A 102698-nucleotide genomic window follows, 5' to 3' on the forward strand; every position below is an offset into this window, starting at 1 on the left:
ATATGTTTCCTGCATTGCCTGAGGGCGTAAACGGCAATAACGTGGCTTTGCGTTTATTGCGGGAAACCGGTGTCTGCACCATCGCCGGTGATACGTTTGGGGATAGCAGTCGCAACGCGCTGCGATTCAGTTATGCGACATCCATCGAAAATATTGAACGGGCTTTCGAACGAATTATTCCCTGGATGGAAAAGCAGGAGTTCGGTTGACGGGATTTCCCGGGTTTTTGTCCGGTTGGCTGGAGTTGACGCAGATTGTACTATCAGGCAAAAGGCAGTACAGAATGTGTTTGTATTGCCGCAGGTGGGATGAGCCCAAACAGGAGAAAATAATGCGTCATTACTGGATTGCTGTGATGGCTTTGCTGGCGGTCTGTACCAGCAGTTATGGGCAGGAACTGAAACTCCCGGAAAAGTTGCCGGAACTGGGGGTGGCTGCGGAAGAAACTCTGGGGAAGGGGCAAGAGGGGCTCACAGTTGGCAGCAAGCCCGGTGCGTTTACGGTGTCATCCCATTTGGGGGAGCCGGTGTCCCTGCAGGACTTACTGGAGAATAATGCACCGGTTCTGGTGGTATTTTATCGCGGTGGTTGGTGTCCGTTCTGTAATGTTCAGATTCGCCAGTTGACCGAAGCCTGGTCGGAATTTGAAAAGCGCGGCGTTACACCGGTATTGATCAGTGCCGACAAGCCGGACGCCGGCGCCATGGCGAAGGCCACCTATGAAATTCCTTTTCCGGTGCTTTCCGACCCGGATCTGAAGGCGCATGAAGCGTTTGACGTGGTTGTAGAGATTGACGATGCGACCGCAGAAAAATATCGCACTTACGGTATTGTGCTGGAGGATTGGTCCGGTCGCGAACATCACAAGATCGCCGCCCCGGGAATTTTCCTGTTGGATAAATCCGGGGTTGTGCGATGGGCACATGTATCCGCGGACTATCGCACGCGCCCCAGCGTCAAGCAGCTGCTGGCAGTGCTGGATAGCCAACCTTAAGCGCGGGGCCCTCACCGTCTATTGGTTCAGGGCTGGCGTACGTCGCTGTCCTGTTGCTGCAGCTGCTGCGCCAGCACCTCGGCGGCTTTTTCCGAGTTGTAATCCATAAGCAGCTGCGGTTCATCAGTAAATACGCCGTCGGCGCCCATGGCCGCAACCAGGTGCAGGTCGTGGGGATGGTTGACGGTGAACACGTAGCTTTTCAGGCCGCGTCGGTGGCCGTCCTCGATGATTTCCGGGCAGACGAAGTCCAGGCTCAGGTGCAGTGAGTAGGCCTGCAGTGGCTCAGCACAGGCGGCGAGATCCAGGGGGACGCCGTCGATGAGTACGCCGCGCCGAACCTGGGGGATCAGGTGCAGGCACTCGTAAATCTGGCGGTGGTCGAACGAGGACAGGATGTACTGTTCGTAGCTGGCGCCGTGATCTCGCACGTAAGCTTCAATTTCCTGCGCGGCCAGTGCTGCGCAGTTCGGCCCCTTGAGCTCGATATTGAGCTGCACGTTATTGCCGACAAGCTCCAGGACCTCTCGCAGGGTCGGTACCTGTTCGCCGCCGGGGAGCAGCATTTTTCGCAGTGCCGCGGGGGCAATCTCGGTCAACAGCTCCTGGCCGGCGAGCAGGCGGCCCAGGCGCCGGTCGTGTTTAACGATGAGTTCCCCTCCCACATTCCACACGTCAATCTCGACACCGTCGATATCGAATTCCAGTGCATGGGTAATGGCTTGCAGGGTGTTTTCCGTCGCCCGTTTGGGGTAGCCCCGGTGGGCGAAGCAGAACATGTGGTCGGTGGTATACATTTCGACGGCCACTGGCAGGAAGTGCTCCCAAAGATGTACCAAAAGTATGACCGGCGAGTGACAGCTGCACAATCTGGGGCCGGTATTTTCACCGGCATTTTTATATCGTTTATTGTGCCCCGTCGAGCTCTATATAGCGCAGGGTTTTGATGCATGCCTGAGGGGGGAACGAGTGGGGCGAGCGGAGTGCGGCGGGGGCGTGGCCCCGCCGTGGGGAAACAGGTTATTCGCCCGCGAGTGCGCGATAGCGGCCGCGGTGGAAGACCAGGGGTTCGCCACCGCTGGCGGAGAATTCGAGCACTTCGCCCAGCAGGATGGTGTGATCACCGCCGTCGATATTTTGTGCACGACGACAATGGAAAAGGGCGGCGCAATCATCCAGCTGGGGTACACCACCCTTGCCCTTGTGCCACTTTACCTGGCCGAACTTGTCGGCGCCGCGGCCGGCAAACAGGTTGGACACATGCTGCTGGTCACCCTTGAGGATGTGTACGGCAAAGAACTCACCCTCGGTAAAAGCGCCGTAGCTCAGGGACGACTTGTCGATGCTCCACAGGATCAATGCGGGATCGAGGGATACGGAGTTGAAGCTGTTGACGGTCATACCAACGGGCTGGCCATTGCGGTCTACCGTGGTGACCACGGTGACACCGGTGGCGAACTGGCCGAGGGTGTCACGCAGGGCGCGGCTGCGCTCAGCGGGACTGGCTGGGGTGCCGGCTTCGGTTGCGGCTGACTTGCTGGTTACCGTCATAATTCGATCAAATTTTGTTCAAAAAACATGCTGTCGGCCATTCTACGGGAAAATGCGCCGTTCTGCGCCACTTTCTTAATGCGCCGGGTGTTACCGCGGGTCACCTGGGCCGCTTCTGCCATAGTGGCCCGGGTGACCCGCATCTTGCTCAATCCATCAGCGGCGCGCACTCGGAACTGAGGCGATCGCGCTCGGTGATCGCATTCCCGGTGAGGGCGAACCCGAGCAGGCGGTCTTCGCCGTCCCTGAACTCCGCGCGCACGCCATCGGCACTGGTAGTGAGCTGCCATTGCCCCTCGACACCGGCGCGCGGCGGGCACACGACCGTTGGGCGCAGTGTGGTTTTCACGGCGACCGGCAGGCTGCCGTAGGCAACTTCGGTTGCGTCGCCGCACAGGGTGCGGGCGAGGGCGCGGGCGCTCTGGGTGAGCGGGGCGACAAAGTAGAGGCTGTGGCCATCCACTTCGGCGCAGTCACCGAGGGCGAATACATTGGCGTCACTGGTTTGCAGCTGACGGTTGGTCACAATGCCGCGATTGACCGCGAGGCCTGCCGCAGCGGCGATTCCGGTATTCGGTGTGAGTCCCAGGGCGGCGAGGGCCAGATCCGCCACAATTTCGCTGCCATCGGCCAGCGTGGCGCGTAGGCCCGTTCCCTGACGTTCGAGTCGGCTGACACCTGCACCAAAATGGAAGCGCACCCCTGATTCTTCCAGCGCTTGCTGGATGTCGCGCCCGGCAGCTTCCGGCAGCAGGCTCGCCAGCGGCCAGGGTTGCAGGTCGACAACGTCGACCTCATAGCCCGCCTGAGTGAGATCATTGGCGAATTCACAGCCGATCAGCCCTGCGCCGATCAGGAGTACCCGCTTGTTGTTGGCAAGCGCGGTGCGGAAGCGGTGGTAGTCCGCGAGGCTGTTGACCCGGAACAGGCGGGACAGGCCATCGCCTTCGATCGGCGGTAGCGCCGCACAGCTGGCGCCAGTGGCGAATACCAGGCGGCTGTAGCGGAGTTCGGAGCGGATGCCGCCGCTCTCGGTCACCAGAGTCAGAAGTCGCGCGTCCCTGTCGAGGTTGGTGGCATGGGTGTAGACCAGTATCTCGGCATACAACTCGCGTGCCATCTCTTCAGCACTGCTGCTGGCAAGCTGTTGCGGTGTTTTGCCGTGGGCCAGCGAGGCAGACAGCAGGGGCTTGGAATAGAAGGTGCCGTCGTCGCCGGTAACGATGACGATTGGCGTTTCCCGATCCAGTTTGCGGAACTCACGGGCCAGGTGGTAACCGGCCAGGCCACTGCCGATGATCACCAGCGGGTCGCTGTCATTGAGCTGCACTGCCGGTGCCTCGGGAGCTGCGGCGGTAGTTTCGGCCTGGGGTTCGCTCACCAGCACCATGTCGAAATCTTCTTTGCCGACACCACATTCGGGGCAGGTCCAGTCTTCGGGAATATCTTCCCAGCGGGTGCCCGCGGGGATGCCTTCTTCCGGTGCGCCCTTGGCCTCGTCGTATACCCAGCCACATACCATGCACTCCCAGATGCGGTGGGCGGTGGTGGCGGGAGCGGTTGCGGAGCTGCTTTGGGCTACAGGCGTATCCTGGGGATTGGTCGCGGGGACGCCTGACGCGGTTGCGGTGGATACCGCCAGCATCTTGAACTCGTCCTTGGTGGCGCCGCACTCGGGGCAGCTCCACTCGTCAGGGATGTCCTCCCAGCGGGTGCCCGCGGGAATGCCATCATCTGGTGAGCCTTTGGCTTCGTCGTAAATCCAGCCACAAATCTGGCATTCCCAAACACGATAGTCGGACATGGATACCCCTGGAAACATCTTATATTCTGGAGAGCGGCTCGGTGAGCCAGTGCAAGTTGAGGTGGGAGTTTAGGGAAAAAGTGCCGGAAAGTTAACTTGTTGCGGAAGTCGCCGCAGCGCTGGTGGCCGTGCGGCGAGGTGGGGCTGGGGCTGTTGTCAGGCCTCGCTTGACCGTTGCGCGATGGCGGTCAGCGCCCGGTGATAGGAATCGCTCAGCTGTTCGGTATTCTCTACGGTCACTTTAAGGTCTTTGATCAGGCCATTGCTGAGACCGTAAACCCAGCCGTGTACGGAGAGTTCCTGGCCCTGCTCCCAGGCGTCGCGCACGGTTGTGGTCTGGCAGACATGTACGACCTGTTCGAGAACATTCAGCTCACACAGCAGGTCGACCTGAGCTTCCTCGGGGAACAGCTCGATCAGGGTGTGGTGTTTGTCACGCACGTCTTTGATATGGCGCAACCAGCTCTCAATCAGGCCCAGGCGCTGGTCTTCGAGTGCCGCTCTCACGCCGCCGCAACCGTAGTGTCCCACCACCATGATGTGTTTTACCTTGAGTGCTTCCACGGCGTACTGGAGAACGGACAGGCAGTTGAGATCCGAATGCACCACCACGTTGGCCACATTGCGATGCACGAAGAGCTCGCCGGGCAACAGGTCGACAATCTGGTTGGCGGGTACACGACTGTCAGCGCAGCCAATCCACAGGTATTGTGGTGACTGCTGCTCTGACAGGTTGAGGAAAAAATCGGGTTTTTCACGGCGGGTCGCTTCGGACCACTCGCGGTTCTTTTTGATCAGGTCTTGGAGTTCTGACAAAGCTATCATCCCTGGCTGAGTTCGAGTGGGCAGAATAGCGGGTTTGGCCGATACCGCCAACAAGGACACCGCGCCAGTGGTTACAAGGCCTGTAATCCTTACGCCCTTCTGCTAACCTGCAGCGCAGTTTCAATCCATCGGAGTGGATAATGGGCATTCGCAATTCAGTTGTGCGTCACAAACGGCGTCTGAACCGACACGCTACCCCTCAGATCAGGCGGCGCAAGAAGGTGCGCTGGCTGTTGGCTCAGCGCACCAGGGTCCGCAACTATCGACGATTTTTTGCACATTCTTCGGATGAGCCCTCCGCTCCGGAAGCCAGCAGTAACAACGAAAGTAAAAACGACAGTAGCGAGAGCAGTTAATCGTGAATATCACTACTCCATCGAATCGACCCAGCCCTGTTGATCTGCCTGCGGATTTGGAAATTCGCCTGGCGGATTACACCGAGCCGCGTGACGGTAAAGACCTGTTGGCGCTGCTGGATGAATATTCCCGGGATCCCTACGGCGGCAGCGAGCCGCTCCCGGAAGTATGCCACCGTGAGTTGCCTGCGCGCCTGGCTGCTTTTCCTGGCGCGTTTTCCGTACTCGCCTACCGCGGTGAACAGCCAGTGGGCCTGGTGAATTGCTTCATGGGATTCTCCACTTTTTCCTGCAAGCCGCTGGTGAATGTTCACGATGTGGTGGTTAGCGAAGCTGCGCGCGGCGCCGGGCTGTGTACCGCGATGATGGAGAAGGTGGCGGAAGTGGCCAGGGAAAGAGGTTGTTGCAAGATCACCCTGGAGGTGCTGGAGAAGAATTTGCCGGCCCGGGCAGCGTACCGCAAGTGTGGTTTCAAGCCATATGCGCTGGATGAAGAATTCGGGCGTGCAGAATTCTGGCAGCGCTACCTGTAAGCGCTGCCAGTTTCGGCTTAGCGGTTCAGCAGGCCCTTGACCGCGTTGGCCAGATCCGCGGGGAAAATCACATTCTTTGCGTTGTCCGATGTGGATAGTTCGGTCAGCGCATTGATGTAGCGCTCGCCCAGCAGGTACATCACGGGCATTTCCTTGTCGCCGATGGCCCGGGTTACCCGCTCGATGGCCTCACGGCTGGCTTCCGCCAGAACCACCTGGGCCTGCGCATCCCGCCTGGACGCTTCCAGGCGGCCGTCGGCCTCCAGAATGGCGGCCTGCTTTTCACCTTCCGCCCGGGTTACCGTCGCGCGGCGCTGGCGCTCCGCGGCGGCCTGCTCTTCCATGGCTTTCTGCATGGTGGCGGAGGGATTAATGTCCTGAATCTCGACGGTTTTCAGGTTGATGCCCCAGTCGGCAATGTCATCCGAAATGGCCTCTTTCAGCTTCGCCTTGATCAGGTCGCGGGAGGACAGGGCGGAGTCCAGGGTCATTTCCCCCACGATGGAGCGCAGGGCCGTCTGCACCAGGTTCTGGATTGCCAGCTCGTAATCTTCCACCCCGTAAACCGCTTTCTCTGGCGACACGATGTTGATGTAGGCAACGGCGTTGGCAATGATGGCGGCGTTATCTTCGGTAATGACTTCCTGAGAGGGGATGTCCAGCACAATGTCCTTGGTGGTGACTTTATAGGGCACCTGGTCAATATACGGGATGATGACATTCATTCCCGGAGTCAGGGTGCAGTGGTATTTCCCCAGGCGCTGGACAATGTGCTTGGACCCCTGGGGCACAATGCGAATACCTTTGCCGACGGTGATAACAACCAGCACCACCAGCGCGATGACAATATACAATCCTTCCATCTCGAAACGTTTCCTTTAAATCTGCTTAATGCGGCCTGTAACAATGTGCAGGTGGCCTCCCGGTAAAAAATCCGCAAAAAAACGGAGTTAGTGTGGGCTTACCACGAGTGTATTCCCGGAAATATCCTTGACCCGAACCCGTTCGCCGACGGCGATTTCGGTATCGCTCAGGAATGGCCACTCGTCTTCACCGAGTATCGGGGCGGGAAAACGCAGCCGGCCGCGGGTCTTGCCGCTATTGGATTCAATAACCGAACCGACCTGGCCGGTGAGCGCTTCGAAGGCCATACCGGAAGTAGTTCGGTCTTTCCATTTGGGTTTCATTGCTTTCAGCCAGAAAATGACCAGGCCGATTGAAAGCGCCGCCCACAACAGGAGCTGGGCCGTGATCGGCAAGTCGAGACCGAGTAACAGCATGCCCACGACCAGCGCTGCCAGGCCAAACCAGAACAGAATAAACCCCGATACAAATATTTCAGCGGTGACCAGCAGCAAGCCGAACACCAGCCAGTGCCAGTAGGCGATGTGTGTGTTTAGCCATTCGAGCATGATGGCTTTCTCCTTTTTATTCGACGTCCAATGAAAACACGCTGTGATTATGCCCTAAAAACATAAGCGCAGGTCGATCGTAAACCTGCGTATACCGCGGAAATCACTGCTCACGAAAATTTCGTTTTTCGTTCACAAAACCGCAGCAAAACCGGGGGGCTGTGCAATACTTTTTGCAGGCCAGTGCACAGAGGCCAAGCCAAAACCCTTATGCATCAAACTTGTGCGTTTGCACCATCCACCACCCACTCAGCATCAAGAGAAATCATGGAAGAAGATCTCATGCGATTGACTGCAACCCTGGCCCAGGGGCGCTATCAGTACAGCTGTGACGGCCGCAATATGCCGGTGCAGGATGACTGGCAGCTTGGGCGAGACGAACAAGGGCGCCAGATCGTGGTCAGCCGGCGGCTCGTCGGCGAGCAGGGGCACGGCGTCGAAGTTTGGGCGCAGATGTCATCCGGGTTTGTTCGCGAGTGCCGGGTGCTGTGGAAAGACGAGGTGGCAGAGGTTAGCGCTCACTACCGGGTGGCCGCGCCGGATGGTGAAACGGCAGCCATGGGGCACCCGATCGAGGCTCAGTGGACCGGCCCGAACGGACTGCAGCACAGTGTCCTCGAAGGGCAGAACCGGTTGCTGTTTCCGTTGATGCGGATCTTTATGGGGCCGCTGCTGTTACGACTGTGCGACATGGAGTTTGGCTGCGATGTGGTGGCTCCGGATATCGTCGACCCCTCTCAGCGTGGCAAGCTGCTTGCGCCACGGGTAAGCCACCGCAGGGCGCAGATTGTCGCGAGTGATGCCAATATCCAGGGCGTACACGATCTGGGCGCCGATGTGCGGGTGTTCTCGTATCAGGGCGACGAGGCGGAGCGCGATGCGCATTGCTTCGTTGACCAGCGCGGCCTCCTGGTAGGGTACGACTGGCCGAGCAGTACGGGCCGCCTGTGGCAAGTGCGCCTGCGGGACTTTGAGTGGTCCCCGGATCTTGAGGCGCTCTGCTGAAGGCCCGCCAGAGGGGCGCCGGTGAGCATGGCGCTACCGACGACCGTAATTCTGACCAGTGCCACATTACCAGTCTTTGAAACGTGTACACTGGCGCCCTGAACCATTTCAGGAGCGCCACACTTGTATTCCCGTTTTCTCCATTCGCTATTTTCCCGCTCTGTACTCCCAGTGCAGGCGTGCTTGCTGCTTTTGGTTTCCGTATCGCCGTTGCAGGCTGACGATGGCGTTCAAGACGCCGGCAAAGAACAGCCCCCAGCGCTGCAAGCCATTGACGGCACTCGCGCTGAGGATAGTCTGGGCGATGAAATCGAGCTGCTGCAGATGGATGACTCGCTGCAGAGTGAGGCGAGAAGGCAGGAAAATTGCCTGCGCGAGCAGCTGCTCACTGCGCCGGCCAATATCACCCTCGAGGAGATGCGCATCCGCTGCAAGCTGGAGGTGATTCGCGGGACTGAATCCAATGCTGCGACCCCGCTATTTGCCTCGGTACCCGAGGTTTCACCAGCTGCGATCGGCGAACCCAGAGTCAGCGCCCGCGCCCGGGCCATCCGCGACGCCTCGAACAACCCGTTCACTCTGGCGTCCCACCACACCAACTATCTGTTGCCGGTGACTTATAACCCTGCGCCCGACAAGGCGGGTTACGAAGACCTGACCGCGGTCGGTGAACCGGTCGACCTGGACAATGTGGAGGTGCAGTTCCAGTTGTCGGTGCAGGTGCCGGTCTGGCGCGGATTTATGGGCAAGGCGTCTTTCATGAGCCTTGCCTATACGAACCGCTCGTTCTGGCAGGCGTACAACTCCGACAATTCTTCGCCGTTTCGTGAAACCAACCATGAGCCAGAGCTGATCATGACCTGGCTCAATGACTGGACGATTCTCGGATTCCAGAATGTGGCCAACCAGGTTGCCGTCAACCACCAGTCCAATGGCCGCAGTGGGGACGCATCCCGCAGCTGGAACCGGATCTATACCAACTTCATGTTTGAAAAGGACCGCTACTTCTTCGCGCTAAAGCCCTGGTACCGGATTCCTGAAGACAAAGAAGATGACGATAACCCGGACCTTGAGTTTTATCTGGGGCACTTTGAGCTGTCCGGTGGCATGAAAAATGGCGATCACAACATCTCGATGATGTTGCGCAACAATCTGCGTTCCGACAACAAGGGGGCGGTCGAGCTGCGCTGGAGCTTTCCTATGGGGCGGCGGGTGCGGGGATATGTAAAGTATTTCAATGGTTATGGCGAGAGCCTGATCGACTACGATGAATCGGTGCAGACGCTCGGAATCGGGTTGGAACTGGCCCGCGGTACCGGGAGCTGATTTACGCTGCTCGCGCTGAGAGTATCCAGCGCCGGAACTGAGAGTGAATTCGGGGGCCGGGGATGGGATTTGACGATACGTACAAGCTGAGTGCCCACGCAGTCATCGCTAATGACGCGGGCGAGATACTGCAGTTGCGTGCCACCTATGCGGACAAGAGCTGGGGATTGCCAGGCGGGGCACTGGATATAGGTGAGACCGTCCATGAGGCGCTGTACCGGGAGTGCGTGGAGGAGCTGGGGCGGGAGGTCGTGATCGACTACCTCAGCGGCGTCTATTACCACCGGGTGTACAATTCCCATGTGTTCATATTCCGCGCGCACTTCAAGGGCAATGGCAGTATCCGCCTGTCTTCAGAGCATTCGGCGTTTGATTACTTCCCGATCAAGGATCTGTCCCCGGTGCAGCAGGTTCGTGTGCAGCACTGTCTCAATTTCAATGGCGAAGTCCAGAGCGCAAAGTTCTGACGCTTTTCTCATTCCTGGTGGTATTTTCTTTTTTGTGATCACTTTTTAGTGGTAACCTCCAAATCTCGGCGGGCGTCACGCAGTGCCTGTCGCCTCATTTAGTATCGAACTTCTATGCTGAAATATAAGAAGAAATGTTATGGGCTTGGAATTGAAGATGCCTGACCTGGGCAACCTGACCGAACACCGTCAACCCCTTGAGTGCCGGGTCGCTCTGGTCAGCAACGACCGTGACCTGAGCAGCTCCTGGGTCAGCGCGCTCAATACCACGGCTGCACAACACGAGAACCCCTACGGCCTGCGCTTCGAGTCGGTGACCACGGCCGCACTGGAAAAGCGCCTGCGCGAGGAAGACCGCCTGCAGGCGCTGATCATTGACGGTGGCTGCGATGCCCGCGAGCTCAAAGATGCCGAAGAGTTATCGGATCGTATGCACGGCCTGCGCGCGCAGTTGAATGTTTTCCTGGTGGCGCAGGATTCCTTTCTCGGCAATCAGGGCGGTGCGCCGGCCTCGTTGCGCAAGCGCTTTGACGAGCTGTTCGATCGCCGTGAGGGCAATTTCAATCACATCTTCCGGCTGGTGCAGGCATTCATCGCCCGCCGGGCGTCCACGCCCTTTGCCGACACATTGAAAGAATACGTATTTACCGCACGTGACGCCTGGCACACTCCCGGTCACTCCGGTGGTGACAGCCTGCGCAACAGCCCATGGGTAGGGGACTTCTACCGCTTTATGGGCGAGCACGTGTTCAATGCGGATCTGTCGGTATCGGTTCAGGTACTGGACAGCCTGCTGGAACCGCATTCGGTGATCCAGGAGGCGCAGGATCTTGCCGCCCAGGCTTTCGGCGCCGAGCACACCTTCTTTCTCACCAATGGCACTTCCACCGCCAACAAAGTGGTGATCCAGCAGATCCTTGGCGGCGGTGGCAAGATCATTGTGGATCAGGCCTGTCACAAGTCGGTGCACCACGCGATCGTGATGAATCGCTGTGAGCCTGTGTACCTGAAGTCTACCCTGCATCCCCAGTTCGGCATTTACGGCCCGGTGTGTCGTGCTGATATCGAGCAGGCACTGGATGAGCACCCGGATGCGGGCCTGCTGGTCATTACCTCCTGCACCTATGACGGCCTGCGTTACGACCTGAAACCGATCATCGACTGCGCCCATGAGCGTGGTGTGAAAGTACTGATCGATGAGGCCTGGTACGCGCACGGCTATTTCCATACCGAACTGCGCCCGACCGCGCTGGAATGCGGCGCCGATTACGTGACCCAGAGTACCCACAAAATGCTGTCAGCCTTCTCCCAGGCCAGCATGATTCACGTGCAGGATCCGGATTTCGACGAATACCGTTTCCGCGAAAACCTCAATATGTACGCGTCTACCAGCCCGCAGTACGCGATCATTGCGAGCCTGGATGTGGCGCGCAAGCAAATGGTGATGGAAGGCTTCGGTCGCTTGCGGCATTGCCTGCAGATGGTGGAAACCCTGCGCAGGGAAGTCAATGCCACTGGTGTTTTCCGCGCGCTGACACTGGAAGACCTGATTCCCGCGCCGCTGAAAAATGACAATATCCGCCTCGATCCCACCAAGGTCACCATCGATGTGACTGCGAGTGGCTATTCCGGCAAGGAAATACAGGTCAAGCTGTTCGACCAGTTCGGCATTCAGGTAGAGAAAACCACTTATAACACCATCACGGTGCTGGTGACCCTCGGCAGTACCGAGAGCAAACTGCTGCGCCTGGTGCATGCGATGAAGCAGCTGGCCAACCAGACCCGTCGCCGCAGCCATGTGGGTAGCGCGCGTCAGCTGCCGGAGTTCACCCGCCTGACCTGCCTGCCAGCCGATGCCTACTTTGCCGACACGGAAGAACTGCCGCTGATGGACAACGGTGTGCTGGCGGAAAAGAAACTAGTTGGGCGCACCTGCGCCGATGAAATTGTGCCGTACCCGCCGGGTATTCCGGTACTGGTGCCGGGGCAGGAAATTTCTGCGCAGATCGTACAGTTTCTTCAGCAGCTGTTGCAGGGACAGTCTTCAACCGAGATACACGGGCTGATTTTCCGCTCCGACGAGCCTATGTTGCGGGTGGTGAAAGAAGTAAAGAAAACCCCGGAAACAGCAAAGGCGGGCAAGCCGAAGTCGTAACCGGAGTCAGGAGGCAGGCGGGCAGGGAAGCCGATGCAGCAAGCTGATAACACTTCACCAGAATGTATCCTTCTCGCCGGCATTGCCGGCGGACTCGGTAGTGCACTGTTGGAAAATGTTTCCTGGCGGTTTCCTGCCGCGCAGTTACTCACCATCGGCCATGCGGATAGTCCGTCCCCCGCAAAAAATCTCCAGCACCTAACCGCCACGCTCAGTGAACCCGAGTCCAGTACTCAGGTGGCTGAGTGGCTGCAGGATAAACCATTGCCCAATTGGGTAATCCATTGCAGCGGCGTTCTGCATTGGTCGGGGCACCAGCCGGAAAAAAATCTCCAGCAATGCACCGATGCGGCGTTGCTGCAGAGCATGGCGATCAACGTGCTGAGCCATATGCATCTCGCCCAGGCGGTGGCGCCACTGTTGCGGCGACATTCGCCTTTCACCTGGGCTTCGCTGTCCGCCAAGGTAGGCAGTATCGAGGACAACCAGCTCGGCGGCTGGTACAGCTACCGCATGAGCAAGGCGGCACTGAATATGCTGGTGCGCAACCTGTCGATTGAGTGGGGGCGAAAAGTGGATACTTGTCGGGTGGTGGCCATTCACCCGGGTACCACCGACACGGCACTCTCCAAACCCTTCCAGAAAAATATTCCCGCAGACAAGCTGTACACTCCCGCGCAGAGCGCCGATAGAATCGTCGCTGTCCTTGAGCACCTGCGCGATACCGATACCGGCAAACTGCTGTTCTGGGATGGTACGCACTTACCCTGGTAACTGGGGGTAGGTGCACTTGGGCTGGAGTTAATACAGCGCCGCTACCGGTTGCGGAAATAGGCTTCCGGGCTGCCACAGTGGCCGTGCGGCACAGCAGTGTCACCAGCGCTTTTCAGCAGCACTCACATAGCCAGCGGGTTGCCGCGCTCGATAATGGTTTTTACATCCACATTCTGTGGCAGGGTGCCCGTACTGCAGGCGCCGCGACTGCCCAGGCGCGAGGCGATAAAGCCTTCTGCGACGGCGCTGCTGGATCCCTGCATCAGCAGGTGCGCCTGCATGGTCAGTGCCATTTGGTCGACGATATGGCGTGCGCGATATTCGATATCGTCGGTGCCGGAGAGAGCACTCTTGAGGTGCGCTATCGCATGGTCGTAACGCAGGTCATTGCCTTTGCTCTGCTCCAGTTCGCCGTACCAGTTGTCGAGCACTTCCGGGGTTTTTGAAATCGCCCGCAATACATCCAGTGCCTGGATATTGCCGGAGCCTTCCCAGATCGCGTTGATGGGCGCATCGCGATACAGGCGGGCGGTAATGAAGTTTTCGATCACGCCGTTGCCGCCCAGGCATTCCATCGCCTCGTAGGCGTGATGTGGGGTGCGTTTGCAGATCCAGTACTTGCCCACAGCGGTGCCCAGGCGCATCAGCAGGCTCTGTGATTCGTCGTCCAGGTGATCGAACGCCCGTGCCATACGCATGGTCATGGCCACTGAGCCCTCGACTTCCAGCTGCAGATCCGCGAGGACATTCTGCATCAGCGGCTGCCCGATCAGGGTTTTGCCGAAGGCACTGCGCTGCGATGCGTGGTAAATCGCCTGCAGGGTGGCCTGGCGCTGGCCGCCGGCAGAGCCGATCATGCAATCGAAACGGGTGGCGGCAACCATCTCGATGATGGCCGGCACACCGCGTCCTTCCTCGCCTATGAGCCAGCCGAGCGCGCCGCGCAGTTCAATTTCTGAAGAGGCATTCGAGACATTACCGGCCTTGTTTTTGAGTCGCTGTACCTGGATCGGGTTTTTGCTGCCGTCCGGGCGCCAGCGGGGTACGAGAAAGCAGGACAGGCCACCGGGCGCCTGCGCCAGCATCAGGAAGGCGTCGCACATGGGGGCGGAGGTAAACCACTTGTGCCCCACAAGTTCGTAGCAGCCATCGCCACTGGGGGTGGCGGTGGTGGTGTTGGCGCGCACATCGGATCCACCCTGCTTTTCGGTCATACCCATGCCGATCGTCAGGGCAGATTTTTCGGTGTAGGCGCGATTGCTGGGGTCGTAACCACGATCCGTGATCTTCGGAAGCCACTCCTCCGCCAGTTGCGGGTTTAGCCTGATCGACGGCACCGACGCAAATGTCATGGTTACCGGGCAGCCGTGCCCGGCTTCAAGCTGGCAGTGCAGGTAGTACTTGGCCGCGCGCACGACATGTGCACCGGACCTGGGATGGGTCCAGGGACTGCTGTGCAGTCCTTCGCTGAGCGCCAGCTGCATCAGCTGGTGGTAACTCGGGTGATAGTTCACCTGATCAATGCGATTGCCGATCCGGTCGTGGGATTCGAACTGCGGTCTGTGCTCGTTGGCGAGAAACCCGCGCTCAATCATCTCGGGGCGTCCGCAGACTTCCCCGTAGCGCTGCAAGTCATCTTCCGCCCAGTGTCCGCCGTTGTGCACCACCGCATCGCGGAGCGCGTTGTCACCCGCGTACAGATTGTGGCCTGCCAGTGGTCTGGGCTGGTTGAACACAGTGTGGGTGCTGGCGGAACCTGAGTCGGTGGGCTTGGAGGCCATGGGATCTCTCACTTTTCTTCTATGGTCGCCCCGGGCTACTGCAGGGGGTACTCGCGATATCTTACGGCTGTCGATGGAGCCTGAGGTTAATCCTAGTGCCTTTGTCTTTGCGGTGACTTGCCTTTTTGTGCCGCCTCCCTTTGCCGCGGCGCCCAAAAAACCTGATTGGCTCTCCGAAAATATCCAGGTGTGGTCTGAACCTGGCGGTGACAGCGTTGTCACAAAAGGTGACCGGTCAGTATCATGGTCTGCTCAGGATCGAAAACGGTACCCACAGGGACACAAAGGAGGTGGCGTGTATCGGAGGCAATTTATAACGGGTGTCGCAGGCGGCCTGCTTCTGGCTGCGTCTGGTAGCAAAGCGGAAGAGGGCGGTGCGCGGAAGGGAGGCGCTTTGCAGTGGCGCAGCGGCATCCCCTTACCGCGCGCCATGCAGGAAATCTACCCGACACTTTATCGGGGAGAAATCTATGTGGGAGGCGGTCTTGGCCAGGCCGCGCCGGAGCGGGCGGCTATGGGCACGCTCGCACCCATGCGCCAGGTGTTGCGTTTTGAAAACGGACGGAATACCTGGGTACCCATTCCGCAGTTACCTGCCGCGCGTCATCACCTTGGGTTGGTTGCCGATAGCGAGTACCTCTATGGCATCGGTGGGTTCGCCGCCGACCGGCAAGACCCGTGGCAGTTTTCGGACGCGGTGTTTCGCTGGCGCGCCGGTGATTCGCACTGGCAAACCGGGCCCGCTTTACCCGCCCCGCAGGCAGAGTCCTGCTACACCTGCAGCGGCAATCGCATACATGTGATCGGCGGCCGCACGCCGGAAGGTGATACCGGCCGCCACTGGCGCTTGACCGCTGGCCACTGGGAGGAGGCCGCGCCCTTGCCGAAGGGGCGTAACTCAGCAGCCAGTGCAGTGATTGACGGCCAGATTTACGTTATAGGCGGGCGGTTGTTTGCGCGCGAGCATGAAAACCAGACAAGCGTGGATCGGTATGACCCCGTCGCCAACCGCTGGGTGTCAGTGCGCCCGTTGCCTGTGGCCACGGCGGGCACAGCGGCGGCCGTACTGAGTGGCGAAATCTATGTGTTTGGTGGCGAAGCCTGGGTAGAACGCAATACGGAAAGTGAGCGCTGGATTACCTATCGGGAAGTGTGGTGTTACAACCCGCAATCGGATCACTGGCGACTTGCTGGCGATATGCCCTCCGGCCGTCACGGTATGGGGGCCGTGGCCATGGCGGACGCAATTTATCTGCTGGGCGGCGCCCTGGGCGCGGGGATCGATAGAACACAGGATCGCGTCGATATTTTGTCGGTGTGAAGTGGATATTGTTGTTGGAGAAAAAAATGCATTTGGTTCGAACAGGTTGGTTACTGGGGCTGGTGTTGTCCCTGATGGGTTGTGATACAGGCACAGCGGGGAATGAAACCGTTAAAGCACCGCAAAGTCATTCGATTGCCGCGCCGATCAGCCCGTCAGAGCTTGCGGTCATTGGCTACTACACCGGAGACGGGAAAGACCTGGCCCGTTACGATTTCAGCAAACTTACCCATGTCATCTACAGCTTCGTGTATCTGGACGGGAATCATCTCTCCTTTGGCAAAAGCGGGGGCAGTGACAGTGAGACGGCAACAGCGGGGAAAGACGCCTACACTCGCCTGTTGGCGCTGAAAGAGCAGTATCCACATCTCAAAGTGTTGCTTGCGCTGGGTGGCTGGGGAGGTTGCGAAACCTGCTCCGAGGTCTTTTCCTCTGACTCGAACCGTGTGGCGTTTGCGCGTTCGGTACGCGATACGCTGGCAAACATCGGTGGCGATGGCATTGACCTGGACTGGGAGTACCCGGCGATCGAGGGGCATCCGGGGCACCCTTACCAACCGGAGGATCGTGAACACTTTACCGCTCTGGTAAAAACACTGCGCGAAACACTGGGGGAGAATTACCTGTTGAGTGTGGCTGCCGGTGGCTTTGACGAGTTCCTGCAGAAATCCCTCGACTGGCAGGCGATTACTCCCCTGATCAACAGCATCAACCTGATGAGTTACGACCTGGTCAACGGCTTCAGTACGGTCACCGGGCACCACACCCCGATTTACTCAACGGCGTCGCAAAAGCAGTCCACTGACAATGCGGTGCGATTTCTGCTGGACGCGGGCGTGCCTGCGCAGAAAATCGTGATTGGTGCGGCGTTCTATTCCCGGGTGTGGGAAGGGGTGGCGGCGGAAAAAGCCGGTCGCTACCAGAGTGGTACCCATGTGGCCGGGTTGACGTATTCGGAGCTGCAGCAGGGGTATACCAGCGAGCTCGGGTATCAGGTGTCCTGGGACGAGGAGGCGCAGGCCGCTTTTGCCTATAACGCTGAGGAGCAGCGCTACGCTACCTTTGACACCCCGCGCTCGGTTGCACTGAAGACTCGCTATGCAAAAGAGCGGCAACTCGGCGGCATCATGTTCTGGGAACTGCCCGGGGATAGCGATGACGGTGATCTGGTAAATGCCATTTACCAGGAAAAGTCCCGCTAATGGCGATTCAGTGAATTGAGTGGCTGGTGAAGGTGTCGCGCCCGGGAGCGACACCGCAGCGGACACGGTTTAAACGCGCATTATTTAGCTTGATCGCACTGCGGATCAGATACTGCGCTTGCCGGACAGGTTGAGCGTCAGCTCCAGCAGGCCCGCCCAGGGATCCATTTCGCGGCCGCCTTTGATGGCGTTATCCACGGCGCGGGCGCGCAGCAACAGGCTCTCCAGCTGGCGTGGTCGCAGTCGCTGGCAGGCTGCCTGCACCAGCGGCTGGCGCTTCTGAATGCGTACCAGGCGGTTGATCGGCTGGCCTTCGTCGAGTTTTTGCTGGGTTTCCAGCAAAGAGCGTAACTCCCGGGCGATGGCCCACAGCACTACCGGCGCCTCGACACCTTCGGCGCGCAGTCCCTGCAGGGTTTTGACGGCGCCGGCGGCATCAGCGGCCAGGGCTTTGTCGATGAGTCCAAACACGTCGTAGCGGGCGGAGCTGGCGACGGCGTTGTTCATGGTCTCTGCCGTGATGACGGAGTCCTGCGCCAGCAGTTTCAGTTTTTCGATTTCCTGGCTGGCGGCGAGCAGGTTGCCTTCGACCCGCTCTGCGAGGATCTGGATGGCCTCCGGTTCTGCGTCGAGGCCTGCGGCACGCAGGCGCTGGTGAATCCAGCGGGGCATTTCGCTGGCGTCCACTGGCCAGATCTGGATCAGTACGCCGTTGGCCTCCAGGGTCTTGATCCATTTGCTGTTCAGCTGTGAGCGATCGAGCTTCGGCAGTACCAGCATCAACAGGGTGTCTTCGCCGGCGGTGAGCGCAAACTCCTGCAGGGCTTTGCTGCCTTTATCTCCAGGTTTGCCACCCGGCAGGCGCAATTCGATCAGCTTTTTGTCGGCGAACAGCGACAGGCTGCCGGCCGCAGAAAGCAGCTGGCCCCAGTCGAAATTGTTTTCGCCGTGCAGTAGCTCGCGTTCGTTAAATCCGCGTTTGCGTGCTGCGTCGCGGATCGCGTCGCAGCATTCCTGTACCAGCAGTGGCTCATCACCGGTGATGACGTAGATGGGCGCGAGGTCGCGTTGCAGGCTCTGGGCAAGTTGCCGGGGATTGATGCGTGCCATAGGGCGCTGTTTCCTTATGGCGCTGACGGACTGTCTGTGATCGGTGTGCGCACCTCAATACGGCGCAGGCGATCGATGATGCGGCTGATCAGTTCGCGGCGCATTTCCTCGCGCAAAATCCGCTCTTCTTCGCCCTTGCTGACGACTTCGCCGTCGTTCCACTCGAGCGTGCGATAGACGTCTGCACGGGCCTCCGTGAGCAGCTGGCGGCCACTGCTGTCGCGCACACTGTATTCGGCGCTGGTGGTCAGTTCGTACTCGGAAGCGCGACCTTTGGCATCCACCGATACGGTGCGCTTCTTTTCGATTTCGCGGTGGATTGTTAGCAGGAAGTCGGCTTGTGCAGGCTCCTCTGCGAGCGGCAGGCCGCTGGTCTGCAGCAAACGGGAAATACTTTCAGCGATATCACTGTGGGGATCTTCCGTGGTGATGTAGAGAGTGCTCCCCGGAGGAAAGTTTTTCGGCGCGCCGCGGAGGTGCCAGCCGCAGGCTGTGGTAATTACGGCCAGGGTCAGGATCAGTGTGCGGAGCGTTATATTTTTCATGAAGTCCCGGAGCTTTATGTATGTTCTTTTGCAGGTGCGTGGCGGCCAGGCGCCGGGTAAGGGTTTTTGAAACCGCTGTGAATACATCCATGTACGCTGCGTCAGCGACGTCCCTGTCGCTGACGCTTTCAAAAACCCTTACCCGGCACCCAGCCTTCGCGTTGGCCTTATGTGCCTGGTAAGGACGTTGCGCTTTTAGTTGGCGACGATGTTAACGAGCTTGCCCGGTACAACGATTACCTTGCGGACTGTTTTGCCTTCGGTAAATTTCAGGACGTTCTCGTCCGCCAGAGCCATTTTCTCCAGTGATGCTTTGTCGGCATCCGCAGGTACTTCCAGCTTCGCACGCAGCTTGCCGTTTACCTGTACCACCAGAGTGATGCTGGAGCGCACCAGGGCTTTTTCGTCCACTTGCGGCCACTGGGCATCGACCAGTTCGCCACTGTTGCCCAGCGCTTTCCACAGTTCGTGGCAGATGTGGGGAGTAACCGGGGCCAGCAGCATGACCGCAGCCTGCAGGGCTTCACGCTCTACTGCGAGGCCGTTGGCGCTGTCGCGCTCGGCAATCTTGCCGACTTCGTTGAGCAGTTCCATGACCGCGGCCACGGCGGTGTTGAAGGTCTGGCGGCGGCCGTAGTCGTCGCTGACTTTCTGGATGGTTTCATGGGTCTTGCGGCGCAGCTGTTCCTGTTTCTCGCTGAGGGCCGAGGTGTCGATGGCCGCACTGCCGTCGCCGGCTTCGATGTGGCTGTGGACCGTTTTCCACAGCTTGCGCAGGAAGCGGCTGGCACCTTCGACGCCGGAGTCGTGCCACTCGAGGGTCTGCTCGGGGGGCGCAGCGAACATGGTGAACAGACGCACGGTGTCGGCACCGTATTCCTGGACGGCAGCGTGCGGGTCGATGCCATTGTTCTTGGACTTGGACATTTTCACCACGCCGCCGGCAACCACTTCTTCACCGGTGGCGCGCTCGACGGCCTTGATCGGCTTGCCTTTTTCGTCGCGTTCGACGTCCACGGCGGTCGGCGCGATCCACACTTTGTGGCCGTCCACTTCTTTGTAGAAGGACTCCGCCAGCACCATGCCTTGGCACAGCAGGCGCTTGAACGGCTCGTCGCTGTTCACCAGGCCCTCGTCGCGCATCAGCTTGTGGAAGAAGCGTGCGTACAGCAGGTGCAGGATGGCGTGTTCGATACCGCCCACGTACTGGTCAACGGGCAGCCAGTAGTTGGCGCGATCCGGATCCAGCATGCCCTCTTCGAAATCGGGGCAGGTGTAGCGGGCGTAGTACCAGCTGGACTCCATGAAGGTGTCGAAGGTGTCGGTTTCGCGCTCGACCGCTTCACCGTTGTACTCGTCTTTGCGCCACTCCGGGTCGGCCTTGATCGGAGAGGTAACGCCGTCCAGCTCCACGTCTTCCGGCAGCAAGATCGGCAGTTTTTCGGCCGGTACCGGGATCTCGGTACCGTCGGCCAGGTTGAACATGGGGATCGGTGCTCCCCAGTAGCGCTGGCGGGATACACCCCAGTCGCGCAGGCGGAAATTGGTGGTAACGCGGCCCTTGCCGGCAGCCTCAAGTCCATCGGCGATGGCGTTGAATGCGGCATCGAAGTCGAGTCCGTCAAAGCCGCCGGAGTTCACCAGAATACCTTTGTCGGTAAAGGCTTCTTTCTCCAGATTGACGGCTTCTCCACTTGCGGACGCGACCACCTGTTTGATCGGCAGGTCGTACTTTTTGGCAAATTCCCAGTCGCGCTGGTCGTGGGCGGGCACTGCCATTACGGCGCCGCTGCCGTAATCCATCAGCACGTAGTTGGCGACCCACACCGGTACTTCTTCGCCGGTGAGCGGGTGGATGGCCTTGAGGCCCGTGTCCATGCCTTTCTTGTCCATGGTGGCCATATCGGCCTCGGACATGGATTGCTTCTTGCACTCGGCGATGAAGGCTTTCAGTTCCGGGTTGCTTTCGGCCAGTTCCAGGGCAATCGGGTGCTCGGATGCCAGGGACACATAGGTCACGCCCATCAGGGTGTCCGGACGGGTGGTGTAGACGTCGAAGTGGTCGACGCCGGCAATGGTTTTCGGCAGTGCGAATGCGAGCTCTACGCCCTTGCTCTTGCCGATCCAGTTGCGCTGCATGGTGCGCACCTGTTCCGGCCAGTCTGGCAGCTTGTCCAGATCCTGCAGCAGCTCTTCGGCGTAGTCGGTGATCTTGATGAACCACTGGGCCAGCTCGCGGCGCTCAACAGTGGTGCCGCAGCGCCAGCAGCAGCCGTCTTCCACCTGCTCGTTGGCCAGTACGGTGGCGTCGTGGGGGCACCAGTTCACCGCAGAGTTTTTCTTGTACACCAGGCCTTTCTTGTACAGGCGGGTGAAGAACCACTGCTCCCAGCGGTAGTAGGACGGCTGGCAGGTGGCCAGCTCGCGGGACCAGTCAAAGCCAAAGCCGAGGGCTTTCAGCTGGCCTTTCATGTAGTCGATGTTGGAGTAGGTCCACTTGGCCGGTGCGGTCTTGTTCTGAATCGCGGCGTTTTCCGCCGGCAGGCCGAAGGCGTCCCAGCCCATCGGGTGCAGGACGTTCTTGCCCTGCATGCGCTGGTAGCGGGAGATCACATCGGTGATGGTGTAGTTGCGCACGTGTCCCATATGCAGCTTGCCGCTGGGGTAGGGGAACATCGACAGGCAGTAGAACTTGTCCTTGCTGGGGTCTTCCTTAACCTCGAAGCTTTTCTCAGTCTCCCAGTGCTGCTGGGCGGCGGCTTCGACTGCGGAGGGGTTGTACTGCTCTTCCATCTGTTGGGAACCTATACTCATTGATTCGGATCTATCGGGTAGCCCGGCCAGAAAATGCCAAGATTGGCCGGAAAACGGCGAATTATAGGAGGGATGGGGTGAGTAAGGAACCTAAAGGCACAGGGAAAGAGGACGCGGGGAAGAGGAATGGGACACCTGAGAGTCCGGATCTGCCCGTGGAGGAGGGGGATCTGTCCTCGGAGCTCCGTCACGACCTGGAAAAACTGGTGGAGGGCGAACTGGCGGTTGAAGAGCTGACCGCCAGCAAAGCGGCTTTCCTGCGCGCATGGCTTAAAGACGACCTGCATCGGGCGGCGGACTACCTGCGCGGCCTCGGCGGTGAATTGCAGACGCTGGAAGAGCGCGCGGGCGACTGGTTGCTGGATGCCGCCGACCCGACCAAAACCGCCTGGCCAAACCTGATGCGCTGTATCAAGCGCGGCGAACCCTGGGCTCTGGCCGGGGAAATGGTCGGCGAAGGCGAAGAGCTGCAGTGCCTCGGCTGTGGTTACCGGGCCCTGCCTCCGGCCAACAGCCAGATCACCCCCTGTCACCGGTGTGGCTACGGATGCTTTCGCCAGATCACCGGCGGCCTGCACGACACCTGAATCACTTCGCACCTGCGGGTTTCAATCCGTTATACGTCATCAAGCAAAAAGATAATGAAAACGATCAGGGAACTATGGAACTGCAAACTGCACTGAGCACCCTGCTGATGCCACCATTTGCACCGCTGGTAGGATTACTGGTGGCTTTGGCGTTGTGGTTTTTCCCGGCCTCGTCGCTGGTCGCGAAACTGTCATTGCCGCTGGCTATTCTGTGTGGCCTCACGCTGTGGGTATGTGCGACCCCGGCCTTTTCCGATTGGCTGGGGCGGCAGCTGCTGGCCCAGACCCCCACTGCGCCGTCTGTTGAGCCAACGGCCGTGGTAATTCTCGGTGGCGGGCGCTACCGGGATGCGGATACGGGAGCTGAGCGTTTATCGCTCACAAGCCTTGATCGTGTGACCTGGGCTGTTACCAATGCACCCAAAGAGTTGCCGATCCTGGTCTCTGGTGGGCGGGTGTACAAAGATGAGAAGGCGTCTGAAGCCGGCTTGATGGCTGATGTTCTGGAGAAATTGTTCTCGAGGCCGGTAACTTGGCGCGAGAATTGCAGCCGGACTACGGCGGAAAATGCGGCTAACTCGGCGGCACTTTTGCACGACTCCGGGGTCGAAAGCGTGATCCTGGTCACTCATTGGTGGCATATGCCCCGGGCTGCGGAGGTTTTTGCCCGAGCAGGGATACAGGTGCGGCCGATGCCGGTCGGATCTCCCGGGGAATTGCTCCCCCGGAGCCAGAGCGGGGTTTTGCGTTGGTTGCCGAGTGCCGGAGCTTTGCTCAGAACCCAGGTGTACTGGCGGGAGCTACTCGGTGACTTCTGGTACCGCTGGCACCCGCTGCCGGAAAAGCGCAACTGCTGACCGCATTACGGCAGTCAGTACTGAGCTTGCTCAATGGAGATCACAAACCTAGTATGTGCGCCCTTTCTCGCTGAAACTGTCGACTGTGCAATGCTGCAGCGGGGTTACAGGTGAGGGCAACTGCTGAAGTTTGCGGACTTGATTCGCAACCGGGATGAGACCAGCGGCGACAAGCTGGATCATTACTGGAATAACAACAAAACAATAAAAGAGGTAATGACGATGACGGATTTTCCAGAATCTCTCTCTCCTATCCAGCTGCATAACCGGTTGAACCGCCCGGTATGGATAGGCTTCAAGCTGACCCGGCGCGGCCAGCGCCAGCTGGTGCTGCTTTCGGCAGGTAATGCAATCGGGGCTCAGTTCACCAAGAATTTCGCGACATTTGTCGGGCAGATCGTACGTGAGTTCAAGCTGGATCCGGCGCAGACAGACTTTGTCGAGCTGCGATTTGAAGGCGCCGGTAACGAAACTGCGGAGCATAGCTGGTATCGCTGGCACGCCCAGTGGGTTGGCTCTGCGCCGATGGAGTGCCGGGCGGAACCCGTGACATCGGAATCAGCACGCGGATACCTGGAAGAGGTTCTGGCACGAAAATCTGCAGCGGCCTGATCTGGCCCTCGTTCAATCGCTAAAGCCCGCCTCGTGCGGGCTTTTCATATTCTGGGACTCAACGGACTCTGTTGTGCGCGCTCGCACTGTTGTTGGCGCCGGGTTTCAGTAGATCCGCCAGGGCCTTTTCCAATGTGGGGTACTGGAAGCTGTAGCCGCTGTCGAGCGCTGTGCGCGGCTCCATTCGCTGGCTCGCCAGCAGCAGTTCGTCAGCCATCTCGCCAAACATCAGTTTCAGCATCCAGGCCGGGGTGCGCATCAGGCACGGGCGGTGCAGCTGGCGGCACAGCAGGCGGGAAAAACTGTTGTTGGTCACCGCCTCTGGGGCGCAGGCGTTAAACGGCTGGCAGATGTTGCGATCGATCGCGTGCAGCATCAGGCCGACAATGTCATCTTCATGGATCCAGCTGAACCAGTGTTCTCCGGTGCCCATAGGGCCGCCGAATCCGAGGCGGAATGCCGGCAGCATCTGCGCGAGTGCGCCGCCACGGGTCGAGAGCACCACGGCGGTGCGCATGATGCCAACACAGATGCCGGCCTGCTGCAGGGGCAGGGTAGCGGCCTCCCAGTCGCGACAGAGCTCCGCGGCAAAGCCGCCGCCCGGGCCACTGGTCTCCTTGAGCAGGTCGCCACCGCGATTGCCGTAATAGCCTACGGCGGAGCCGGAGAGCACATAACGGGGGCGCTGAGGCAGGGTCAATATCCAGTTGGCCAGATGGGCAGTGGTATCGAGGCGGGAACGGCGAATCTCTTCCTTGCGGCTGTTGCTCCAGCGCCGGGAGATGGTTTCCCCGGCGAGATTGACCACGATGTCCACGGGATCCTCGACCTGAAACAGGTCGCTTACTCCCCTGGCGGATTCTCCGCAGAGACGGCGCACAGTGTCAGGATTGCGGCTCAATACCGTCAGGGAATTGCCACGTGCCAGCCACTGGGCGCAAAACCGCTGGCCAATCAATCCCGTGCCGCCAGTAATTAAACAATGCATAAATCAGGCGTCCGTGCCGCACATTGATTTGATGTGCAGGAATAACATGTGTTCGCAGAACGCTATTCGATGGTTCTGCGGGACCGCGGCGAGTTGTGATGATCGGCGAATGTGTCTTCACCGGTCTGCCGGGTGAATATCTGTGCATGATAGCAGTCGTGGGCGGCACTGCTGGAGGGAGTCACGGGATTCAGGGCAGCCCGGGTGTAAGCAGGCGCAAGCGCGGCGTCCATTGCCGCGCGAATAAGTGATGTCAGTCGGTCAGTTCGCTGGCATAGGCGGTGTTGCGGCTGGCGGCCGGGATTCGCGGCGCATACCACGCGGCAAGCAGCAACAGGGTAGCGATCACGACAATGCCCCAGGTACCGTAAATCATGTAAGGGGTACTGCCCGTGCGCGCGCTTACCTTGCCGATCAGGGTTGCCTGTTCGAATTGCGGCAATGTGCTGACGATTTGTCCCCGCGGATTGACCAACGCGGTAACCCCGGTATTGGTTGCCCGCACCAGGTAGCGCTGGGTCTCCAGCGCGCGCATCTGGGCCATCTGCATGTGCTGCAAGGGGCCGATCGACTTGCCAAACCAGGCATCGTTGCTGAGGGTCAGGAGCACCTCGGCGTTGCCGGCGCTGTCGGCGACCAGTTGTGGATACACAATTTCATAGCAGATCAATGGCGCCCAGGTCAGGTTGCCTGCGCTGAGCGGTGCCTGGTCATCCGGGCCGGGACGGATGAACGAGGTGGGCAAATTGAAGAACTCGATCGTTCCGCGAATCCAGTCTTCCAGCGGCACGTACTCGCCAAATGGAACCAGATGTCGCTTGTGGTAAAGCTGTGGCTGGCTGCCGAATACGATCGCGGAATTGTGCACCACGCGCCGCTGGTCTTTTTCAGTGTCGTAGAGGATGCCGGTAATCAGGTCGCCGCCGCCTTGCTCCGCGTTGCGCTGCAGTGCTTCCATCAGATTGGGGGCATGGTGATAGAGCAGCGGCAGCGCAGCCTCCGGCCAGATCACAACATCGACCCCTTTTTCGCGCAGCGCTTCGGTAGCGCTCTGATAGCGGCGGATGGTTTCGCCGCGAAACTCCGGCAACCACTTTTTGTCCTGCGGGATGTTGGCCTGCACCAGTCCGAAGGTGGTTTCGGTTTCCTCTTCGTGGGTCCAGCTAACCCCCTGCAGCGCCAGGCCCACTGGCCAGACTGCCAGCGCAGCGGCAATCAGCGCGATACTGCCGGGTGCCTTTATCGGTGTCAGTGCCCCTCGCGCCGCGAGGGCAGTGACTGCAGCGCTGAAGGCCAGCAGCAGGCCGATGCCGTATACGCTAACCACCGGTGCCCAGCCTGCGAGCCAGGTGTTCAGGTGTCCGTAACCGGCGAATAGCCAGGGGAAGCCTGTGAAGGCCCAGGTGCGGATCCATTCACTCATGAACCACAGGCCGGCGAAGGCGAGCGCAAAGCTCGTGGGGCTTCCCCGCATCCTGCCGATAAGGGCAAAGGGCACCGCGAACATTACCGCCAAAATTGTCACAAATGCGCCGGTCAGGAATACCCCGAGCAGTGCCGATGAGCCACCGAAATCGGTAATCGAGACATACACCCAGGAGCCGCCAGTGACGAAAAGGCCGAACCCGTAATAAAACCCGAGGCGTAGTCCACGCCATGCACTGAGCGGTGTCGCCTGCGGGCCAGGGGCGAGAAGTCCGGCGAACACGGCCAGGGAAATCAGGCCGCACCACCAGTAGTTGTAAGGCGCCAGTGAGAGCGTAAGCAGGCTCCCGGCGGTGAGTGCAGTGAGTGGGGCCAAAAGGGGAGCGATATATTTGCGCATGGGAAATCAAACTGGCCGATAGCGATGTGAATATAAGTGCGCCAGCTGATCGTACAGCTGGCGCTAGCGGGGTTCGTTAGCCGTCTTCTTCCGCGGGCCTGTCCAGCCTGCTTACCCGCAGCAGGTGGATCTGGCGATTGTCGGCATAGAGTACCCGGAACTTGAATTCGCCCAAGCGGGTGATCTCGTCACGTCCCGGCAAGTGGCCAAAAGACTGCATGATGAGCCCGCCCACTGTGTCGAATTCCTCATCGCTGAATTCGCACTCAAAGTACTCGTTGAAATCTTCGATGGGGGTGAGCGCCTTTACCACAAAGTCATTGTCACTCACTTTGCGAATGAAGCTATCCGCCTCTTCCTCATCGGTCTCGTCTTCGATATCGCCGACGATCTCCTCGAGAATATCTTCGATGGTGACAACGCCGGACACACCGCCGTATTCGTCGATCACCACCGCCATGTGGTAGCGGTTCTCGCGAAACTCCCGCAGCAGGATATTCAGACGCTTGCTCTCGGGAATGATATTGGCCGGGCGGATGATGTCCTCGAGGCGGAACTCATCCACACCTTTGAGCACCAGCGGCAGGAGATCTTTAGCGAGCAGGATGCCCCTGATATCGTCGATGCTCTCGCCCACTACCGGGAAGCGGGAGTGGCCGGATTCGATGACCTTGGGCAGAAACTCTTTGGGGGCGTCTTCGATGCTGACCACCACCATCTGCGAGCGCGGGATCATGATCTCCCGCACCTGCTGGCTGGAAACATCCAGCGCACCCTCGATGATGGACAGGGCTTCAGGGTCTACGACCTTGTTTTCGGCTGCGTCCTTGATGATGCTCAGTAGCTCATCTCGGGACTTGGGCTCTGAGGAAAATGCGCCCAGTAACTTGTCCAACCAATTCTTTTCACCCGATCGCGGGCGGTTGGAGGAGGAGCTACTTGGGGGTTCGTCGGTGGTCATGGATGTGGCCATACTCCGCGTTACTCGTCGGTTCCATCTGTAAGCTTGGGGGAATCCAGGTCTGCGTCCGCAGATTCCTCAATTATTGCGTAGGGATCACTGAATCCCATGCGCGCCATGATGCGGGTTTCAAGATTTTCCATAATCTCGGCTTCATCGTCCTCGATATGGTCGTAACCCAAAAGGTGCAGTGTGCCATGGACAACCATATGTGCCCAGTGTGCAGGGAGTGCTTTGTGCTGTTGTTCCGCCTCGCGGGCGACTACCTGTGCGCAGATCACCAGATCACCAAGGAGCGGCAATCCGAGTTCCGGGGGTATGTCCGCGGGAAACGAGAGTACATTGGTGGGTTTGTCTTTGCCCCGGTACTGGGCGTTCAGTGCCTGGCTCTCGTCTTCGTCGACGATCCGCAGTGAAATTTCCGCTTCCTGGCGATGCTCGCCCACAGCGGCAGTGGCCCAGCGCAGCAAGTCGTGGTCTTGCGGGAGGTTTGGGAGGGTAGTGGCACGCTGCACATCCAGTTCGACAACGGGCTCTGCCGTGGTGTCGAACGCCTGTGCAGCGCTCACCTGGTCTGGATCATTCTGGTTCATCGTGCGGTTCGCCCGACCGAGGTCAGGCGGCATCTTCCCCGGTAGTGCCGGCAGCCATTTGCAGGGCGGCGGCTTTGCGGGCTTCTTTTTCCGCTTCGACTTCCGCCTCATGCACGTCATAGGCTTCGACGATACGCTGCACCAGCGGGTGGCGCACGACGTCCTTGGATCCGAAGTGGGTGAAGCTGATGCCGTTGACCTTTTCCAGAACCTCGATGGCGTGCCGCAGGCCAGACGCCTGGCCGCGAGGCAAGTCGATCTGGCTGGGGTCGCCGGTGATCACCGCAGTGGAGCCGAAACCGATGCGGGTCAGAAACATCTTCATCTGCTCGCGGGTGGTGTTCTGGCTCTCATCGAGAATCACAAAGGCATTGTTCAGGGTGCGTCCGCGCATGTAGGCGAGCGGCGCTACCTCGATCACATTGCGCTCAATCAGTTTGCCGACGGTTTCGAAACCGAGCATCTCGTACAGGGCATCGTAGAGGGGGCGCAGGTAGGGGTCTACCTTCTGGCTCAGGTCACCGGGCAGGAAGCCCAGTTTTTCACCGGCTTCCACCGCCGGGCGCACCAGCAGGATCCGCTCGACGGAGTCTTTCAGCAGGGCCTCTACGGCACAGGCGACCGCGAGGTAGGTCTTACCGGTACCCGCCGGGCCAATGCCGAAGTTGATATCGTTGGATTGAACGGCGCGCACATACTTTCGCTGGTTCTCGCCGCGCGGGCGCACGGAGCACTTTTTGGTACGGATCAGGACGACCTGATCACCAGCATCACCTGACTTGGTGCCCTCGACCAGCTCTTCCACACCGGATGCCTGCAGCGCGAGGTGAATCTCGTCCGGGGTCAGGCCATCTTTTGCTCCGGTTTCCTTGTACAGGTTGCTCAGGATCTCGCCGGCAGCGCGGGCGGATTTGGCATCACCATAGAAGGCAAACTGATTGCCGCGATTGCGGATTTCAATATCCAGTCGCTGTTCAATCTGGCGCAGGTGCTGGTCGAATTGGCCACAAAGGTTGGCCAGGCGGCGGGCGTCGTTGGGCTCAAGGGTAATGCTGTGAGCGAGAGCTTGTGTATCCAAATTGGTTTCCGTGCACCTTTAATATGTGGTTTCAGTCTGTAGGTTATACCCATTTGGATCATATGGGAAAGGGGGGCGTGTGACGAATGGGTTCTAAATGACTGGAGGGCTTATAACAGGGGAGTATGACAGCTTGGTTTCTGGGAGCTGATGGGGGCCTTTTTCCCGTGTGGAAGCGAAATGCTGGGTCGTATTTTGATAGCCTGAGGGGACTCGCAGGGCGCTTCGTAGGCTGTCCGGTGGCGGCACTGCTGCCGGAATTCGTTTCCGGGACACGCTACGAGCACATCCATGTGCGCTCGGACGCGGCCATCCATGGCCGCGTACGGTCCCGGAAACGAATCCCGGCATCAGCGCCTTAGCTTTCACTTCGGTGTTTTTTAAAGCTTCGCTACAAAATTTCCGGGTGGGTAGCCGGCAATCAGGAGTCGAGCGACCCATCCAGCTCAGAAGCCACCAGTGTCCCGCGCAAAGAGTTGGGCAGGGCCTCTTCAATGAGCACGTCAGCAAATTTGCCGATCAGCGCCATGTCGTCAAAGCGGAAGTTGACCACACGGTTGTTCTCAGTGCGCCCCTGCAGCTGGCCCGGGTCTTTCTTGGAAACGCCGGTCACCAGAACCCGCTCCACATTGCCCACCATCCGGCGGGCGATCTCCGCAGCCTGCTGGTTGATGCGGTGCTGCAGCAGCTGCAAGCGCTGCTTCTTCACCTCTTCCGGGGTGTCGTCCGGCAGGTCTGCCGCCGGGGTACCCGGGCGTGGGGAGTAAATGAAGCTGAAGGAAATATCGAAGCCCACATCCTGGATCAGCTTCATGGTGGCTTCGAAGTCGCGTTCGGTCTCGCCGGGGAAGCCGACGATAAAGTCAGAAGACAGGCAGATGTCCGGGCGAATTGCCTTCAGACGGCGGATCTTAGACTTGTATTCCAGGGCGGTATGGCCGCGCTTCATTGCCATCAGAATGCGGTCAGAACCGCTCTGTACCGGCAAGTGAAGGTGGTTCACCAGCTCCGGCACTTCCGCGTATACATCGATCAGTGCATCGGAGAATTCCACCGGATGGGAGGTGGTGTAGCGGATGCGGTCAATGCCGTCGATCGCGGCGACATAGGTAATCAGCTCGGCGAAATCGACCACCTGGCCATCGTCACCTTCCGCGCGGTAGGCGTTTACGTTCTGGCCCAGCAGGTTCACCTCGCGCACACCCTGGCCTGCCAGGTGCGCCACTTCTTCCAGTACATCCGCGACCGGGCGGCTGACTTCCTCACCGCGGGTGTAGGGCACCACGCAGAAGGTACAGTACTTGGAACAGCCTTCCATGATGGAAACAAAGGCGCTTACACCATCGGCCTCGGGTTGCGGCAGGCGGTCGAACTTCTCGATTTCCGGGAAGGACACGTCTACCACAATGGCGCCGTTCTGCTGTTTCCTGGTTTCCATCATTTCCGGCAGGCGGTGCAGGGTCTGGGGGCCAAACACCAGGTCGACGTAGGGCGCGCGCTTGGCGATGGCCTCGCCTTCCTGGCTCGCTACACAGCCACCAACCCCGATCACGAGATCCGGATTCTTTTCCTTCAGGTGCTTCCAGCGGCCCAGCTGGTGGAACAGTTTTTCCTGTGCCTTCTCGCGGATGGAACAAGTGTTCACCAGCAGTACATCGGCCTCTTCCGGGTCATCGGTGGGCACCATCTGGTGAGATTCGCCCAACAGATCCCGCATGCGCGCAGAGTCATATTCATTCATCTGGCAGCCGTGGGTCTTGATAAAGAGCTTTTTCACCGGTTTTTCGGACAGTTCGGAAGACATAATACGCCTGGTTAAAAACTGGTCAATTTGAAAGGTGGGGCATTATACCGGCGGACTTGGGGGCTGCATAGACGGAGGCCGGAGAGAGTGCTAACCTTCCGCGCTTTTTCGGGGCCCCTGACCCTTGGTCAGCCCACGTCGACACTAGAATCCAAAGGGGAATTACCCTTTCCAGAGAGTTACATGGCCAACCCTATATACAAAGTGATCTTCCACAACCAGAACCAGGTGTTCGAGCTTTACGCCCGTGCGATCTACCAAAGCGAGATGTATGGATTCATCGAGGTAGAAGAGTTCGTGTTTGGTGAGAAGGCCCAACTGGTTGTGGATCCCAGTGAGGAAAAACTGAAGAACGAGTTTGCCTCGGTGAAGCGCTCCTACATTCCGATGCACGCCATTGTGCGTATCGATGAGGTAGAGAAAGAGGGTGCCGGCAAGATCGTCGATATCAAGGGCGACAAGGTGGCCAAGTTCCCTTTCCCGGCCCCCATGCGCCAGCCGGGGGGCGATAGCGAATAAATCGCCACATCCGATACCTACACTGAGGCGGGCCTGAGCAAGGCCCGCCTTTTTTATGCCTGCCTATTGGCCGTTCATATACTCCTGGTGCCTGGCGATGGCGTGGTAGTGCAGCATGGCTTCGCGGCTGGCAGGGCGCGGCGCGCCCTCTGCACCCCCCTGGGCAAGTGCGACCAGCCAGCCCTGGAAGGCTTCCTGATAGTTCACTTCCCACGAGTCCAGGTGGGTCTTGTGCCTGTCAAAATCGTCGATCTTAAGTGAGTTCGTCATCGCCAGGACTTCCTCGTAGTGATTTTCGAACAGGAAGCGCACAGCCAGGTAGCTCCAGCTGTAAATCTCATCGACCGTCCCACTGTAGTCCGTAGCGAAAATTTCACTGAGTGCCGGGCTTTGCGATTCACTGCTGGTATCGCGCAGCATCTCGAGCACTTCGGGGTTGTCGTTACCGAGGGAGAGGTATTCGGCCAGGCCTTCCGCCCACCAGACATGGTGATCCGGAAAATGCGCGAATCCCCCGTAAGAAACGAAGCGCCCCTCCAGGTAGTGAATGTGCTCGTGCTGCAGGTTCCAGATGACAAACTCGGGGAGCAGCCAGTCGGCTTCGTGGGCGTAAAAGCTGGCGAGGTTGTCGGGATCCGCGGGATTGCCCTCGATATAGAGGCCGCCGTTGTCAGTATTGATGCCAAAAAAATCGTAAGCGTACCGATAATATTGTTCGTAATTGTTGAAGACCACGACGCGCAGCTCGTCGTTGAAGTCCTCGGCCACCGGACGCTTTTCGGTCCGTAGCCGGTAGTGAAAACGCGTTTCGGCCGCGGCGAGGGTGGCACAGGAATCGTTCAGCTCGGCATCGCTCATCGCCTGAGCGAGGAGAAACAGCGTTTCGCTGCAGGTATGCTGAATCGGCAGGATCTGCTCTTGATTGAGATCGCCGGTCGCGTCGCCATGAACAACCGTCGAATGGGTAGTGTCGCTTCGCTGTCCCGGCGCACCGCCGCCGGAACAGCCGGTAACGGCCGCTGCGAGTACGGCAATGAAAAAACTTAAAAATGGTGAGGAAAGAAAACGCAGACTGCGCATGATTTTCTACAGGCCCTTTGCGGTCGATCACTTAAATGAGAATGCAGGGTTTTGAAGGTCAATAAAAAAGGGCCCCTCGGGCCCTTTGTGCGGGAATTGCCCGATTACTTGCCCTGTGCTCTGCCGCGTCTTTTTTCTTCTGCGGCGGAGTGATTCATCAGCATTTCTTCGCGCTTGGCGTTTTTGGGGGCACCGCGGGCACCGCTGCCGATCAGGCCGTTGAGCCAGTCCTGGTATTCCACTTCATAGTTGGCCTCCCAGCTATCGAGGTAGGCGATATAGCTGCTGAAGTCGTTGCTTTTGAGTGCGCTTGTCATCGCCACAACCTCATCGTAGTGACGCTCGAACAGGAAGCGAATGGCGAGATAGCTCCAGCGGTAGACCTGGTCAGTCCGGTCGCGGTAGGTGGTATCAAATACTTTTGCCAGACTGGGCTTGCGGTGGCGCGGCTTGTGATTGCGCGCTACTTCGATGGCCTCCGGATTGTCGTTCCCCAGCGCGAGGTATTCAGCAAGTCCTTCGGACCACCACACCATATTGCCGGGATAGTGATTGAATCCCCCGTAGGCGATAAAGCGACCGTCCAGATAGTGGACATATTCATGTTCCAGATTCCAGATAGCGAACTCTGGCCGCAACCAGGAAGCCTCGTGGGCGTAGAAACTAGCCTGATTACTGGGATCAGATGGCGTGCCTTCTATATAGATTCCACCGTTGTTGGTGTTGATGCCGAACAGGTCGTAGCCATAGGTGTTGTACTGGTTGTAGTCGTCAAACACGACGACGCGCAGGTCGGTATTGAAGTCATCGGCAACGGGGATTTGGTTCGTCTGCAAGCGCTGGTGAAAAAGTGTTTCCTCTGCGGCAAGGTTCGCGCAAGTGGCGTTTAGCTGGCTGGAGGTCATGTCTTGTGCACGAATCTTTAAAGTGGTGCTGCAGCTGTGCTGAATCGGTAACACCTGGTCAAGATCCGCCGCAATGGTTGCCAGTGTGACGGCAGACAAAATGGGGGCGGCCAGAAGTGCAAAGCGCCGTGATACCTTCATCGCCGGGGAGGGGGGGATTGGACGGGAACTGTCGTGAATGCGACTCATGGAGGATTTCCTGTTGTTATCGTTTATATCGGGATACCGCTTCCAGCGCGTTATATGGATTAATGCATAATTTGTTATCGCACGCTAAAACATTTTCGAGGTTAGGCCATTTTTATTATTGGATGCAATGTTATTTTTTCGGTTTGGCGGATAATTCACCTTATAGCCAATGCTTGGACGCCGAAAACGTTGGTATGTCAGGAAAGGGATATAAAATGGCGCTGATTTTTGCCAATTGATAACACTTTGTCGCATTGGCGACACAGGTGCTGGCGGGCGGCTATTCTCAAGTAAGGGGTTTTCCACCATCGGACTGGACTCTTTCTGGCGCGGTCTGCGCTGAAGAGTGGGAGAAGCCTCAAACCTAAAATGTAGTGGATGTTTTTTAGGTGACGCCATGACCACGATTCCCGCCATCAAAACGGCCATCTCTGCGCTGAAAATCGAACAGCGTGTTGAAAGTGATGTAAAGGCCGGTATCCCTGAAATAGACCGGCGCAGCCATACCGAAAGTGAGGAGGGGCTGCGTTCCTACGTTGTTCGGGAAATTATCGGCAGGGTGCATGAGAACCGGCAGGCTGAGCTTGATGACGAGATTGCGGCGCGCAGCGAGGTCGGGCTGCGCCAGTTGCATCAGGAACTGAAGAATGCAGACTCCCTGATTGAGAAGAGGTTCGTCAGTCACTTTGCCAGCCTCGCCAGCGGGCTCAAGCGCTGTGCCAGTGACCTTTCCGCTATGCGGGTAGACCTGGAAATCTTCCGGCACCGGAATGGCCTAACCAGGGAAGCGGTATACCGAGAGTCCCGACTTCTGCATTACTCCGTGATTTTCTTTATTGTCATCTTCGAAACAGTGCTGAACGCCTTTTTCCTTTCCAAGGGGAGTGAGCTGGGATTGGTGGGGGGCTTTTTTCAGGCCTTCATTATTTCACTGGTCAACCTGGGCTTTGCTGCGTTTCTGGCGTTCGCACTGCGCAATTGTTTTCACCAGAGTTCTTTTCGCAAAAGCATTTCGGTATTGTTTTTTTCCGCCCTTGTGTTAGTGGCCGCGACGTTTGTCTTCGGGGTTGGCCACTATCGCGAAGCGCTGGAGCACGATCCCTTTACCGCGTCGCAAGTGGCGATTGCCAGCCTGTTTGCCGAGCCGTTCGGGATTCGGGATTTCAATTCCTGGATTATGGTGGTGGTTAGCAGTATTGCGTTGGTTGTACTGGCGGCAAAGTTCTTTGTGGTGGATGATCGCTATCCCGGATATACCGCGATTACCCGCCGGGTTCGGCGGCTGCAGGATGCCTGGGCAGACGAGTTTGGCAATGCCTTGGAGGCATTGAATGAGGCTGCCGAGGACATTGAGCAGGAATTGGCGGAAAAGGAAAAAACCGTTCGTGCGCAGTTTATTCAGTTCAAGGCGAGCATCGAACGCAGTGATGAAATACACCGGCATTATGAAGAGGACATCATCAAGGCGCAGGGGCTGCTGGATGAACTGATTCGCTACTACCAATCCTACTCGGCCAGGATGCTGAACCGCAGGGCGGCCTATTTTGGCGAGCTGCTGCGCTTTGAGTTGGACAAGTTGCCGCGCCTCAACACGACCGGGCTGGAACAGCACCGGCGCGACCTTGCCGCATTCGAGGCCCTTCTCGAAGACCTGGATTACACCTATGAAACTGCTCTTGCGATTCTTCACGCGCGCAGCGAGTTGGCACAGGCCGATCTTGTGGCGCTGGTGGAAAAGCTTGAGCTCGAGCACGGGTTGAGGAGAGCGTAATGGCGCGGGCACGTCGCGGTTTCTCCGCTGAAGATCGCAAGGGAATAGTGGTATTGTGTGCCGGGTTGGGCGTACTTGCTGCGCTGCTGGTATTTGCCTTCTACGCCATACGCGCACCAGAGCGCGATTACGATCGTGTCACGCTGTGTAATGGCAATCTGCCGAGAGCCAATCACTACCTGATGGTCATTGATGTTTCCGACACGCTGTCTGCGCATCAGCAGCATTTTTTACGCACTCATCTGGCGGGCTTATTGGAAACTGCGGAGGTTAATGACCGATTTTCCATTTTTGTGCTTGACGAGCGCTATAACGGGTTGTCCGATCCGGTCGTTGACCTGTGCAAACCGCGGTCCGCCGAAGACGTCAGTGCGCTTACTGCGAACCGGCAGTTTGTCCAGGCGCTGTACCGCGAGCGCTTTGAGCAGCCTCTGGACAAAGCCATTGCCGCCGCGGTCGCCGGCGGCGAGCAGCCGGTTTCGCCGATCTTCGAGGCACTGTCAGACGTGGCGGCGCTGAACCGGATCGACCCCGCGGCGCAGCGGGTCAATCTGACCATTGTCAGCGATATGATCCAGAATTCGCGCGCGGGTTCTGTGTTTAGCAGCGGCGCCGCGGCCATCGACCAGTTACCGCTGATTGACTTGCGCCGGGCCACCACACGGGTCTATTGGCTGGATCGGGAAAAATACCGTAAATACCAGACCGATGACCTCGCGGCGAGCTGGCAGGATTACCTTGCCAGTGTGTCGCGCTTTGACCTGATCCAAAGAGTGCGAAACTAGAACTGATTACTGTAACTGCATCCCTTTGTGCCACGGTGTTCCGCCAATAAGGGGGGTGCAACAGAACCTTAAAGAAACAGCCCCCTTTTTGTAAAAATACTCGCGCAAAGTTCCCGTAACGAAAACACGGAACTTGCCAATGAGTAATCGATACCGCGCGCTGTGGATTTCCGATGTCCATCTCGGTAGCCGGGATAGCGAGCCGCAACGGCTGGCAGATTTCCTGGCGCAGAATTCCGCTGACACGGTGTACCTGGTCGGCGATATCTTCGATATGAAAGCACTATCCCAGGGCAAGGGCAGCTGGTGTGAGGCATCCACCCTGTTGCTGGGCATGCTTTCGGAGCTGGGTAACCCCACCCGCGAAATCATCTATGTGCCGGGAAATCACGATGCGCCCATGCGCAGCTGGGCTGGCAAGCGCCTGGGCAACATCCGCGTAGAGCGCGAATGGACGCATACCACGGCAGACGGCAAGCGCTTCCTGGTGACCCACGGCGATCAGTTCGAGCACCATATTCAGATCAATCCGGTCAGTTATCACCTGGGCGACCAGAGCTATTACCTGATGCTGCGTTTCAACCGCTGGATCAATTACTGGCGCAGTCGCCTGGACTTGCCCTGGTGGTCGCTAGCGAATCACGTAAAGAATCGCGTGAATGCCGCACGCAAGATGATGGAGAAATTCGAGGATGTGGCTATCCGCGAGACCGGACGCCGCGGCTTCGATGGGGTCATCTGCGGGCATATTCACCGCGCGGGTATCCGCTACAGTGCGTATCAGGGGCAGGCGCTGACCTATGCCAATTGCGGCGACTGGGTAGATTCGATGACCGCAGTAGTGGAGCAGCATAACGGTGCCATGGACATCCTGCACTGGCACCGGATACCGAAAATTGCACACATCATGACACAGGCGGTGGCGGCATGATCCAGTTGGAAAACCTGTTGCAGCAGAACCCCTGGTATCGCGCCGCGCCGACAAGCCCAGCTCGCCGGCTGGTATCCGCTACCGTCAAAAAAATCTGTTGCGAGCAACAGATACGGCAATTTGGCCAGGCCTTTCCGCATCTGGGCGGGCTCGATTTCATTCGTCAGGTATTCCATTCCTTTGACTTTCACTACGACATCAACCCGGTGGAGCTGGAGCGGATTCCGGCAAGCGGCGCCCTGGTTATCGTTGCCAATCATCCGTTGGGTAGTCTCGATGGTCTGGCACTGATCGATCTGGTGTCGCGGGTGCGCAAGGATGTGAAGGCGGTGGCGAGCCAGCTGTTGTGGAATATCGAGCCTTTGCGCAGCTATCTGCTCCCTGTGGATAACTTCAATGGCCGTACCCGGCGCGGGGATGTGGAAGGCATATACGACCATTTGAATAGTGGCGGCGCAATTATCGTGTTCCCGGCGGGTGAGGTCTCACGCCTGACGCCGCAGGGGGTGCGCGACGGGTGCTGGAATCCGGGATTCGTACGCTTCGCTGACAAGACCGGTGCACCGATACTCCCGGTGCAGGTTCGTGGCCGTAACTCCCTGTGGTGGTATGGACTTTCCATGTTGAACAAACCGCTATCCACACTTTGGCTGGTGCGGGAAATGTTCAAACAGGTGAGCCGCGGTATCGACATCCGGATCGGCGCCCCGGTGGCGGCGGAACACTACCGAAGTTGGCCGATGACGCCACGCGCCCAGGCAAAGCTGTGGAAGAAACAGGTCTACCGGTTGCACAAAAACCCCCGCTCACTGGCACCAGAACCCATAGCGAGCGCAGAGCCGGTGGCGGAGGTCGCGGCAATAATGGAGTCCTGCGAGGCCCTGGTGGAGCAGGGGGATTTTTCGGTGAAGCTGTACCGCCAGCGCGCGGATTGTCCGGTCATGCGCGAATTGTCACGACTGCGCGAAATTGCTTTTCGTGCAGTCGGAGAAGGCACGGGAAACAGCCGGGACTGGGATGCGTTCGATGCCTATTACGACCACCTGCTGCTGTGGGATCGGGATCAGCAACGGATTGCCGGCGCTTACCGGTTGGTAAAAACCGATGGCCTCACCGCGGATCAAATCTATAGCAGCACCCTGTTCAATTACCCGCGTCCACCGCAGCAGTGTTTGCCTGGGTCAGCGGAATTGGGGCGCAGCTTCCTGTTGCCGGACTATTGGCGCAGCCGCGGGCTTGATCTTTTGTGGTGTGGTATTGGGCAGTGGATTCTACGCAACAAGTGTCGCTATCTTTTCGGGCCTGTGTCCATGCCCGGTAATTTTTCCCGTCGTGCCAAATCGGCGATTGTGCGCTACTTTCTGCACCACTTCGCCGCCAATAGCCCTTTGGGGGACGCGCGCCTGCCGTTCGTGGAAAACGGTGCCGACTTGCCGGAACTCAGTGGGGATGCTTACCAGGATATGCTGCAGATGAAGCATATCCTCAACGAAGAGGGTGTTGTGCTGCCGCCACTTTTCAAAAAATACACCGCAGTGACCGTTCCCGGTGGTACCAGTTTTCATGCGTTCAACGTCGATCCGGATTTCTGCGACTCCGTTGATGGCCTTGTGGTGGTGGATCTGGAGAAAATGGACACCAAATTCGCGCGACGCTATCTCGCGGTAACTGCACCGGCCTGATTCGGGCGCGATTTGCCCTGTGCGCAGTTTGCGTTCTGTTACGCTTGTGATTTCTCTGTCTGTCTTTCGCACCCGGGAAATTACTAATGAAACAGTGGTGGTCGAAAGGGGTAACTATTGCGCTGCTGGCATGGGCGAGTGTTTTTCCCATTGCTGGTTTCACTCAAGAGGCCTCGGAACCCGTTGCCAAAGCGCATATCGCCGAGCTTGCGATTAACGGTCCCATAGGGCCGGCAACCACTGACTACCTGAAGCGCGCCAGTGAGAAGGCCCGGACGCAGGGCGCGCGCCTGTTCATCATCAATATGGATACACCTGGCGGGCTCGATGCCGCGACCAGGGACATCATCCAGCACATTCTCGCCTCAGAGACACCTTACGTTACCTACGTCACCCCTGCCGGCGCTCGTGCGGCGAGTGCCGGTACCTATATTCTCTACGCCAGCCATGTTGCCGCGATGACGCCTTCCACCACCCTGGGGGCGGCTACGCCAGTGCAGATAGGCGGCATGCCTGGGCAGCAGGAGCCTTCAAAGCCGCCACAGCAGGAGGAGAAGCCATCTGACAGTGCCGACACAGATGCAGAAGAGGTCAGGCGCGATGAAGAGCCGGCATCGAAAGCAACCCCCGATGCGGGTTCGGCTATGGAGCGCAAGGTCATCAACGACTCGGTTGCCTATATCCGCGGACTGGCCCAGCGTCACAATCGCAATGCGGAGTGGGCAGAAAAGGCGGTGCGCGACGCAGCGACGCTGACGGCGAGAGAGGCATTGGCACAGAATGTTGTGGATATCGTTGCTGAAAACCGCGCCGATCTTTTACGGCAGCTCCCCGGACGGGAAATTGTTACCGAAGCAGGTACAAAAAAAATCGACAAGAGTGTCAGCGAACTGCCGGTAGTCGCTTACGCTCCGGACTGGCGCAATGAGCTTCTCGGGATCATTACCAATCCGCAGGTTGCCTACATTCTTCTGTTGGTGGGGATCTATGGGCTTATCTTTGAAGGCTACAGTCCAGGGGCAATGGTTCCGGGAATTGTCGGCGTCATCTGCCTGTTGCTGGCCCTGTACGCTTTGCAGGTATTGCCCATTAACTACGCGGGCTTGGCGCTGATAGTGGTAGGTGCACTGCTGATTGCGGCGGAGCTGTTTGTGCCGAGCTTCGGGGCGCTGGGGATTGGCGGCGTCGCGGCCCTGGTGATCGGCTCAGTGATGCTGATCGACAGCGATGTGCCCGGTATGCAGGTTTCCCGCGGGTTGATCGGCTCGATTGCAGCAGTGAGCGGTTTGGGGCTGCTCGGCCTGCTATATGCGGTGGGGCACAGCCTGCGCAAGCCCAAAGTGGCAAGCAACAAGGCGATGGTCGGTCGTACCGCGGTGGTTTCGGCTCTGGAACCAGATATGTTGGTGAAAATTGATGGTGAACTGTGGCGTGCGCGATCGTCTGTGGGCGTGGTCGAAGGGCAGTTGGTGAAAGTGGTGGCGGAAGAAGGGTTGCTGTTGACGGTGACGCCGGAGTAATTCGGGAATGGTGGTTTCCAGCTAAAGGAGAGGTCTTATGATCAGTTACTTCGCGAGTCTGCTGATTCTGGCAGTGGTTTTGCTGGTGATGTATGCGATCCGTATTTTGCGCGAGTACGAGCGGGCGGTGGTGTTTTTTCTCGGGCGGTTTCAGGCGGTAAAGGGGCCGGGGCTGATCATCATCATTCCGGTGATCCAGACCATGGAGCGGGTGGACTTGCGCACGGTGGTCATGGATGTACCAACGCAGGATGTAATCAGCCGTGACAATGTGTCGGTAAAAGTGAATGCGGTGGTGTATTACCGGGTAATCGATCCACAGTCTGCGATCATCAATGTGGAAAACTATCACGAGGCGGTAAGTCAGCTTTCACAGACAACGTTGCGTTCGGTGCTGGGCAAGCACGAGTTGGATGAAATGCTATCCGAGCGCGACAAGCTCAATGTGGATATCCAGAAAATTCTTGATGAACAGACAGATGCCTGGGGTGTGAAGGTGACTAACGTCGAGATCAAACACATTGATCTGGATGAAAGCATGATCCGGGCGATAGCGCAGCAGGCGGAAGCAGAACGCGCGCGGCGGGCGAAGGTGATTCACGCGGAGGGCGAGGCGCAGGCGGCGCTGAAACTGACCGAGGCTGCGGATCAGCTATCGAAAAACACCAATGCGATTACCCTGCGCTACATGCAGACATTGATTGATATCGCCGGCGAGCAGAATTCTACGATTGTTTTCCCGTTGCCGATGGATTTGATTAAGCCGTTACTGGATAAGCAGGCTAAGAGTGGCGGCTGATTTTCTGTGGTTCAGCTAAGTGAACATGGTGTTGCCAAAGCGCTGAAGGTTATGGGAAGGCTGGGTGCCGGGTGTGGGTTTTCAGGAGCGTCGCAAACAGGATGTTTGCGCCGCAGCGCCCAGGGATGGGTTCACAGTGGTCCTGAAAACCCACACCCGGTACTCGGCCGCCACAGTGTTACCTAAGCGGAATCCACTGAACTCAAAAATTACTTAAGGAGCAGTTTCAAAAGGTTCGCAGTAGACCCATCCCACTCCGCCGGTATTTCCCCTTCAATGGCATCATAAACCGCATTACCCAATACCTTGCCCAACTCCACGCCCCACTGATCGAAGGGGTTGATGTCCAGCAGGCAGCCAAAGGTAAACACCTTGTGTTCGTACAGGGCCAACAGGCTGCCCAGGTGATAGGGATCGAGTTTATCCACAACCAGTGTATTGCTCGGGCGGTTGCCGGGGATAACTTTATGCGGGGCCAGCCTGTGCACTTCTTTATGAGTGTGGCCTGAGGCCTCCAGCTCCTTGCGGGCCTCCGCCAGGGACTTACCCTGAAGGAGGGCCTGGCTCTGGCTCAGGCAGCATGCAAGCAGCCACTTGTGCTGTTCTGCGAGCTCTGAGGTAGGTTCTTTGATCGCGACGAAATCTGCCGGGATCATATCGGTTCCCTGGTGCAGGAGCTGGTGGAACGAGTGCTGTCCGTTACTGCCTTCAGCGCCCCAGATTACCGCACCGCTGGGGTAGTTGAGTGCGTGGCCCTCGCGGTCCACGCTTTTGCCCAGGCTTTCCATGTCCAGCTGCTGCAGCCAGGCGGGGAATTTTGCCAGGCGCTGTGCGTAGGGCAATACGGCCAGTGAGCCCGCGCCCCAGCACTGGCGATACCAGAAATGAATCAGGGCCATCAGTATCGGCAGGTTTTGCTCGAACGGCGCTTCGGCAAAGTGGGTGTCCATGGCATGGGCACCGGCGAGCAGGTCGCTGTAGACATCGAAGCCACACGCCAGGGCAATAGGCAGCCCGATAGCTGACCACAGCGAGTAGCGACCGCCGACCCAGTCCCACATGGGGAAGATGTTCTGTGCCGCGATGCCGAAATCCTGCGCCGCAACAATATTGCTGCTGACGGCCACAAAGTGCTTTTCCAGCGCGTTTTCGGGGCAGCCTGCCTCCAGCATCCAGTGGCGTGCAGCGAGGGCATTCTGCCGGGTTTCCAGAGTGGAGAATGACTTGGAGGCGACGATAAACAGCGTTTCGTCTGCCGGAAGTCTGGCGATGGTATCACTCAGGTCGGCGCCGTCGACATTTGCGACAAAATGCACGCTCAATTCAGGTTTATGCCAGGGGCACAGCGCCTCGCAGACCATTCGGGGCCCCAGGTCTGAACCGCCGATGCCGATATTGACCACGTGGCGGATGGGCTTGCCGGTAAAGCCGGTCCAGCTGCCGTTATGAATGTGCTCAACGAATCTTGCCATTTGCGTGCGGCAGTCGGCTACGGCCTGCTCGTGTTCGCTCTTTGGGGTGCCCTGAAATCTCAGGGCTGTGTGCAGGGCGGGCCGGTGCTCGGTATTGTTAATGCTTTCACCAGCAAACAATGCCTGGATCTGCTTCTTGAGGCCTGCCGTTTCTGTGTATTGAAGCAGTAATTCGAGAGTCTCTTTCCTCAGCAGGTTTTTGCTGAAATCGAGATAGATGCCCGCTGCGCTGGCGCTGAATGTTTCTGCGCGCTGGGTGTCACTGGCAAAAAGTTCTCGCAGGGACCAGTGGTGCTGGTCTTTGTGTTGCTTCAGGTGGGCGATGGCTGCGGCAAGAGGTAGAGCGTCCATGATCTGCGGTACTTTTTGTCGGTTGGAAATATTAGGGATAGTGGCGCAAATATTAGCGGTAAACGCATTGGGCGGCCAGTAGGTGATTTTGCGGTGTGCATGGTGACTGGGTAAGGAGCATGTATCGGCGACAGTCAGTCGCGAGGGTCAAAAACTGGGTTTTGCCGGAAATATTCGTGATGCCCAGCCTGAGGCTCTTCGCTTGGCTGGTCTGTTGTCCAGGGGAAATTCGGTCAGGGGAGTGATGTCAGGCGGCGCTCAGTGAGCCGTCATGTTCGATCGATACAATAACAAAATGCCGCTCGTGGGAGCGGCATTTTGCATGAACCTTGATGAATGTGATTATTTAACCACCTTCATGCAGCGAACGTTATCGGATGCCATCCAGCAATCCGCGTCCGCAGGACAGGCCATTGAAGTCGGAATCTGTTCAGAGCCCGGAGGGCAGGCGGCCGGCATCGGAGCCGGTGCACAGCAACCTGCGAGGACTAGTGCACAAATAATTCCGGTTAAGTACTTTGCTGGAGTGAAATTCATCCCCTAACTCCTTTCCGTTGATGTCAGTCAATAGCATAGACAATAAAACGTCACCTGTTTGGTGTGCTTTGTAAAAATATTTTCTACAAACATACCGCCCAATGGAGTGTAATAGGCACGCCGCTAAAATAACCGCCACACTTTAATTCAGGATAAAAGAGCCGCCAGTTTGTCGTTCTAAAAAGCCTAAATAAAAAGGGTTTTCTGCCAATTTGGGGTTGTGATTATTGCGTGGCGGATAAATGTTTTTTTATGGCCCATTAAAAATATTTTTATTTTTTTGTGCGCGGTGACGGTTCAGAAATTTGTCCGCCATAATTTCGCATTTTTCTCGGCTAGCTTAGCGTTTCTATGGCGCCTTCGTGAGGCTGTATCGTAGCGGGATAGTGACCGTTCCGGCAGCGCTGGCTGCCGGAAGGAGAAAAAACAGACGTCTATTGCCCGCCCGGGTGCAGGAAGTTGCCGAAGGCCCGGGCAACGGTTTCCGGCCTTTCCGGGTTGCGCAGCAGGTCAAGCAGTATGTTGCGTATTTCTGGCAGGAACAGCAGGTCGGTCAGCAGTAGATTGAAGGTCTCCTGTGACTGGCTGGCACTGAGGTTGGCAAGCCACAGGTGCGCGATTTCCGGCTCCTTCAGGTCGTCACTGCAGCGGCTGCCGATAGCGGCGAGTATTTCTCCACTGTTCCCGGCCGGGGATTCAAGCAGGGCCAGGAGGAAGTCCTGACGCATACCGATGGCGCTGGATTGGGAAATGCCACGGACTGCTGCAGTCAGCAGGGCAAAATCCATTTCCTGCTCTGTCAGTTGGGCACGCGCGCGATTGATGATTGCCTGAGTCAACCTGTGGTCGATGGTCTCGCTTTCCAGGCATTGGCAAAGTGCGTTAAAAACCGGCGCTGCGAATTTGTCCATTTGCCGTTCCAGATCCACTTGCCGATCCTTCCAGCGCACCGCGAGATCCGCTATTCCCTGCAGGGCAAGGGTTTCCCAGGGGGTGGAATGCGGGTTTTCGGCATAAGCGCCCGCTGCGGTGAAATAACCTGAGGGTGCGCGCTGCAGCAGCCGGGCTGCTTTGGCGTGGAACACCGCGCGCCGGTCGGCGGGAGGCGTGTAAATCAGTTCGCTTCCTTCGAGGGCCTGCTGCAGCAACTTGGCCGGGTCATTGCCGTTGTGTGCTTTGTTGTCCAGCGGTGCCAGGGCCTTGGTCAGATCGCGCAAAAAGCGGTCGCGAATGGGCAGGAGCAGTTTTCCCTGTTCATCCAGTGGGAAGCGCAAAAACCACACCACGGGCTCCCCGCTTTCCTGTTCGCGCGGCCACAGCAGCAACCCGCACCAGGCCTGCCGCAGGTAAGGGTGTGGCCAGGGCGAGCCACCGGCTTCAAAACCTTCGGCGGCGCTGGCGGGTATTAGCTTTACTCGCCTTCCCAGGTCAAACCAGCGGACGTTGAAGTCTGCACTGGCCACAAGTTCGGAAATGGTTGCCGGGGGCTTCGTCGGGGTAGCGTCTGAAGTGGTCACGGTGGTTGTCGGTGTTGGTTGGTTGGCTGTCGTCTCGGCGCGATGTGGGGCGCCGTAACAGTGAGTTAAGAAGCGGCGCCCGCCAGGATGGGGGCGCCAAGTGTGTGCGTATTGCTGGACAGAAATCAGTCTGCAGCCTGCAGTGTGCTCTGCTTGCCCAGAGGCATCTGTTTGAAATGCAGCCAGCCGTAAGTAATGGCGAGCAGCGGGCACAGAATATTGAATAGCGCAAACGGTGCGTAGGCGAAAGTGGCGATGCCAAGGGTGGCGCTCATGTAGGCGCCGCATGTGTTCCAGGGAATCAGTACCGAGGTGATTGTTCCCGAGTCTTCCAGCGTTCGCGACAGGTTCAGGCCGTGGAGGCCTTTGTCGGCGAATGCTTCGCGGAACATGCGCCCGGGAATGATGATGGCCATGAATTGGTCTCCAGACGCGGCATTCATACCAAAGCAGGTCAGCACGGTGGTGGTGACGAGACCGCCCACGGTTTTCACGCCAGCGAGGGCGCGGTTCACAATGCAGTCCAGGAAGCCGGCCCGTTCCATGACGCCGCCGAATGCCATTGCGGAGATGATCAACCAGATGGTGTTGAGCATGCTGCTCATGCCGCCTTTGGAGAGAAGTTCAGCGACTTCTCCATTGCTGGAGGTGGACTTGTAGCCATCGAACAGGCTGTGCCATGCGCCCTTGACCAGGCTCAGCGGGCCATCGCCACCGGCCAGCTGCCGCGTGACATTGGGTTCGAAGATCATTGCGATGAGGCAGCCGACCAGCGCACCGACAATCAGGGTGGGGTAGGCGGGAATCTTGCGCCAGGCCATGAACAGCAGCAGGACTAGCGGCAGTAGGCTGACAAGGGAAATGCTGAACTCATCTTTGAGCGCGCCGAGTAGCTGTTCAATCTCCGTCGCTGAGGCCTGGCCGCTGGTACCACTCAGCCCGATGACCGCAAAGATCACCAGCGCAATGGTAAACGCCGGGATAGTGGTCCACAGCATATGGCGGATATGCAGGAAGAGGTCATTGGAGGTGACCGCGGCAGCGACGTTGGTGGTGTCTGACAGCGGCGACATTTTGTCGCCAAAATAGGCGCCGGAAATGACTGCGCCCGCGGTGATGGCAGGATTCAGCCCGAGTGCCCCGGCAATACCCATAAGGGCCACACCGAGGGTGCCAGCGGTGGTCCAGCTGGAGCCGATGCTCAGACCGACAATGGCACAGATCAGGCAACTGGCGGCGTAAAACCATTGGGGCGAGAGGATCTGAACACCGTAATAGATCATTGATGGCACGGTGCCAGCGAGAATCCAGCTTCCGATCAGCGCGCCAACCGCGAGCAGGATCAGGATGGCGCCAAACACGAGGCCGATGCCATGCAGCATACCGCCTTCCATCTCACTCCAGGTAAATCCATTCTTCATGCCGACCAGTGCGGCAATGCCGGCGCACAGGAGCAGGGCAATCTGGTTGGGGCCGTAAGACGACCCGTCACCGTAAAAATACAGCGACAGTGAAAGCAGGGCGATCAGGATGAGTAGCGGGATCAGTGCGTCAAGCAGGCTGGGTTGGCGGTGAGAGTCATTCGTCGGACTGGTACTGGCTTGGCTCAAAGTATACTCCTGCTGGTCTGACACCCGACGGGTGATCGGGGCTGCATCGGTTTGTTATCGTTTTCGGTGGTGCCGCGGGGCGCTGGAGCACGGCGGCACCTGACTGCGTATTCTCGTCACAAAGCGCACTATTCTCCGGCGAGGCCATACAGATGTCTATAGTCGGTGGGCTGGTCGCGGAACGCCGACGAGGTTTCCATGCCCGCTTGCGGGTGCCGCCGTCCGGGGGGCGGGGCGCGTGACCCCTTGTGGCGTGGCGGTGATAACTCTGTAGTCTGCTGTGGCGCTGGCAGTTCGCGCCCGCATCCGGTATGTTCTGCGCCGGTTTTGTCCCGCCGTCAGCGTGCGGGGCCACAATAAGAATGAGCCAGAGCCGGTCATCTGTCACTTCTTTCAGTTGATTGGCCGCTGTAGGCAAGAAGCGAAAGTCAATGAGTGCAAGTAACTTGGATCCCAGTCAGTTTGATGAAATCCGTCCCTATCGCGATGACGAAGTTCGCGCGGTACTGAAGCGTCTGGTGGAAGACCCGGAGATGTCCCGGGTGGTAGCGCATTTTCTTCTGCCAAGCATGGCGAGTAAGCTGGAGCGCCCGCTGGCGTGGCTGGTGCGCCAGTTTGTCCGCTTTGAGTTCCGCAAGGCGAAAAATGTGCGCGGTGTGCAGGATGTTATTGCCAAATATCTCGAGAAGGCAGTTAACCGAACCAGCTGTGGACTGACGATCTCTGGCCTGGACACCCTGCCGAAGAATCGCGCCTGCCTGTTTGTCAGCAATCACCGCGATATCGCGATGGATCCGGCGCTGGCTATCCTGGCTATGTATAAAGAGGGGCACGAAACCTCTCGTATCGCCATCGGCGACAACCTGCTGTCCAAGCAGTTTGCCACCGATATCATGAAGCTGAACAAGTGCTTTGTGGTTAAACGCAGCTCCGGCAGCCGCCGTGAAAAACTGGCGGCGGCGACGATGCTCTCGCGTTACATCCACCATTCCATCGTCAACGACAACGAACATGTGTGGATTGCCCAGCGTGCCGGTCGTGCCAAAGATGGTCTGGATCGCACGAATCCGGCTCTGGCGGCGATGTTTGCCATGGCCAAGCCCAAAGAGCAGTCGTTCGAGGAATTTTGGCGCGAGCTGCATATCGTACCCCTGTCCATCTCCTACGAGTGGGATCCCTGCGATCGCTACAAGGCCCGTGAGCTGTACATTACCGAGCACCAGGATGAGTACCAGAAGGAGGCTCATGAAGATCTCGGTAGTATTGGCAAGGGCGTGGTCGGCCGGAAGGGGCATGTGCATGCGGCGTTCGGTACGCCGATCGAAAATGACTTTTCTGATGTGACAGCCCTGGCTGACGAGATTGATCGCCAGATCATCGGAAATTACGTGCTGCACCCCACCAACCTCATCGCGTACCAGATGATTTATGGTGAGGCGCCGGCCCTCTCTGTGGGGTACCCGCCGAAGCCCTGGCATCCGGACGAGCACCTGGAAATTCGCGAGCAGTTTGAGAAGCGCATGGCGGCTATCGACGAGCGCTGGCGGGATAAGGCTATCCAGGCTTATGCCAATCCGGTGGTTTCGCGGTTGGCGTTTGAGCAGTAAACCCAGTACCGGCTCTTGTGAGCCGGTTTTGTTGTTGTCAGGCGCTGGGTATTCATTTTCGAAGCCGGGCCAGGCGCCCCCCCGTAAATTGATCCCTGTACGCTGTGTCGGCGACCTCCATGTCGCCGACGCTGTCGAAAACCAATACCCGTCACTCGCTCTGCCCAGTGCTTTGCCTCCACCGTGCTTTGCCTGTCGTGTCATACAGATTGGCTAAACCCTGAACAACCGTGGATAATACCCGGCTGATTTAACTTCCCTGCAACTCCTCCCGGTTCCCAGTGCTCAGCGAAAAAGACAAAGAATCTATCCAGAACGCCTATCGCCAGTTTCTCAATGGACGCGAGCTGAAGGCGCGCTATGGCCAGAAACTGATGATTGCGGCGATTGCCCGCAGTATTGGCGGTATCCAGCGCAATGGTGCCGGCGAGCGGGATCACGGCAAAACGGATGGCCAGCATATCTGCGTAGTGGAAGCGGGCACCGGTACCGGCAAGACCGTTTCCTACCTGCTCGCCGCCATTCCCCTGGCCATCGCCCACGACAAGACCCTCGTCGTCTCTACCGCCACAGTGGCCCTGCAGGAGCAGATTATTCACAAGGATCTGCCTGAAGTGATCCGCCACGCCGGGCTCAAGTTCGATATCGCGCTGGCGAAGGGCCGCGGCCGTTATATGTGCCTGTCGAAGCTGGATCAGCTGCTCACCGAGCTCACTTCCAGTGGGGTGGGGGCTTCGATGGCCCTCTACGAAGACGAAAAGCCGCAGGTGGATGAAACCGGCATCAAGCTGTACCGGGAAATGGCCGATCAGCTGGCCGTTGGCAAATGGGATGGCGACCGGGATAACTGGCCGGAGACCATCGCCGCCGATGACTGGAGCCTGGTGACCACAGATCACCGCCAGTGCAGCGGTCGGCGCTGTCCGCATGTTTCCAATTGCAGTTTCTTTCGCGCCCGGGAGCGTCTGGGCAAGAGTCGGGTGATTGTTGCCAACCACGACCTGCTCCTTGCGGATCTCGCCCTTGGCGGCGGCGCTATCCTGCCGCCCCCGGAAGAGACCATTTACGTGCTCGACGAAGCGCACCACCTGCCGGACAAGGCGCTGAACCACTTCGCCCATCACAGCCGTGTTGGCGCGACGACCGGTTGGCTGGATCAGGCAAACAAGAATCTTGGGCAGCTGCTGAGTGAAATTGGTGACGGTGGCGAATTGGATCGCGCCGGCGAAGAGCTTCCTGCGCTGTTTACGTCCGCCAAGCAGAAGCTGGAAATGGTCTGGCCGCTGTTGGAAGACCTGTGCGAATTCGAAGATGACCGCGGCCGCAGCCAAAGACATCGCTTTGAAGGCGGCGTGGTGCCGGAATCGTTGATGCAGCTGGCAGATCAGCTGCGGGAAGATTTCGACGAGCTGGAAGCGTTACTCGGCAAGATGGTGCAGGCCGCTCAGCGCATGATGGAGGACGCCCACAGCCCGGTACCGGTGGTGGATCTGGAGCGCTGGTATCCGGTGCTTGGCGCCTGGCATGGTCGCGCGGAAGGCAATCTTGAGCTTTGGGCCAACTATTCCCGTGCGGACGAAGGCAGCGTGCCCCAGGCCCGCTGGGTAACTCTGGTTGACTGGGGTGGTTCCTTTGATTTTGAAGTCTGCAGCTCCCCGATCCTGGCCGGCAAAACCCTCGAGTACAGCCTCTGGCGGCGATGCTATGGCGCAGTGCTGACGTCGGCCACCCTCACCGCCCTCGGCCGCTTCGACCGGCTGAAAATGCGCGCCGGCACCCCGGACAACGCCAGTTACGAAATCGTGCCGAGCCCATTCGACTTCTCCCGCGCCCAGCTGTGCGTGCCAAAGGACGCTGTGGAAGCGAACAACGCCGACCTGCACACTGATGCCGTGATCGATGCATTGCCGGCGCTGCTCGATAGCCCGGGCGGCTCGCTGGTACTTTTTGCCTCCCGGCGGCAGATGGAGACCGTCTACGAGTCCCTGCCGGGAACCTGGCGCAACCGGATTCTGATGCAGGGGCAGCAGTCCCGGCAGCAGTTGCTGGATAGCCACAAGGCGAGTATTGATGCGGGCGGCCACAGCGTACTGTTTGGCCTCGCCAGCTTCGCCGAGGGGTTGGATTTGCCCGGAGATTACTGTCGCCACGTGATCATCGCCAAGTTACCGTTTGCGGTGCCCGATGACCCGATTGAGGCTGCCTTGGCGGAGTGGATTGAGGCCAAGGGGGGCAATCCCTTTATGCAGATCACGGTGCCGGACGCGGCACTCAAACTGGTACAGGCCTGTGGCCGCTTGCTGCGCACAGAGTCTGACAGCGGCACGATTACGTTGCTGGATCGGCGTATAGTCACCAAGCGCTACGGCCGGGCAATGCTGGATTCTCTGCCGCCATTTCGCCGCGATATCCAATAGCGGCTGCTCAACCCCGGATTGTAACAAACTGAACTAATTTATCACCATGAAGTCGATTTACCCCGATATCGCCACCCTGTTACTGGAACTTGAGGCGGAATTGCGCCTTATGCAGCTATGGCAGGACGAAAAGCCAACGGCGGAGGCGCTCGCCAGTACCGAGCCTTTTTGCGTGGATACCCTGACGCTGCCGCAGTGGCTGCAATTTGTCTTCCTGCCGCGAATGAGCCAGCTGGTTGAGGCGGAGCTGCCGCTGCCCGGTGAATGTGGCATCGCGCCAATGGCTGAGGAGTTTTTTCGCGGCAGCGCGCTGCCGTTCGCGGGGCTTGTGGCCAAGCTCGGTGAAATCGATCAGCGACTGGCGCGAGGGTAATGGTTCGACTGGCGCTTGATTGATTATGACCAGTTGGTACTATTTTGTTTCGTTTTTTCCGGGCTGGGCTTCCGCTGGGACGTGAGCCACGGTGCAGATGTGCGTTGGATGGGGTAACATCCGGCCTTTGCCAATTCGGGCACAGTGGAACGCCCGTTAGAAATACCGCCCAGAACAATACTGATAAACATTGCACAAGGCTGACGCTGTCGGCCCTAAGGTAGTCATAAACAAATGCGGTCTTTGCCTTACATTACACTCGCGCTGGCGCTGAATCTGTTGGCTGGCTGCGAATCCACGCCGCATACCGCCCCCCAGCCGGCGGTCGACGCTACCGAAGTACCTTCCGATACGCCCGTGGAAGCGGGTCAATGTCCGCCGGTGGAGACAGTTGTCTGTGCCGAGCCGGAGGTAAAGGTGGTGGAGCGGGTGATCGAGCGCAATTACGAGAAGGTCGTGGAAGTGCCCGTCGCCAAGGACAAGCTGGTTCTGGGCTCTGAAGAGTTGTTTACGGTAGAGCCCGGCGGTGTCCGCTTGCGCGCATTGATTGATACCGGTGCGGCGACCTGCTCCCTGAGCGTGGTGGAAATGAAACCTTTCGAGCGGGATGGCAGCGACTGGGTGCGCTTCAAGCTGCCAGACGGCGCTGAAGAAGAACCGGTGACGATCGAATTGCCCATTAAGCGACATGTGCGGGTTGCCCGGCCGGGTTTCGAACGCCAGCGTCGCCCGGTGGTTGATATGAGCCTGACGGTGGGTGAAGTTACCCATATGGTGGAGGTCAACCTGGTCGAGCGCGGCGAGTTTGAGTTTCCACTGCTGGTGGGACGTAACTTTCTTAAGGACGCCGCTGTGGTGGACGTCAGCCGCAAGCAGGTGCAGGGCAAGCCGCCACTGCCTTCCTTCAGCAAGTGATCCTTGCCGTCCGCCGGGTGATTCCCAAGGCAATCGCCCCGGCCTTATTATCCTGACCAGTTTGCTGAAACCGGGCCTGTGCACTGGCAGGGCCCGTAATAACAGGCAAGAATAAGCAGCCACAAGCTGTTACAAATAACCAAATGGGGGATGGCGAATGTCGCCACGGGCTCAGGTCTATATCCTCGCCGCGCTGCTCGCACTCATGGGCGCCGGCCTAACCGTCTACAAACATTTCGAACTGGGTTTTCCCCTGCTTCCTGGAGAATATCGGACTGTCTGGACCATTGAGGCCAAGGTCCGCTTCAATGCCGATGGTGGCCCGGTGAAGGCGGCACTGACTCTGCCGCGGGCACAGCGCAACATGGAGGTGCTGGGGGAGACTTTCAGCTCGTCCGGTTACGGCTTCAACATTATCCGTGAAGACGATGAATACCGTGCAGTGTGGGCGCGCCGCGCCGCTTCCGGTGCGCAGTCGCTCTTTTACCAGCTCGATGTCCACCAGACGCCGGGGGCAGCCCTGGAGCAGCCGCTGGATCTGAGTACCCAGGTTACCAAGCCGTTTCTCGGTGCACGGGAACAGGAAGCGGTGCGCCTGGCGATCTACTCCCTCGTTGATTCGGCCCGCGAGCGCTCGTCGGACACCAAGACCTTTACCACCGAACTGCTCACCGCGTTGGGCGACAAGCGCAATCAGGATCGCAACCTGATCTTCGGCTTTTACAAGGATCGGTCACTGGTGGATGTGGCGCTACTGGTGCTGGCCGCAGCCGAGATTCCCGCACACCGGATTCGCGGCCTGTACCTCGAAGACGATCGCCGCCGCCTGGATCCGGAAGACCTGTTGGAAATCTATGATGGCAAGCGCTGGGTGGTGTTCGAACCGACGAGTGGCTCGCCCGGTGTGCCGAAGAATTTCTTTATCTGGCAGCGCGGCGGCAAGAGCCTGCTGGACGTTGAAGGCGGGCGCAATTCCGGAGTCACCTTCTCTGTGATTTCCAACGATGTCCCGGCCAGGGATGTGGCGATGCTCAGTACCAGCCAGGAAAAAGAGGCGCTGGTCGACTTCTCCATTTACAGTCTGCCGATCGAACAGCAGAGCATTTTCAAGCTGATCCTGTTGGTGCCAGTGGGCGCACTGGTGGTGGTGCTGCTGCGCGTTTTCGTCGGGTTGCGCACCTCCGGCACTTTTATGCCGGTACTGCTGGCCATCGCCTTTATCGAGACACAGCTGCTGACCGGCCTGTCGATTTTTGTATTGATCCTGATTCTCGGTTTGTGGGTCCGTTTCTACCTAAGCAGGCTTAACCTGCTCCTTGTAGCGAGGATTGCCGCCGTTGTAGTGACGGTGGTGATCTTGATGGGGGCGATCAGCGTGGTCAGTTACAAGCTCGGTATCGAGCAGGCACTGACGGTGACCTTCTTCCCGATGATCATTCTCGCCTGGACGATTGAACGTATGTCCATCGTCTGGGAGGAAGATGGCCCCTATGAGGTGGTGGTGCAGGCCGGTGGCAGCCTGCTCGTGGCGGTACTCGCCTGGTGGGTGATGACCAACCGCTTTATCGAACACTGGACCTTCAACTTCCCGGAATTGTTGCTGGTGCTGCTGGGCGTGATCATGATCGTCGGCAACTACACCGGCTACCGGCTCGGTGAACTGGCGCGCTTCCGCCAGCTGGTGCGCTGATGCAGCTGCCCTCGTTCTTACGCGGCGGGCTGGTCTCGCCTTTTACGTTGCGCAAGCTGGGTGTGCTCGGCATGAACGCGCGCAATGTGCACTATATTGCGCGCTATAACGACCGGGACAAATACCCGATCGTCGACGACAAGCTCAACACCAAGCGCGCGGCCAAGCGCTATCGAATACCGGTACCGGAATTGATTGCGGCATTTGACACCCAGCCCAGCCGCGGCAGGGTGATGGCAGTAATCGAACCGCTGCAGCAGTTCGTGATCAAGCCGGCACGGGGTTCCGGGGGCAAGGGTATCCTGGTCATCACGGGGCGTGATGGTGATGATTACCTCAAGCCGTCTGGCAATAGAGTGACCGCTATGGATATCCAGCGGCATGTGAGCAATATCCACAGCGGGCTCTACAGCCTCGGTGGTAAGCCGGACCGGGTAATGATCGAGGCCCTGGTGGATTTTGATCCCGTATTTGACCGCTATTCGTTTGAAGGCGTGCCGGATATTCGGGTCATTGTTTTTCGTGGTTTCCCGGTGATGGCGATGCTGCGGTGCTCCACCCATGCATCCGACGGCAAGGCCAACCTGCACCAGGGGGCAGTGGGCGTTGGGATTGACCTGTCAACCGGCCGCTCATGCCACGCGGTACAGCGCGGTGTACGGATCGAGCAACACCCTGATACGGAGATGCCGTTTTCCGATCTGGTGGTTCCCGACTGGGTCGACCTGGTGCGTCTCGCGGCCAGCTGCTACGAGATGACCGGCCTTGGTTACCTGGGCTGCGATATCGTGCTCGACCGCAAGCGCGGCCCATTGCTTCTGGAGGCCAATGCCCGTCCTGGTCTCGCTATCCAGGTCGCAAACGGGATCGGTTTGCGCACCCGGCTTGAACACATCGAATCCATGGATCTTGAGCAGCTGGAAAAGAATGTGGAGGAGCGGGTGAGTTACTCCATGGATTATTTCGCGGCCAAAAGCCCGGCTTAGTTGCGGCCAGGTTTGGATAAAACCAGCCGTGTTCCGGTGCCATTAACTATGCGCTTTTTCCTTCTCTCTCTGGCTGGGGGGCTCTCTCTCTCTGGCATCCCCCCCGCAGGTGCGGCATCTGCCGCACCCGAAGCGTCTAGTGAAGCGATTGAAACGATTACGGTGGTCGGCTTGCCACAGGCATCGGCGGCCAGTGTTGCGGTGATCGATGGCGAAACCCTAGCGCTGGTGGCCGCGACTCACCCCAGTGAAATCCTCAATCGCGCACCCGGTGTCTGGGTCAGCCGTGGCAACGGGCAGGAACACCTCACAGCTATTCGATCACCGGTTCTCACTGGCGCCGGCAGCTGTGGATCGTTTGGTGTGGTTGAGGATGGTGTCCCGGTCAGGGGGACAGGTTTCTGCAATGTAAACCAGCTGTTCGACTTGAACACCGAGCAGGCGGGGCGCGTGGAAGTGTTGCGTGGCCCGGGCACGGTGCGCTTCGGTTCCGATGCGCAGCACGGGGTTATCAACATCCTGAGCAAGCCCCCGGAAGCACGTGCAGATCATGTATCACTGGAAGTGGGCGCCAATAACTACCGCAGGCTGAGGGCAGATCACAGTCGTATCAATGGCGATCAGGGCTATCGTCTCAGCTTCAATGGTACCCGGGATGGCGGCTACAAGCGGCACGCCGGCTATGACCAGCAGAAATTCAGCGCACGCCACGACGCCAATTTTGGTGAGGCATCGATCCGCACGCTACTGAGTCTCAGTAACCTGAATCAGGAAACGGCCGGTTATGTGTCCGGGAAGGACGCCTACAAGGATCCCGCTCGCAGGCGCGAAAACCCGAACCCGGAGGCTTTCCGCGACAGCCAGTCGGCGCGCCTGCAGACCCAGCTGCAATGGGGACGTCCGCAAAGCGGCCTGTGGTCTCTCACCCCCTACGCCCGCGCTACCGATATGGCCTTCTTGATGCACTTTCTGCCCGGGGAGCCACTCGAGGAAAACGGGCAGACCGGCGCCGGTGTGCGGGGACGGTTCCAGATCCGCAACGGTGAAGCGATGGCGCTCACCAGTGGTGTCGACCTGGAAGTGACCGACGCCTGGCTGAAGCAATCCCAGCCGGTCGGCTTTTCTTCCTTTCCAGCCGGCAGGCAATACGATTACACGGTAAAGGCAAAGGTCGGTGCAGTATTTTCCGAGGGGCGTTTTGCGCTTGCGGACAGCAGCCTGATTACGCTTGGCGCCCGCTACGAACACCTCCAGTATGACTATCGCAACCGGATGCGCAGCGGTAATACTGCGGAAGACGGCTCCATCTGTATCAACAGCTTTTCCGGTGTGACCGGGTGTCGCTACACCCGTCCGCAGGATAGCCGCGACCGGTTCGGGAGTTTCTCCATGGATACCAGCCTGGAGCATGAATTCAGTGCACGGTGGATTGGCAACTTGCGGCTGGCAAGAGGACACCGCGCTCCCCAGGCTGCAGAGCTCTATCGTTTGCAGAACGGGCAGATGGCTGCGGATCTGGATCCGGAGTCCATCAATAGTGTCGAGGCGGGCCTTCAGGGCAAGACACAGGCGCTGGCTTTTGATGTCACCGCATTTGCCATGGACAAGCGCAACGTCATTTTTCTGTCGTCAGACCGCCTGAACCTCAGTAACGGGGAAACGCGGCACTACGGGCTGGAGTACGAGGTGTCGTGGCGCTGGGAAAATTGGGATCTGGGCGTCAGTGGTACTTTTGCCCGTCATCAATATACCAATGACGTCAGTGAACCCGGCACATCGACTCTTGTGGCAACCGCAGGCAACGATGTGGATACGGCCCCGAGGCAGCTCCATGGAGCGACATTGGGCTGGGCCCCTTCAGCGTCGACACGACTGGAACTGCAATGGCAATTCATGGGGCGGTATTTCACTGACATTGAGAACCGGCATGAATACGCTGGCCATTCTCTGGCGCATCTGCGAATCCACAGGACGCTGGGCAAGCACGTGGGGCTTGGTCTGCGAGTAACCAACCTGACAAATGAGCAATACGCGGAGCGGGCCGATTATTCAAGCCTGGGAGGTGGGGACAGGTACTTTATCGGCGAGCCGAGAAGCCTGTTTGCAGACTTGCGCTTGGAATTCTAGTCGGCGGAATCTGACATAAAAAAGGCGGTCAATGACCGCCTTTTTCATGGAGTTGTTACCTAAGCGGCGGCAGGCGCCATGTGAAACTGCTCCATCATGATCTGCAGGCGCTTGCGCTGCATTTTCAGGCTGTATTCCAGCTCTTTCACCCGGGTGCGGATGGTGGCGTTTTCCCACTTTGTCAGCAGGCGCTCGCGGGCATTTTCATAGCGCTGCTGTTGCAGCTCTTTCCACTCTGCCAGTGCGGCAGAAAAGTCCTGTGCCTCACGTTCCAGCAACTCTTTCCAGCCCTCCTTGTGACGGGAGTTTTCGAGCTTCTGTTCGGCGCGCTTGAATTGCATGGTGAGCATGGCGCGCTGAATACGCATGGCCGGCACGGTCTTAAGGTTGCTGGCCAGGCCCACCCAGCTGGCGGTCTTGATCAGCCACTTGGTCGGATCCCACTGGTACCAGCGAATGCCGTTGCGGTAGTCAGTCTGGAAGATATGGTGGTAGTTGTGGTAGCCCTCACCGAAGGTGAAAAATGCCAGCAAATCATTGTCACGGGCGGTATTTTCGTCGGTATAAGGACGGCGCCCCCAGATGTGGGCCAGGGAATTGATGAAGAAGGTGGTGTGGTGGTTGACCACGATGCGCAGGATACCTGCCAGCAGCAGCATGCCGATGACATCGCCGGTGAGCAGGCCAAGAACCAGGGGGACACCAACGTTCATGGCGACGGTGACGGGGACATAGTGATTGTGCTGCCACATGACGATCTTGTCGCGCTGCAGATCCTTGGCGTTGTCAAAATCCACTTCGCCACTGGGGTATTCCCGCAGCATCCAGCCGATGTGGGAGAACCAGAAGCCGCGCTTGGCAGAGTAAGGGTCGTGGTCGTTGTCATCGCAGTGGCGGTGGTGGCGGCGGTGGCCGGAACACCAGATCAGGGCACTGTTCTGCAGTGCCGCTGCACCAAACAGGGCAAAGAACAGTCGCAGCGACCAGTGTGCTTCATAGGTGCGGTGTGACCACAGACGGTGGTAGCCCGCAGTAATGGAAAATCCGCAGAAGGCGCCGAGTACCGCAAAGGCCAGCCACTGATACCAGTGGTATCCCACCATAATCCCATACAGGGGAACCAGGGTAACGGCCGCCAGGCCGGTACTGGCGAACAGGATGGTGGTCAGCCATATGCGAGGGGCTTCTTGGGGAACAGCTTTCATACGTTACAACCTTAAGTGAGCCTAAATTCGTTGCCGCGGCTAGGGAATGCGCGTCAGGCCAAAATACTTCGATTTCGTTTATTGGTTGCTGGCGGCAACAAAGCATAAATCCTAACCCAGATGAGTGAAGCTGGCATCTTCTCGATAGGACATGATTGGCAAAAGCGAGAAGAGTTAGTCAGGAAATCGATAAATTTCAGGTGGTTGCACCACTTTGGTGCGCAAAGTGAAAATTGCGTCTCCAGTTGGGGCGAGCGCTGTCATTTCGCTGTCTTTAAGGACTTCCTGTGGCTCTTTAGTCCGTAAGCGAGTCCGTAAGCGTATGTACCATGCGATCTTAATTGTTTGTTATTTGGGCAATATACAGATTTTGAGGGGTGAAACCAAAAGTTGGCACACCTGTTGCTTTGTCTTTGGCGTGGGCCGATGGCCTACGCTCCGGGAGACCGTCACGGGTTATGGCAATTGTTGATAATGCGTGACTTCCCGTTTTCTCTCATCATCGCTATTTTGGGCCCCGCTTTGCGGGGCCTTTTTTTATTTGCGAATTAGTGATTCACTAGCCGCTGGACAAAGCATAATCAAAATACGTGGTCCCGGTGCCTATATCCTGTGTCGAATCCTGAGAACCCCAATACGGTTGAGACAGGCCCCCTGCTTGCCATTCCCGGCGAACTGGAGGCGCTCACGCCCTCACAGCTGCTGAAGCAGGTTGAGTATCTGCACAGCCTGCTGCTGAGCGCGAACCGGGGGCTCTGGGAGTGGCAACCGGATTTCGGGGTGCAGCGGGCCACGGGGAATATCTGGCACCTCCTGCATCAGGATCCAGAGCAGGCCCTGTCCAATATCTGGACCGGCGACCTGGGCCAGGTTCACACCGAAGATCGCGAGGGGTTGCAGGCCCTGCGCAACCGCCTCTGCCAGCAGGGCAGTTTTGTAGACACGACCATTCGAGCGTATTCCCGCGAGGGCCAGCCAATCTGGTTGAGACTCTGGGCAAGGGCGCAGGTCGACAGCCTTGGACAGCGTTTCTTTATCGGCGGCTGTACTGACTACAGCGATGCCCTCAATGCCCGCTCTCTCTCCTACTTTGCCGGCGAGCGCTTCCATTACGCGCTCGAAGCGGTTGGCGATGGCTTGTGGGAGTGGGACCTGCGCGTGGACGAAGTGGTGCTGGACAGCACTTGCTGGCGGATGCTGGGGTATACCCGAGGTCAACGCGACAGCGATGTGCGCGCGGCGCTTGCGCGCTGGAAAACACACATGGTTCCCGAAGACTATCCGCTGGTCAGCCAGGCGATGGATGACCTGGTGCGTGAGGCCTTGCCTCTCGATGTCGAGTTTCGTCTCAAGCACCGCACTGGCGGGGAAGTCTGGGTGCGCTGTCGTGGCAGCCTGCAACGCAACAGTGCAGGCCGGCCGGTGAGGGTGCTGGGAACGCTGCAGGATGTCACTGAAGATCGCAAGTTACGGCAAAAGCAGGATCAGGAATTAAACCGCCTGCGTGCGGATCGCCGGGAGCGGGTGGATCTGCTGTCCAGCCTGAGCCACGAGCTCCGCACACCGCTTAATGCCATTCTCGGATTCAGCCAGATGGTTGAAATGGACTTGAGCCTCAACCCGGATCAGCGCCAGCGACTGGTGGAAATTCGCAAGGCGGGGCAACACTTGCTCCATCTGGTTGGTGATGTTCTCGATCTGGCCCGCATAGACAGTGATCGACTGGCTCCGTCAATCGAGCCGGTGCAGCCGGCCACATTAGTGGCGGATTGCCGGCAATTACTCGACCCCCTGGCGGAAACGCGCAAAGTCAGCCTGATTTTCGAGCCCTTAGGATGGGAGCGAGCATACATTCTGGCGGATCCGATGCGATTCAAGCAGGTGGTGTTGAACCTGATCGGGAACGCGATCAAGTACAACCGGGACAATGGTCGGGTGGTGATTAATTTCGCCCCCCAGGCGGAAGGCTGGTTGCGATTGTCGGTACTGGACACCGGCCGCGGGATCGCCGCAGAAAAACAGGGGCAGGTCTTTGAGCCTTTCAACCGTCTGGGGGCTGAAACGGGGCAAATCGAGGGGACGGGCGTCGGACTGGCGATTGCTAAGCAGCTGACCGAGGCTATGGGCGGGCGCATCGGGTTTGATAGTGAAGAGGGGCAGGGGTCTGTTTTCTGGGTCGAATTCCTGTTGATTGACGCACCGGCGGAAGTTTTACAGATGGCGTCGCGACCCGACTACACGCGCATGCTGCCGAGCTGTAGCGTACTCTATGTCTCGAGCCGGGCATCGGCGGCAGGGTACCTCAAGGCCGTTTTGGCGGCAGTTGAGCAAGTGCAGGTGCACTCGGTCGGCGACGCCATGAGAGCAATTTTTAGTGCCCGCACCACCCCGCCGGACGTGATTATATTTGACGGTGAGCTTCCCGGTATGGCGCCAAGTGATTTCGTGACCATTTTGAGGGCGGATCCATCCACCCGCCGGGTGCCCCTGCTCATGATTGATGACACGCACCGCGGCGGTGCAGATGCCTGGCTGCCCAAAGCCTACGACCTCAATCTTCTTGCGGAAAAGCTGCGCTTTTGTTTGCTTCGTCAGGGTGTTGAAGTGCAGAGCGAAGATTGAGACTTTTTATTGTGGAGAGGCTGAATCTCCTCTACTGCTTACGTAACAGGGAAGTAACAGGGAAATCGGTGCGCGATGGCCGCAATCGGGGAAACAAACGTTAACAGGCCTGTTGAATGGTCGCAGCCTCTCGTTGCGCTGCTGCTGCTCGTCGGCACTTTCTGCCTAGCCTACTTTTGCAAAAATATATTGGCATTAGAAGGCGGTATTGCAACGATCTGGCTGTCGGACGCTCTGGCGATTGCATTTTTACTGCGTTACGCAATGAATCGCTGGGCTCTGTTGTTGTTCGCCTCATTCTGTGGCAATACGCTGGCCTCCATCTTAGGTAATCTTCCTCCGCTATTTGGGTGTTTATACGCTTCCGCGGGCGTGGTTGAGGTATTGGTCGCAGCGTTGTTACTGCGCCGCTTTTGTCGCAGCGGGCAGTTCTTTGACAGCATGTCGCAGTGGTTTCATTTTATCTGTTTCGGCGCCTGTATACCGACCCTGGCGGGGGCTGGCATCGGGGCGGGTATTGCCGAGATTTTTGATCGCGCACCGTTCGGAGTTGTGTTTACATCCTGGTATCTGGCTGATGTGGCGGGTATTTGTGTATTCCTGCCGTTGATTCAATTGTTCGATCGCGCTCAAGCGCGCCAGGCTTACCATTCTGGCTCGCTTATCCATCTCCTGTTCGTCGCGACGGTTGCGCTGGGCAGTATCTGGGTGATTCTCGACATTCTTCCTCATCCGTTTGTCTTTATCGCGTTGCCTTTGATCTGGGCGGCCAGCCGTCTTGAACTGTTTCAGGCATTGATTGTGATCTTCCTGGCGATTGTGCAGGTGTTGTACCTGTTGACCGCCGGTAGCTTTTTGCTGGTTCCAAAATTTATCGGTGTTTTTGCTGCGCCAATCGATTTTTTACCTGTATATGCCGCCTTTATTCCCGCCTATGCGATGGCTGTCTCCTCGACAATCGAGCGTAGACGGAGCCAGCGCATCATCGAGGTGGAAAGTAGTTTCCGTGCCGCGATGGAAAATTCCCGCGTGGGCATGCTGCTGGTTTCGATGGATAGCCGAATCATCCAGGCCAACGCGAGTTTTTGTCGTTTTATCGGCTTTACTGAGGTTGAGTTACGCGGCTTGCAGATTCAGGAAATCCTGTTCGCTGACGACAGGCCGTCACTGGCCGCTGGCGATACGGGGGAGTCTCTGTATGCCCAGTATCCCTCCGGGGGGCGAGGGCCTGAATGGCGCTTTGTGCGTAAGAGCGGTGACCTGGTCTGGGGTCATTGGACCAGTAGTCTGGCGCGCGGTGCGCGCGATGAACCCCTGTACGCCGTCGTCCAGGTTGAAGATATCGACTGGCGCAAACGCAGCGAGGCGCAGCTCGCGCGGGCAGAAGAACGATGGAAATTCTCCCTGACGGTAACTGGTCAGGGGGTTTACGACTGGGATCTGGTCTCCGGCAAGACCTTTTTCTCCCGTTGGCTGGTGAGCGATATTGGTATAGATCATCGACTGCTGGCGACCCGAGCAGACTGGTTGGCGCGAATTCACGAGGATGATCGGCCGCAATTGATGGAAGCGCAATTGGCCCACTTTGATGGCGGGCGGAAAAATATTGATTGCCAGTACCGGGTGCGAACCGATACCGGCGGCCACCGGTGGATACATGAAGTGGCGCGCATCATGGAGCGGGGTGAGCGGGGTGAGCCGCTGCGCTCTATCGGCATTTTGCGGGATATCACCGAAAACAAGGAAATGGCCAATTCGCTGGCGGAAGAAAAAGAACACCTTCAGGTCACCCTGACCGCTATTGCCGATGCCGTAATTGCCACGGACACGCAGCAGAAAATTACCTTCATGAACCCGGTGGCAGAGCAGTTGACGGGATGGCGACTGGATGAGGCCAAGGGGCGGCATATAGCGCAGGTCTTTTTGTTATCCAGTGGCCGCCAGGGGATATCGATCCCCAGTCCCATCAACGATTGCCTGGAGCGTTCTGTACCGGTGGTTTCCAGTGAGGGCGCGGTGTTGCACAACCGCAATGGAGACAGCTATGACATTAAGTGTTCAGCGTCGCCGCTGCGCACGGGCAGCGGGCAGTTGCTTGGTTGTGTTCTGGTCTTCCAGGACGTCACCGAAACTCGTCAGCTAATCAACCAGTTGAGTTATAAAGCCAGCCATGATGATCTGACACACCTGCCGAATCGCGAAGCATTCCGCAGGGAAGTCAATGAGGCGGTCGATAGTGTTCGCGATAATGATGAAGTGCATGTGCTGGCGTACATCGATCTGGATCGATTCAAGGTAATCAACGATAGCGCCGGGCATCAGGCTGGTGATGCGCTGCTTAAAAATGTGGCCAAGTTCCTGCGCGACCAGTTGCGCACGACAGACAGTGTGGCGAGGCTGGGTGGCGATGAATTCGGATTGCTGCTGCGGTACTGCAACAAGGATCAGGCGCGCGTGCGATGTGAGCAGCTGGTGCGCAAAGTCGGTGCATTGCGTTTTCGCTGGAACAAGCGTGTTTTTGATGTAGGTGCCAGCGTCGGGATTACCGAGATCCATCGCAATAATAACCGGTTGGCCGACCTGATGAGCCAGGTGGATGTGGCCTGCTATTCGGCCAAGCATGCGGGTCGTGGTGCGGTTGTGATTTATGAAATGGACAGCAGTGCCGCTGCTGATCAGCACCGCCAGATCTATATGGCGTCTGCTATTCGCGAGGCACTGGACGATGGTCGTTTGCGGCTGTTTGCCCAGCCAATCGTGCGTGCCGGTGAAATACACACCGTCAGCCACTACGAATTACTGGTGCGGATGGTGGATAGCGAAGGGCAATTGATTTTGCCGGGGGCATTCATTCCGGCAGCGGAGCGATATGGCTTGATGCTGCAGGTGGATCAGTGGGTCACACAGGAATTTTTCCGTCGCTGGGGCGGGCGTGCGGCAGCGAGCGGGTTGAGCTTTGCCCTGAATATTTCAGCCGATGCGCTGGGGGATAAAGGCTTTCAGCGGCAATTGATTTCCGAATTGCGCGACTCCCCAATGCCGGCGGCGCGACTGGGGTTCGAAATTACTGAGACGGCCATGGTCAACCAGATGGAAAGTGCCAGCCAGTTTGTTTCCGGTCTCAGGGACATGGGGTGCAAGGTCGCGCTGGATGATTTTGGCAATGGTCTCAGCTCGTTCAACTACCTCAAGGCGTTTGCCATCGACTACATCAAGATTGACGGCAGCTTTGTCCGCGATGTGGAGTCTAATTTCGTTGATCTGATGATTGTGGAATCGATCAACCAGGTGGCCCACCGCCTGAAAGCGCGCACGATTGCCGAGTTTGTGGAGGATGAGGCCACAGCGGTGCGGCTTAACGCCATTGGTGTCGATTTCGTGCAGGGATACTACATTGGCAGGCCGCAACCACTGGAAGAAGTGCTGGCCAGTGGCGGGCACCGGGCGTTGCCGCCCGGTGTCCAGCGACCGCAGGAAGTGCGGGCGCTGGAAACAGAAGCCTAGGTAGTGATCCCGCCGCTTCAGTCCGGATAGTGCATTTGCCTTACTGGCGGATTTTGCCCAGATGCTTGCCGACAATCTGCAGCAGGGGTTTGAAGGTTTTGGGGGTGGCGCACACCAGGTTGCCTGAATCCAGGTAATCGTTGCCACCGCGGAAATCACTGATCAGGCCGCCGGCTTCTTTCACCAGCAGCGAACCCGCAGCGATATCCCAGGTGTTCAGGTACATTTCCCAGAAGCCGTCAAAACGGCCCGCCGCCACGTAGGCCAGATCCAGTGCAGCTGCGCCTGGGCGACGGATGCCCGCAGTCTGGCCGGCCACTTCTTTCATCACCGCCAGGTAGGCGTCGATATTTTCCAGTGCGTCGCCGTTGAAGGGGATTCCGGTACCGATCAGGGCGCCATTGAGGCCCTGACGCTTGGATACGCGAATACGGCGGCCATTGAGTGCAGCACCGCGACCGCGGCTTGCGGTGAACTCTTCGCGCTTGATCGGATCCAGCACCACAGCGTGCTCGATCTGGCCGCGGTAGCGGCAGGCGATGGAAACCGCGAAGTGCGGGCAGCCGTGGATAAAGTTGGTGGTGCCGTCGAGGGGATCGATGATCCACTCGTATTCAGGCTCAGCGCCTTCCTGCAGGCCGCTTTCTTCGCCGCGAATACTGTGCTTCGGGAATGCCTTGCGCAGGTGATAGATGATCTCCTGCTCGCTGGCGCGATCAACCTCGGTCACGTAATCGTTACGACTTTTTTCTTCGAACTTCATCAAGTCGCCGCGCTCCCAAGCGCGCTCGATCAGTTCACCGGCCTTGCGCGCCGCGCGCAGGGCAATATTCAGCATGGGTTCCATAGCGATTCCGCGGATCAGTTGAGGTTTTTCTAAAAAGCAGTGCCGGGCTTGCCGGGCGGCCGCGATTGTAGGGATTTCAATGCAATTTTGCTACACTCCGCGACCGTTTTGTAACTGGTTAGTGTAGGGTGCTGATGATAGTCATCTCCACCCGATCCGGAAAAATCGTACATGGCTAATTCTGCGACTGACTCGACACCCTTGCAGGCACTGAACAATATACGTGTAGTGCTGGTAAATAGCGCCCACCCGGGCAACATCGGTGGCGCTGCCCGAGCCCTGAAAAACATGGGGTTGAGCCAGCTCTATCTGGTTCAGCCGCGAGAGTTCCCGGCGGCCAATGCGGTTTGGCGGGCAGCGGGTGCCGCCGAATTGCTCGATAGTGCAGTCGTGGTGGAAACCCTGGAAGAGGCCGTGGCGGACTGTGGACTGGTAGTCGCGACAAGTGCCCGGGAACGCCGCATCCCGTGGCCGCTGCTGACGCCGCGCGAATGCGGCCAGCGCGCGGTGGCCGAGGCCCAGACGCACCCGGTGGCGCTGGTTTTTGGTCGCGAAGACCGCGGTCTGACCAACGAAGAGCTGCAGGCGTGTAACTTCCATGTGCATATTCCTTCCAACCCCGAATACAGCTCCCTGAACCTGGCCACTGCGGTGCAGGTACTGGTGTACGAGGCGCGCATGGCGGCGCTGGAGGCGGAGAAGGGCGGCGAGCTGAGTTATTCAGATTGGGATAGGCCCCCGGCTAAAGCCAGCGACATGGAAATGTATTACGAGCACCTGCAGCTGGCGCTGGCCGAGCTGGGGTTCCTCGATCCCGACAACCCCCGCCAGACCATGACCCGACTGCGCCGACTGTTTAGTCGGGTGCGCCCGGACGATATGGAGCTGGGTATCCTGCGTGGCATGCTGACTGCGATCCAGAATCATATTCACCGCACCGGTGGCCAGGGTCGCCCGGACTAGGGTCGCCGGTAATGGAGTGATCGGGCTGATTGGTCAGGGGTTTGCGGCCAATACCCGACCATTATGCTCGGCTATATACTTGACTGAAGTAGTGGGTTATTCCATACTCGCGCCCCGAATCAGTGGTGCCAGAGGGTGCCGCCCGGCCCGCAACCGGGGCCTGGGAGGAGGGGAAATATGCGTTTGACAACTAAAGGGCGGTATGCGGTCACAGCCATGCTGGATCTGGCGTTGCACGCCGAGCGCGGCCCTATCAGCCTGGCGGATATCTCAAAGCGCCAGGATATTTCGCTGTCTTACCTCGAACAGCTTTTTTCCCGTCTCCGCCAATCGAGCCTGGTGTCCAGTGTGCGTGGTCCCGGCGGCGGTTACCGCCTGGCCCGATCCGGCGCCGAGATTTGTGTGGCGGAAATTATTGATGCGGTCAACGAGTCTGTGGACGCCACCAGCTGTGGCGGCAACAGCGACTGCTCCGGCGGCGAACAGTGCCTGACCCACTACCTGTGGACAGATCTGAGCCGCCAGATTCACGGTTTTCTAAACGGTATCACCCTTGCAGATTTGGTGCAGCGCGCTGAAGTGCAGGAGGTGGCTCGCCGGCAAGACATGCGCGGTGGGGCAGAAGAGAAGGTAGCGATAATAGGCGGCTTGCAGTAAGGTGCCGGCCGCTCGGTCAGCCGCGGCGTGAAATCGGCGACCAGATTGGTGACCAAGAGTATTGCAGTAAGTTGCTGGCAGGCAGTCAGCGAGTGGAGACAAGAGATTATGAAGCTTCCCATTTATCTGGATTATTCGGCAACTTGCCCGGTGGACCCGCGCGTCGCCAGCAAAATGGCGGAGCAGCTGACCATGGACGGCAACTTCGGCAACCCGGCATCCCGCTCCCACCTGTTTGGCTGGAAGGCGGAAGAGGCGGTGGAAGAAGCTCGTCGTCACGTCGCTGAGCTGGTGAACGCGGATCCCCGTGAGATCGTGTGGACCAGTGGTGCTACAGAGTCCGACAACCTGGCGATCAAGGGTGCTGCGCACTTTTACCAGGGTAAGGGCAAGCACATCATTACTTCCAAGATCGAGCACAAAGCGGTGCTCGACGCCTGCCGTCAGCTGGAGCGCGAAGGCTTTGAAGTGACCTACCTGAATCCGAAGGAAGACGGCATTGTCTACCCGGAGCAGGTGGCAGAAGCCCTGCGCGAAGACACCATTCTCGTGAGCCTGATGCACGTCAATAACGAAATCGGCGTGATCAACGATATTGGCGCAATTGGCGAACTGTGCCGCGAGCGCAAGGTCATTTTCCACGTTGATGCGGCCCAGAGCGCCGGCAAGATCGACATTGACCTGGCGGAATTGAAAGTTGACCTGATGTCTTTCTCCGCACACAAAATTTATGGCCCCAAAGGTATTGGCGCCCTGTATGTACGCCGCAAGCCGCGTGTGCGTATCGAGGCCCAGATGCATGGTGGTGGTCACGAGCGCGGTATGCGTTCCGGCACCCTGCCGACCCACCAGATTGTGGGTATGGGCGAAGCCTTCCGTATCGCCAAGGAAGAAATGGCTGAAGAGGGCAAGCGCCTGCTGGCCCTGCGCGACCGTTTCTGGAACCAGATCAAGGATATGGAAGAAGTGCATATCAATGGTTCTGTCGAGCAGCGTGTGCCAGGCAACCTGAATGTGAGCTTTGCGTTCGTTGAAGGTGAGAGCCTGATCATGTCGCTGAAGGATCTGGCGATCTCTTCCGGCTCCGCCTGTACCTCTGCGAGCCTCGAGCCGAGCTACGTACTGCGTGCCCTGGGCGTAAATGATGAGCTGGCTCACAGCTCCCTGCGCTTCAGCTTTGGCCGTTTTACCACGGAACAGGATGTGGATACTGCGGCCAAAGAAGTAAGGCAGGCAGTGGAAAAACTGCGTGAACTGTCGCCGCTTTGGGATATGTACAAAGACGGTGTGGATCTCAGTACCATTGAATGGGCAGCACACTGATCGCTGCAGAAGGCGGCATTGGAAACGAATTGAGAGAGTTTAGTCATGGCCTATAGCGATAAAGTAATTGACCACTATGAACATCCGCGCAATGTCGGTCGTCTGGACGAGAAGTCCGACAACGTAGGTACCGGCATGGTCGGCGCGCCCGCGTGCGGTGACGTGATGCGTCTGCAGATTCAGGTGAACGAAAGCGGAATTATCGAAGACGCCAAGTTCAAGACCTATGGCTGTGGTTCCGCGATCGCGTCCAGCTCCCTGCTTACCGAGTGGGTGAAGGGCAAGACCCTGGATGAAGCGGCACAAATCAAGAACACCGAGATCGCTGAAGAGCTGGCGTTGCCGCCGGTGAAGATCCACTGCTCGGTGCTGGCGGAAGATGCGATCAAGGCTGCCGTACGTAATATCCGCGAAAAGCGCGGTGAAAAGACTGAAGAGGCCGCGGGCTAAAGCGACCTCTGAGCGGTAAGGAGTAGCGACCGACATGGCAATTACCATGACCGAAGCGGCCCAGGCCCACGTTGCCAAGCAACTGGCCAGCCGCGGCAAAGGAATAGGCATCCGCGTCGGTGTGAGAACCGCCGGCTGCTCCGGCATGGCCTATGTGCTGGAGTTTGTCGATCAGGCAGATCCTGAGGATGAGGTATTTGACGCCGGCCCTGTAAAGCTGGTGGTTGATCCGAAGAGTCTTGCCTATCTCGATGGCACCGAGCTGGACTTTGTCAAAGAAGGGTTGAATGAAGGTTTTGCGTTCAAGAACCCGAATGTCAAGAACGAGTGCGGCTGCGGCGAAAGCTTTCACGTTTGAGTGGAAGCCGATGCTGGCAGTGAAGGGCCGGGTGCGCGAGTGCATGCCGGCCTTTTTGTTATCTGGGCGTATGGAATGAAACTGCAACAGAATCACTTTGAAATTTTCGGCCTGCCGGTAGCGTTTGAGGTGGATCGCCAGGTACTGGCAAAGCGCTACCGTGAGCTGCAGCAGGAGTTTCATCCCGATCGTTTTGCGGCGAAGTCGGAGCGCGAGCAGATGCTGTCCATGCAGTACGCCGCGCAGATCAATGAGGCGAACAACACCCTCAAGGATCCGGTGCAGCGCGCCGCGTATCTTCTGCAATTGGCGGGCGTGGAGATCAATCCGGAGCAAACGACCGCCGATGGCGAGTTCCTGATGCAGCAAATGATACTGCGGGAGCGCCTGGAAGAAGTGCGCGAGGCCGCTGACCCGGAGGGTGAGCTGGAGGCACTTGCGAGTGAAACGGCGGACTTGTTCCAGTCTCAGGAGCGCGTGTTCTCTTCCGCGCTGGCGGCCAATGCGCTGGACGAAGCCAGGGGCGCGCTGCTGAAATTGCAGTTCCTCGCCAAGCTCAAGTCTCAGATCGAGACGCTGGAAGAAGATTTATTTGACTGACTGTTACTGTTGATTGATGACTATGGCTTTACTGCAGATTTCCGAACCCGGCCAGACACCCGAACCTCATCAGCGCAAGCGCGCGGTAGGGATCGATCTGGGAACCACCAACTCTCTGGTGGCAACCGTTCGCAGCGGTTCCGCAGAAGCTCTGCCGGCAGAAGATGGCAGTGTCATCCTGCCCTCGGCGGTGCGCTACACCGAGTCCGGGGTAGAGGTCGGGCAGGCGGCACGCTCTGTTGCCGGCGAGGATCCGTTTAACACGCTGATTTCTATCAAGCGGCTGATGGGACGCGGTCTCGCAGATGTGAAAAGTTTCGGCGAGCAGTTGCCGTATAACTTTGGCGAAGACACAGGCGGTATGCCTTCCATCGAGACGGTGGCCGGTGCTGTGAACCCGGTGCAGGTTTCTGCCGAGATTCTCAAAGTGCTGGCCAGGCGCGGCGCGGATTCGCTGGGTGGGGAGCTGGACGGGGCGGTGATCACCGTGCCCGCCTATTTCGACGATGCCCAGCGTCAGGCCACCAAAGATGCAGCCACGCTGGCGGGCCTGAAAGTGCTGCGCCTGCTGAACGAGCCCACGGCTGCGGCAGTGGCCTACGGACTGGATAAATCCGACAATGGCGGTGATGTTGCCGACCGCACAGTGGCGGTCTATGACCTCGGTGGCGGTACTTTTGATATTTCGATCCTGCGCCTCTCCCGTGGTGTGTTCGAAGTGCTCTCCACGGGGGGCGACAGCGCCCTCGGCGGGGACGACTTTGACCGCGCGGTTGGCGAATGGATTGCAGCGGAGGCGGGGCTTGGATCCGACCTCGATGCGGCTACCCAGCGCAAGCTGCTGAATGCGGCCTGTGCGGCTAAAGAAGCGTTGGCCACAACTGATACCGTGGCGGTGGCATACGCCGGCTGGTCCGGTGAGCTCAACCGTGAAAAGCTGGCCGAGTTGCTCGACCCGCTCATCGGCAAGACGCTGCGAGCCTGCAAGCGCGCGCTGCGCGACGCCGACCTGACCGCCGAAGATATAGCTGAAGTGGTGCTGGTGGGCGGTTCCACGCGCACGCTGCGGGTGCGGGAAAAGGTCGAGGAGTTTTTCGGCCGCAAGCCCCATGCGGATATTGATCCGGATCAGGTGGTGGCCATTGGTGCTGCCCTGCAGGCGGATGTGCTGGTGGGCAACAAGTCCCGCGAAGACCTGCTGCTGCTGGATGTGATTCCGCTGTCGCTGGGCCTCGAAACCATGGGCGGCCTCACCGAGAAGCTGATTCATCGCAACACGACGATCCCGGTGGCGAAGGCACAGGAGTTCACCACCTTCAAGGATGGCCAGACAGCAATGGCGATTCATGTGGTGCAGGGTGAGCGGGAGCTGGTAAAAGACTGCCGGTCGCTTGCCCGGTTTGAGTTGCGCGGTATCCCGCCGATGGTGGCTGGTGCAGCCCATATCCGCGTGACCTTTCAGGTGGATGCGGATGGGTTGCTGTCGGTCAGTGCGGTGGAAAAAAGTAGCGGTGTGGCCGCTGAAATCACCGTGAAGCCCTCTTATGGCCTTGAGGATTCCGATATCACCCGCATGTTGCAGGATTCCTACGCGCATGCGGAGGAAGATATCGCCGCGCGAGCCCTGCGCGAAGCGCAAGTGGAGGCGGAGCGCACCATGGAGGCCATATTGGTCGCGCTGCAGGAAGATGGCGCCGAGCTGCTGAGCAGCGAGGAGCTGGATGAGTTGGAGCGCGCCATGGAAGCCTTGCGGCTGGCGCACAACGGCGGTACTGCGGAAGAAATCCGCAGCCGGGTCGAAGCCCTGAATACACTGTCAGAGCCGTTTGCCGCGCGCCGTATGGACAAGTCCATCAAGCGGGCCATGCAGGGTCACAGCCTGGATGAATTTGATCAGTCCTGAATCTCGCGGATTCAGGCCGACACAGACAAGAGTTATTGAGTAATGCCGAAGATCGTATTTTTGCCCCATGCAGAACTCTGCCCGGAAGGTAAAGTCATTGAGGTGGAGCCTGGTATCACTGTATGTGATGCCGCGCTGCAGAATGGTGTGGAGATCGAGCACGCTTGTGAAAAGTCCTGTGCCTGCACTACCTGCCACGTGATTGTGCGCGAGGGGTTTGATTCCCTCGGTGAGCCGGATGAGCTGGAGGAGGATCTCCTGGATAAGGCGTGGGGGCTTGAGCCCGAGTCGCGCCTGTCCTGCCAGGCGGTTGTGGATCAGGAAGACCTTGTGGTCGAGATTCCGAAATACACCATCAACCAGGTTTCTGAGCGGCACTGACCCGTGCTGTTCCAAGGAGCAGAGAATGAAGTGGACGGATATTCACGATATCGCCATAGAGCTCAGCGATGCGCATGCCGATGTGGATCCGCTGTCGATCAATTTCGTTGATTTGCGCAAGTGGGTGATGGATCTGCCCGGGTTTGACGACGATCCCGACCGCTGCGGGGAAAAGATCCTGGAGGCCATCCAGGCCGCCTGGATCGAAGAGAACGAGTAGCCTCGGTCGCCGCGCCCGTTCGGTGGGCAGGCAGCCGTCCCGTGGCGTTTTGTCCGGGTGGCACGTTGGTCAGCCTTGCCCGGGCGGGCAAGGGGGGCTGTGTTCAATGAACGCCCGGCAGGGCCCTGCCGGCGTCCTCCCACGGATACCGCATCAAATAGTACAAACTTCACCTCACAGCGCGTATAATCCGCGCTCCGCGCATAGTGCTGGTTAATTAATCACCAGTTGTGCGGCGACAGAATTCAGGGAAGAGCAACGGAAGTTGCTCTTTTCGTATGTGTCTTAAGACAATTTTTTAAAAACCTAGAACTGGAGAAAACCATGGCCCTGGAACGCACCCTGTCCATCATCAAGCCGGACGCAGTAGCCAAGAATGTAATCGGCGAAATCGAGAGCCGCTTCGAGAAAGCTGGTCTGCGCATTGTTGCCATGAAAATGGTTCAGCTGTCCCAAGAGAAGGCAGAAGGCTTTTACGCTGAGCACAAAGAGCGTCCTTTCTTTAAGGACCTGGTTGAATTCATGACTTCTGGCCCGGTTGTGGTTCAGGTTCTGGAAGGTGAGAACGCCATCCTGGCGAACCGCGACCTGATGGGCGCCACCAACCCGAAAGAAGCCGCTGCTGGCACCATCCGTGCTGATTTCGCTGACAGCATCGACGCGAATGCGGTTCATGGTTCCGATTCCGCGGCTTCTGCTGAGCGTGAAGTGAACTACTTCTTCTCTGCTGAAGAAATCTGCGCACGCTAATACGGCCCGCGCTCTAGTAAGAGTCTGCTCACTGGGCAGGCTCTTACGATGTACCCAATTTGCGCACCGCATCCGGTGCAAGGTGAATCCATGACCGCTACTGCTGAAACTGTTCAGACTGAAAAGGTAAACCTGCTGGGCCTGTCCGTGGACAAGCTGGTGGAGTTCTTTGCCGGTTTGGGGGAGAAGCGTTTCCGCGCTGTGCAGGTATTGAAGTGGATCCACCAGAATGGCGTGGACGATTTCGAGCAGATGACCAACGTCAGTAAGGTCATGCGCGCCAAACTGGCCGAAATCGCCGAAGTTCGCGCACCCAAAGTCCTGAAGCAGATGGACTCCGCTGATGGCACCCGCAAGTGGCTGATCGAGGTCGCTGGCGGTAATGTGATCGAGACCGTCTTTATCCCCGATGGCGACCGCGGCACCCTGTGTGTTTCCTCCCAGGTGGGTTGCTCCCTGGATTGCAGTTTCTGTGCGACCGGCAAGCAGGGCTTCAACCGCGACCTGACCGCAGCCGAGATCATCGGCCAGGTGTGGATTGCCTGTAAATCCTTCGGTCAGCTGCAGCCCAATGGCCCGCGCAAAGTAACCAATGTGGTGATGATGGGCATGGGTGAACCCCTGCTCAACTTTGACAACGTGGTCGACTCAATGAACCTGATGATGGAAGACAATGCCTACGGCATCTCCAAGCGTCGGGTAACCCTGAGCACCTCTGGCGTGGTGCCGGCTCTGGATCGGCTGGCTGAAGTGACCGATGTGAGCCTGGCAATTTCCCTGCATGCGCCCAATGACGAGCTGCGCAACGAGCTGGTGCCGATCAACAAGAAATACCCCATCGCCATGCTGCTCGACAGCGCCAAGCGCTATATCGAGAGCATGCCGGACAATCATCGCAAGATGACCATCGAGTACACGATGATTCGGGAGGTGAACGACCGCCCCGAACACGCCGAGCAGTTGGCAGAGCTTCTGCGTGATGTGCCGGTAAAGATAAATCTGATACCCTTCAATCCGTTTGAGCTGTCCGATTATCAGCGGGTTAGCAACAACGCTTTGCGACGTTTTCAACAGATTTTGTTGGACAAAGGCTATACCGTAACCGTGCGTACCACCCGGGGTGATGATATCGCCGCGGCCTGTGGTCAGCTGGCCGGTCAGGTGAACGATCGCACGCGTCGCTCGGAACGCTACCGCAATGCGGAGCGCCCGGTGCGCATCGTCGGACAGGCCTGATACTTGCATTGCCGATTCGTCCGGCGTGCGCCAGTAGTAGAACGCACCCAATAACGACAAGGTGAAGCTCGTGTTAGCAAGAATTTCCAGCCCGGCTGTCCTCGCCGGGTTAGTGCTCTCTTTACTGCTGGGTGGCTGTGTGACCACCGGCGGCGGCAAGGAGATTGATCTCGATAAGGCCCGAAAAACCCACGTTCAGCTGGGATTGCGCTATCTCCAGAGTGGGGACAACCGCGAGGCTGCCCGTCACCACTTCCAGCAGGCCCTTGAATTGGGTAAAAGAGACCCCGAGGCCCATCACGGCCTGGCTTTGCTGTATCAGGTGGATGGTGAGCTGGCGGTCGCCGAATCCCATTTCAAAAAAGCCCTCCGCTACGACAGCGGCTTTTCCATGGCGCGGGTGAACTACGGTGTGTTCCTGTATCAGCAGGAGCGTTATACCGATGCGCGGGAGCAGTTCCAGGTTGCGTCGGAAGACCTCAGCTACAACCGCCGTTCCTATGCGCTCGCCAACCTCGGTCGCGCGGAGCAGCGCCTGGGGAACTCCGAGGCCGCCGAAAAGGCCTTCAAGAAGGCTCTGTCCCTGAGCCCGGACTTGCCGGTAGCCCTGCTGGAGCTGGCCGAGTTGAAGTTTGAGCGCAAGGAGTATGCGCAGGCAAAGCATTACTTGGATCGATATGGCGAGAGGAATCGCCAGGTGCCGCAATCCCTGTGGTTGGGGATCCGGATTGAAAAGACCTTTGGCAATCGCGACAAGGAAAGGAGTTACGGTTTGGCGCTCAAGAACCTCTTTCCCTATTCAGAGGAAACTCTGAAATACCAGAAATTGATGGCCGAAAATGAACAACGTTGATACAGCAGCGACCGCTGCCGCTGAACAGACCGAAGCGACCGCAACAATGACGGCGGGTGCCCTGATTGCGAAGGCCCGTGAAGAAGCCGGTTTGACCCGTGAGGAGCTGGCGCAGCGCATGTGCATGACCCCGCTCAAGCTGGAGCACCTGGAGCGGGATGAATTTGAACGTCTCGCCGGGGCGACCTACGTGCGTGGCTATATCCGAAACACCTGCAAAGAGCTGGGCGTTGACCCCCAGCCGGTGCTTGAGGCGTTCGAGCGCCAGTTGCCGGTGCAGGCAGATAGCGCGCCCAGTGCCCGCAAGCCCAGTGGGGCGGTGATTGCCAAGGGTGGTCAGTCGTCTTCCGGCGGTTTCTCAGGGCTGGTATTTGTCTTGGCCCTGGTAGCCGCTGGTGGCGGTTACTGGTGGTTTATGCAGCAGCCCGGCGCGGCCGCTGAGGCTGTGCAGGCCGCCGAGGTGACGTCCGGCTCTGTGGTAAATGACGCGCAGTCCGAAGGTGAGGGCGCTCAGGAACAGGAATGGTCGGCGCTGGAGTTCAATGAAACCGGGGAAATGGTATCGGAGTCTGAGCCCGACGTGATCAGCGGGGGGCCTGACGAAGATCCCGCAAGCGCCGAAGAGGGCGCCCTCGATACTGACGTTGAGCTGGACGTTGCCAGTGAGTTTGACGAGGCCGGTGAGTTTGGGATGGCCAGTGAGGTGGTTGCGGAGACCGAAGAGGTTGTGCTGGCGGAAAGCCCGGTGCCTGCGCCGGCTGTTCCAGAACAGCCGGTTTCTGAGCCGGCTCCCGCGCCTGAAGCTGCACTGCAAGCGGCATCTGTGGGCGAGGTGAGCGAGCAGGAAGGTGCGGAAAGCCGTGCGCTGGCAGCCGATGCAGAGGCGTTAATGCTGGATTTCAGTGAGGAGTCCTGGGTGGAAGTGACGGATGCCAGTGGTAACAAACTGTTGGCAAAGCTGCAGCCGGCGGGATCCCGCGTGGAGTTGAACGGTGTGGCACCGTTCAGCCTGATGCTGGGCAATGCGGCGGGGACGACGGTCAGCTATCGCGGAGAAGTGGTCGAAAGTGCACCCCTCGGCAACCGTCGCACCCGCAAACTGACGGTTGGTGGTTGACCCGGGTCGCCAATTTAGATCTCTCCGTAGGGCGCAGCCTCTGTAGGTTTGCGCCCAATCTCTCTATAATCCCCCCCTGTTTTTTCGTCTCCCACCTGCTTTTGCAGGGATTTAGTCGCAAGGTAATGCTATGCAGTTTGAGTCACCCATAGTTCGCCGGGTATCGCGCCAGATTATGGTGGGCAATGTGCCTGTTGGTGGTGGTGCGCCCATTTCTGTGCAGAGCATGACGAATACCGAAACCTGTGATGTGGCGGCCACCGTGGCGCAGATCCAGCGCCTGGAGCAGGCCGGGGCCGACATTGTGCGGGTTTCTGTGCCATCGATGGACGCCGCAGAGGCTTTTGGCGAGATCAAGAAGCTGGTCAGTGTGCCGCTGGTGGCGGATATCCATTTTGACTACCGCATCGCCCTGCGCGTTGCGGACCTCGGTGTCGACTGTCTGCGTATCAACCCGGGCAACATCGGCCGTGAGAAGCGCATCCGCGCAGTGGTGGACAAGGCCCGCGACCTGAATATACCGATTCGAATCGGCGTAAATGCCGGTTCCCTGGAGAAAGACCTGCAGAAAAAGTATGGCGAGCCCACACCGGATGCGCTGGTGGAGTCCGCCCTGCGTCACGTCGATATCCTCGACAGCCTGAACTTCCAGGACTTCAAGGTCAGCGTGAAGGCCTCTGACATTTTTATGGCGACGGCGGCCTACCGCAAACTTGCGACCCAAATTGAGCAGCCGCTGCACCTGGGGATTACCGAGGCTGGTGGCCTGCGTGCCGGTACCGTGAAGTCCGCTATCGGTCTCGGTGCCCTGTTGCTGGACGGTATCGGCGACACCCTGCGGGTGTCCCTAGCGGCGGACCCTGTGGAAGAGGTCAAGGTGGGCTGGGACCTGCTGCGCAGCCTGCGTCTGCGCACCAAAGGGATCAACTTTATTGCCTGCCCGAGCTGTTCCCGCCAGAACTTCGACGTGGTCAAGACCATGAACGAGCTGGAAACCCGCCTCGAAGACGTGACCACACCACTGGATGTGGCGGTCATCGGGTGTATCGTCAACGGCCCGGGCGAAGCCAAGGAAGCTGATATCGGGCTCGCCGGCGGTACGCCGAGCCATGCCATCTATGTAGACGGCCAGCCGAGTCAGAAGCTGAAAAACGATAACCTCGTCGATGACCTTGAGCGCCTGATTCGCGCCAAGGCAGCCGCTAAGGCTGAGGCCGAAGCCAATATCATCGCCAAAGAGACGGTTGAGTAATTCTGGCTGCCGGCCTGGGCCGGCATGACACCGTAAAAAATGTATTCCCGTCATCCCGGCCCGAAGCCGGGATCCAGTGACCGCACTGGGTGCTGGCAGGCGCCGGCATGACGACCAATTAGTAAGTAAGGACTACCGTTGAAACAACTTCGCGCCATTCGCGGCATGAACGACCTGCTGCCGACCCAGTCTCCGGTGTGGCAGTACGTTGAGAGTACCCTGAGCGAACTCTTCGCCCGTTACGGTTACAGTGAAATCCGCACGCCACTGCTGGAATCAACCCAGCTGTTCAGTCGCGCTGTGGGTGAGGCCACCGATATTGTCGAAAAGGAAATGTATACCTTTGATGACAAGAGTGGCGATAGCGTTACCCTGCGCCCGGAAGGAACCGCGGGTACCGTGCGTGCGGCGATCCAGAACGGCCTGCTGAGCCAGCCCCAGCGGCTCTGGTATTTCGGCCCCATGTTCCGCTACGAGCGCCCCCAGAAAGGCCGCCTGCGCCAGTTCCACCAGTTTGGTGTGGAAGTATTCGGGATTGAAGGCCCGGACATCGATGCGGAAATCCTGATGATGACCGCGCGCCTGTGGAAGCAGCTGGGTGTGGCAGAGCATGTGTCCCTGCAGCTCAACTCCCTTGGCAGCAGTGAGAGCCGTGCAGCCTATCGCGAGGCACTGGTGGAATACCTGTCCGCACGCAAGGATCAGCTGGACGAAGACAGCCAGCGCCGCCTTGAGCGCAACCCGCTGCGGATTCTCGACAGCAAAAATGCCCAGACTCAGGAACTGCTCGCGGACGCGCCGTGTCTACTGGACTTCCTGGATGAGGAATCCCATGCGCACTTCGACCAGTTGCGCGCATTTCTCGATGCGGCCGGTGTGGCCTATGAGGTAAACCCTCGCCTGGTGCGAGGCCTCGACTACTACGGCAAGACCGTATTCGAGTGGGTCACTGACAGCCTGGGTTCCCAGGGTACCGTGTGTGCCGGAGGTCGCTACGATGGCCTCGTCGAGCAGATGGGCGGCAAAGCCACGCCGGCGGTTGGCTTCGGGCTTGGTGTCGAGCGCCTGGTATTGCTGCTGGAAACCCTGGAAGTATTGCCGGAAGCGCTGGATCAGCAGGTTGATGCCTATCTGGTTGCGGTGGGTGATGTACAATCGGCGGCCCTGGCTGCTGCGGAACAGCTGCGCTCTGAGTTGCCCTGGCTGCGGCTGCAGACCCATTGCGGGGGCGGCAGCTTCAAGAGCCAGATGAAGAAGGCCGACAAAAGCAATGCAGATTACGCGTTGATCATCGGCGAAGATGAAGCTGCGGCGGGGCAGGTGACGGTAAAACCGCTGCGCGCAGAAGCAGAACAGAAGACGGTGGCACTGGCGGAACTGTCCAGTATCCTGCAGGCCTGATTGGCAGGCTGCACAATCGTCAAACCATATTCGAAGTTTGGATTTTTAGAATAAGGCGAATAACAAAATGGCTGACCATTTGACCGAAGAAGAACAGATTGAATCGCTCAAGCGCTGGTGGAAGGAAAATGGCTCCGGCATCGTAACCGGTGTAGTACTGGCTCTGGCGGCCTACTTTGGCTGGCAGTGGTGGCAGGGTAAGGAGCGCGCTGACGCGGAAGCGGCATCGAATATCTATCAGGGCTTTGTCGAAGCGGTGTCAGCCAATGAAGGCAAGCCGGATAACAAACAGCTGACCACCGCGCAATCGCTGGCGCGTGAACTGAAAGACGATTACGCCAAGCGAATTTATGCGGCGCAGGCGTCCCTGCGTCTGGCGGCGCTGGCTGCTGAAAAGAATGATCTGGAGACAGCGGCTAAAGAATTGCAGTGGGCCATCGACAACACCAGTGACGATGCGCTCAAGTATGTGGCTACTCGTCGCCTTGCGGCCGTCAAGGCTGCCCGCGGTGAGGAACAGGAAGCGCTGGCACTGGTGTCAGGCAATGTGCCGTCAGAGTTTGCCGCACTCTACGCTGAGACCCGTGGCGATATCCTTGTGCAGCAAGGTGACAAGGACGCCGCGCGCAAAGCGTACGAGGAAGCCCGCACCCAGCTGTTGCCGGAGCAGGCCTCCGCTGGCCAGCTGCTGGCACTCAAGCTGGAAGCCCTCGGCGAAGCCAATGGTGAAGAATCAGCTGTTGAAGAATCAGCAGTCGAAGAATCAAAAGACGCGGAAGATTCCCAGCCGGTCGAGCAGCCGGCCCCAGAATCTGAAAAGGAGAATGACGCGCAATGATCCTGACTCCAAAAGCGTTGAACCGGTGTGTTGCACTGGCGCTGGCAGCATTGCTGAGCGCGTGTGCTTCCAACGATGAAAAGGAAGACACTGACCCGGTGGAGCTGACGGAGATCACTGAATCCGTCAAGTTGCGCGAGGTGTGGTCAAAGAACATCGGCGATATCGATGCGCTGCGGTACGCCATGCTCAAGCCCGGCTTGATCGATGGCAAAGTGATCGCGGCCAACAGCGATGGCGATGTGTTCGCCTTCGAACGCACAACCGGCAAGCGCTTGTGGAAAGTCGACCTGGATCAGTCCATTAGCGGCGGCGTTGGCGTAGGCCAGGGCCTTGCGGTGGTCGCCGATTACCGCGGCCGTGTCGTGGCATTGAACATTGAAGATGGCAGCCAGCGCTGGGAAACCCAGTTGGGTGGTGAGGTGGTTGCCACTCCCGCCGTCGGTGCGGGCGTGGTGGTGGTTCAGACCGTAGACGGCAAACTGCTGGGCCTTGACGGTGCCACTGGTGAGCAGCGTTGGCGCCACAACACGGCGCTTCCGGTGCTGACCCTGCGCGGTACTGCCAGTCCGGTGATCTCCGGCGGTGCGGTGTTCGCGGGCCTCGATAACGGCAAGCTGGTTGTGCTGAACGCCATTGACGGCCTGACCCGCTGGGAACAGCGCGTGGCCATCCCGCAAGGTTCCGCAGAGCTGGAGCGGGTGGTGGATATTGACGGGGCGCCGGTGGTGCGTGGTGAGCTGGTTTTTGCCGCCAGCTACCAGGGCCGTATCGTCGCGCTTTCCAGTGAGGACGGTCGCGGCCTCTGGGCTCGTGACGCCTCCACCAACCACAGTGTTGCCGTGGGCGCCGGCCAGGTTTACCTGAGTGGCGCTGATGGTAGTGTCCATGCCTACAATGTGGGTAATGGGCAGATAGAGTGGAGCAATAGCGAGTTGCTCCGCCGCGAGTTGAGCGGGCCGGCGTATTTTGGTGATGTTGTGGTCGTAGGTGACTACGACGGTTACCTGCACGCACTGGATCCCGCCAGCGGTCGGTTTGTCGGGCGCGAGCGTATTGATCGCGACCCGGTACGCATCCCGCTGCTGGCCGATGGCGACCTCCTGTTTGCATTGTCTGATGACGGTGAACTGGTGGCCTTGCGCCTGGAGCGCCTGCAGTAAATAGATTGGGGATCGGTGCAACGCTTGCGTTGCTGCCAGTCCAATTGACCTTCGCCCGCAGTTTGCGGGCGTTTGTATTTCTGGCGAATAGCCAGTTTTGAGTAGATTCGAATATGTTGCCTGTAATCGCCCTTGTAGGGCGCCCCAATGTGGGTAAATCCACCCTGTTCAACCGCCTGACCAAGAGCCGCGATGCGCTTGTGGCCAATTACGCCGGCCTGACCCGCGACCGCAAATACGGTGAAGCGGAATTCGAGGGCCGCAAGATGATTCTGGTAGACACCGGGGGCATCAGCGGCGGCGAAGAAGGGATCGACGCAGCGATGGCCCAGCAATCCATGCAGGCCATCGAAGAAGCGGATTTTGTTCTTTTTCTGGTGGACTGCCGCGCGGGCCTGACACCGGCCGATGAGATGATCGCCGAGCGCCTGCGTACCCGCTCCAAACCGACCCTGTTGGTGGCCAACAAGGTCGATGGCGTAAATCCCGATATCGCCCTGGCACCCTTCTATGAGCTGGGAATTGGCGAGCTGTTCCCGACTACGGCGACCCACGGGCGCGGTGTGCGTACACTGATGGAACGCCTGATCGAGGGGCTGCCGGAAACACCGGAAGAAGAGGTTGAGGAAGAGGCGACCGGTATCAAGATCGGTATCGTCGGGCGTCCCAATGTCGGCAAGTCCACGCTGGTAAATCGCCTGCTGGGGGAAGACAGGGTAGTCGTTTACGACCAGCCTGGTACCACCCGTGACAGTGTGTATATCAATTACACCCGTGACGACAAGCCTTACACCATCATCGATACCGCGGGTATTCGCCGCCGCAAGAACGTCAAGGAGTCGGTGGAGAAGTTCTCCATCGTCAAAACCCTGCAGGCGGTGGAAGACTCCAATGTGGTGGTTCTGGTCATCGATGCCAGCGAAGGCCTCGTGGACCAGGATATGCACCTGATGGGCAGCGTGATCCAGGCCGGCCGTGCGCTGGTGGTCGCGCTGAACAAGTGGGACGGGCTGGATCCGGATCACCGCGACTTCATCAAGACAGAGCTGGAACGTCGCCTGCGTTTTGTGGACTTTGCGGATATTCACTTTATTTCCGCACTGCACGGCACCGGCGTTGGTAACCTGTACCAGTCGATCGAGGCCGCTTACCAGTCTGCGACGGACAAGCTTTCGACAAACCACCTGACGCGTATTCTGCAGTGGGCGGTAAGTGAGCACCAACCGCCGCTGGTCAATGGGCACCGTATCAAACTGCGATATGCGCACGCGGGCGGTCAGAACCCCCCGATCATCGTGATCCACGGTAACCAGACGGAAGAGGTGCCAAATCACTACGTGCGTTATCTGGAAAAGACCTTCCGCAAGGCGCTGGAACTGCACGGCACACCGGTGAAAATCGAATTCCGCACGGGCAAGAACCCCTATGCGGATAAGAAGAACAAACTGTCTGATCGTCAAAAAGCGAAGAAGCGCCGCCTGATGAAGTTTGTGAAAAAGAAGAAATAATTCAGGCTGAGGCGGGCGGCGTAGTATTCGTACAATGAGCGCGGTTGATCGGGCGCGGGCTAAACTTGCCCCGCGCCTGGCCGCCCTCTACCCATGCGGTAGGAGCCTGCTTGCAGGCGACCACTCAAAGGATAAGGAGAATCTATGCCAAGCCTTAAAAATCCCGACCTGTTACGCAAACAGTCCTACATCAACGGCGAGTGGATAGACTCGGACTCCGGCGAAACCCTCGACGTTACCAACCCTGCCACCGGCGAAATCGTCGCCTCGATCGCCAGCTGTGGCGCTGCCGAAACCGCCCGTGCTATCGAAGCGGCGGATAAAGCCTGGGGCGCCTGGCGGGATCTGACTGTCAAAGAGCGCGCTAAGATCCTGCGCGACTGGTACAACCTTATCATCGACAACGTCGATGACCTGGCAGCGATCCTTACCGCGGAGCAGGGTAAACCCCTGGCCGAAGCCAGAACCGAAATCATCTACGGCGCCAACTATCTCGAGTGGTTTTCCGAAGAGGCCAAGCGCGCTTACGGTGACGTGATTGCGCCACCGTCCAGGGACAAGCGCATTGTCGTTATAAAGCAGCCTGTCGGCGTAACTGCCTCGATCACGCCGTGGAATTTCCCCAGTGCGATGATTGCGCGCAAGGTGGCCCCGGCACTGGCCGCGGGCTGTACCTTCGTGTCCAAACCCGCCTCGGAAACACCGCTGTCCGCACTTGCCCTGGCGGTATTGGCGGAGGAGGCCGGAGTACCTGCCGGCGTATTCAATGTGGTGGTGGGGAAAAGTTCGCGGGAAATCGGCAAGGAAATGACCGGTAATCCGCTGGTGCGCAAATTTACCTTTACCGGTTCCACCGCCGTGGGTAAGCAGCTTCAGGCCCAGTGCGCGGAAACCATAAAGAAAACCTCGATGGAACTCGGTGGCAACGCGCCGTTTATCGTATTCGACGATGCGGATATCGATGCAGCGGTCCAGGGTGCCATCGTGTGCAAATACCGCAACGCCGGCCAGACCTGTGTCTGCGCCAACCGGATCTTCGTGCAGGAAGGTGTCTACGAGGAATTCGCAGAGAAATTCACCCGGGCGGTGACGTCTCTGAAAATGGGCAACGGAGCTGAGCAGGGCGTTGAGGTCGGTCCGATGATCAATGCCCGGGCTGTGGACGATGTGAAGGCCCTGGTGGAAGACGCGCTCGGCAAAGGTGCCAGAGCGATGAGCGGAGGCGGTGCCAGTGACATGGGTGAGTGCTTCTTTACCCCCACAGTGCTGGCAGGGGCCGATGACACCATGCGCCTGTTCAGGGAGGAGATCTTTGGCCCTGTGGCGCCGCTGTTCAAGTTTTCCACCGAGGAAGAGGTTATCCGTATGGCCAACGATACGGAGTTCGGCCTGGCGTCCTACTTCTATTCCCGGGATATCGGCCGTATCTGGCGGGTTGCGGAGCAGCTGGAGTACGGCATGGTTGGTATCAATGAAGGCATCATTTCCAATGAGATGGCGCCGTTCGGTGGTGTAAAGGAGTCGGGCGTCGGCCGCGAGGGCTCCAAGTATGGCATCGATGACTATCTTGAGATCAAGTATCTGTGCATGGGTGGGATTTGAGCTCGACGATGCAGATGAATCCAATAGGTGTTGTGCACTCCTGTTTTACGGAGAAATTTGGCATACCCCGCCAGCCATTGCTGGCGGATGCCAGTCGCGCGGCCATCGAGCTGCTGCCACCACTCAATACCCCCGATGCTGTCGCCGGACTTGAGCAAAACAGCCACCTGTGGGTCATTTTCCAGTTTCACGAAGTGGCTGGCCAGTGGTCGCACAAGGTGCGTCCCCCACGCCTTGGTGGCAACAAAAAGCTGGGGGTTCTGGCGACCCGTTCGCCTTTCCGGCCGAACAATATTGGGTTGTCGGTCGTGCGGCTGATTGAAGTGCGCACCACGCCAAAGGTTGAGCTGATCATCGGCGGCGCCGATCTCTTGGATGGCACGCCGGTGTTGGATATCAAACCCTACATTCCCTACGCCGATGCGATCCCGGGAGCCACCAGTGAGTTTGCCGGGAGTGCGCCGGCAGCGACCCCGGTACATATTCCTGAGCCTGTCCTGCAGTCGGTGCGAGCCTACTGCGATGACTGGGATACGGATTTGGAAACATTGATCCGGCAGGTGCTCGGGCAGGATCCCAAACCGGCCTACCAGCAACCGGATCCCGAGCGGGTGTACGGGATGGAACTGTGCGGCTTCAACCTGCGCTGGTGTTACCGCGATGGCGGCATACAGGTATTGGCGCTGGACAGCCTGGCCGCAGGAGTTGCCTCGTGAATGTAAAACGCAGCGTGCTGACCCTGGCTGAGTTCATCCTGCTGGCAGTTCTGGTGGTCAGCGCGGTGTCCTGGTACCACAGCCGCAATATGCCCAAAGGGCCCGCGCCACAACTTGAGCTGGCGGATATCGAGGGTCAGCTTGTCGATCTTCATGCGATGACGGAGAACGGACCTGTACTGATCTATTTCTGGGCGACCTGGTGCGGCTACTGCCGCGTCGTCTCACCCGCCGTTTCCGATATGGCTGCGGATCACCAGGTCATCTCCGTTGCCCTGCAGTCTGGCGATGACGCGGAAGTGGCGGCCTATCAGGAAAAGCATGAGCTGGCGTTCACGACCGTCAACGATCCTACCGGGGCGCTCAGTAATAGCTGGGGATTACAGGTTACCCCGACAGTCGTCATCGTCGACAGTGAAGGGCAGATCAGTGCCGTGACATCCGGCATGGCGTCAAAATGGGGGCTGCTGGCCCGAATGTGGCTGGCCAAGTAGCCAACGGGCGCGTTAACCCGGCATTAATGCCGGGTCTTGGAGGGATCCAGGTCATCGCTCAGCACATCGTCGTACACCGGCTGTCCCGGAATCTTGTGGCCTTCACTGGCCCACTCACCCAGGTCAATCAACTTGCAGCGCTCGCTACAGAATGGGCGATGCGGGTTCTTGTTGCTCCACTCAATGGGCTTCTTACAGGTCGGGCAGCTGAGAGTAGGACGATCGTCAGACATGGGTAACACTTTCAGTCGGTATATCTATGGAAAAATGGGTTCAGGCGGATTGCGCAAGCTGGAGATAACGCTGGTGGAGGTCGTCTACCTGTTGCTCCAGTGCCGCCAAAGTGCCGCCATTATCCAGAATATCGTCCGCTTTTGCACACCGCTGCGCCCGCGAAAGTTGCGCGTCCATGATCTTGCGAATCTGCTCGGGCGAGTTGCCATCCCGGGCGCTGGCCCTTTCCAGCTGCAGAATCTCGGGAATATCCACCACACAAACCCGCTGCACCAGCTCTGACTGGCCCGACTCGATCAGCAGTGGGGATTCAAGAATGGCATAGGGGGCTGAGTGGGTTTCTGCACTGGCCGCCAGCGCCTCAATGATTTCCTGGCGAATCAGCGGGTGCAGCAATTGCTCGAGCCACTGTCGCTCTTCCGCATTGTCGAAAACCAGCGTGCGCAGGGCGGCCCTGTCCAGGTGGCCATTGGGCTGAATGACATGGTTGCCGAAATGGCTGGCGATTTCTGCAAGAGCAGGTCGCCCCGGCTCAACCACAATTCGCGCCGCCAGGTCTGCATCCACCACATTCACGCCGTGATATCGAAAGCGACTGGCGGCCGCTGACTTGCCGCTGCCAATCCCACCTGTAAGACCGACGATAAACATAAGCGGTTACCCGTTTACGAGGACAGGCCGGAAACCCGGAAATACCAGCCGGTGATCTGCTCTCCCCAGAGCATCGCAATCCAGGCCGCGCCGGCCAGATACGGGCCAAAGGCGATGGGAAGGTTCTTGTCCCGCCCGGAGATCAATGTCCACAGAATGCCCACCAGTGCGCCCACCGCGGCAGACAGCAGGATCACCAAAGGTAATACCTGCCAGCCAAACCAGGCGCCGATGGCCGCCAGGATCTTGAAATCCCCCGCGCCCATACCCTCTTTACCGGTTACGAACTTGAATACGTGGTACACGCTCCACAGCGCCAGGTAGCCCGCAATGGCCCCGATCACGGCATCCTGCAGGGGGGCAAACACGCCCCAGATGTTGATCAGCAAGCCGGCCCATAGCAGTGGCAGGGTGATGTTGTCTGGCAGCAGTTGCTTGTCAAAGTCGATGCCGGTCAGCGCCACCAGGGCCCAGGTGAAAAACACCCCGGCCAGTGACTGCCAGGTGAAACCCAGTTGCCACACCACAATTGCGGTGAGAATGCCGGTTACCAGCTCCACAAGCGGATAGCGCTTGGAAATGGGCGCACGGCAGTTGCCACACTTGCCGCCGAGCAGCAGGTAGCTGATGACGGGGATGTTCTGCCACGGCCTGATCACTTTCTCGCAATTGGGGCAGTGGGAGTGGGGCAGGACCAGGTTGAAGGTCCCGTCCAGCTGCGCCTGTTCGGCGGCGGAAGGTGTCTTATCAAAATAGCTGTAAAAGTCCCGCTGGTATTCCCTTTCCATCATGATCGGCAGGCGGTGGATCACAACATTGAGAAAGCTGCCAACAAGCAGGCCCAAAATAAAAGCGCTGCCTAGGAGCAGCGCTTGGTGGGATAAAAGTGTATCGAGCATTGAAGTTACTTTTGCAGTTTTACACAACCTGGCCGAGCTGGAAGATGGGCAGGTACATGGCAATCATCAAGCCACCAACCAGGATACCCAGTACGGCCATGATCATCGGCTCCATCAGGGTGGTCAGGTTGTCCACCATGTTATCGACTGCCTCTTCATAAAAGTCCGCAGCCTTACCTAGCATATCGTCCAATGCTCCGGACTCTTCACCGATGGCTGTCATCTGCACCAGCATAACAGGGTAGAGGCCTGATGCGCGCATGGCGCTATTAAGCGGGATGCCCGTTGCCACCGAATCGCGAACTTTAAGAGTGGCTTCTTCGTATACGACGTTGCCTGTTGCACCTGCGACAGACTTGAGTGCGTCAATTAGTGGGACACCTGCGGCAAAGGTGGTAGATAGTGTGCGGGCAAAGCGGGCAGCAATTGAGTTATAGGTGATCTGGCCAAAAATAGGCAGTTTTAGCATCAAACGGTCGAAAAAGTTCGCGACATTTTTGTTGCGTTTTTTTACTTCCAGGGTTCCGCCAATACCGACTATGAGAGTCAAGAACGCAAAAAACCAGTTTTCTTGCATCCACTCGGAAATACTCAACACAAAAAGAGTAAATGCCGGGAGATCAGCGCCGAAACTGGAAAAAGTCTGGGCAAATTGTGGCACGACTTTTACCAGCAAAATAGCCGTGACTACGATAGCTACCACGATTACTGCAATCGGGTAGGTCATGGCCTTTTTGATTTTGGCTTTTAATGATTCTGTTTTTTCTTTGTATGTCGCAATTCGATCCAGCATCGTTTCCAGTGCGCCGGACTGCTCACCAGAGGCAACCAGGTTGCAGAAAAGGTCGTCAAAATACAGGGGGTGTTTACGCAGGGCGTCAGCAAAAGCGGTACCGGACGCCACTTCATCGCGGATTTTAAGAATCAAATCTTTTAAACCCGGGTTATCCAAGCCATCGGCCACAATTTCAAAGCTTTGTACGAGTGGGACACCAGCCTTCATCATGGTCGCCATTTGGCGGGTAAATAGAGCGATGTCGCCGGGCTTGACCTTCTTGCCGCCGCTAAATAATGGTTTGGGCTTTTTCTGGACCTTATTTGCAATGATACCTTGGCGACGCAATTGAGCCTTGATCAGTGCAGGGTTGCTGCCGTTGATCTCTCCTTCGACCTTATTGCCTTTAGAGTCAACGCCTTTGTAAATATAGGCAACTGAGGCGGTGGCATTGGCCATGGTTATTTTTCCCACTGATTAGTACTTAGGGTGGCTATTCAGCCGATTTATTAGTCGTTGGTAACCCGGTTGGCTTCTTCCAGACTGGTGACGCCCATAACGACTTTCCGTAATGCAGAAGTACGCAGGTTGTTGAAGCCCTCCTTGCGAGCCTGGTCGGCGATCTGAATCGAATTTCCGCCTTCCATTATAATTCGCGATATTCCATCAGTGATGCGAACCACTTCATACACGCCCACGCGCCCTTTGTAGCCATTGGAGCAGTGCTCGCAACCAACAGGCTGGAAGATCTTCCATTCGTTTTTGGGGATCGTTACGGTATCAAAACCTTCTTCTTTTAAAACCTCATCCGGCAGCTGTGCCGGTTTTTTACACTCCCCACACAGGCGCCGAGCTAGGCGCTGGGCGATGATAACGCTGACAGAGGTTGCGATATTGAAAGTGGGAACCCCCATATTCATCAGTCGGGTCAGTGTCTCTGGTGCGGAATTGGTATGCAGGGTCGAGAGAACCAAGTGGCCTGTTTGTGCAGCCTTGATCGCGATTTCCGCCGTTTCCAAATCCCGGATTTCCCCGACCATCACAATGTCCGGGTCTTGTCGCAGGAAGGAGCGCAATGCTTCGGCAAAGTTAAGGCCGACTTTATTGGATACGTTGACCTGGTTAATACCCTCGAGGTTAATCTCTACCGGATCTTCAGCAGTAGAGATATTGCGCTCAGGAGTGTTAAGGATATTCAGGCCAGTATATAGCGATACTGTTTTGCCTGAACCCGTAGGCCCGGTTACCAGGATCATGCCCTGAGGCTGTGCCAGGGCGTCCATGTAGATTTTCTTCTGATCCTCCTCGTAGCCAAGCGCATCAATGCCGAGCTTGGCAGAAGAAGGATCAAGAATTCGCAGTACGATTTTCTCGCCCCAGAGCGTTGGCAGGCTGTTTACCCGGAAATCAATGGCCTTGGTTTTGGATAGCTTCATTTTGATCCGGCCATCCTGGGGGACACGACGCTCGGAGATATCCATTTTGGACATTACTTTCAGGCGCGCTGAAATGCGGGTGGCCAACTGAATTGGAGGGCGTGCCACTTCGTGGAGTACGCCGTCGGTGCGTAGTCGTACCCTGTAGGATTTTTCGTAGGGCTCAAAGTGGATATCTGATGCCCCTGTTCGAATGGCATCTAGCAGGACTTTGTTTACAAAACGTACAACTGGGGCCTCATCGCCGCCCGGTTCGTTATCATCTTGTGCCTTGGTGTCTCCAGATTCTACATCGAGCCCGTCAAGATCTTCATCATCGAGTCCTTCTAGGCCGCCACCAATATTGTCGCTGTTGGAAAGGTAGCTTTCGATTGCCTTAGCCAGCTTGTCGGCTTCTACTAGTACTGCATCGGTGTTCAGGCCTGTATTGAAATTGATCTCATCAAGCCCAGCCAGGTTGGTGGGGTCGGCTACGGCAACGAACAGGCGATTCCCCCTTTTGTACAAGGGGAGGGCAAAGTGCTTGGAGATCAGCTTTTCATCGACAATATCTCTGGGTAGCAGGTCGAAGTTGTAGCTGCTGAGGTCAAATAGGGGGGAACCGAAAGCCTGTGCGGCAATATTGGCCATCTCCCGGCTCTTGATCAGCTTGGCCTCTACGGCATGTTGGGCAAAACTCTGTCCCTCCCGTTTGGCAGCCTTGAGGGCTGACAGCGCGGTGGCCTCATCGATTGCGTTGTCGGCCACTAGTCTCTTGGCCAGGCCGCTCAGGGGAGTGCTACTCATAGGGAACCGCTGTTATTTGTCTTTTATGTAGTTAAAACAGGCTTGCTGGAAAAACGATCAGATGCAGGCGCTTTTAATGCCAAATCCATTGTGCAATATATCGAATTAAACCGCGCCAGCCAATTGTTGCTGGAACTTGGGTGTTCGATGCCTGCTCTGTCTTTGTTGTGGTCGGGGACGAGTCAGGGTGCTTCAATTGACTTGTCGTTAATTTCTTCATTGGCTGAAGTTGGCGTAGGGTGACAAATTCTGTCACTTTGACTAGGTACTGATCAATAGCTATGTTTTTTGGCTAAAAAAAGAGCCGTTTAGAGGTGACTATCCTCCCATTAATGTATTCGGGGGCAATTTTCGCGCTTGCGCCTGTCAGCAAAATGCTTGTATTGTAATTGGCGACTTCCTCACCGGATTTCAACTTCATAACCAAAAAAGTCTGTATGGAGACGGTTACAATGAAAAAGCAACAGGGTTTTACTCTTATTGAATTGATGATCGTGGTTGCGATCATCGGTATTCTGGCTGCCGTAGCGCTGCCGGCTTACCAGGATTACACCACTCGCGCGAAAGTGAGTGAGATCATGGTGCAGATGTCTGCCATGAAAAACAGCATGACCGAGTGTATGACCACTGCAGATGACATCACAACTTGTGATGCAACGGGCTCTGGTATTGACACCGCTGCTCTTGAGGCAACCAAGTACATTGATGGTACAACTCCAATTGCAATCACTGCACCGGGTGGCGCTGGACAAATTGCTACCATCGTATTGACTCCAGACTGGGCTGCTCTGGGCGTTGCTGGTGGTGCCGGCACTGTTACCTATACGGGCCGCGCATGTGCTGGCGGCACTGCTTGGGAATGTGGTGTTAGCGCTCCCGCCACCATTGGTAAATACTTCCCTGCTTCTTGCCGTCAGGCTGACAGCGTTGCTCCGGCAGCCTGCTAAGTCCCAAATCCTTAGGATACTCTGTGATTTTCGGTCACAGCAAAAGGCCTCGCATATGCGGGGCTTTTTTGTAAGCAAAAGTTCGGTTTTAGCTCTCGAGGTATTTAACTTGCTTTGAATACCGGCGATGAAATTGCTCCACATCAAGTATATTTCCTCGGTTATTAAGTCTTGATAGCTGGGATCGCGATATCATTCTTGTAGATCGATCACTCGAGATTCTGATGTAGTATCTATTGCCTGATGATTGATCGCTATTTTCCATACATTTCTATCCAAGTAACTTGAGCCGGCTAATCCTCGGTTCTGTTATCCTGCGATCCTAATTCATCCCCTTATTTCAGAATGACGACAAGCGCTGAACCAGTTGTTCGCGTGCACGGTAATAAGCATTGAAACGAACTCCGTGCTGGGTAGCTTTCACCAAAGTTTTGTGGTCAGTAGTGTCGCGGACACTAGAATTATGATTGTTGGTTTTATGATGAGGAGTTACCGTTTATGGCTAGTACCTCTCGCACCCTCGAAACCGAGTTCCCCGATCTCGCCGACAGCATCCGTCACTTAATCCAGGACAGCATCCAGTACAAGACTTACCACGACAATTACCACAAGCTCGACAAGACGATTCGCGGCCTGGAAGAGCGGGGAGTTGCTACCGATGACGACCACTTTAAAGAACTGAAAACCCAGCGGGCCCGTCTTAAAGACCAGCTTTATCGCGAGGCTAAGGAGCATCGCAGCTAGTTCGTTAGCTCGGCTTCAGTGAAAGCTGCGAACACCCTGAATCTCGCCCCACTCCAGGCAGCGTAGCTTCTGTCCAACCAGATGGATTACCGCATATTGCCCGCCACCCTGTTCGGTGCTTACCTGCAGCCGGCCTTCAATCAGCAGTATGTTCCCGCCTTTGATTTCCGCGCGGTGACGCTGTTGCACCTGTTCCCACAGCACCACATTCACCACTCCAGTTTCATCTTCCAGAGTCAGGAACATGACGCCGGCGGCGCTGCCGGGGCGCTGGCGGCAGGTAGTGAGGCCCAGGATTGTCACTTGCTGCCCGTCTTTACCGTTTGCTAGATCGCAGGCGCGCAGCAGGTTGCGATACCGGTGCTGTTTGCGCAGCAGGGCGATGGGGTGTTCGCGTAGGCTGAGGCCGGTGCTGGCGTAGTCGCTGTAGGTATTGTCTTCCAGGGTGTGCTCGGGCTGGTGCTCGCTGGGCAGGCTGTCCAATTGGCTGCTCAGGGCTTGCCAGGTGTTCTGGTAGCGGTTTTCCGCCAGGCTGTGGAAGCTGTTGGCGCTGGCCAGGTAGGCGCGTTGTTCGGGAGAGATGGTTACGCGCTGGTGGAAGTCTTCCAGAGACTCGAAATGGTGCTGCTGACGCTGGGTAGTGATTACTTCTGCACTGTCTTCGTTGAGGCCTTTGATCAGGCGCATACCCAGGCGCAGGGCTGGTGCGCTGGTTTTGTTGTCGTGCTGGTGCAGGTCGCTGGATCCCGGCTTTCGCCGGGATGACGAAGCGGGAAATTCCAGGCTGTGGTGCCAGTGACTGTACTGCACATCGATGGGCAGTACCGTGACGTTGCGGCGCTGGGCGTCGTAGACCAGCTGCGCAGGTGCATAAAATCCCATGGGCTGGCTGTTGAGCAGCCCGCAGTAAAAGGCCGCCGGGTGATGGTGTTTGATCCAGGCGGAGAAGTAGGCCAGCAGGGCAAAGCTGGCGGAGTGGGACTCCGGGAAACCGTAGGAACCAAACCCCTTCATCTGCTCGAATAGCTGTACCGCGAAGGCATCGCTGTAGCCGTTGGCGCGCATGCCGGCGATCAGCTTTTCCCGGAACTGGATCAGGTTGCCATTTTTTCCCCAGCTTGCCATGGCGCGGCGCAGGGCATCGGCCTCGCCACCGCTGAAGCCGGCGGCGACCATGGAGAGCTTGATCACCTGCTCCTGAAAAATCGGCACGCCGAGGGTGCGTTCCAGCACCGGGCGCAGGTTCTCGTGGGGGTAGTTGACCGGCTCCAGTTTCTGCTTGCGCCGCAGATAGGGATGCACCATGCCGCCCTGGATCGGCCCGGGGCGGACGATGGCGATCTCAATCACCAGCTCATAAAAGCGCCGCGGCTGCAGGCGCGGCAGCATGCTCATCTGGGCGCGGGATTCGATCTGGAAGACGCCGACCGTATCCGCCCGGCACATCATTTCATAGACCGCTGGGTCGTCTGGCGGGATGTCCTGAAGTTTCATTTTGCGGCCATACAGCGCCATATAGGTCAGCGACTTGCGCAGGGCGGTGAGCATGCCCAGGGCAAGAATGTCCACCTTCATCAGCTTAAGGTCTTCAATATCTTCCTTGTCCCACTGGATGATGGTGCGCTCTTCCATTGAGGCGTTTTCCAGCGGAACCAGATTGCTGAGCGGCTGCTCGGTAATGACGAAACCGCCCACGTGCTGGGACAGGTGCCGGGGAAAGCCGTAAATCTGTTGCAGCAGTGTGGGGAGCATTCGGCCGGTGGTGCTGTCCGGGTCGATGCCGGCCTTTTCCATCTGTTTCGGGAAATCTTCCAGCGTGTCCCACCAGGTGCGCTCGGCCTGCAGGCGCTCGATGGTGGCGGCACCGAGGCCCAGTGCCTTGCCGATATCCCGCAGGGCACTTTTGAATCGGTAGGTGATTTTGGTGGCGGCGAGGCCGGCGCGCTCGCGGCCGTATTTCCGGTAGATGTACTGGATGATTTCCTCGCGCCGCTCGTGCTCGAAATCCACGTCGATATCCGGGGGCTCATTGCGCTCGCGGGAGATAAAGCGCTCGAACAGCAGGCCGATTTTGTGGGGGTCTATCTCGGTGATGAACAGGCAGTAACACACCACAGAATTGGCGGCGGAGCCACGCCCCTGGTACAGGATGTGCTGGCTGCGGGCGAACTGCACAATGTCGTAGATGGTGAGGAAATAGTGCTCGTATGCGAGCTCTGCAATCAGCGCGAGTTCGGTTTCGATCTGCTGCCGGATGTGCTCTTCCGGGCCCTGGGGCCAGCGGGTTTTCAGGCCATACTCCACCAGACTGCGCAGGTAGTCGCTGGCACAGGTGTCTGCGGGGATTACTTCCGAAGGGTACTGGTAGCGGAGCTCGGACAGGCAGAATGTGCATTGCCCGGCAATGGCCGCAGTGTTTTCAAGCGCGTCACTGGGGAACAGGTTTTCCATTTCCCGCAACGGGCGCAGGTAGCGCTCGGCATTTTGCTGCAGGCGGTACCCCAACTGATCCAGTGAGCAGTTGTGGTAGTTGGCATTGAGCACGTCCTGCAGGGGTTTCCTGCTGCGGTTGTGCATCAATACCGCATTGGTGGCGACCAGTGGCAGTTTATATTTCTGCGCGAGGGCAAGGAGTTTCTGGTGTTGCAGATTTTGCCCGGGAGATATGGTGTTGCGGAGAGCAATCCACAGCCTGCAGCGGAAGTGCGCCTGAAGTGCTGCGGGGATATCGGCAATTTCATCGCCGGGTATCCACAGGCAAAGCGCACTTGTGCAGAAGCGAATCACATCTTGCAGCCGGGTGTGGTAGCTGCCCTTTTCACAGCGCAGGCGCGAGTGGGATATCAGCTGGCAGATTTCGCTGTAAGCCGTTTTGTGCTGGGCCAATAAGACCAGCTGCTGGCCGTCTTCCTGCAACCGAAAAAAACTGCCGCAGATCAGCTTGAGCCGGCTGCCGGTGGCTTTGAGCTTTTCCAGTTCACTGTAGGCGCGAACTACACCGGCCATGGAGCACTCGTCGGTAATCGCAAGGGCTTGGTAGCCAAGCTCACTGGCAGTTGCGACCAGCTCTTGTGGGTGCGAAGCGCCCTGGAGAAAAGAAAAGTTGCTTTGGCAAAAAAGCTCGGCGTACTGCATACCGGTGTTTTCGTTCACTCGTCATACCGGCGTATGCCGGTATCCAGGAATGGAGTGCTGTGGTTTCGTTGTACTCCTGTTGCTGGATCCCGGATCGAGTCCGGGATGACGGGGCTCTGGTGGTTTGGGGTATACCATTGTGAGCAATTAGCGTCATACCGGCGTAGGCCGGTATCCAGAGTTAGAGTGCTGTGGTTTCGTTGTGTTCCTGTTGCTGGATCCCGGATCGAGTCCGGGGTGACGGGGTGCTTGTTGTTACTGGAGTATTTCGGAGTACAAGTCATTCCAGCTGGAGTTACTACTTTCGATCAGTGCCCGCTTCCAGGCCCTGTGCCATTTTTTAATTGCTTTTTCTCTCTGAATGGCACTTTCCATTGTGTGGTGTAATTCATACCAGACCAGCATTTTCACGTTGTACCTCTGCGTAAAACCTTCAGCTACACCTTCCTTATGCTGCCAGATCCGCTGTACAAGGTTGGATGTGACTCCCGTGTAAAGGGTGCCATTGCGTTTGCTGGCAAGGAGGTAAACGCAAGGTTGCCTTTGGTTATGAATAGACACCATGCAGAAACCAGTCCTCAGAGGTCAGATCCTGGAATACCCAGTACAGGCTGCCCTGGTTGCCGCGGGCAATGTAGTAGTCGCGGGCGTGGCGGCGGTGTTGCCACCAGTAGCCGTCGATGCGTTCCGGGCCCTGCAGCAACTGCAGCTCGCCGTCGTAAAACAGCTTGTGTTCCTGCTGCTGGATTCTCTCCGGCCTCGGCAATAGCCAGCTTGGGCGGGGTGCATTCACCGGGTGGAGCTGGTGGCCGCGTGGCTTGCTGTGCAGGGTAAGGCTGTCGGCACTGGCCCAGGCCTGCTCAGGCAGGTAGCTTTCCTTAAGCGTCACACCCGAGAGCGCTTCGTGGCCGAGGCGGGCCTTGAGCTTGTCGATCAGCTGGTAGCTCTCGTGCAGCTTGCTGCCTTCATCGAAAAAATCCTCGCGCAGGGCCTGTGCCTCCAGTGGCCGCAGCTGGTGGCAGCGCAGGGCGAGCGTCTGGACCGGTTCTTTCAACTCTACCCGCTCCAGCTGTAATTTAGTGAGGGCAATCAGCCGTTGCGGATCGAACAGTGGGCGGGAAACGTCCACGTTGACCTGTTGCTTGCCGCGGCTGCCGTAGTCCAGTACCCAGGACAACTGCTGGCTGTAGAGCTGGCGCCGCTGAAGTTGCCGGCAGAGTTCGCGCACCAGGCGCCCGGCGGGAAACAGCAGCTGCTCACTGTTATCCAGCGGGCTGGGGAAAAAGAGTTCGCTGTGAAACTCTGGTGGCGGCTCGTAAGTGGGTACCGGATCCGGACGGGTGCCGTTGAGGCGTGCCAGGTAGTCGATGAAATTACGCCCGAAGCGATTGCCGACTTCCGACAGGGGTATGGCCAGCAGCTGGCTCACCCGCTTGATCCCACTGGCATAGAGTTTGGCGATGGCTTTGTTGTTGCAGTCGAGCAGTTTGCTGGGGGCAAAGCTGATCCACTGGCGCCACTGCTGTGGGGTCGGCGGTGTTTTGGTCTCGGCCAACCACTGGCGATGCTCCGGCAGCTGGCTTAGCAGGTGCGCGGCGCAGGGGCTGTGGCCTATTCCCATAAAATGTTGAATGCGCATTTTGTGCAGCTCTTTGCGCAGCTGGTACAGCAGGTTGGCGAGGCCACCGCGCGCCTTGAGGCTGCCGCTGAGCTCCAGATACAGGCAGGCGGGGCTGCTTTCTCCCTGCTCTGTTTTCCGGTTGCTATCGGTACTGGCCCGGGGGGAAACCAGCGGGGTGAAACTGTAGCCCCACTGGGCCAGCTGTTGCAGCAGCTGGGCTTCCCGCTCCAGATCCCGTTCGAGTAATTCCAGCGCCGGACAATAGGCACAGGCGGTGGCGATACTGAGGCCAGCAGTGACATTGCGCGCCGCGGCGGCGGGGTTGGACTCCACGATCAGGTTCTTCTCTGCCACCGCCAGTGGCGTGTCTTCGCCCTGCTTGCGCGCGCGGGTGAGCGCCTCCAGAGGCAGTTTGGGAAACTGTATGCAGAGCCAGAGCATGGGGAACTCCTTCCTGAAGCGGGGGGTTAGTGCAGTGGCTGGTCGCGCCGCACCAGGTCGGCGCGGCGGGCCAGATGAATACGCTGGCCGGACTTTCCGTTCAGCTGCTTGAGCAGGTGCACTGCCAGTTGCTCGCCATCGCCCTGCAGGTGCAGGCGCAAAGCTGCGGGAGAAGGGGTGGCGGCGCTTGAGCCGGGACGGAAGTGGAAGTGCAGGCCGTCGCCTTCGCGGGCGGCCAGTTGCAGGCGGCGCAGGTCTTTGTCTGCAGGTGTCTCGTTGCCCTGCCAGCTGACCAGGGCACCACAGGCGCCGGACTGCAGTGACTGCTCCGCCGTCCAAAGCTGGTCGCGCTGCCCCCTGGGGTGAACGATGAGTAACTTCTCCAGCTGCACGCCGGCCTGAACCAGTGCCGGTGCGTAGGGAATATGGGGCGGGTTGACCAGTATCACCATGCGCCCCTGGCGGGTCATCTCCGCGAGGGTGGGCAGTAGCAGCGACATTTCACCGATACCGGCCTTGTCTACCAACAGTTCACTGGTGGCGCCGCGGGGCCAGCCGCGACTGGCGAGCAGGGCATCCAGCCCGCGGTAACCGGTCTCGATCCCGGTGCGGGGGCGGCGCTGCTGGGTGGCCAGTTGCCAGATATCCGGGCGGGTCAGCAGCTGTTGCAGGGGCTGAGGCTGTGCTGGCTGACTGCCGGCCTGTGTACTTAACTGCTTGTTTTGCATGAAGTTTTCGGCACTGTTCACGGTCTGCTTGCTCCCTGGGAGTGGTTAACTGGGTATCCATACAGTATCTACTGGCAATTTATACAGTAGTTGTTCGGGGGCGGCAAGACCGTACCAGGTTCATTGGCACTTTTTTGCACAGGGCAAACCGGCTATGATTCGGCCTCTTTATTGACCGGCAGTTTTGAACAAGCGAGGGGACAGGGTGAGTATCAAATCCGATAAGTGGATTCGTCGTATGGCTGAAAACGAAGGCATGATCGAGCCATTCGAGCCGGGTCAGGTGCGCCATGGCGCCGGGGGTGACCGACTGATTTCCTACGGCACATCCAGTTACGGTTACGATGTGCGCTGTGCCAGTGAGTTCAAGATCTTCACCAATGTGCATTCGGCGACTGTGGATCCGAAAGCCTTTGACGAAGACAGCTTTGTGGATGTGACTGGCGATTACTGCGTTATTCCGCCCAACTCCTTCGCTTTGGCGCGTACGGTCGAGTATTTCCGTATCCCGCGCTCTGTACTGACCATCTGCCTGGGCAAGTCCACCTATGCCCGCTGTGGCATCATCGTCAACGTGACCCCGCTGGAGCCGGAGTGGGAAGGGCATGTCACCCTGGAGTTTTCCAATACCACGAACCTGCCGGCCAAGATCTACGCTAATGAAGGTGTGGCGCAGATGCTGTTCTTCGAGTCTGACGAGATCTGTGATGTGTCCTACAAGGACCGCGGCGGCAAGTACCAGGGCCAGCGCGGCGTGACCCTGCCCAAGACCTGATCGTTCTATTCTGAAATTTTTTTGCCATGACTGATTTTCCCGCCCAGGCCGATGTGCTGATCATCGGCGCCGGCGCCGCCGGCCTGATGTGTGCGGCGGTGGCGGGCAAGCGTGGACGCAGCGTGCTGGTGCTGGACCATGCCAACAAAGTCGGCAAGAAGATCCTGATGTCCGGTGGCGGCCGCTGCAACTTCACCAACCTGTACACCGCGCCGGACAATTTCTACAGCGAAAACCCGCATTTCTGTAAATCCGCCCTCGCCCGCTATACCCAGTGGGATTTCATCGCCCTGGTGGAAAAACACGGAATTCCCTACCACGAGAAAACCCTCGGCCAGCTGTTCTGCGACAACAAGTCGCGGGATATTGTCGACCTGTTGCTGAGCGAGTGCCGCGAGGCCAAGGCCCAGATCCGTACCCGCTGTGAAATCCAGCGTATCGAACCGCTCGATGAAGAAAATGCCGGCAAGGGCTTTGAGGTGCATACCTCACTCGGTAAGGTCGTGTGTCAATCGTTGGTGGTCGCTACCGGCGGTCTGTCGATCCCGACCATGGGTGCCACCGGTTTCGGCTACGAGATCGCGCGGCAGTTCGGCCACAACATCATTCCCACCCGCCCGGCGCTGGTGCCCTTTACCCTGAACAAGCGCGCGCTGGAACGGCAGAAAGAACTGCCCGGTACCTCGCTGGCGGTAAATGCCGGCTGTGAGCAAGGGCATTTTCACGAGCAGATGCTGTTTACGCATAAGGGCCTTTCCGGACCGGCGGTTTTACAGATTTCCAGCTACTGGCGCGAGGGTAAAAAGGTCGAGTTTGACCTGGCGCCGGGCATGGATCTGGCTGAATGGTTGCGGGAGCAACGCGGGAAAAAACCGGAGAGCTACCTGCATACCGCACTGGGCGAGCTCTGGAGTAAAAAACTGGTGCAGTTTTTCCTGCAGAAAAATGCACTGGAAAGTAAACCCCTCAAACAGTACAGCGACGCGGCCATACAGGATGCCGGGCAAAAACTGCAGTACTGGTCGGTGATACCGGAAGGCACGGAAGGCTATCGCACCGCAGAAGTTACCCTGGGCGGAGTGGATACCAATGAAGTGTCTTCCCGCAGCATGGAGAGTATGAAACAGCCGGGCCTGTACTTTATCGGCGAGGTGCTGGATGTCACCGGTTGGCTGGGTGGTTTCAATTTTCAGTGGGCCTGGGCCTCCGCGCATGCAGCGGGAGCTGAAGTATAAAGCTCCCCGCCTCAATCACCGGCCGAGGTGCGCGTCAGGTAACATTGCAGCAGTTCTACCAACCGCGCTTTCTCATCTTCGTTGAATACGCTCAGAAGTTGATCCTGTGTGGCCACGTGGTGTGCCATCACCTTCCTGATGAGCGTGTGTCCCTTCCTGGTCAGTGCGACCTGCCTGCTCCGCTTGTCTGTAATCCCCACTTCACGCCGTATTAGACCCTGTTTTTCCAGGGAGTTCAGGCGGCTGGTCATTGAACCTGAGGTTACCAGTAACTGTTCCAGTAACTGTGTCGGCGTCAGTGTGTGTGGTGGTCCGCTGCGTAGCAGCGTAGCCAGTACATCGAAGGCGGCGTCGGTCAGGCCGTAACGGCGGAACGTCTGCGACATTGCCTGAGTCATGTGCTTGTTCACAAGCTGCAGGCGGCCTATCAGTGCCATTGCCGCGGTGTTAAGTTCTGGCATCTGCTCTGCCCAGAGCTTCTGAATATGATCCAGGTTGTTCATATCGACGCAAAGGTAATTAATCTTGAATTCAAGATACCAGTCCTTTATCTTGAATTGAAGATACTTCTTGGGTGATTACGGAGGTGCAATGAACAAGGGTGGCCTGGTCTACTTTGCCAAGCGATATCTCCCGCTGGCAGGGGTTGTGGGAGGACTGGCGGGAGCGTTCATCTACGCCGCGGGCGGGTTTGGCAGTAGCGTTGTTACGGCACAAGAGTTTGTCAATCTGCAGCAGGGCAAAACGATCCATGCGGGATTTCGTCGCGCCCACGCCAAAGGGTTTTGTGTCAGTGGGACGTTTGTGTCCGATGGCGCGTTACAGCCTTACACAACGGCGAGCGTGTTCTCGGGGCGTACCACTCCGCTGATTGGCCGCTTTTCCGTGGCCGGCAATGACCCGACAGCTCCGGATCTAAAAGCCCCCGTGCGCAGCCTGGCTCTGAGCCTTGCCGTTGATGCTGGGGACGTCTGGCGTACGGCGATGAATACGCCTCCGGTGATGGCCGTGCGTAATCCGCAGGATTTCTTCCAGCAGCTGACCGCCCTGGCACCGGATGAAAAGACGGGAAAGCGGGATCCGAAAAAAATACAGAAATTCTTCGCCGAACACCCGGAAAGCAAGGCGTTCACCACCTGGGCTGCCGACTACAGGCCCAGCGGCAGCCTGGCCACGGAAACCTATCACAGTATCAATGCGTTTTACTTGGTGGACGGTGAGGGAAAGCGTCGTGCTGTCCGCTGGGAGGCACGTCCGGGTAAAGCAGGGCAAGAGGAATCGGCGACCAGCGCTGGAGACGGGAAGGATGCCCTGCATCAAGAGTTTTTTCGTCGCCTTGAGCGTGGGCCAGTAACGTTTGATCTGGTGTTCACCTTGGCGGATGCCGAGGATGATGAAAACGACCCCTCGCAGCCCTGGCCGGAAACGCGGCAGCAACTGGTCGCCGGCAAGGTGATCATTACGGATGCGATGCCGCAAACCAGTGGCAGCTGTAATGCGATCAGCTTTGACCCGCTTGTTCTGCCAGAGGGAATGGCGGCTACTGGGGATCCTATCCTGCGCGCGCGTTCGGCCGCTTACGCGGAGTCTTACCGCCGCCGCGCTATAGAGCACTGGAGAAGTGCGTCGCAGGAGGACAGCTGATGCCTTACCCGGAAAACAGTATCAAATACTACAGTTTGAGTGCCCGGGTGCTGCACTGGGGAATGGCGGCACTATTACTTTCCATGCTATTTGTCGGTTTACTCATGGTGCGCAGCCTGGAACCCTGGCAGCTCACCCTGCTGGCGCTGCACAAATCATTCGGGGTTGTCGCATTTATTGCGGTATTGTTTCGAGTTGCTGTGCGGTTAAGTGTTAGGCCTCCCGAGCTGCCCACCGAGCTTTCCGGTATTCAGCGTTTTATTGCCAGGATCAGCCATCTGTTGCTGTATGCGGCCATGATTGCGCTACCCATCAGTGGTTACCTGATGCAAAATTCGGCGGGCCGGCCTGTTGAATTTTTTGGCCTGTTTTCCCTGCCGCCGGTATTACCCATAAGCCTTGATAGCTATGGTCTATTGCGCGAATTACACGGGCTGATCGCGTTGGGGCTTATCGGGCTAGTGCTATTGCATATTGCTGCCGCGCTTCATCATGGTTGGGTTCGTAGGGACGGGGTGTTGCAGACGATGCTCTTTCAGCGAGAAAGTTGATGTGAGCAAAGTTCATTTATACTCGCTGGGTTAATGTAAGCTTTGTTTCACGCCGGGCTTGCTTGGACTTCCACATATAATGGAGACCCCGTATGGGAGATGTACTGCCATTCAAGAGAAAAACCGCCTGGCAGAAGCACAAAGGCAGTAGTCTATGTCGAGATGGTTTCCACAAGTGGGTTGTGGTGACCGAACGGAAGTTTGATGTCAAACAGGGAAAGCTGGTCACGGAGTATCGCTGTCAGCGTTGCGGGAAAACCAAGACAGAATTGTTGTAAATAAAAAAGCCGGCATTTCTGCCACTGCTGTCCCATAGTTTGGGAAAACTGAAAAAGCCTGAAGCCCAAATGGTTACAATGTTAGCGCCAGCAAACATAACAACCAGAAGGGCTTCAGGCTTTGTCACATCATAACACCGCTTTTCACCAACTACTCAAACCCCTTTCGAGACATGAATTTGAGTCCTTGGTCAGGCAATATCATGTTGGGCAAAAACTGCGCTCTGCCAGCCGGTGGGACCAATTCGTCGGCATGGCAATGTCCCAGCTTTCTGGACGACAGAGCCTGCGGGACATCCAATCCAACCTTGAGGCCCAGCAGCACAAGCTGTATCACTTGGGGGCCCAACCTATCGCCCGGACGACACTGGCTCGGTTAAATGAAAGGCAGCCAGCTGAGCTATATGAAGCTCTGTTCTACAAGCTCTTGAGACGCTGTAAAAATCAACCTGGAAAGCACAAGTTTCGCTTCAAAAATCCCCTCTACTCACTGGATGCCAGTGCCCTGGATTTGTCACTGAAGCTCTTTCCTTGGGCGGCCCATCGCGATGATGCGGCCAACGTAAAACTCAGTGTTGGCCTCAATCACTCGACGGATGTTCCTGAGTTTGTAGCCCTTAGCGATGGCAACGAAAATGACATGGTTGAGGGGCGCAAGTTCTCTTTCCCCAAAGGCAGCATTGTCGCCTTTGATAAGGGCTACGTGGACTACCAGTGGTTTGGAAGCCTTACAAAACAAGGGGTTAGCTTTGTAACCCGCCTTCGAGCCAAGGCCGTCTACCGTGTTCTTGA

The 102698-nt window shown here is 58.0% G+C and carries 92 protein-coding genes (1 of these 92 only partly in view); 59 read left to right on the forward strand and 33 right to left on the reverse strand.

The features are described 5' to 3' along the window. A protein-coding gene (locus ACNKU7_RS14080; protein ID WP_418297628.1) for a pyridoxal phosphate-dependent aminotransferase crosses the window boundary here: on the forward strand, window positions 1-209 show its end. The gene continues 1000 nt to the left of window position 1, outside the view; 209 of the gene's 1209 nt are visible here — the last part of the coding sequence; its start codon lies off the left edge, out of view; its stop codon occupies window positions 207-209. Window positions 210-331: 122 nt separating this feature from the next. Beyond that, on the forward strand, window positions 332-994 hold the full coding sequence (locus tag ACNKU7_RS14085) for a peroxiredoxin family protein (RefSeq protein WP_418297629.1): 663 nt from the start codon (window positions 332-334) through the stop codon (window positions 992-994). 26 nt (window positions 995-1020) lie between these two features. On the opposite strand, the gene ACNKU7_RS14090 is transcribed toward ACNKU7_RS14085, so the two are convergent. The 4 genes from ACNKU7_RS14090 to can all read right to left on the reverse strand — a co-directional run bounded on the left by ACNKU7_RS14090 (window position 1021) and on the right by can (window position 5165). Next, on the reverse strand, window positions 1021-1791 hold the full coding sequence (locus tag ACNKU7_RS14090) for a glycerophosphodiester phosphodiesterase (protein ID WP_418297630.1): 771 nt from the start codon (window positions 1789-1791) through the stop codon (window positions 1021-1023). Between the two features lie 223 nt (window positions 1792-2014). Further along, window positions 2015-2545, reverse strand: coding sequence for a flavin reductase family protein (locus tag ACNKU7_RS14095; RefSeq protein ID WP_418297631.1), 531 nt, complete (start codon window positions 2543-2545; stop codon window positions 2015-2017). 148 nt (window positions 2546-2693) lie between these two features. Continuing rightward, a complete protein-coding gene (locus tag ACNKU7_RS14100) occupies window positions 2694-4349 on the reverse strand; it encodes an FAD-dependent oxidoreductase (protein WP_418297632.1) in 1656 nt (551 codons plus the stop codon). Between the two features lie 156 nt (window positions 4350-4505). Beyond that, the gene (gene can / locus ACNKU7_RS14105) at window positions 4506-5165 is read right to left on the reverse strand and encodes a carbonate dehydratase (RefSeq protein ID WP_418297633.1); all 660 of its coding nucleotides are present in this window, start codon (window positions 5163-5165) and stop codon (window positions 4506-4508) included. A 367-nt stretch (window positions 5166-5532) separates the two neighbouring features. On the opposite strand from can, the gene ACNKU7_RS14110 reads away from it, so the two are divergent. Beyond that, window positions 5533-6063, forward strand: coding sequence for a GNAT family N-acetyltransferase (locus ACNKU7_RS14110; protein ID WP_418297634.1), 531 nt, complete (start codon window positions 5533-5535; stop codon window positions 6061-6063). Between the two features lie 17 nt (window positions 6064-6080). Here ACNKU7_RS14110 and ACNKU7_RS14115 read toward each other — a convergent pair whose 3' ends face one another. Continuing rightward, a complete protein-coding gene (locus ACNKU7_RS14115) occupies window positions 6081-6926 on the reverse strand; it encodes an SPFH domain-containing protein (protein ID WP_418297635.1) in 846 nt (281 codons plus the stop codon). Between the two features lie 87 nt (window positions 6927-7013). Then, entirely contained in the window at window positions 7014-7475 is a 462-nt protein-coding gene (locus ACNKU7_RS14120; RefSeq protein WP_418297636.1) for an NfeD family protein, read from the reverse strand. 267 nt (window positions 7476-7742) lie between these two features. Here ACNKU7_RS14120 and ACNKU7_RS14125 point away from each other — a divergent pair, with 267 nt between their 5' ends. From ACNKU7_RS14125 to ACNKU7_RS14145, 5 genes are all read left to right on the forward strand, one after another. Further along, entirely contained in the window at window positions 7743-8480 is a 738-nt protein-coding gene (locus tag ACNKU7_RS14125; RefSeq protein WP_418297637.1) for a hypothetical protein, read from the forward strand. 183 nt (window positions 8481-8663) lie between these two features. After that, entirely contained in the window at window positions 8664-9806 is a 1143-nt protein-coding gene (locus tag ACNKU7_RS14130) for a phospholipase A (RefSeq protein ID WP_418297638.1), read from the forward strand. A 62-nt stretch (window positions 9807-9868) separates the two neighbouring features. Further along, a complete protein-coding gene (locus ACNKU7_RS14135; RefSeq protein ID WP_418297639.1) occupies window positions 9869-10273 on the forward strand; it encodes an NUDIX hydrolase in 405 nt (134 codons plus the stop codon). A 157-nt stretch (window positions 10274-10430) separates the two neighbouring features. After that, entirely contained in the window at window positions 10431-12428 is a 1998-nt protein-coding gene (locus tag ACNKU7_RS14140; RefSeq protein ID WP_418297640.1) for an aminotransferase class I/II-fold pyridoxal phosphate-dependent enzyme, read from the forward strand. A 33-nt stretch (window positions 12429-12461) separates the two neighbouring features. Further along, on the forward strand, window positions 12462-13202 hold the full coding sequence (locus ACNKU7_RS14145) for an SDR family oxidoreductase (RefSeq protein WP_418297641.1): 741 nt from the start codon (window positions 12462-12464) through the stop codon (window positions 13200-13202). Between the two features lie 122 nt (window positions 13203-13324). Here the strand turns inward: ACNKU7_RS14145 and ACNKU7_RS14150 are convergent, their stop codons facing one another. Beyond that, window positions 13325-14983, reverse strand: a complete 1659-nt coding sequence (locus ACNKU7_RS14150) for an acyl-CoA dehydrogenase family protein (RefSeq protein WP_418297642.1) — start codon at window positions 14981-14983, stop codon at window positions 13325-13327. A 394-nt stretch (window positions 14984-15377) separates the two neighbouring features. Between ACNKU7_RS14150 and ACNKU7_RS14155 the strand changes: the two genes are divergently transcribed. Further along, the gene (locus ACNKU7_RS14155; RefSeq protein ID WP_418297643.1) at window positions 15378-16304 is read left to right on the forward strand and encodes a Kelch repeat-containing protein; all 927 of its coding nucleotides are present in this window, start codon (window positions 15378-15380) and stop codon (window positions 16302-16304) included. 26 nt (window positions 16305-16330) lie between these two features. Then, window positions 16331-17506, forward strand: a complete 1176-nt coding sequence (locus ACNKU7_RS14160) for a glycoside hydrolase family 18 protein (protein WP_418297644.1) — start codon at window positions 16331-16333, stop codon at window positions 17504-17506. A 105-nt stretch (window positions 17507-17611) separates the two neighbouring features. Here ACNKU7_RS14160 and holA read toward each other — a convergent pair whose 3' ends face one another. The 3 genes from holA to leuS all read right to left on the reverse strand — a co-directional run bounded on the left by holA (window position 17612) and on the right by leuS (window position 21954). Beyond that, window positions 17612-18616: a DNA polymerase III subunit delta gene (holA, locus tag ACNKU7_RS14165; RefSeq protein ID WP_418297645.1), complete on the reverse strand. Its 1005-nt coding sequence runs from the start codon at window positions 18614-18616 to the stop codon at window positions 17612-17614. Window positions 18617-18630: 14 nt separating this feature from the next. After that, window positions 18631-19161: an LPS-assembly lipoprotein LptE gene (locus tag ACNKU7_RS14170; protein ID WP_418297646.1), complete on the reverse strand. Its 531-nt coding sequence runs from the start codon at window positions 19159-19161 to the stop codon at window positions 18631-18633. 195 nt (window positions 19162-19356) lie between these two features. After that, window positions 19357-21954 carry a leucine--tRNA ligase gene (leuS, locus tag ACNKU7_RS14175; RefSeq protein WP_418297719.1) on the reverse strand — a complete coding sequence of 866 codons (2598 nt, stop codon included), beginning with the start codon at window positions 21952-21954 and terminating at the stop codon, window positions 19357-19359. A gap of 98 nt (window positions 21955-22052) precedes the next feature. On the opposite strand from leuS, the gene ACNKU7_RS14180 reads away from it, so the two are divergent. From ACNKU7_RS14180 to ACNKU7_RS14190, 3 genes are all read left to right on the forward strand, one after another. Beyond that, on the forward strand, window positions 22053-22562 hold the full coding sequence (locus ACNKU7_RS14180; RefSeq protein WP_418297647.1) for a zinc ribbon-containing protein: 510 nt from the start codon (window positions 22053-22055) through the stop codon (window positions 22560-22562). Window positions 22563-22636: 74 nt separating this feature from the next. Beyond that, entirely contained in the window at window positions 22637-23419 is a 783-nt protein-coding gene (locus ACNKU7_RS14185) for a YdcF family protein (RefSeq protein WP_418297648.1), read from the forward strand. Between the two features lie 138 nt (window positions 23420-23557). Then, on the forward strand, window positions 23558-24031 hold the full coding sequence (locus ACNKU7_RS14190; RefSeq protein WP_418297649.1) for a hypothetical protein: 474 nt from the start codon (window positions 23558-23560) through the stop codon (window positions 24029-24031). A gap of 58 nt (window positions 24032-24089) precedes the next feature. Here the strand turns inward: ACNKU7_RS14190 and ACNKU7_RS14195 are convergent, their stop codons facing one another. The 6 genes from ACNKU7_RS14195 to miaB all read right to left on the reverse strand — a co-directional run bounded on the left by ACNKU7_RS14195 (window position 24090) and on the right by miaB (window position 31280). Further along, window positions 24090-25019, reverse strand: coding sequence for a TIGR01777 family oxidoreductase (locus tag ACNKU7_RS14195; protein WP_418297650.1), 930 nt, complete (start codon window positions 25017-25019; stop codon window positions 24090-24092). 253 nt (window positions 25020-25272) lie between these two features. Beyond that, window positions 25273-26844, reverse strand: a complete 1572-nt coding sequence (lnt, locus tag ACNKU7_RS14200) for an apolipoprotein N-acyltransferase (protein WP_418297651.1) — start codon at window positions 26842-26844, stop codon at window positions 25273-25275. A 76-nt stretch (window positions 26845-26920) separates the two neighbouring features. Continuing rightward, on the reverse strand, window positions 26921-27817 hold the full coding sequence (locus tag ACNKU7_RS14205; RefSeq protein WP_418297652.1) for an HlyC/CorC family transporter: 897 nt from the start codon (window positions 27815-27817) through the stop codon (window positions 26921-26923). An 8-nt stretch (window positions 27818-27825) separates the two neighbouring features. Next, window positions 27826-28398: an rRNA maturation RNase YbeY gene (gene ybeY, locus ACNKU7_RS14210; RefSeq protein WP_418297653.1), complete on the reverse strand. Its 573-nt coding sequence runs from the start codon at window positions 28396-28398 to the stop codon at window positions 27826-27828. 22 nt (window positions 28399-28420) lie between these two features. Beyond that, entirely contained in the window at window positions 28421-29476 is a 1056-nt protein-coding gene (locus ACNKU7_RS14215) for a PhoH family protein (protein ID WP_418297654.1), read from the reverse strand. Between the two features lie 421 nt (window positions 29477-29897). Next, on the reverse strand, window positions 29898-31280 hold the full coding sequence (miaB, locus tag ACNKU7_RS14220; protein ID WP_418297655.1) for a tRNA (N6-isopentenyl adenosine(37)-C2)-methylthiotransferase MiaB: 1383 nt from the start codon (window positions 31278-31280) through the stop codon (window positions 29898-29900). A 183-nt stretch (window positions 31281-31463) separates the two neighbouring features. Here miaB and ACNKU7_RS14225 point away from each other — a divergent pair, with 183 nt between their 5' ends. Then, on the forward strand, window positions 31464-31799 hold the full coding sequence (locus tag ACNKU7_RS14225; protein WP_418297656.1) for a DUF1820 family protein: 336 nt from the start codon (window positions 31464-31466) through the stop codon (window positions 31797-31799). Window positions 31800-31862: 63 nt separating this feature from the next. Here the strand turns inward: ACNKU7_RS14225 and ACNKU7_RS14230 are convergent, their stop codons facing one another. Beyond that, on the reverse strand, window positions 31863-32879 hold the full coding sequence (locus ACNKU7_RS14230) for a collagenase (RefSeq protein WP_418297657.1): 1017 nt from the start codon (window positions 32877-32879) through the stop codon (window positions 31863-31865). A gap of 104 nt (window positions 32880-32983) precedes the next feature. Then, window positions 32984-33973: a collagenase gene (locus tag ACNKU7_RS14235; RefSeq protein WP_418297658.1), complete on the reverse strand. Its 990-nt coding sequence runs from the start codon at window positions 33971-33973 to the stop codon at window positions 32984-32986. 397 nt (window positions 33974-34370) lie between these two features. Here ACNKU7_RS14235 and ACNKU7_RS14240 point away from each other — a divergent pair, with 397 nt between their 5' ends. From ACNKU7_RS14240 to ACNKU7_RS14265, 6 genes are all read left to right on the forward strand, one after another. Further along, on the forward strand, window positions 34371-35744 hold the full coding sequence (locus tag ACNKU7_RS14240) for an LTA synthase family protein (RefSeq protein ID WP_418297659.1): 1374 nt from the start codon (window positions 34371-34373) through the stop codon (window positions 35742-35744). Further along, complete coding sequence (locus ACNKU7_RS14245) at window positions 35744-36529, forward strand: hypothetical protein (RefSeq protein ID WP_418297660.1); 786 nt, start codon at window positions 35744-35746, stop codon at window positions 36527-36529. Before ACNKU7_RS14240 ends, ACNKU7_RS14245 begins: the two co-directional genes overlap by 1 nt. A 139-nt stretch (window positions 36530-36668) precedes the next feature. Further along, entirely contained in the window at window positions 36669-37460 is a 792-nt protein-coding gene (locus ACNKU7_RS14250; protein WP_418297661.1) for a UDP-2,3-diacylglucosamine diphosphatase, read from the forward strand. Beyond that, window positions 37457-39142 (forward strand): bifunctional ornithine lipid synthase OlsF, encoded by a 1686-nt coding sequence (olsF, locus tag ACNKU7_RS14255; protein ID WP_418297662.1) that lies wholly within the window; start codon window positions 37457-37459, stop codon window positions 39140-39142. The genes ACNKU7_RS14250 and olsF overlap by 4 nt, the downstream gene beginning before the upstream one ends. A gap of 86 nt (window positions 39143-39228) precedes the next feature. After that, window positions 39229-40662: an NfeD family protein gene (locus tag ACNKU7_RS14260; protein ID WP_418297663.1), complete on the forward strand. Its 1434-nt coding sequence runs from the start codon at window positions 39229-39231 to the stop codon at window positions 40660-40662. A 37-nt stretch (window positions 40663-40699) separates the two neighbouring features. Then, window positions 40700-41461, forward strand: a complete 762-nt coding sequence (locus ACNKU7_RS14265; RefSeq protein WP_418297664.1) for a slipin family protein — start codon at window positions 40700-40702, stop codon at window positions 41459-41461. A gap of 209 nt (window positions 41462-41670) precedes the next feature. On the opposite strand, the gene pgi is transcribed toward ACNKU7_RS14265, so the two are convergent. Next, window positions 41671-43284, reverse strand: coding sequence for a glucose-6-phosphate isomerase (pgi, locus tag ACNKU7_RS14270; RefSeq protein ID WP_418297665.1), 1614 nt, complete (start codon window positions 43282-43284; stop codon window positions 41671-41673). Between the two features lie 271 nt (window positions 43285-43555). Here pgi and ACNKU7_RS14275 point away from each other — a divergent pair, with 271 nt between their 5' ends. Then, a complete protein-coding gene (locus ACNKU7_RS14275; RefSeq protein ID WP_418297666.1) occupies window positions 43556-43828 on the forward strand; it encodes a hypothetical protein in 273 nt (90 codons plus the stop codon). Between the two features lie 427 nt (window positions 43829-44255). On the opposite strand, the gene ACNKU7_RS14280 is transcribed toward ACNKU7_RS14275, so the two are convergent. Together ACNKU7_RS14280 and nhaC are read right to left on the reverse strand one after the other, a co-directional pair. Continuing rightward, window positions 44256-45338, reverse strand: a complete 1083-nt coding sequence (locus ACNKU7_RS14280; RefSeq protein ID WP_418297667.1) for a DUF3549 family protein — start codon at window positions 45336-45338, stop codon at window positions 44256-44258. A 125-nt stretch (window positions 45339-45463) separates the two neighbouring features. Then, complete coding sequence (nhaC, locus tag ACNKU7_RS14285; RefSeq protein ID WP_418297668.1) at window positions 45464-46948, reverse strand: Na+/H+ antiporter NhaC; 1485 nt, start codon at window positions 46946-46948, stop codon at window positions 45464-45466. Window positions 46949-47379: 431 nt separating this feature from the next. Between nhaC and ACNKU7_RS14290 the strand changes: the two genes are divergently transcribed. From ACNKU7_RS14290 to ACNKU7_RS14320, 7 genes are all read left to right on the forward strand, one after another. Then, entirely contained in the window at window positions 47380-48555 is a 1176-nt protein-coding gene (locus ACNKU7_RS14290; RefSeq protein WP_418297669.1) for a 1-acyl-sn-glycerol-3-phosphate acyltransferase, read from the forward strand. A gap of 281 nt (window positions 48556-48836) precedes the next feature. Beyond that, on the forward strand, window positions 48837-50972 hold the full coding sequence (gene dinG / locus ACNKU7_RS14295) for an ATP-dependent DNA helicase DinG (protein ID WP_418297670.1): 2136 nt from the start codon (window positions 48837-48839) through the stop codon (window positions 50970-50972). A gap of 46 nt (window positions 50973-51018) precedes the next feature. Then, entirely contained in the window at window positions 51019-51345 is a 327-nt protein-coding gene (locus ACNKU7_RS14300; protein WP_418297671.1) for a YqcC family protein, read from the forward strand. 234 nt (window positions 51346-51579) lie between these two features. Next, window positions 51580-52260, forward strand: coding sequence for an ATP-dependent zinc protease family protein (locus ACNKU7_RS14305; RefSeq protein ID WP_418297672.1), 681 nt, complete (start codon window positions 51580-51582; stop codon window positions 52258-52260). A gap of 157 nt (window positions 52261-52417) precedes the next feature. Next, window positions 52418-53950 carry an inactive transglutaminase family protein gene (locus ACNKU7_RS14310; protein ID WP_418297673.1) on the forward strand — a complete coding sequence of 511 codons (1533 nt, stop codon included), beginning with the start codon at window positions 52418-52420 and terminating at the stop codon, window positions 53948-53950. Beyond that, window positions 53950-54936: an alpha-L-glutamate ligase-like protein gene (locus ACNKU7_RS14315; RefSeq protein WP_418297674.1), complete on the forward strand. Its 987-nt coding sequence runs from the start codon at window positions 53950-53952 to the stop codon at window positions 54934-54936. Before ACNKU7_RS14310 ends, ACNKU7_RS14315 begins: the two co-directional genes overlap by 1 nt. A 48-nt stretch (window positions 54937-54984) precedes the next feature. Beyond that, window positions 54985-57063 (forward strand): TonB-dependent receptor, encoded by a 2079-nt coding sequence (locus ACNKU7_RS14320; RefSeq protein ID WP_418297675.1) that lies wholly within the window; start codon window positions 54985-54987, stop codon window positions 57061-57063. A 59-nt stretch (window positions 57064-57122) separates the two neighbouring features. On the opposite strand, the gene ACNKU7_RS14325 is transcribed toward ACNKU7_RS14320, so the two are convergent. Next, entirely contained in the window at window positions 57123-58268 is a 1146-nt protein-coding gene (locus ACNKU7_RS14325; RefSeq protein WP_418297676.1) for an acyl-CoA desaturase, read from the reverse strand. Window positions 58269-58880: 612 nt separating this feature from the next. Here ACNKU7_RS14325 and ACNKU7_RS14330 point away from each other — a divergent pair. Both ACNKU7_RS14330 and ACNKU7_RS14335 read left to right on the forward strand, forming a co-directional pair. After that, the gene (locus ACNKU7_RS14330) at window positions 58881-60890 is read left to right on the forward strand and encodes a hybrid sensor histidine kinase/response regulator (protein ID WP_418297677.1); all 2010 of its coding nucleotides are present in this window, start codon (window positions 58881-58883) and stop codon (window positions 60888-60890) included. Window positions 60891-60965: 75 nt separating this feature from the next. Next, window positions 60966-64394, forward strand: a complete 3429-nt coding sequence (locus ACNKU7_RS14335) for an EAL domain-containing protein (RefSeq protein ID WP_418297678.1) — start codon at window positions 60966-60968, stop codon at window positions 64392-64394. A gap of 40 nt (window positions 64395-64434) precedes the next feature. Here the strand turns inward: ACNKU7_RS14335 and ACNKU7_RS14340 are convergent, their stop codons facing one another. Continuing rightward, window positions 64435-65241, reverse strand: coding sequence for an inositol monophosphatase family protein (locus tag ACNKU7_RS14340; protein ID WP_418297679.1), 807 nt, complete (start codon window positions 65239-65241; stop codon window positions 64435-64437). Window positions 65242-65412: 171 nt separating this feature from the next. On the opposite strand from ACNKU7_RS14340, the gene trmJ reads away from it, so the two are divergent. The 21 genes from trmJ to ACNKU7_RS14445 all read left to right on the forward strand — a co-directional run bounded on the left by trmJ (window position 65413) and on the right by ACNKU7_RS14445 (window position 85026). Continuing rightward, window positions 65413-66204 (forward strand): tRNA (cytosine(32)/uridine(32)-2'-O)-methyltransferase TrmJ, encoded by a 792-nt coding sequence (gene trmJ / locus ACNKU7_RS14345; RefSeq protein WP_418297680.1) that lies wholly within the window; start codon window positions 65413-65415, stop codon window positions 66202-66204. 177 nt (window positions 66205-66381) lie between these two features. Then, on the forward strand, window positions 66382-66861 hold the full coding sequence (iscR, locus tag ACNKU7_RS14350) for a Fe-S cluster assembly transcriptional regulator IscR (protein WP_418297681.1): 480 nt from the start codon (window positions 66382-66384) through the stop codon (window positions 66859-66861). Window positions 66862-66969: 108 nt separating this feature from the next. Then, on the forward strand, window positions 66970-68184 hold the full coding sequence (locus ACNKU7_RS14355) for an IscS subfamily cysteine desulfurase (protein WP_418297682.1): 1215 nt from the start codon (window positions 66970-66972) through the stop codon (window positions 68182-68184). 45 nt (window positions 68185-68229) lie between these two features. After that, complete coding sequence (gene iscU / locus ACNKU7_RS14360; RefSeq protein WP_418297683.1) at window positions 68230-68634, forward strand: Fe-S cluster assembly scaffold IscU; 405 nt, start codon at window positions 68230-68232, stop codon at window positions 68632-68634. Window positions 68635-68668: 34 nt separating this feature from the next. Further along, window positions 68669-68992, forward strand: coding sequence for an iron-sulfur cluster assembly protein IscA (gene iscA / locus ACNKU7_RS14365; RefSeq protein WP_418297684.1), 324 nt, complete (start codon window positions 68669-68671; stop codon window positions 68990-68992). 75 nt (window positions 68993-69067) lie between these two features. Then, window positions 69068-69592, forward strand: coding sequence for a Fe-S protein assembly co-chaperone HscB (hscB, locus tag ACNKU7_RS14370; RefSeq protein WP_418297685.1), 525 nt, complete (start codon window positions 69068-69070; stop codon window positions 69590-69592). 22 nt (window positions 69593-69614) lie between these two features. Next, window positions 69615-71495: a Fe-S protein assembly chaperone HscA gene (hscA, locus tag ACNKU7_RS14375; RefSeq protein WP_418297686.1), complete on the forward strand. Its 1881-nt coding sequence runs from the start codon at window positions 69615-69617 to the stop codon at window positions 71493-71495. A 42-nt stretch (window positions 71496-71537) separates the two neighbouring features. Further along, window positions 71538-71876, forward strand: coding sequence for an ISC system 2Fe-2S type ferredoxin (fdx, locus tag ACNKU7_RS14380; RefSeq protein ID WP_418297687.1), 339 nt, complete (start codon window positions 71538-71540; stop codon window positions 71874-71876). Between the two features lie 25 nt (window positions 71877-71901). Beyond that, window positions 71902-72096, forward strand: a complete 195-nt coding sequence (iscX, locus tag ACNKU7_RS14385) for a Fe-S cluster assembly protein IscX (protein ID WP_418297688.1) — start codon at window positions 71902-71904, stop codon at window positions 72094-72096. Window positions 72097-72420: 324 nt separating this feature from the next. Next, window positions 72421-72846 carry a nucleoside-diphosphate kinase gene (ndk, locus tag ACNKU7_RS14390; RefSeq protein ID WP_418297689.1) on the forward strand — a complete coding sequence of 142 codons (426 nt, stop codon included), beginning with the start codon at window positions 72421-72423 and terminating at the stop codon, window positions 72844-72846. A 90-nt stretch (window positions 72847-72936) separates the two neighbouring features. Then, a complete protein-coding gene (gene rlmN / locus ACNKU7_RS14395; RefSeq protein WP_418297690.1) occupies window positions 72937-74082 on the forward strand; it encodes a dual-specificity RNA methyltransferase RlmN in 1146 nt (381 codons plus the stop codon). Between the two features lie 70 nt (window positions 74083-74152). Next, complete coding sequence (gene pilW / locus ACNKU7_RS14400) at window positions 74153-74935, forward strand: type IV pilus biogenesis/stability protein PilW (protein ID WP_418297691.1); 783 nt, start codon at window positions 74153-74155, stop codon at window positions 74933-74935. Then, window positions 74922-76052 (forward strand): RodZ domain-containing protein, encoded by a 1131-nt coding sequence (locus ACNKU7_RS14405; protein ID WP_418297692.1) that lies wholly within the window; start codon window positions 74922-74924, stop codon window positions 76050-76052. Before pilW ends, ACNKU7_RS14405 begins: the two co-directional genes overlap by 14 nt. A 130-nt stretch (window positions 76053-76182) precedes the next feature. After that, entirely contained in the window at window positions 76183-77304 is a 1122-nt protein-coding gene (gene ispG, locus ACNKU7_RS14410; RefSeq protein WP_418297693.1) for a flavodoxin-dependent (E)-4-hydroxy-3-methylbut-2-enyl-diphosphate synthase, read from the forward strand. A gap of 138 nt (window positions 77305-77442) precedes the next feature. Next, window positions 77443-78705 carry a histidine--tRNA ligase gene (hisS, locus tag ACNKU7_RS14415; RefSeq protein WP_418297694.1) on the forward strand — a complete coding sequence of 421 codons (1263 nt, stop codon included), beginning with the start codon at window positions 77443-77445 and terminating at the stop codon, window positions 78703-78705. A 67-nt stretch (window positions 78706-78772) separates the two neighbouring features. After that, window positions 78773-79543 (forward strand): YfgM family protein, encoded by a 771-nt coding sequence (locus ACNKU7_RS14420; protein ID WP_418297695.1) that lies wholly within the window; start codon window positions 78773-78775, stop codon window positions 79541-79543. Next, window positions 79540-80706 carry an outer membrane protein assembly factor BamB gene (gene bamB / locus ACNKU7_RS14425; RefSeq protein ID WP_418297696.1) on the forward strand — a complete coding sequence of 389 codons (1167 nt, stop codon included), beginning with the start codon at window positions 79540-79542 and terminating at the stop codon, window positions 80704-80706. Before ACNKU7_RS14420 ends, bamB begins: the two co-directional genes overlap by 4 nt. A 113-nt stretch (window positions 80707-80819) precedes the next feature. Then, the gene (gene der, locus ACNKU7_RS14430) at window positions 80820-82214 is read left to right on the forward strand and encodes a ribosome biogenesis GTPase Der (protein WP_418297697.1); all 1395 of its coding nucleotides are present in this window, start codon (window positions 80820-80822) and stop codon (window positions 82212-82214) included. A 144-nt stretch (window positions 82215-82358) separates the two neighbouring features. Next, window positions 82359-83816, forward strand: a complete 1458-nt coding sequence (locus ACNKU7_RS14435) for an NAD-dependent succinate-semialdehyde dehydrogenase (protein WP_418297698.1) — start codon at window positions 82359-82361, stop codon at window positions 83814-83816. 8 nt (window positions 83817-83824) lie between these two features. After that, a complete protein-coding gene (gene tsaA / locus ACNKU7_RS14440; RefSeq protein ID WP_418297699.1) occupies window positions 83825-84532 on the forward strand; it encodes a tRNA (N6-threonylcarbamoyladenosine(37)-N6)-methyltransferase TrmO in 708 nt (235 codons plus the stop codon). Then, the gene (locus ACNKU7_RS14445) at window positions 84529-85026 is read left to right on the forward strand and encodes a protein disulfide oxidoreductase (RefSeq protein ID WP_418297700.1); all 498 of its coding nucleotides are present in this window, start codon (window positions 84529-84531) and stop codon (window positions 85024-85026) included. The genes tsaA and ACNKU7_RS14445 overlap by 4 nt, the downstream gene beginning before the upstream one ends. Before the next feature lie 23 nt (window positions 85027-85049). Here the strand turns inward: ACNKU7_RS14445 and yacG are convergent, their stop codons facing one another. From yacG to pilB, 5 genes are read right to left on the reverse strand one after another with little or no spacing between them, the layout of a single operon-like run. After that, a complete protein-coding gene (gene yacG, locus ACNKU7_RS14450) occupies window positions 85050-85259 on the reverse strand; it encodes a DNA gyrase inhibitor YacG (protein ID WP_418297701.1) in 210 nt (69 codons plus the stop codon). A gap of 40 nt (window positions 85260-85299) precedes the next feature. Next, entirely contained in the window at window positions 85300-85911 is a 612-nt protein-coding gene (gene coaE / locus ACNKU7_RS14455; RefSeq protein ID WP_418297702.1) for a dephospho-CoA kinase, read from the reverse strand. Window positions 85912-85925: 14 nt separating this feature from the next. Continuing rightward, on the reverse strand, window positions 85926-86810 hold the full coding sequence (locus ACNKU7_RS14460; protein ID WP_418297703.1) for a prepilin peptidase: 885 nt from the start codon (window positions 86808-86810) through the stop codon (window positions 85926-85928). Between the two features lie 19 nt (window positions 86811-86829). Next, window positions 86830-88044 carry a type II secretion system F family protein gene (locus ACNKU7_RS14465; RefSeq protein ID WP_418297704.1) on the reverse strand — a complete coding sequence of 405 codons (1215 nt, stop codon included), beginning with the start codon at window positions 88042-88044 and terminating at the stop codon, window positions 86830-86832. Window positions 88045-88094: 50 nt separating this feature from the next. Further along, window positions 88095-89807, reverse strand: a complete 1713-nt coding sequence (gene pilB, locus ACNKU7_RS14470) for a type IV-A pilus assembly ATPase PilB (RefSeq protein WP_418297705.1) — start codon at window positions 89805-89807, stop codon at window positions 88095-88097. 452 nt (window positions 89808-90259) lie between these two features. On the opposite strand from pilB, the gene ACNKU7_RS14475 reads away from it, so the two are divergent. Continuing rightward, complete coding sequence (locus tag ACNKU7_RS14475; protein ID WP_418297706.1) at window positions 90260-90754, forward strand: pilin; 495 nt, start codon at window positions 90260-90262, stop codon at window positions 90752-90754. 498 nt (window positions 90755-91252) lie between these two features. Continuing rightward, on the forward strand, window positions 91253-91498 hold the full coding sequence (locus ACNKU7_RS14480; RefSeq protein ID WP_418297707.1) for a YdcH family protein: 246 nt from the start codon (window positions 91253-91255) through the stop codon (window positions 91496-91498). A 15-nt stretch (window positions 91499-91513) separates the two neighbouring features. Here the strand turns inward: ACNKU7_RS14480 and ACNKU7_RS14485 are convergent, their stop codons facing one another. From ACNKU7_RS14485 to imuA, 4 genes are all read right to left on the reverse strand, one after another. Next, a complete protein-coding gene (locus tag ACNKU7_RS14485; RefSeq protein ID WP_418297720.1) occupies window positions 91514-94633 on the reverse strand; it encodes an error-prone DNA polymerase in 3120 nt (1039 codons plus the stop codon). 255 nt (window positions 94634-94888) lie between these two features. After that, on the reverse strand, window positions 94889-95197 hold the full coding sequence (locus ACNKU7_RS14490; RefSeq protein ID WP_418297708.1) for a GIY-YIG nuclease family protein: 309 nt from the start codon (window positions 95195-95197) through the stop codon (window positions 94889-94891). Then, entirely contained in the window at window positions 95181-96695 is a 1515-nt protein-coding gene (locus ACNKU7_RS14495; RefSeq protein WP_418297709.1) for a Y-family DNA polymerase, read from the reverse strand. The genes ACNKU7_RS14490 and ACNKU7_RS14495 overlap by 17 nt, the downstream gene beginning before the upstream one ends. A gap of 26 nt (window positions 96696-96721) precedes the next feature. Then, the gene (imuA, locus tag ACNKU7_RS14500; RefSeq protein ID WP_418297710.1) at window positions 96722-97444 is read right to left on the reverse strand and encodes a translesion DNA synthesis-associated protein ImuA; all 723 of its coding nucleotides are present in this window, start codon (window positions 97442-97444) and stop codon (window positions 96722-96724) included. Window positions 97445-97628: 184 nt separating this feature from the next. On the opposite strand from imuA, the gene dcd reads away from it, so the two are divergent. Next, complete coding sequence (dcd, locus tag ACNKU7_RS14505; RefSeq protein ID WP_418297711.1) at window positions 97629-98198, forward strand: dCTP deaminase; 570 nt, start codon at window positions 97629-97631, stop codon at window positions 98196-98198. 26 nt (window positions 98199-98224) lie between these two features. Beyond that, window positions 98225-99433, forward strand: coding sequence for a BaiN/RdsA family NAD(P)/FAD-dependent oxidoreductase (locus ACNKU7_RS14510; RefSeq protein WP_418297712.1), 1209 nt, complete (start codon window positions 98225-98227; stop codon window positions 99431-99433). Between the two features lie 11 nt (window positions 99434-99444). Here the strand turns inward: ACNKU7_RS14510 and ACNKU7_RS14515 are convergent, their stop codons facing one another. Next, the gene (locus ACNKU7_RS14515) at window positions 99445-99936 is read right to left on the reverse strand and encodes a MarR family winged helix-turn-helix transcriptional regulator (protein WP_418297713.1); all 492 of its coding nucleotides are present in this window, start codon (window positions 99934-99936) and stop codon (window positions 99445-99447) included. 88 nt (window positions 99937-100024) lie between these two features. On the opposite strand from ACNKU7_RS14515, the gene ACNKU7_RS14520 reads away from it, so the two are divergent. The 4 genes from ACNKU7_RS14520 to ACNKU7_RS14535 form a co-directional block, all read left to right on the forward strand. Next, window positions 100025-101077 (forward strand): catalase family peroxidase, encoded by a 1053-nt coding sequence (locus tag ACNKU7_RS14520; protein WP_418297714.1) that lies wholly within the window; start codon window positions 100025-100027, stop codon window positions 101075-101077. Then, window positions 101077-101628, forward strand: a complete 552-nt coding sequence (locus ACNKU7_RS14525; protein WP_418297715.1) for a cytochrome b — start codon at window positions 101077-101079, stop codon at window positions 101626-101628. Before ACNKU7_RS14520 ends, ACNKU7_RS14525 begins: the two co-directional genes overlap by 1 nt. A 92-nt stretch (window positions 101629-101720) precedes the next feature. After that, on the forward strand, window positions 101721-101906 hold the full coding sequence (locus ACNKU7_RS14530) for a hypothetical protein (protein WP_418297716.1): 186 nt from the start codon (window positions 101721-101723) through the stop codon (window positions 101904-101906). A gap of 121 nt (window positions 101907-102027) precedes the next feature. After that, window positions 102028-102698: IS4 family transposase (locus tag ACNKU7_RS14535; RefSeq protein WP_418297717.1), on the forward strand; the 671-nt coding region annotated here is incomplete at its 3' end.

The sequence above is a fragment of the Microbulbifer weihaiensis genome (assembly GCF_048323715.1).
GTDB lineage: Bacteria > Pseudomonadota > Gammaproteobacteria > Pseudomonadales > Cellvibrionaceae > Microbulbifer.

What these genes read in the sequence shown, in the direction of transcription:
- ACNKU7_RS14480 (WP_418297707.1), top strand. Translation starts at nt 91,253, where the DNA reads ATGGCTAGTACCTCTCGCACCCTCGAAACCGAGTTCCCCGATCTCGCC.
- ACNKU7_RS14120 (WP_418297636.1), bottom strand. Translation starts at nt 7,475, where the DNA reads ATGCTCGAATGGCTAAACACACACATCGCCTACTGGCACTGGCTGGTG.
- ACNKU7_RS14115 (WP_418297635.1), bottom strand. Translation starts at nt 6,926, where the DNA reads ATGGAAGGATTGTATATTGTCATCGCGCTGGTGGTGCTGGTTGTTATC.
- ACNKU7_RS14435 (WP_418297698.1), top strand. Translation starts at nt 82,359, where the DNA reads ATGCCAAGCCTTAAAAATCCCGACCTGTTACGCAAACAGTCCTACATC.
- ACNKU7_RS14150 (WP_418297642.1), bottom strand. Translation starts at nt 14,983, where the DNA reads ATGGCCTCCAAGCCCACCGACTCAGGTTCCGCCAGCACCCACACTGTG.
- ACNKU7_RS14145 (WP_418297641.1), top strand. Translation starts at nt 12,462, where the DNA reads ATGCAGCAAGCTGATAACACTTCACCAGAATGTATCCTTCTCGCCGGC.
- fdx (WP_418297687.1), top strand. Translation starts at nt 71,538, where the DNA reads ATGCCGAAGATCGTATTTTTGCCCCATGCAGAACTCTGCCCGGAAGGT.
- iscR (WP_418297681.1), top strand. Translation starts at nt 66,382, where the DNA reads ATGCGTTTGACAACTAAAGGGCGGTATGCGGTCACAGCCATGCTGGAT.
- ACNKU7_RS14140 (WP_418297640.1), top strand. Translation starts at nt 10,431, where the DNA reads ATGCCTGACCTGGGCAACCTGACCGAACACCGTCAACCCCTTGAGTGC.
- holA (WP_418297645.1), bottom strand. Translation starts at nt 18,616, where the DNA reads ATGGCACGCATCAATCCCCGGCAACTTGCCCAGAGCCTGCAACGCGAC.
- ACNKU7_RS14230 (WP_418297657.1), bottom strand. Translation starts at nt 32,879, where the DNA reads ATGCGCAGTCTGCGTTTTCTTTCCTCACCATTTTTAAGTTTTTTCATT.
- ACNKU7_RS14085 (WP_418297629.1), top strand. Translation starts at nt 332, where the DNA reads ATGCGTCATTACTGGATTGCTGTGATGGCTTTGCTGGCGGTCTGTACC.
- ACNKU7_RS14265 (WP_418297664.1), top strand. Translation starts at nt 40,700, where the DNA reads ATGATCAGTTACTTCGCGAGTCTGCTGATTCTGGCAGTGGTTTTGCTG.
- ndk (WP_418297689.1), top strand. Translation starts at nt 72,421, where the DNA reads ATGGCCCTGGAACGCACCCTGTCCATCATCAAGCCGGACGCAGTAGCC.
- rlmN (WP_418297690.1), top strand. Translation starts at nt 72,937, where the DNA reads ATGACCGCTACTGCTGAAACTGTTCAGACTGAAAAGGTAAACCTGCTG.
- tsaA (WP_418297699.1), top strand. Translation starts at nt 83,825, where the DNA reads ATGCAGATGAATCCAATAGGTGTTGTGCACTCCTGTTTTACGGAGAAA.
- ACNKU7_RS14090 (WP_418297630.1), bottom strand. Translation starts at nt 1,791, where the DNA reads ATGTATACCACCGACCACATGTTCTGCTTCGCCCACCGGGGCTACCCC.
- lnt (WP_418297651.1), bottom strand. Translation starts at nt 26,844, where the DNA reads ATGCGCAAATATATCGCTCCCCTTTTGGCCCCACTCACTGCACTCACC.
- ACNKU7_RS14460 (WP_418297703.1), bottom strand. Translation starts at nt 86,810, where the DNA reads ATGCTCGATACACTTTTATCCCACCAAGCGCTGCTCCTAGGCAGCGCT.
- ACNKU7_RS14170 (WP_418297646.1), bottom strand. Translation starts at nt 19,161, where the DNA reads ATGAAAAATATAACGCTCCGCACACTGATCCTGACCCTGGCCGTAATT.
- ACNKU7_RS14195 (WP_418297650.1), bottom strand. Translation starts at nt 25,019, where the DNA reads ATGCATTGTTTAATTACTGGCGGCACGGGATTGATTGGCCAGCGGTTT.
- ACNKU7_RS14475 (WP_418297706.1), top strand. Translation starts at nt 90,260, where the DNA reads ATGAAAAAGCAACAGGGTTTTACTCTTATTGAATTGATGATCGTGGTT.
- ACNKU7_RS14495 (WP_418297709.1), bottom strand. Translation starts at nt 96,695, where the DNA reads ATGCTCTGGCTCTGCATACAGTTTCCCAAACTGCCTCTGGAGGCGCTC.
- olsF (WP_418297662.1), top strand. Translation starts at nt 37,457, where the DNA reads ATGATCCAGTTGGAAAACCTGTTGCAGCAGAACCCCTGGTATCGCGCC.
- ACNKU7_RS14310 (WP_418297673.1), top strand. Translation starts at nt 52,418, where the DNA reads ATGTCGCCACGGGCTCAGGTCTATATCCTCGCCGCGCTGCTCGCACTC.
- ACNKU7_RS14320 (WP_418297675.1), top strand. Translation starts at nt 54,985, where the DNA reads ATGCGCTTTTTCCTTCTCTCTCTGGCTGGGGGGCTCTCTCTCTCTGGC.
- ACNKU7_RS14305 (WP_418297672.1), top strand. Translation starts at nt 51,580, where the DNA reads ATGCGGTCTTTGCCTTACATTACACTCGCGCTGGCGCTGAATCTGTTG.
- ACNKU7_RS14300 (WP_418297671.1), top strand. Translation starts at nt 51,019, where the DNA reads ATGAAGTCGATTTACCCCGATATCGCCACCCTGTTACTGGAACTTGAG.
- iscU (WP_418297683.1), top strand. Translation starts at nt 68,230, where the DNA reads ATGGCCTATAGCGATAAAGTAATTGACCACTATGAACATCCGCGCAAT.
- ACNKU7_RS14135 (WP_418297639.1), top strand. Translation starts at nt 9,869, where the DNA reads ATGGGATTTGACGATACGTACAAGCTGAGTGCCCACGCAGTCATCGCT.
- hscA (WP_418297686.1), top strand. Translation starts at nt 69,615, where the DNA reads ATGGCTTTACTGCAGATTTCCGAACCCGGCCAGACACCCGAACCTCAT.
- ACNKU7_RS14250 (WP_418297661.1), top strand. Translation starts at nt 36,669, where the DNA reads ATGAGTAATCGATACCGCGCGCTGTGGATTTCCGATGTCCATCTCGGT.
- yacG (WP_418297701.1), bottom strand. Translation starts at nt 85,259, where the DNA reads ATGTCTGACGATCGTCCTACTCTCAGCTGCCCGACCTGTAAGAAGCCC.
- ACNKU7_RS14510 (WP_418297712.1), top strand. Translation starts at nt 98,225, where the DNA reads ATGACTGATTTTCCCGCCCAGGCCGATGTGCTGATCATCGGCGCCGGC.
- coaE (WP_418297702.1), bottom strand. Translation starts at nt 85,911, where the DNA reads ATGTTTATCGTCGGTCTTACAGGTGGGATTGGCAGCGGCAAGTCAGCG.
- ACNKU7_RS14315 (WP_418297674.1), top strand. Translation starts at nt 53,950, where the DNA reads ATGCAGCTGCCCTCGTTCTTACGCGGCGGGCTGGTCTCGCCTTTTACG.
- ACNKU7_RS14485 (WP_418297720.1), bottom strand. Translation starts at nt 94,633, where the DNA reads ATGCAGTACGCCGAGCTTTTTTGCCAAAGCAACTTTTCTTTTCTCCAG.
- pilB (WP_418297705.1), bottom strand. Translation starts at nt 89,807, where the DNA reads ATGAGTAGCACTCCCCTGAGCGGCCTGGCCAAGAGACTAGTGGCCGAC.
- ACNKU7_RS14245 (WP_418297660.1), top strand. Translation starts at nt 35,744, where the DNA reads ATGGCGCGGGCACGTCGCGGTTTCTCCGCTGAAGATCGCAAGGGAATA.
- ACNKU7_RS14100 (WP_418297632.1), bottom strand. Translation starts at nt 4,349, where the DNA reads ATGTCCGACTATCGTGTTTGGGAATGCCAGATTTGTGGCTGGATTTAC.
- ACNKU7_RS14125 (WP_418297637.1), top strand. Translation starts at nt 7,743, where the DNA reads ATGGAAGAAGATCTCATGCGATTGACTGCAACCCTGGCCCAGGGGCGC.
- ACNKU7_RS14325 (WP_418297676.1), bottom strand. Translation starts at nt 58,268, where the DNA reads ATGAAAGCTGTTCCCCAAGAAGCCCCTCGCATATGGCTGACCACCATC.
- ACNKU7_RS14275 (WP_418297666.1), top strand. Translation starts at nt 43,556, where the DNA reads ATGTTCGATCGATACAATAACAAAATGCCGCTCGTGGGAGCGGCATTT.
- ACNKU7_RS14260 (WP_418297663.1), top strand. Translation starts at nt 39,229, where the DNA reads ATGAAACAGTGGTGGTCGAAAGGGGTAACTATTGCGCTGCTGGCATGG.
- leuS (WP_418297719.1), bottom strand. Translation starts at nt 21,954, where the DNA reads ATGGAAGAGCAGTACAACCCCTCCGCAGTCGAAGCCGCCGCCCAGCAG.
- pgi (WP_418297665.1), bottom strand. Translation starts at nt 43,284, where the DNA reads ATGGACGCTCTACCTCTTGCCGCAGCCATCGCCCACCTGAAGCAACAC.
- miaB (WP_418297655.1), bottom strand. Translation starts at nt 31,280, where the DNA reads ATGTCTTCCGAACTGTCCGAAAAACCGGTGAAAAAGCTCTTTATCAAG.
- ACNKU7_RS14405 (WP_418297692.1), top strand. Translation starts at nt 74,922, where the DNA reads ATGAACAACGTTGATACAGCAGCGACCGCTGCCGCTGAACAGACCGAA.
- ACNKU7_RS14240 (WP_418297659.1), top strand. Translation starts at nt 34,371, where the DNA reads ATGACCACGATTCCCGCCATCAAAACGGCCATCTCTGCGCTGAAAATC.
- ACNKU7_RS14355 (WP_418297682.1), top strand. Translation starts at nt 66,970, where the DNA reads ATGAAGCTTCCCATTTATCTGGATTATTCGGCAACTTGCCCGGTGGAC.
- iscX (WP_418297688.1), top strand. Translation starts at nt 71,902, where the DNA reads ATGAAGTGGACGGATATTCACGATATCGCCATAGAGCTCAGCGATGCG.
- ACNKU7_RS14235 (WP_418297658.1), bottom strand. Translation starts at nt 33,973, where the DNA reads ATGAGTCGCATTCACGACAGTTCCCGTCCAATCCCCCCCTCCCCGGCG.
- ispG (WP_418297693.1), top strand. Translation starts at nt 76,183, where the DNA reads ATGCAGTTTGAGTCACCCATAGTTCGCCGGGTATCGCGCCAGATTATG.
- ACNKU7_RS14490 (WP_418297708.1), bottom strand. Translation starts at nt 95,197, where the DNA reads ATGGTGTCTATTCATAACCAAAGGCAACCTTGCGTTTACCTCCTTGCC.
- ACNKU7_RS14095 (WP_418297631.1), bottom strand. Translation starts at nt 2,545, where the DNA reads ATGACGGTAACCAGCAAGTCAGCCGCAACCGAAGCCGGCACCCCAGCC.
- bamB (WP_418297696.1), top strand. Translation starts at nt 79,540, where the DNA reads ATGATCCTGACTCCAAAAGCGTTGAACCGGTGTGTTGCACTGGCGCTG.
- ACNKU7_RS14520 (WP_418297714.1), top strand. Translation starts at nt 100,025, where the DNA reads ATGAACAAGGGTGGCCTGGTCTACTTTGCCAAGCGATATCTCCCGCTG.
- ybeY (WP_418297653.1), bottom strand. Translation starts at nt 28,398, where the DNA reads ATGAACCAGAATGATCCAGACCAGGTGAGCGCTGCACAGGCGTTCGAC.
- iscA (WP_418297684.1), top strand. Translation starts at nt 68,669, where the DNA reads ATGGCAATTACCATGACCGAAGCGGCCCAGGCCCACGTTGCCAAGCAA.
- ACNKU7_RS14185 (WP_418297648.1), top strand. Translation starts at nt 22,637, where the DNA reads ATGGAACTGCAAACTGCACTGAGCACCCTGCTGATGCCACCATTTGCA.
- trmJ (WP_418297680.1), top strand. Translation starts at nt 65,413, where the DNA reads ATGGCTAATTCTGCGACTGACTCGACACCCTTGCAGGCACTGAACAAT.
- ACNKU7_RS14465 (WP_418297704.1), bottom strand. Translation starts at nt 88,044, where the DNA reads ATGGCCAATGCCACCGCCTCAGTTGCCTATATTTACAAAGGCGTTGAC.
- ACNKU7_RS14160 (WP_418297644.1), top strand. Translation starts at nt 16,331, where the DNA reads ATGCATTTGGTTCGAACAGGTTGGTTACTGGGGCTGGTGTTGTCCCTG.
- ACNKU7_RS14290 (WP_418297669.1), top strand. Translation starts at nt 47,380, where the DNA reads ATGAGTGCAAGTAACTTGGATCCCAGTCAGTTTGATGAAATCCGTCCC.
- ACNKU7_RS14335 (WP_418297678.1), top strand. Translation starts at nt 60,966, where the DNA reads ATGGCCGCAATCGGGGAAACAAACGTTAACAGGCCTGTTGAATGGTCG.
- ACNKU7_RS14340 (WP_418297679.1), bottom strand. Translation starts at nt 65,241, where the DNA reads ATGGAACCCATGCTGAATATTGCCCTGCGCGCGGCGCGCAAGGCCGGT.
- hscB (WP_418297685.1), top strand. Translation starts at nt 69,068, where the DNA reads ATGAAACTGCAACAGAATCACTTTGAAATTTTCGGCCTGCCGGTAGCG.
- ACNKU7_RS14530 (WP_418297716.1), top strand. Translation starts at nt 101,721, where the DNA reads ATGGGAGATGTACTGCCATTCAAGAGAAAAACCGCCTGGCAGAAGCAC.
- ACNKU7_RS14225 (WP_418297656.1), top strand. Translation starts at nt 31,464, where the DNA reads ATGGCCAACCCTATATACAAAGTGATCTTCCACAACCAGAACCAGGTG.
- ACNKU7_RS14525 (WP_418297715.1), top strand. Translation starts at nt 101,077, where the DNA reads ATGCCTTACCCGGAAAACAGTATCAAATACTACAGTTTGAGTGCCCGG.
- ACNKU7_RS14205 (WP_418297652.1), bottom strand. Translation starts at nt 27,817, where the DNA reads ATGGCCACATCCATGACCACCGACGAACCCCCAAGTAGCTCCTCCTCC.
- ACNKU7_RS14515 (WP_418297713.1), bottom strand. Translation starts at nt 99,936, where the DNA reads ATGAACAACCTGGATCATATTCAGAAGCTCTGGGCAGAGCAGATGCCA.
- ACNKU7_RS14420 (WP_418297695.1), top strand. Translation starts at nt 78,773, where the DNA reads ATGGCTGACCATTTGACCGAAGAAGAACAGATTGAATCGCTCAAGCGC.
- der (WP_418297697.1), top strand. Translation starts at nt 80,820, where the DNA reads ATGTTGCCTGTAATCGCCCTTGTAGGGCGCCCCAATGTGGGTAAATCC.